General features: G+C 55.4%; 115 protein-coding genes and 2 tRNA genes (2 of these 117 cut by a window edge). 55 read left to right on the forward strand and 62 right to left on the reverse strand.

The features are described 5' to 3' along the window. Positions 1–85, forward strand: the 3' end of a protein-coding gene (locus tag A2V21_308535) for a hypothetical protein (protein OIJ75124.1). It extends 1625 nt beyond the left edge of the window; only the last 85 of its 1710 coding nucleotides appear in the window; its start codon lies beyond the left edge, outside the window; the stop codon is at positions 83–85. Positions 86–909: 824 nt separating this feature from the next. Here the strand turns inward: A2V21_308535 and A2V21_308540 are convergent. Then, complete coding sequence (locus tag A2V21_308540; GenBank protein ID OIJ74300.1) at positions 910–1320, reverse strand: hypothetical protein; 411 nt, start codon at positions 1318–1320, stop codon at positions 910–912. Between the two features lie 198 nt (positions 1321–1518). Here A2V21_308540 and A2V21_308545 point away from each other — a divergent pair, with 198 nt between their 5' ends. From A2V21_308545 to A2V21_308570, 6 genes are all read left to right on the forward strand, one after another. Then, entirely contained in the window at positions 1519–1779 is a 261-nt protein-coding gene (locus tag A2V21_308545; GenBank protein ID OIJ74301.1) for a hypothetical protein, read from the forward strand. Between the two features lie 78 nt (positions 1780–1857). Then, a complete protein-coding gene (locus tag A2V21_308550; protein ID OIJ74302.1) occupies positions 1858–2577 on the forward strand; it encodes an NAD-dependent deacylase in 720 nt (239 codons plus the stop codon). A 91-nt stretch (positions 2578–2668) separates the two neighbouring features. Further along, on the forward strand, positions 2669–3103 hold the full coding sequence (locus tag A2V21_308555) for a hypothetical protein (GenBank protein ID OIJ74303.1): 435 nt from the start codon (positions 2669–2671) through the stop codon (positions 3101–3103). A 4-nt stretch (positions 3104–3107) separates the two neighbouring features. Continuing rightward, positions 3108–3668: a 16S rRNA (guanine(966)-N(2))-methyltransferase RsmD gene (locus tag A2V21_308560; protein ID OIJ74304.1), complete on the forward strand. Its 561-nt coding sequence runs from the start codon at positions 3108–3110 to the stop codon at positions 3666–3668. Beyond that, complete coding sequence (locus tag A2V21_308565) at positions 3661–4167, forward strand: pantetheine-phosphate adenylyltransferase (protein ID OIJ74305.1); 507 nt, start codon at positions 3661–3663, stop codon at positions 4165–4167. The genes A2V21_308560 and A2V21_308565 overlap by 8 nt, the downstream gene beginning before the upstream one ends. 50 nt (positions 4168–4217) lie before the next feature. Then, a complete protein-coding gene (locus A2V21_308570) occupies positions 4218–5414 on the forward strand; it encodes an aspartate aminotransferase (protein ID OIJ74306.1) in 1197 nt (398 codons plus the stop codon). Between the two features lie 199 nt (positions 5415–5613). On the opposite strand, the gene A2V21_308575 is transcribed toward A2V21_308570, so the two are convergent. Then, positions 5614–6168 carry an AMMECR1 domain-containing protein gene (locus A2V21_308575; protein ID OIJ74307.1) on the reverse strand — a complete coding sequence of 185 codons (555 nt, stop codon included), beginning with the start codon at positions 6166–6168 and terminating at the stop codon, positions 5614–5616. Positions 6169–6254: 86 nt separating this feature from the next. On the opposite strand from A2V21_308575, the gene A2V21_308580 reads away from it, so the two are divergent. Further along, complete coding sequence (locus A2V21_308580; GenBank protein OIJ74308.1) at positions 6255–7172, forward strand: quinolinate synthase; 918 nt, start codon at positions 6255–6257, stop codon at positions 7170–7172. A gap of 242 nt (positions 7173–7414) precedes the next feature. On the opposite strand, the gene A2V21_308585 is transcribed toward A2V21_308580, so the two are convergent. The 3 genes from A2V21_308585 to A2V21_308595 all read right to left on the reverse strand — a co-directional run bounded on the left by A2V21_308585 (position 7415) and on the right by A2V21_308595 (position 13502). After that, positions 7415–9808, reverse strand: coding sequence for a hypothetical protein (locus A2V21_308585; GenBank protein ID OIJ74309.1), 2394 nt, complete (start codon positions 9806–9808; stop codon positions 7415–7417). A gap of 6 nt (positions 9809–9814) precedes the next feature. Beyond that, positions 9815–10657, reverse strand: a complete 843-nt coding sequence (locus A2V21_308590) for a hypothetical protein (GenBank protein ID OIJ74310.1) — start codon at positions 10655–10657, stop codon at positions 9815–9817. Positions 10658–10790: 133 nt separating this feature from the next. Next, positions 10791–13502 (reverse strand): hypothetical protein, encoded by a 2712-nt coding sequence (locus tag A2V21_308595; GenBank protein ID OIJ74311.1) that lies wholly within the window; start codon positions 13500–13502, stop codon positions 10791–10793. A gap of 244 nt (positions 13503–13746) precedes the next feature. Between A2V21_308595 and A2V21_308600 the strand changes: the two genes are divergently transcribed. The 14 genes from A2V21_308600 (at position 13747) to A2V21_308665 (ending at position 28336) form a co-directional block, all read left to right on the forward strand. Then, the gene (locus tag A2V21_308600; protein OIJ74312.1) at positions 13747–14778 is read left to right on the forward strand and encodes a lipopolysaccharide heptosyltransferase II; all 1032 of its coding nucleotides are present in this window, start codon (positions 13747–13749) and stop codon (positions 14776–14778) included. Beyond that, positions 14775–15329: a hypothetical protein gene (locus A2V21_308605; protein ID OIJ74313.1), complete on the forward strand. Its 555-nt coding sequence runs from the start codon at positions 14775–14777 to the stop codon at positions 15327–15329. The genes A2V21_308600 and A2V21_308605 overlap by 4 nt, the downstream gene beginning before the upstream one ends. Beyond that, on the forward strand, positions 15329–16312 hold the full coding sequence (locus A2V21_308610) for a hypothetical protein (protein OIJ75125.1): 984 nt from the start codon (positions 15329–15331) through the stop codon (positions 16310–16312). Before A2V21_308605 ends, A2V21_308610 begins: the two co-directional genes overlap by 1 nt. A 131-nt stretch (positions 16313–16443) precedes the next feature. Next, positions 16444–17025 (forward strand): hypothetical protein, encoded by a 582-nt coding sequence (locus tag A2V21_308615; GenBank protein OIJ74314.1) that lies wholly within the window; start codon positions 16444–16446, stop codon positions 17023–17025. Continuing rightward, complete coding sequence (locus A2V21_308620; GenBank protein OIJ74315.1) at positions 17022–18539, forward strand: hypothetical protein; 1518 nt, start codon at positions 17022–17024, stop codon at positions 18537–18539. Before A2V21_308615 ends, A2V21_308620 begins: the two co-directional genes overlap by 4 nt. Before the next feature lie 31 nt (positions 18540–18570). After that, positions 18571–19515 (forward strand): glycosyl transferase, encoded by a 945-nt coding sequence (locus A2V21_308625; GenBank protein OIJ74316.1) that lies wholly within the window; start codon positions 18571–18573, stop codon positions 19513–19515. Then, on the forward strand, positions 19512–20480 hold the full coding sequence (locus tag A2V21_308630; protein ID OIJ74317.1) for a hypothetical protein: 969 nt from the start codon (positions 19512–19514) through the stop codon (positions 20478–20480). Before A2V21_308625 ends, A2V21_308630 begins: the two co-directional genes overlap by 4 nt. A 232-nt stretch (positions 20481–20712) precedes the next feature. Further along, a complete protein-coding gene (locus tag A2V21_308635; GenBank protein ID OIJ74318.1) occupies positions 20713–21459 on the forward strand; it encodes a glycosyl transferase family 2 in 747 nt (248 codons plus the stop codon). 16 nt (positions 21460–21475) lie between these two features. Beyond that, on the forward strand, positions 21476–22639 hold the full coding sequence (locus A2V21_308640; GenBank protein OIJ74319.1) for a hypothetical protein: 1164 nt from the start codon (positions 21476–21478) through the stop codon (positions 22637–22639). Between the two features lie 23 nt (positions 22640–22662). Beyond that, positions 22663–23862 (forward strand): hypothetical protein, encoded by a 1200-nt coding sequence (locus A2V21_308645; protein OIJ74320.1) that lies wholly within the window; start codon positions 22663–22665, stop codon positions 23860–23862. Further along, the gene (locus A2V21_308650) at positions 23859–24680 is read left to right on the forward strand and encodes a hypothetical protein (GenBank protein OIJ74321.1); all 822 of its coding nucleotides are present in this window, start codon (positions 23859–23861) and stop codon (positions 24678–24680) included. The genes A2V21_308645 and A2V21_308650 overlap by 4 nt, the downstream gene beginning before the upstream one ends. Position 24681: 1 nt before the next feature. Further along, the gene (locus A2V21_308655) at positions 24682–25584 is read left to right on the forward strand and encodes a hypothetical protein (protein OIJ74322.1); all 903 of its coding nucleotides are present in this window, start codon (positions 24682–24684) and stop codon (positions 25582–25584) included. Beyond that, positions 25581–26675: a putative lipopolysaccharide heptosyltransferase III gene (locus A2V21_308660; GenBank protein OIJ74323.1), complete on the forward strand. Its 1095-nt coding sequence runs from the start codon at positions 25581–25583 to the stop codon at positions 26673–26675. Before A2V21_308655 ends, A2V21_308660 begins: the two co-directional genes overlap by 4 nt. 473 nt (positions 26676–27148) lie before the next feature. Then, the gene (locus A2V21_308665) at positions 27149–28336 is read left to right on the forward strand and encodes a hypothetical protein (GenBank protein ID OIJ74324.1); all 1188 of its coding nucleotides are present in this window, start codon (positions 27149–27151) and stop codon (positions 28334–28336) included. Positions 28337–28378: 42 nt separating this feature from the next. On the opposite strand, the gene A2V21_308670 is transcribed toward A2V21_308665, so the two are convergent. Both A2V21_308670 and A2V21_308675 read right to left on the reverse strand, forming a co-directional pair. Beyond that, positions 28379–29395 (reverse strand): hypothetical protein, encoded by a 1017-nt coding sequence (locus A2V21_308670; protein OIJ74325.1) that lies wholly within the window; start codon positions 29393–29395, stop codon positions 28379–28381. Positions 29396–29497: 102 nt separating this feature from the next. Next, entirely contained in the window at positions 29498–30316 is an 819-nt protein-coding gene (locus A2V21_308675) for a hypothetical protein (protein ID OIJ74326.1), read from the reverse strand. A gap of 101 nt (positions 30317–30417) precedes the next feature. On the opposite strand from A2V21_308675, the gene A2V21_308680 reads away from it, so the two are divergent. From A2V21_308680 to A2V21_308700, 5 genes are all read left to right on the forward strand, one after another. After that, entirely contained in the window at positions 30418–31422 is a 1005-nt protein-coding gene (locus tag A2V21_308680) for a hypothetical protein (protein ID OIJ74327.1), read from the forward strand. 173 nt (positions 31423–31595) lie between these two features. Beyond that, entirely contained in the window at positions 31596–32594 is a 999-nt protein-coding gene (locus A2V21_308685; GenBank protein ID OIJ75126.1) for a hypothetical protein, read from the forward strand. Positions 32595–32639: 45 nt separating this feature from the next. After that, on the forward strand, positions 32640–33509 hold the full coding sequence (locus tag A2V21_308690; GenBank protein ID OIJ74328.1) for a YicC family protein: 870 nt from the start codon (positions 32640–32642) through the stop codon (positions 33507–33509). Between the two features lie 57 nt (positions 33510–33566). Continuing rightward, on the forward strand, positions 33567–34178 hold the full coding sequence (locus tag A2V21_308695; GenBank protein ID OIJ74329.1) for a guanylate kinase: 612 nt from the start codon (positions 33567–33569) through the stop codon (positions 34176–34178). Positions 34179–34252: 74 nt separating this feature from the next. Further along, entirely contained in the window at positions 34253–34465 is a 213-nt protein-coding gene (locus A2V21_308700) for a DNA-directed RNA polymerase subunit omega (protein OIJ74330.1), read from the forward strand. A gap of 75 nt (positions 34466–34540) precedes the next feature. Here A2V21_308700 and A2V21_308705 read toward each other — a convergent pair whose 3' ends face one another. The 5 genes from A2V21_308705 to A2V21_308725 form a co-directional block, all read right to left on the reverse strand. Next, entirely contained in the window at positions 34541–35116 is a 576-nt protein-coding gene (locus A2V21_308705) for a hypothetical protein (protein ID OIJ74331.1), read from the reverse strand. A gap of 24 nt (positions 35117–35140) precedes the next feature. Continuing rightward, positions 35141–37045 carry an ABC transporter ATP-binding protein gene (locus A2V21_308710; GenBank protein OIJ74332.1) on the reverse strand — a complete coding sequence of 635 codons (1905 nt, stop codon included), beginning with the start codon at positions 37043–37045 and terminating at the stop codon, positions 35141–35143. Further along, a complete protein-coding gene (locus A2V21_308715) occupies positions 37046–38218 on the reverse strand; it encodes a hypothetical protein (protein ID OIJ74333.1) in 1173 nt (390 codons plus the stop codon). Positions 38219–38336: 118 nt separating this feature from the next. Further along, on the reverse strand, positions 38337–39317 hold the full coding sequence (locus A2V21_308720; protein OIJ74334.1) for a peptide ABC transporter permease: 981 nt from the start codon (positions 39315–39317) through the stop codon (positions 38337–38339). A 3-nt stretch (positions 39318–39320) separates the two neighbouring features. Further along, positions 39321–41546 (reverse strand): peptide ABC transporter substrate-binding protein, encoded by a 2226-nt coding sequence (locus A2V21_308725; protein OIJ75127.1) that lies wholly within the window; start codon positions 41544–41546, stop codon positions 39321–39323. A 267-nt stretch (positions 41547–41813) separates the two neighbouring features. On the opposite strand from A2V21_308725, the gene A2V21_308730 reads away from it, so the two are divergent. Further along, positions 41814–43337 carry an RNA polymerase sigma factor RpoD gene (locus A2V21_308730; protein OIJ74335.1) on the forward strand — a complete coding sequence of 508 codons (1524 nt, stop codon included), beginning with the start codon at positions 41814–41816 and terminating at the stop codon, positions 43335–43337. A gap of 63 nt (positions 43338–43400) precedes the next feature. Here A2V21_308730 and A2V21_308735 read toward each other — a convergent pair whose 3' ends face one another. The 9 genes from A2V21_308735 to A2V21_308775 all read right to left on the reverse strand — a co-directional run bounded on the left by A2V21_308735 (position 43401) and on the right by A2V21_308775 (position 50041). Beyond that, on the reverse strand, positions 43401–44357 hold the full coding sequence (locus tag A2V21_308735; protein OIJ74336.1) for a quinone oxidoreductase: 957 nt from the start codon (positions 44355–44357) through the stop codon (positions 43401–43403). 361 nt (positions 44358–44718) lie between these two features. Continuing rightward, on the reverse strand, positions 44719–45471 hold the full coding sequence (locus A2V21_308740; protein OIJ74337.1) for a hypothetical protein: 753 nt from the start codon (positions 45469–45471) through the stop codon (positions 44719–44721). Between the two features lies 1 nt (position 45472). Then, the gene (locus A2V21_308745) at positions 45473–46324 is read right to left on the reverse strand and encodes a flagellar motor stator protein MotA (protein OIJ74338.1); all 852 of its coding nucleotides are present in this window, start codon (positions 46322–46324) and stop codon (positions 45473–45475) included. Between the two features lie 72 nt (positions 46325–46396). After that, the gene (locus tag A2V21_308750) at positions 46397–46732 is read right to left on the reverse strand and encodes a hypothetical protein (GenBank protein ID OIJ74339.1); all 336 of its coding nucleotides are present in this window, start codon (positions 46730–46732) and stop codon (positions 46397–46399) included. Further along, positions 46695–47192 (reverse strand): hypothetical protein, encoded by a 498-nt coding sequence (locus A2V21_308755; GenBank protein ID OIJ74340.1) that lies wholly within the window; start codon positions 47190–47192, stop codon positions 46695–46697. The genes A2V21_308750 and A2V21_308755 overlap by 38 nt, the downstream gene beginning before the upstream one ends. Further along, complete coding sequence (locus A2V21_308760; GenBank protein OIJ74341.1) at positions 47189–47503, reverse strand: hypothetical protein; 315 nt, start codon at positions 47501–47503, stop codon at positions 47189–47191. Before A2V21_308760 ends, A2V21_308755 begins: the two co-directional genes overlap by 4 nt. Before the next feature lie 103 nt (positions 47504–47606). Continuing rightward, a complete protein-coding gene (locus A2V21_308765; protein ID OIJ74342.1) occupies positions 47607–48440 on the reverse strand; it encodes a pyrroline-5-carboxylate reductase in 834 nt (277 codons plus the stop codon). Between the two features lie 59 nt (positions 48441–48499). Next, a complete protein-coding gene (locus A2V21_308770) occupies positions 48500–49219 on the reverse strand; it encodes a YggS family pyridoxal phosphate enzyme (protein OIJ74343.1) in 720 nt (239 codons plus the stop codon). Positions 49220–49399: 180 nt separating this feature from the next. Further along, positions 49400–50041: a hypothetical protein gene (locus A2V21_308775; GenBank protein OIJ74344.1), complete on the reverse strand. Its 642-nt coding sequence runs from the start codon at positions 50039–50041 to the stop codon at positions 49400–49402. A gap of 437 nt (positions 50042–50478) precedes the next feature. On the opposite strand from A2V21_308775, the gene A2V21_308780 reads away from it, so the two are divergent. Then, the gene (locus tag A2V21_308780; protein ID OIJ74345.1) at positions 50479–51129 is read left to right on the forward strand and encodes a hypothetical protein; all 651 of its coding nucleotides are present in this window, start codon (positions 50479–50481) and stop codon (positions 51127–51129) included. A 27-nt stretch (positions 51130–51156) separates the two neighbouring features. On the opposite strand, the gene A2V21_308785 is transcribed toward A2V21_308780, so the two are convergent. Further along, positions 51157–51897: a hypothetical protein gene (locus A2V21_308785; protein OIJ74346.1), complete on the reverse strand. Its 741-nt coding sequence runs from the start codon at positions 51895–51897 to the stop codon at positions 51157–51159. An 86-nt stretch (positions 51898–51983) separates the two neighbouring features. Next, entirely contained in the window at positions 51984–52505 is a 522-nt protein-coding gene (locus A2V21_308790) for a hypothetical protein (GenBank protein ID OIJ74347.1), read from the reverse strand. A gap of 101 nt (positions 52506–52606) precedes the next feature. Here A2V21_308790 and A2V21_308795 point away from each other — a divergent pair, with 101 nt between their 5' ends. From A2V21_308795 to A2V21_308825, 7 genes are read left to right on the forward strand one after another with little or no spacing between them, the layout of a single operon-like run. Further along, positions 52607–54097, forward strand: a complete 1491-nt coding sequence (locus tag A2V21_308795) for a cobyric acid synthase CobQ (protein OIJ74348.1) — start codon at positions 52607–52609, stop codon at positions 54095–54097. 5 nt (positions 54098–54102) lie between these two features. Further along, positions 54103–55089 (forward strand): cobalamin biosynthesis protein CobD, encoded by a 987-nt coding sequence (locus A2V21_308800; GenBank protein OIJ75128.1) that lies wholly within the window; start codon positions 54103–54105, stop codon positions 55087–55089. Between the two features lie 32 nt (positions 55090–55121). Beyond that, entirely contained in the window at positions 55122–55592 is a 471-nt protein-coding gene (locus A2V21_308805) for a hypothetical protein (protein OIJ74349.1), read from the forward strand. 58 nt (positions 55593–55650) lie between these two features. Continuing rightward, positions 55651–55854, forward strand: a complete 204-nt coding sequence (locus tag A2V21_308810; GenBank protein OIJ74350.1) for a dodecin flavoprotein — start codon at positions 55651–55653, stop codon at positions 55852–55854. A gap of 27 nt (positions 55855–55881) precedes the next feature. After that, positions 55882–57264, forward strand: a complete 1383-nt coding sequence (locus A2V21_308815) for an acetate--CoA ligase (GenBank protein OIJ74351.1) — start codon at positions 55882–55884, stop codon at positions 57262–57264. Then, positions 57264–57965, forward strand: a complete 702-nt coding sequence (locus tag A2V21_308820; protein ID OIJ74352.1) for an acetyl-CoA synthetase — start codon at positions 57264–57266, stop codon at positions 57963–57965. The genes A2V21_308815 and A2V21_308820 overlap by 1 nt, the downstream gene beginning before the upstream one ends. A gap of 60 nt (positions 57966–58025) precedes the next feature. Further along, positions 58026–59156: a threonine-phosphate decarboxylase gene (locus tag A2V21_308825; GenBank protein ID OIJ74353.1), complete on the forward strand. Its 1131-nt coding sequence runs from the start codon at positions 58026–58028 to the stop codon at positions 59154–59156. On the opposite strand, the gene A2V21_308830 is transcribed toward A2V21_308825, so the two are convergent. Beyond that, positions 59157–59525 (reverse strand): NADPH-dependent 7-cyano-7-deazaguanine reductase QueF, encoded by a 369-nt coding sequence (locus A2V21_308830; GenBank protein OIJ74354.1) that lies wholly within the window; start codon positions 59523–59525, stop codon positions 59157–59159. A 201-nt stretch (positions 59526–59726) separates the two neighbouring features. Here A2V21_308830 and A2V21_308835 point away from each other — a divergent pair. The 7 genes from A2V21_308835 to A2V21_308865 all read left to right on the forward strand — a co-directional run bounded on the left by A2V21_308835 (position 59727) and on the right by A2V21_308865 (position 67009). After that, positions 59727–59802: transfer RNA gene (locus A2V21_308835), tRNA-Arg, on the forward strand. Positions 59803–59861: 59 nt separating this feature from the next. Further along, a tRNA-Lys gene (locus A2V21_308840) sits at positions 59862–59937 on the forward strand. 305 nt (positions 59938–60242) lie between these two features. Continuing rightward, the gene (locus A2V21_308845) at positions 60243–60695 is read left to right on the forward strand and encodes a hypothetical protein (GenBank protein ID OIJ74355.1); all 453 of its coding nucleotides are present in this window, start codon (positions 60243–60245) and stop codon (positions 60693–60695) included. Positions 60696–60712: 17 nt separating this feature from the next. Further along, complete coding sequence (locus A2V21_308850; GenBank protein ID OIJ75129.1) at positions 60713–61648, forward strand: stomatin 2; 936 nt, start codon at positions 60713–60715, stop codon at positions 61646–61648. A 436-nt stretch (positions 61649–62084) separates the two neighbouring features. Beyond that, positions 62085–64265: a phage infection protein gene (locus tag A2V21_308855; GenBank protein OIJ74356.1), complete on the forward strand. Its 2181-nt coding sequence runs from the start codon at positions 62085–62087 to the stop codon at positions 64263–64265. A gap of 424 nt (positions 64266–64689) precedes the next feature. Further along, positions 64690–65415: a hypothetical protein gene (locus tag A2V21_308860; GenBank protein ID OIJ75130.1), complete on the forward strand. Its 726-nt coding sequence runs from the start codon at positions 64690–64692 to the stop codon at positions 65413–65415. Next, entirely contained in the window at positions 65402–67009 is a 1608-nt protein-coding gene (locus A2V21_308865) for a hypothetical protein (protein OIJ74357.1), read from the forward strand. The genes A2V21_308860 and A2V21_308865 overlap by 14 nt, the downstream gene beginning before the upstream one ends. 22 nt (positions 67010–67031) lie before the next feature. Here A2V21_308865 and A2V21_308870 read toward each other — a convergent pair whose 3' ends face one another. From A2V21_308870 to A2V21_308925, 12 genes are all read right to left on the reverse strand, one after another. Next, positions 67032–67934 (reverse strand): agmatinase, encoded by a 903-nt coding sequence (locus A2V21_308870; protein ID OIJ74358.1) that lies wholly within the window; start codon positions 67932–67934, stop codon positions 67032–67034. 181 nt (positions 67935–68115) lie between these two features. Then, positions 68116–69579 (reverse strand): hypothetical protein, encoded by a 1464-nt coding sequence (locus A2V21_308875; protein OIJ74359.1) that lies wholly within the window; start codon positions 69577–69579, stop codon positions 68116–68118. Between the two features lie 27 nt (positions 69580–69606). Beyond that, positions 69607–70551 (reverse strand): hypothetical protein, encoded by a 945-nt coding sequence (locus A2V21_308880; protein ID OIJ74360.1) that lies wholly within the window; start codon positions 70549–70551, stop codon positions 69607–69609. 39 nt (positions 70552–70590) lie between these two features. Then, entirely contained in the window at positions 70591–71544 is a 954-nt protein-coding gene (locus tag A2V21_308885; protein OIJ74361.1) for a hypothetical protein, read from the reverse strand. A gap of 67 nt (positions 71545–71611) precedes the next feature. Beyond that, positions 71612–72949 (reverse strand): pilus assembly protein CpaF, encoded by a 1338-nt coding sequence (locus tag A2V21_308890; GenBank protein OIJ74362.1) that lies wholly within the window; start codon positions 72947–72949, stop codon positions 71612–71614. Positions 72950–72971: 22 nt separating this feature from the next. Continuing rightward, on the reverse strand, positions 72972–74162 hold the full coding sequence (locus A2V21_308895; GenBank protein ID OIJ74363.1) for a hypothetical protein: 1191 nt from the start codon (positions 74160–74162) through the stop codon (positions 72972–72974). Positions 74163–74175: 13 nt separating this feature from the next. Next, positions 74176–75438 carry a hypothetical protein gene (locus tag A2V21_308900; GenBank protein OIJ74364.1) on the reverse strand — a complete coding sequence of 421 codons (1263 nt, stop codon included), beginning with the start codon at positions 75436–75438 and terminating at the stop codon, positions 74176–74178. A 5-nt stretch (positions 75439–75443) separates the two neighbouring features. After that, on the reverse strand, positions 75444–75872 hold the full coding sequence (locus A2V21_308905; protein ID OIJ74365.1) for a hypothetical protein: 429 nt from the start codon (positions 75870–75872) through the stop codon (positions 75444–75446). Continuing rightward, on the reverse strand, positions 75869–76144 hold the full coding sequence (locus A2V21_308910; GenBank protein ID OIJ74366.1) for a hypothetical protein: 276 nt from the start codon (positions 76142–76144) through the stop codon (positions 75869–75871). The genes A2V21_308905 and A2V21_308910 overlap by 4 nt, the downstream gene beginning before the upstream one ends. A gap of 15 nt (positions 76145–76159) precedes the next feature. After that, positions 76160–77587: a pilus assembly protein CpaC gene (locus A2V21_308915; protein ID OIJ74367.1), complete on the reverse strand. Its 1428-nt coding sequence runs from the start codon at positions 77585–77587 to the stop codon at positions 76160–76162. A 17-nt stretch (positions 77588–77604) separates the two neighbouring features. Beyond that, positions 77605–78435 (reverse strand): Flp pilus assembly protein CpaB, encoded by an 831-nt coding sequence (locus A2V21_308920; protein ID OIJ75131.1) that lies wholly within the window; start codon positions 78433–78435, stop codon positions 77605–77607. Positions 78436–78443: 8 nt separating this feature from the next. After that, the gene (locus tag A2V21_308925; GenBank protein ID OIJ74368.1) at positions 78444–78986 is read right to left on the reverse strand and encodes a hypothetical protein; all 543 of its coding nucleotides are present in this window, start codon (positions 78984–78986) and stop codon (positions 78444–78446) included. A 520-nt stretch (positions 78987–79506) separates the two neighbouring features. Between A2V21_308925 and A2V21_308930 the strand changes: the two genes are divergently transcribed. Continuing rightward, a complete protein-coding gene (locus tag A2V21_308930; protein ID OIJ74369.1) occupies positions 79507–79746 on the forward strand; it encodes a hypothetical protein in 240 nt (79 codons plus the stop codon). A gap of 89 nt (positions 79747–79835) precedes the next feature. Here the strand turns inward: A2V21_308930 and A2V21_308935 are convergent, their stop codons facing one another. After that, positions 79836–82499 carry an ATPase gene (locus A2V21_308935; protein ID OIJ75132.1) on the reverse strand — a complete coding sequence of 888 codons (2664 nt, stop codon included), beginning with the start codon at positions 82497–82499 and terminating at the stop codon, positions 79836–79838. Positions 82500–83156: 657 nt separating this feature from the next. Here A2V21_308935 and A2V21_308940 point away from each other — a divergent pair. The 6 genes from A2V21_308940 (at position 83157) to A2V21_308965 (ending at position 88174) form a co-directional block, all read left to right on the forward strand. Further along, positions 83157–83465, forward strand: coding sequence for a hypothetical protein (locus A2V21_308940; protein OIJ74370.1), 309 nt, complete (start codon positions 83157–83159; stop codon positions 83463–83465). 569 nt (positions 83466–84034) lie between these two features. After that, positions 84035–84682, forward strand: coding sequence for a hypothetical protein (locus A2V21_308945; GenBank protein OIJ74371.1), 648 nt, complete (start codon positions 84035–84037; stop codon positions 84680–84682). A 1-nt stretch (position 84683) separates the two neighbouring features. Next, a complete protein-coding gene (locus A2V21_308950; GenBank protein OIJ74372.1) occupies positions 84684–86300 on the forward strand; it encodes a cytochrome c oxidase subunit I in 1617 nt (538 codons plus the stop codon). Next, positions 86297–86905, forward strand: coding sequence for a cytochrome C oxidase subunit III (locus A2V21_308955; protein OIJ74373.1), 609 nt, complete (start codon positions 86297–86299; stop codon positions 86903–86905). Before A2V21_308950 ends, A2V21_308955 begins: the two co-directional genes overlap by 4 nt. A 5-nt stretch (positions 86906–86910) precedes the next feature. Next, complete coding sequence (locus A2V21_308960; GenBank protein OIJ74374.1) at positions 86911–87204, forward strand: hypothetical protein; 294 nt, start codon at positions 86911–86913, stop codon at positions 87202–87204. Between the two features lie 28 nt (positions 87205–87232). Next, a complete protein-coding gene (locus tag A2V21_308965; GenBank protein ID OIJ74375.1) occupies positions 87233–88174 on the forward strand; it encodes a cytochrome c oxidase subunit II in 942 nt (313 codons plus the stop codon). Here A2V21_308965 and A2V21_308970 read toward each other — a convergent pair. Then, complete coding sequence (locus tag A2V21_308970; GenBank protein OIJ74376.1) at positions 88158–89294, reverse strand: hypothetical protein; 1137 nt, start codon at positions 89292–89294, stop codon at positions 88158–88160. The genes A2V21_308965 and A2V21_308970 overlap by 17 nt on opposite strands. A gap of 144 nt (positions 89295–89438) precedes the next feature. Beyond that, entirely contained in the window at positions 89439–89657 is a 219-nt protein-coding gene (locus A2V21_308975) for a hypothetical protein (GenBank protein OIJ74377.1), read from the reverse strand. 185 nt (positions 89658–89842) lie between these two features. Here A2V21_308975 and A2V21_308980 point away from each other — a divergent pair, with 185 nt between their 5' ends. From A2V21_308980 to A2V21_308995, 4 genes are all read left to right on the forward strand, one after another. Next, complete coding sequence (locus A2V21_308980) at positions 89843–90988, forward strand: class V aminotransferase (protein OIJ74378.1); 1146 nt, start codon at positions 89843–89845, stop codon at positions 90986–90988. A 1-nt stretch (position 90989) separates the two neighbouring features. Further along, a complete protein-coding gene (locus tag A2V21_308985) occupies positions 90990–92573 on the forward strand; it encodes a phosphoglycerate dehydrogenase (protein OIJ74379.1) in 1584 nt (527 codons plus the stop codon). A 218-nt stretch (positions 92574–92791) separates the two neighbouring features. After that, entirely contained in the window at positions 92792–93799 is a 1008-nt protein-coding gene (locus A2V21_308990) for an ATP phosphoribosyltransferase regulatory subunit (GenBank protein OIJ74380.1), read from the forward strand. 26 nt (positions 93800–93825) lie between these two features. After that, the gene (locus A2V21_308995; GenBank protein ID OIJ74381.1) at positions 93826–95118 is read left to right on the forward strand and encodes an adenylosuccinate synthase; all 1293 of its coding nucleotides are present in this window, start codon (positions 93826–93828) and stop codon (positions 95116–95118) included. Positions 95119–95216: 98 nt separating this feature from the next. Here the strand turns inward: A2V21_308995 and A2V21_309000 are convergent, their stop codons facing one another. After that, positions 95217–95693, reverse strand: coding sequence for a hypothetical protein (locus A2V21_309000; GenBank protein OIJ74382.1), 477 nt, complete (start codon positions 95691–95693; stop codon positions 95217–95219). Between the two features lie 259 nt (positions 95694–95952). On the opposite strand from A2V21_309000, the gene A2V21_309005 reads away from it, so the two are divergent. After that, positions 95953–96366: a hypothetical protein gene (locus A2V21_309005; GenBank protein ID OIJ74383.1), complete on the forward strand. Its 414-nt coding sequence runs from the start codon at positions 95953–95955 to the stop codon at positions 96364–96366. A 41-nt stretch (positions 96367–96407) separates the two neighbouring features. Here the strand turns inward: A2V21_309005 and A2V21_309010 are convergent, their stop codons facing one another. The 22 genes from A2V21_309010 to A2V21_309115 form a co-directional block, all read right to left on the reverse strand. Next, positions 96408–97205, reverse strand: coding sequence for a hypothetical protein (locus A2V21_309010; GenBank protein ID OIJ74384.1), 798 nt, complete (start codon positions 97203–97205; stop codon positions 96408–96410). After that, complete coding sequence (locus A2V21_309015) at positions 97198–98115, reverse strand: methionyl-tRNA formyltransferase (GenBank protein ID OIJ75133.1); 918 nt, start codon at positions 98113–98115, stop codon at positions 97198–97200. The genes A2V21_309010 and A2V21_309015 overlap by 8 nt, the downstream gene beginning before the upstream one ends. A 29-nt stretch (positions 98116–98144) precedes the next feature. Next, positions 98145–98675 (reverse strand): peptide deformylase, encoded by a 531-nt coding sequence (locus A2V21_309020; protein OIJ74385.1) that lies wholly within the window; start codon positions 98673–98675, stop codon positions 98145–98147. A 194-nt stretch (positions 98676–98869) separates the two neighbouring features. Beyond that, the gene (locus tag A2V21_309025) at positions 98870–99493 is read right to left on the reverse strand and encodes a hypothetical protein (GenBank protein ID OIJ74386.1); all 624 of its coding nucleotides are present in this window, start codon (positions 99491–99493) and stop codon (positions 98870–98872) included. A 114-nt stretch (positions 99494–99607) separates the two neighbouring features. Continuing rightward, complete coding sequence (locus tag A2V21_309030) at positions 99608–102007, reverse strand: primosomal protein N' (protein ID OIJ74387.1); 2400 nt, start codon at positions 102005–102007, stop codon at positions 99608–99610. A gap of 60 nt (positions 102008–102067) precedes the next feature. Then, positions 102068–103465 carry a replicative DNA helicase gene (locus A2V21_309035; GenBank protein OIJ74388.1) on the reverse strand — a complete coding sequence of 466 codons (1398 nt, stop codon included), beginning with the start codon at positions 103463–103465 and terminating at the stop codon, positions 102068–102070. A gap of 65 nt (positions 103466–103530) precedes the next feature. Further along, a complete protein-coding gene (locus A2V21_309040) occupies positions 103531–103977 on the reverse strand; it encodes a 50S ribosomal protein L9 (GenBank protein OIJ74389.1) in 447 nt (148 codons plus the stop codon). A gap of 13 nt (positions 103978–103990) precedes the next feature. Then, positions 103991–104302, reverse strand: a complete 312-nt coding sequence (locus tag A2V21_309045; GenBank protein OIJ74390.1) for a 30S ribosomal protein S18 — start codon at positions 104300–104302, stop codon at positions 103991–103993. Further along, positions 104295–104666, reverse strand: coding sequence for a 30S ribosomal protein S6 (locus tag A2V21_309050; GenBank protein ID OIJ74391.1), 372 nt, complete (start codon positions 104664–104666; stop codon positions 104295–104297). The genes A2V21_309045 and A2V21_309050 overlap by 8 nt, the downstream gene beginning before the upstream one ends. 254 nt (positions 104667–104920) lie before the next feature. After that, positions 104921–105412, reverse strand: a complete 492-nt coding sequence (locus A2V21_309055) for a hypothetical protein (GenBank protein OIJ74392.1) — start codon at positions 105410–105412, stop codon at positions 104921–104923. Next, positions 105409–106188 (reverse strand): imidazole glycerol phosphate synthase subunit HisF, encoded by a 780-nt coding sequence (locus tag A2V21_309060; protein ID OIJ74393.1) that lies wholly within the window; start codon positions 106186–106188, stop codon positions 105409–105411. The genes A2V21_309055 and A2V21_309060 overlap by 4 nt, the downstream gene beginning before the upstream one ends. Continuing rightward, positions 106189–106911: a 1-(5-phosphoribosyl)-5-[(5-phosphoribosylamino)methylideneamino]imidazole-4-carboxamide isomerase gene (locus tag A2V21_309065; protein OIJ74394.1), complete on the reverse strand. Its 723-nt coding sequence runs from the start codon at positions 106909–106911 to the stop codon at positions 106189–106191. 14 nt (positions 106912–106925) lie between these two features. Beyond that, positions 106926–107534 carry an imidazole glycerol phosphate synthase, glutamine amidotransferase subunit gene (locus A2V21_309070; GenBank protein OIJ74395.1) on the reverse strand — a complete coding sequence of 203 codons (609 nt, stop codon included), beginning with the start codon at positions 107532–107534 and terminating at the stop codon, positions 106926–106928. Positions 107535–107540: 6 nt separating this feature from the next. Continuing rightward, positions 107541–108167 carry an imidazoleglycerol-phosphate dehydratase gene (hisB, locus tag A2V21_309075; GenBank protein OIJ74396.1) on the reverse strand — a complete coding sequence of 209 codons (627 nt, stop codon included), beginning with the start codon at positions 108165–108167 and terminating at the stop codon, positions 107541–107543. A 16-nt stretch (positions 108168–108183) separates the two neighbouring features. After that, positions 108184–109476, reverse strand: a complete 1293-nt coding sequence (locus A2V21_309080) for a histidinol dehydrogenase (protein OIJ74397.1) — start codon at positions 109474–109476, stop codon at positions 108184–108186. Between the two features lie 21 nt (positions 109477–109497). After that, positions 109498–110157, reverse strand: a complete 660-nt coding sequence (locus A2V21_309085) for an ATP phosphoribosyltransferase (GenBank protein OIJ74398.1) — start codon at positions 110155–110157, stop codon at positions 109498–109500. Positions 110158–110176: 19 nt separating this feature from the next. Beyond that, positions 110177–111436 carry a UDP-N-acetylglucosamine 1-carboxyvinyltransferase gene (locus A2V21_309090; protein OIJ74399.1) on the reverse strand — a complete coding sequence of 420 codons (1260 nt, stop codon included), beginning with the start codon at positions 111434–111436 and terminating at the stop codon, positions 110177–110179. Positions 111437–111479: 43 nt separating this feature from the next. Continuing rightward, positions 111480–112553: a peptide chain release factor 1 gene (locus A2V21_309095; protein ID OIJ74400.1), complete on the reverse strand. Its 1074-nt coding sequence runs from the start codon at positions 112551–112553 to the stop codon at positions 111480–111482. A gap of 11 nt (positions 112554–112564) precedes the next feature. Next, positions 112565–113251, reverse strand: a complete 687-nt coding sequence (locus A2V21_309100) for an FAD-dependent thymidylate synthase (protein OIJ74401.1) — start codon at positions 113249–113251, stop codon at positions 112565–112567. A gap of 15 nt (positions 113252–113266) precedes the next feature. After that, positions 113267–113479 (reverse strand): 50S ribosomal protein L31, encoded by a 213-nt coding sequence (locus A2V21_309105; GenBank protein OIJ74402.1) that lies wholly within the window; start codon positions 113477–113479, stop codon positions 113267–113269. Between the two features lie 193 nt (positions 113480–113672). Then, complete coding sequence (locus A2V21_309110) at positions 113673–114938, reverse strand: transcription termination factor Rho (GenBank protein OIJ74403.1); 1266 nt, start codon at positions 114936–114938, stop codon at positions 113673–113675. A 287-nt stretch (positions 114939–115225) separates the two neighbouring features. Next, positions 115226–115343 carry the final stretch of a dephospho-CoA kinase gene (locus A2V21_309115; protein OIJ74404.1) on the reverse strand. 485 nt of this gene lie beyond the right edge of the window, so the window shows 118 of its 603 coding nt (coding positions 486–603); its start codon lies off the right edge, out of view; the stop codon is at positions 115226–115228.

Below are 115343 nucleotides of genomic sequence, written 5' to 3' on the forward strand. Positions count from 1 at the left end.
CAAAAGCTGGACTCCTACAGAACTAAAAGAAAATCACAAGACGGTTTTCGAAAATATCCTTAAGCATTACGAAATTAAGGTGTAAGAAGAACGTAGATAAAATACCACTCGCATGAATGGAGTAAGAGTTTTTTTGTAAGACTTAAATGAATCAAGAAAGGTATTAATAAAGGAGCCTTCTGACTATACGCGTTTGAGCGGTATCACTTCGGGGGGGCGCCGCTGATATGCTTCGTTCAGGTCAACCTTGCAAATACAAGCTCATCCCAAGCGAGGCTTAAGATACCGTTCGACCTTTAAAGCAAAGCACGGGTCCGCCTAATCTACACATCAGGCTCACAGGCCAAAGGGTGGCATAGGCTCATCTCCCCCGTAATTACCCCGGCGTCCCGGGGTAACTTTTACCAAGTTGCGGCCTTAAAATCCACTGGTTCTAATATACAATGGTGGGCTCCGCCCACCATTGTATATTTAGCGACACAGCCGCATAGGGTGCGCTGTGCGCACCATTTTTTTAAAGGCACAGGGGGCATAAGGCGGAAGGAGCTTGAGGTTGGGGGAAGGGCGAGCGAGGAGGCAGGGGGCGGATAGCGACTGGAGCCCTATGCCCAAAGAAGCCCGGCAGGTCGCAAACGGTATTTGGCGACAAGGACAAAATCAGATTCTTCGCTCCGCTCAGAATGACAAACTGAATCTTCCCTCATCCCGCGCTTAGCCCCCCTCTCCCCAAGGGGAGAGGGTGACCGAGAAATAAAAAAGGCGGGTTTTCACCCGCCTTTTTCTAAATGATGAGATTGCTTCGTCGCTAAAGCTCCTCGCAATGACAGTCTTGTAGGGTGCGCTGTGCCCACCATTCACTTCAATACGAGATCCTTCGGTCGCTTCGCTCCTCGCAATGACCGCCCCGCCTTACTCGAACGATATCTCTTTTATATTCTTCGCTAAAATCCTGTAAGTGCCATAGCTGGTCGTGCCGAGGAAGCGCTGGTCGTTCTCCAGGCTTATCGCCACCACGTCCCCGCTCTTCATCGTCACTTGAAAATCGCTCTTGTTGTTGTTGCCTGTCCCTGTCGAGGTAATCTTCTTTATCTTCTCGAATGAGACGGTAACCGTCCCTTTGCCGCGGTTGCCGATGAAGAAGATGTTCCCTTCCCATGAGGCGTTGGTGACCTTTGTAGTTATCTCCTGGTCGTCCTTTACTGTGGCGTTAAAGCTGATCTCAGGGACCGGCACATCAGAGCCGGGGCCCTTCCCCATGCCAACGAGCATCACCCAGACGAAAAGAGCGGCAAAGACCCCGAAAGACCTTTTTATGCGCACTGTCGACCCTCCCAATCAAAAATTGACTAATTATTGCAGGCATAAAGCCCAAAAGTCAAGGATTCGGTGTAATATATAGGTACATAGCATGCAGATATTCCCGTTAAGGAGCTTTTTTAGCCCCAATAGCCGCATGGCCGCCTAACCCAAGGCAATATTTGACAAAATCAGCTTTTTACCGTATAATGCTATCCGCTTATGGCTACGAGGATCAACTTCATAGACCTGTACTCTTTCTACAACGACCTTGACGCGAGCGTAATAGAGACCCTCATGGAGGGGCGCAATATCACGTGTTCGATAAGGACGCTCGGCAAGGTGCGCTTCGCGACAGACATGGGCGCGTACCTCGAAACGAGGATAGCCGTTGAAGAGGGCAGTATCGAGAACGCCCGGAAGATAATCAGGGACGCCATAAGAAACGGGGTCATCTCCAAGGAAGGCAAGTTCAGGACCTGACCGGTCCCGTTAAGTTTAGGTCTATCCGTGGCCCTTGCCCCGGCAACTCTCACCCTCCGCCATCAACCGTTCAGATAAATGGAATCAGGGCTTATAGGATCTGTAAGGGAAAGGCTCAAGGCGGCCCGCTCTCTGGTGGTGCTTACCGGCGCCGGGGTATCGGCTGAAAGCGGCGTGCCAACCTTCAGGGGGGCTGAAGGGCTTTGGCGTAACTTCAACCCCCAGGAGCTTGCCACCCCTGAGGCCTTTGAGGCTGACCCCAGGCTTGTATGGGAGTGGTATGACTGGAGGCGCTCGATAATAGCCGGGATCAGGCCAAACCCCGCCCATTACGCGCTCGCGGAACTTGAAAGGCGCTCCCCGGGTTTTACCCTTATAACCCAGAACGTGGACGGCCTGCACGGCGCGGCCGGGAGCAGGAACGTCCTTGAGATACACGGCTCCATCTGGACCGTCAGGTGCGTTGAGTGCGGAAATTCAAGTGAAAACAGGGATGTGCCGATAAAGATATTACCCAGGTGCTCCTGCGGCGGGCTCCTTCGCCCCGGTGTCGTCTGGTTCGGGGAATCGCTTCCCGAGGAGGTCCTCTATAGGGCCTTCGAGGCCGCTTCATCGGCAGACTGCATGCTGGTGATAGGTACTTCAGGCATCGTCCAGCCAGCGGCCTCTTTGGCGGCCAGGGCAAAGGGGGCGGGGGCCTTTGTCGCGGAGATAAACCCGGAGGCAACGCCGCTGTCTGATATAATGGACGCCAGGCTTCCGGGTAAGGCCGCGGAGTTGATGCCAAGGCTCGTTTGAGACGTTCCTGTAGAAATTCGCACCTGACATAAAGTATAATACTGCCCGGCTAGAAAGGCTTATGGCAGATTACCGAGAACAAGGAGGGTAAATGAAGGTCTTTACCAGCGCTATCAGGGTAAGGTCGAGTGCCAAGACCGAGGAGGTCAACATAACAAACCAGGTGGAGGCCGTTATGATGGAAAGCGGCATCTACGAAGGGACGGCCCTTGTCTTTACGGGCCATACCACGGCGAGCATTCACCTCAATAACGCTGACAGGGACCTCGAAGAGGACTTCCATAACTTCCTAAAGGAAATGGTGCCCAATAAGCCCACCTACAAGCACAATAAGGGCGAGTACGGCAGGAACGCCGACGCCCATCTGAAGTCATTGCTGATAGGCAACAGCGTTACCATACCAGTAACAAAGGGCAGGCTTGCCCTGGGCCAATGGCAGGCCATTTACTTCTCGGAGTTCGATGGGCCGAGGAGCAGGCTCATCTCCATAAAGGTCGTCGGGGCTCCCGAGGCCGGCAGCAGGTAGGGCTTTGAGGATAATCGGGGGCAGGTTCAAGGGCAGGAGGCTCGCTCCCTTCAAGGGCCTCCATACAAGGCCGACCTCTGACAAGGTAAGGGAAGCGGTCTTCAACATACTCCCCGGGGAGTTTCCCTTCAGGAGCGTGCTCGACCTCTTTGCGGGAACCGGGGCAATGGGGATAGAGGCCCTTTCCCGCGGGGCTGTCGAAGCCACCTTTGTAGACAGCGACCCGGCGTCCCTGGCCGTTATAAGAAAAAACATGGAGCTATGCGGCCAGCAAGCCCGCGTGATAAAAAAAGACGCCGTCGCCGCGGCAGCCGATCTTGCGCGCAGGGGCGAGAGCTTCGACCTGATTATAATCGACCCCCCATACAGCTCAGAGCTCCTTCTGGAGACGCTAAACGCGATAGACCGCGGAGGCCTTCTGGCCCCCGGCGGGATAATAGTGGCCGAGTCCGGCAAGAGGGCCCCGCTTGAAGCGGACTTCACCGGTATAGAATCATTTGACCAGAGGGGGTACGGCGACACCCTGGTCTATTTCCTGAGACGCCGGGAGGGTACAGATGCCTAAGCACATAGGCGTATATCCGGGCACGTTCGACCCCATCACCAGGGGACACCTCGACGTCATCGAGCGCGGCATAAAGCTCTTTGACGTCCTTATAGTCGCGGTTGCCGAAAGCCTCTCCAAGGCCCCTTTCTTCGACGTCGAGGAGAGGCTTGAGATGATACGCGACGAGGTAAGGAAGTACAAAAAGGTAAAGGTCGAAAGCTTCGACTGCCTTCTCATGGACTACATGAAAAAGAAGAAGGCGAATATCGTGCTGAGGGGCCTGCGTGTGGTCTCTGATTTCGAGTTCGAGTTCCAGATGGCGCTCATCAACCGCAAGCTCGACCCGACCGTAGAGACGGTATTCATGATGACCTCTGACAACTACGCGCCTGTAAGCTCCAGGTTCATAAAGGAGATAGCCCGCTACGGCGGGGACGTAGCCGCGTTCGTAACGCCGGGGGTCTCAAGGAAGCTCAGGAAAAAGTTCAAGGAAAAGGATCTGGACGCGGCGACATAGGTCGCCGGGGCAGGGCCGGTTAGAACATTTCATCAAGGAGCAGCTTTAATATGTTCAAGCTTTCGCAAAGGCTTTCAGGACTCGAAGAATCTGTAACGCTCGCGATAACCGCCAAGGCGCGGGCCTTGAAGGCCGAAGGAAAAGACGTTGTTGGCTTCGGCGCCGGCGAGCCCGACTTTGACACCCCGGAGAACATAAAAGAGGCCGCCATAAAGGCCATCCGCGACGGGCAGACAAAATACACCGCCGTTGGCGGGATAAACGAGCTAAAGGACGCCATAATAGGGAAGTTCAGGAGGGACAACGCCCTTACCTACGGAAGGGACGAGGTAATAGTCTCCTGCGGCGGCAAGCACTCCATCTTTAACCTGTTCCAGGCGGTCCTCAATATCGGCGACGAGGTCATAATACCGGCCCCGTACTGGGTATCATACCCGGTGATGGTAGCCCTGGGCGGCGGGACCCCGAGGGTCGTCCACACCAAAGAGGCCGACGGCTTCAGGATGTCGCCCGAGGCGTTCAAGGCGAGCATCGGCCCGAATACCAAGGCTGTCGTCATAAACAGCCCTTCAAACCCCACCGGCGCGGCTTATACCGAAAAGGAGCTTCTTGAGCTCGCCGAGATAGCCCTTGAGAACGGCCTCCTTATAATATCTGACGAGATATACGAGAAGCTCACCTATGACGGCTTCAAGGCGACCTCGATAGCTTCCATTTCCGATGAGGTCAAGAAGAGTACGGTCGTTTTAAACGGCGTATCAAAGACCTATTCTATGACAGGCTGGAGGATAGGGTACGCGGCAGGGGCAAAGGAGATAATAAAGGCCATGACCAATATCCAGAGCCAGTCTACCTCTAACCCCACGTCGATCAGCCAGTGGGCGGCAGTAGAGGCTATAAGCGGCCCGCAGGACGCGATAGCCATGATGGTCAGGGAGTTCGGCAAGAGGCGCGACGCCATGGTCGCGGGCCTTAACGCCATAAATGGCATAAGCGCGATAACACCCCAGGGCGCCTTCTACGTATTCGCCAACGTATCGGGCCTCTTCGGGAGGTCTTACAACGGGAAGATGATAAAGGGCTCGGTCGACCTTGCGACATATCTTATCGACGAGGCTGGGATAGCCGTTGTACCGGGAGAGCCGTTCGGGGACGATAACTTCGTAAGGCTCTCCTACGCTACCTCGATGGAGAATATATTGAAGGGCGTCAAGAGGATAGGGGAGGCGGCAGGGGCGCTTAAGTAAGCCGCAAGGATTTAAAAAAAAGAGGCCAGCCGTTATTAGGCTGGCCTCTTCTCATTTCCGCGATATGGCAAGATACCTTTTGTGCGCTGCCGCGCTTTTTTGGGCATAAGGCTCTGGCTCGCTTTCCGCCCCATCCTTAGGCTCGCAACGCCTTATGCCATGGCTTATTTAAAAAAAAATGGAAGAAAATAGATTTGTCCTAAACCCTCTCCCTCTCCCCGAACACCTCCGCCTCAAAGATATAGATATCCGCCCCTTCTCTCCATGCGTTCGGCTCAAGGCCTGCCTTTATGCATGTCTCGTCGAGGAACTCCTCCCTGTCGAAGCCGTGCTCCGAGGCCACCTGCGGAAGGAGCACACCCCTGTTTCGCCCCTGCATTATGTAGATCCCGTGGCGGCCTACCTCTATCTCGTTTATATCTTTTATCTGACGTAAAGGGGAAAGGACCGATATCTCGATATCGATCTCAGGAAGCTCACCCTTTTCAACCGGCACGAACCTCGGGTCTTTTGAAGCCGCTGAACAGGCCATCTCCTGCACCGTCTTCCATAGCGGGTCTTTCGAGGCGAATACGCCTATGCAGCCTCTTAAGCGCCCGTTCTTGTGAATGGATACGAAGGCCCCTGAGTCCTGCTTGATGGCCTCTGACTCCAGAGCAGGGTTCAGTACACTGAGTTTTTTCGTGACCGCGGCCTCGATAGAGGTTCTGGCGGCCTTGAGCAGCTCTTGCCTTTCCTGTACGTTTAAAGACATATGTATACCTATCGTCGTGGTTTGCTTTTTTGGAATATTATCATATAATTACAGTTTGCTGAAACCAATTTTGACTGGGGGACAAGTTGGAAAAGGAAGAGCTTAAAAAGAGGGTGAGGGCGCTTCTCAAGGAAAGGAACGCCATAATGATCGCCCATAATTACCAGAGGGACGAGGTGCAGGCGGTTGCCGATATCACCGGCGACTCATTGGCCTTGAGCCAGGCCGCGGCTGAAAGCCCCGCCAGGGTGATAGTCTTCTGCGGGGTACACTTCATGGCCGAGAGCGCGGCGATACTCTCGCCTGATAAGACGGTTATAATGCCGAGGATGGACGCCGGTTGCCCGATGGCGGACATGATAACGCCTGAGGATCTCGCAAGGGAGAAGGAGAACAGGCCCGGAGTGCCTGTTGTGGCCTACGTCAATACCAGCGCGGCTGTAAAGGCCTTGAGCGACATATGCTGCACTTCGGCCAACGCGGTCAAGGTCGTGGACTCGCTCGCCGAAGAGCGGGTCTACATGATCCCTGACAGGAACCTTTCGCATTATGTCTCTCTCAGGACGAAAAAGAAGCTGGAGTGGTGGGACGGGTACTGCCCCACGCATGAGAGGCTTACGGTCAAGGATGTGCTGAAGGCCAAGGAGGAAAACCCCGGGGCGCTCTTCGTCTGCCACCCCGAGTGCAACCCTGAGGTGGTAAAACTCGCCGACCACGTCTGCTCGACGTCAGGCATGTACAGGTTTGCGAAGACGAGCGATGCGAAGACCTTCATCATCGGCACCGAGATGGGCATACTCTACAAGCTCAGGACAGAGAACCCTGATAAGAAGTTCATCCTGCCTTCGAGGGCGCTCATATGCCCGAACATGAAGCTCACGACCCTTGAGGACGTCGAAGAGAGCCTTATCGAGATGAAGAACGTAGTAACGGTTCCGGAGGACGTGAGGGAGAAGGCGAAAGCGACCCTCGACAGGATGATGCGGGTTCCGAGGGACTTTTGATTTTTTGTAAATTGTGAAGCCCCGCCCGATGAATCGGGCGGGGCTTTTTAATGTCTCACAACGGGATCTGAATTCCCTCGCCTATTACAGGCGAAGACTTCCAGTGGTCTAATGAGATTTTCAAGCTTACGTCCTATGCCAGGCTGAAAGCGCGATATCAAATGGAAGCGATTAATCTCCCCTGACCCCTCTTTCCTGAAGAGGGGTCAGGGGAGATTCCAGTCGGGCTTTCCGCAGGACGATCAGAATTTGTAGGCCGCGCTCAGCATCCCCACGTGGGCCTCGTAGCTTGGGCCGAGAAGGCTCCCGAGGGTTACGAGCCTGTTACCCCAACGGTTGTCTTCGGTTTCATCGCGCAAGAAGAATTCGCTGCCGACCTCTTCGACCCAATCGCCCGTGGCCTCCTGCATCCAGTCCTTGACCTTGTACCTGTCGTAGAGGTAGGAGAGGCCCACTACCAGGTTCTTCATGGCCTTGTACTCAAGGGTGGCGTCTATGACATGGTTCCTGTGGCTTACCTTGTCAGGGTTTGAGAAGGCATAGTAAGTGGTCGTGAGAGGCTGGTCAGAGCCGTAGCCGGTGTAATCTATGGCTACCGTCCCGTAGGAGTAGGTGTAGTCGACGGCCAGGTTCAATTTCTCCGGTATTATCACATAGCCTGCCGCGGCCCCAAAGGTGTTGGTCTTGTCGTGTACCTCGGCCATCCACTGGTTTGATGCGACGGCCCAGGTGGCAGAGGTTGTCCTGGCGTTTTCGTCGACGGCCATCCCCCGCTGGACCTGCTTTAATATCTCCCTTGAGAAAAAGACCGAGAGCGTTATGTTCTCTTCAGGCCTGTAGGAGGCGTCCACGGTATAAAAGTCCCTTCTATCCTTCAAAAGCCCGAGCTGGTCGCCCGGCGTTACTCCAGCCTCGGCGGCAAAACCGGTGCCTGCCAACGGCTGCGTGGAGGTGACGTCGGAATCGAAGTCGTCTTCCCTGAAGCTGTAGCTGGCCGAGAAAGAGAGGTCGGGGCGGGGTGAGGCCGCAGCCGATATGTCGAACTGGCTCCTCTTCCTGTCGGCTACGTCGAACTTTCTCAGGTCAGGGTGGTTCGAGAAGGCCGAGACAGGCCTGTCACTCCCGCTTTCGGCGGCGTTCGAAAAATGATAGCTTTCATCGGTGACCTCGCCGTTATAGCCGCTCCCGTCCCTTATCCCGTAGTGATACTTGAGCTTGAGGGAGAGTATCTTCGCAAGCTGCGTGGAGAGCGAGGCCTTGAATATGTCCTCGGACGTGTCAGATTCCCTGAAGTCCCTGCCTATCTCCTCCCTTTCATACCCCAGGCCGAACCTGTACCCTTTAAAAGGATAGTAGGCGTCAACCCCGTAATTCTGCTTGGCGTAATCGTAGGCAAGGTTCTTGCGCTGGTTATTGACGTTTGTCCCGCCAGAGGTGTTAGAGGATGCGTCCTGGGTCACATAGTACCATTCGTCGGTATTTGTGCCGTTCTCCAGACCGTAATAGTTGTAGAAGCCATGCAGGCCGAGCCCTTGCACAGGGATAATAGAGTAGTTAAGCTTCAGGTAGGTCGAGCTCAACTCCGCCTCGGCGGATGTCCTGGGGAGCTTGCTGGCGGAATCCCAGTCTGTTCCGAGGGCGCTATAGCTATAAGGCAGAAGGTTTTCGTTCTGGTCGAACCTGCTGTATGAGACGGTCGCGTCGAGCCTGCTTTCTTTTGGAAGGTTAAAGGCCGTCGTAAGTGTGAAGTTCTGGTAGAGGTTGTCCGGATAGAGCGCCGTCCTGCCGACGGTGGAATATGTCCTGTCTGTCGCGCCGTCCTCCACGGTCGTTGTGTTGCCGGAAGTCGGGTCGTAGAAGATGTTGTTCCACGTGAGTGAGTCGTTATCGTTATCAAAGGCCGAGAGGAGATAGGAGAACTGAACCTGGTAGTTCTCCTTTGCGTAGTCGGTCTTGAATGAAAGCTCTTTGGTGCTGTAATCCACAGGCTCGCTTATCTGGGTGTTCAGGGCCCGCGGCGGCCTGTCGCCTATCGCGGCGCTGGTGACCTCGAAGCCCTCCTTGCGCTCGACGCCCGCCGATATCTTGAAGGCAAGCTCAGGGGTGGCGTTCATTGAATAGGATATCCGTGCCTTCTCCCTCTGGGTGCCAAGCTCGGTGTCATGGAGATTGGAGGAGAGATAACTCGCTACAGTAGAGTCCTTGGCTGTCGAGGCGCCGGCGGTGCTCATGTCCACTCCCGCGGTGGAAGGGACGGTGAAGATGCCGTCGCCCTGGTAATTGTAGGGGGTCTTGGCCTTTGTGCTTATAAGGTGCGGTGTTTCGTCCCATTCGAGCTCGAATCTCCACTTGCGCCACTTGCCGGTCGCCAGGAGCACGTTCTGGTCGTCGCGGAAGAGGTTTCTGGCAGCGAGGTCTATGTATCTGCTTCCTGGCCTGTCCAGAAGCCCGAGGTTCAACCTGTACAGGTATAGCCCGTCCTTTATGTCCCTGTACTCGTTGAACTTGGCCGAGTCGCCCCCTGCGAGGTGCTGGTACCCGGCCTTCATCTCTCCCGAGTATGTTGTCTCATCTGCGGACCAGGCTAAGACCGGGAAGAAAGCGGCGATGATGGTAGAAACAATTTTTTTGCGCATTTTTGGCTACCTTGTGAATTTGGCCCCTGACGGGTGATTTGAACCGTGTATCCTCGTATGACAGTTGATGCAGCCCTTGCCGTAAGCCGCGCTGGCCCTGTTGTACCTGGGCATGTTTACGTGTCCGCCGTACTGATGGCACTGGGTACAGAGGAACGGCCCTTTGGACTTGAGCAACCCCGGGTTGTTGGAGCCATGCGGGTCGTGGCAGTTCGCGCAGCTCTCTCTTACCACCGCGTGCTCCCACAGGAACGGCCCCCTCTTTTCAGAGTGGCATGAATAGCAGGTCTCGTTTACCGAAGGGGTCTTGAGCATCTTCGGCCCTATGGAGCCGTGGGGGTTATGGCAGCCGGAGCAGGTCATCTTGCCCTCGCGCACCGGCATGTGCGAGGATTTCAGTATCTGCGCGCGCTTGTCCTGGTGGCAGTTGAGGCATATATCTGTCCCGGATACCCGGGTGGCTGAGTGCACCTTATGGCAGCTGAAGCAGCTCACGCCTGAAAGGCTATGGGTGCTTCCCTTCCAGAAAAGGGTCTCTCCCCTTTCATGGCACGCGAGGCACTTCTTTGACGCCTCAGCCGAAGGCTTGGAGAAGTTTTCGATCTTCAGGTCCTTATCCTCCCTGTCGACCGCGTCCAGGTGTTCCTTCCCGTCGCCATGGCAGTTGGCGCATCCGGAGCCGCCCTCAAGGCCGAAGGAGAGGCCGTGCCTGGTCTTTGAGTAGGCCTCCTTGACCTCCTTGTGGCATGAGAGGCACCGTATCTCCTCGACCTCATCCGCCCATGTGAGGGCCGGAAAGGCGCAAACGATAAAAAATATGGCAAATATCAGGTTCTGCATTGTCTTCATCCCGTTTTTATATGGTTTAAATTCTTATCGACACCCGGTAGATGAACTTAAGTAAAATTTTTTATATAAGGGAAATCAATGGGTTGGGGCAGCTTATGTCGGGCCGGTTGGAGGGATCGGGCCTCCGCGGAGGTCACTCCATCGACTTCCTCTGCATGTGTATCTTCTGTTTCGGATAGAGCCACTTTACCATCTCCATCAGCACGAGCGGCTGTACCGAGAAGGCGGCCACGACCGCCCAGTCAAGGAGGCTTAATGGGACTACCTTGAAGACCGACTGGAGGGAGGGCACATAGATGAGCAGCAGCTGTGTGGAGAGTATCAGCGCTACAGCCCAGTTGAGGGTCTTGTTGGAGAAGATCCCGATCTTGAAAACCGAGGTCCATGCCGAGCGGCAATTGAAGACGTGGAACTTCTGGCAGAGGACAAGTACGGTGAAGGCGATGGTCTGCGCCTTTACGAGATCTGCCTCGAAATAATAGACCTCGATGGCGAAGGGTATGAGAGTGCAGATGGCGATGAATATGCCCTGAAGGAGCATGACCCACAAAAGGTTCTTCGTGACTATGCCCTCGTTCTTCGGCCTCGGTTGCCTCGTCATGACGTCCGGGTCGACCGCCTCCATCGCAAGCCCGAGGGCGGGGAGCCCGTCGGTTACGAGGTTTGTCCATAGTATCTGTACCGGAAGTAGCGGCAGGGGCATGCCGGCGAGCGAGGCCACAAGGAGGACCAGTATCTCGCCGATATTGCAGGAAAGGAGGAAGTGGACGACCCTCCGTATGTTGTCGAATATGCCGCGCCCTTCCTCCACGGCGGAGACGATCGAGGCGAAGTTGTCATCTGTGAGGACCATGTCGCTCGCCTCTTTTGTCACGTCGGTGCCTGTCACACCCATGGCGACCCCGATATCCGCCTCTTTCAAGGCTGGCGCGTCGTTGACCCCGTCGCCTGTCATGGCGATTATCTCTCCGCGCTCCTTCCAGGCCTTCACGACCTTGAGCTTGTGCTCGGGGTTTACCCTCGCGTATACCTTTATCTTCGGCAGAAACTTAAGGAACTCTTCATGGGTGAGCCTGTCGAGCTCTTCCCCTGTTATGGCCATGTCGCCGTTTTTGAAGATACCGAGCTCCCCGGCTATCGCCACGGCTGTCGCCTTGTGGTCGCCGGTTATCATGAGAGGTGTTATCCCGGCTGAGATGGCCTTTTTTACGGCCTCGAAGACCTCCTGGCGAGGCGGGTCTATCATGCCGACGAGCCCGGCAAAGACGAGGTCCTTTTCAAGGGAGTGAGAGCTGTAGATGTCGAGATGGGAGCCGGATTCCCTGTACGCGAGCGCAAGTACCCGCAGGGCGCTCCTGGAGAAGCTCTCATCGGCCCTTGCTATGCCTTCTCTGTCGCTATCGGTCATGGGGCGCGGCCCATCTTTGTCGAGCACGGTATGGCAAAGCGGCAGGACCTTTTCCGCGGCCCCCTTTATGAAGGCGAACCAGGCCTCGTCCCCCTTCCGGTAGACGACGGTCATCCTCTTCCGTTCCGAATCGAAGGGCACCTCGCCGACAAAAGTAAGCTCCTTTTCAAGCTCTGCCTTTTCAATGCCCGCCTTGAGCCCCAGGGTAACAAGCGCCCCTTCGGTCGGGTCCCCAAGGGCCCTCCAGGAATCGCCTTCCTTCTTAAGCTCGGCCATGTTGCAGAGCGCCCCTACCTTGAGCGCCTGCATCAATACGCGCTCGGCATCGGGGTCTATTAAAGAAGGGCCCTCGCGGAAGTCTCCCGTCGGCGCGTACCCGGTCCCCGTGACCTCTATCTCGGCGCCTCCTCCGAGAAAGAGCCTCTTGACGGTCATCTGGTTCTGCGTGAGGGTGCCTGTCTTATCGGACGCGATCAGGGTAGCCGCCCCGAGCGTTTCTACAGACGGCAGTTTTCTTACGAGGGCGTGCCTCCTGACCATCCTCTGGACGCCGAGGGCCAATACTATGGTCACGACCGCCGGCAGCCCCTCCGGTATGGCGGCGACCGCGAGGCTTACGGCCACAAGGAACATGTCGAGTATTGGCTCGCCACGCAGGATGCCGAGGAAGAAGATGACTGCGACGATAATACCGGCGGCGTAGACCAGAAGGCGGCCGAACTCCTCAAGCCTCTTTTGCAGCGGGGTCGGCTCGGCCTTTACCTGCTGCAGGAGCCTGGCGATCTTGCCCATCTCTGTAGCCATGCCCGTCTCTACGACTATGCCCTTCCCCCTGCCGTAAACTACATGGGTGCCCGTATAGGCCATGTTTGTCCTGTCGGCCAGCGGAAGGGTGTTATCAAGGGGCTCTGTCTCTTTTTCTATGGGGTGGGACTCTCCTGTGAGGGCGGCTTCGGCTATCTTAAGGAAGCTCGATTCTATTATCCTGCAGTCTGCCGGCACATGGTCCCCGCTTTCGAAGACGACTACATCACCGGGTACCAGGTCCCTTGCCTGGATCGTGGAGAGCGTGTTATCCCTCAAGACCTTGGCGTTTGGGGCGGAGAGTTTTTTAAGCGCGTCCATGACCTTCGCGGCCTTGGCCTCCTGCATGAAGCCGATTATGCCGTTAAGGACGACTATGCCCATGATGGCCAGCGCGTCTATCCATTCTCCAAGGAGCCCGGCTATGGCGGCGGCGCCTATGAGGACAAGTATGATGAAGTCGGTGAACTGCTTGAGGAATTTAAGGACAGGGTGCTCTTTTTTCTCCCCGGAGAGCTGGTTGTGGCCGTATTTGGCCAGACGGCCTTTGGCCTCGGTGTGGCTGAGCCCGCGCTGGGCGTCTGTAGAGAGCTCAGAGATTATGGATTCGGTCTTTTTCTGGTACCAGTCCATAGGCAGAATAAAAAAGACCTTTACGGGGCTATCCCGCCAAAGGTCTTTGATAAAATCTCCTGGTTTAACCTTGGTTTTTCCATCTTCAATAAAACTTAAACATAGAGACGGAGCGGTGTCAAGTAAAGGAAGCCTGTAGCCACATTGCAACTGCCGGAATTCTCGATTGAATTTAAACGATGTCCTGTAATATAATAACAAATTAGCCGTTTTTGTCACCAGACCCGATTGCCGGATGAGTGTAATGGCCATGCTGAAAGCTGGAGTTAAGAGGGTGCTCGTGAGGGTGCCGAACTGGATAGGGGACGCTGTCATGTGCCTTCCTGCCCTTGACGCGCTCAAGGCCCTTTATCCGTCGGCGAAGCTTACCCTGCTCGCGAAGGCGAGGGTGGTCCCTGTCTTTGAGAACAACCCGGCCGTCGCGGGAATAATCGAGTATGGCGAGGGGCACAGGGGGCTCCTGGGGAGGCTCAGGCTTGCGGCCGAGCTTAAGCGGGGGGGCTTTGACCTGGCGGTCCTCTTCCAGAACGCGTTTGACGCGGCCTTCATATCATTTCTTTCAAGGATACCTGAGCGCGCGGGCCATGCCAGGGACTTGAGGTCGCCGCTCCTTACCCGCGCCATAACAGCCTCGGACGAAGTCAAAAAAAAGCACCAGGTATTTTATTATCTCAATATAATAGAGGCCCTTGGCGGCAAAGTCCCGGACAGGCCTTTGCCGGGCCTGTATATATCGGAAGAAGAGTCCCGCTGGGCAAGGCGGTTCCTCAAGGAAAGAGGGCTTGAAGGGGCGCCCGTTTTCGGCGCGGCTCCGGGCGCGAGCTACGGGCCAGCAAAGAGGTGGCCGCCGGAGAGGTTCGCTTCCGTGCTTGGCGCTCTCGCGGCTGAAAGAAAAGGCGCCGCCCTCGTATTCGGCGGCCCGGAGGATACGGAGGCGTGCGCCGCTGTAAAGGCCGCCTTCGCCCCGGCGATAGACCTCTCCGGCAAGCTCACGCTCAGGCAGTCGATGGCCCTTGTCTCTTTGGTAGAGGCGGTGGTGACAAACGACTCGGGGCCGATGCACATATCGGCTGCCCTGGGGGTGCCGACAGTAGCGGTCTTCGGCTCGACGGAAGATTCGCTTACCGGGCCTTTGGGCGAGAGGGTAACAGTGGTGAGAAAAAAGATAGAGTGCAGCCCGTGCTTCAAAAGGGAGTGCAGGTTCGGGCATTACGACTGCTTGAGGGCGATAGGGGCGGACGAGGTCCTTACCGCGATAAAGGGGTTGGCGGCATGAATTCCAAAGCTACGGTCTTTCTCGACAGGGACGGCACGATAAACGAGGACGTCGGTTATCTCTCAGACCCGCAGCGGCTGGTCCTCATCGAGGGCGCCGTAAAGGCCATACGCCTCATGAACGAGCTGGGGATAAAGGTCATAGTAATAAGCAACCAGTCGGGCGTGGGCAGGGGCTATTACACAGACGCCGATGTCGAGGCCGTGAACTCGAGGCTCAAAGAGCTTCTTGCCGTTGGCGGGGCAAGGCTCGACGCCATCTACTACTGCAACCACCATCCGGACATCGACTGCTCTTGCCGCAAGCCCGGTACAGGGCTTGCTGAGCAGGCGGCCCTGGAACATGAGCTTAACTCCAATAAGGCTTATGTGGTCGGGGACAAGGCCTCGGACATGGGGCTTGCAAGGAACCTCGGCGCCAGGGGCATACTCGTCCTTACAGGCAAGGGGGCGCATGAGCTTGAGGGGATGGAAGAGGCCCCTGACTTCATAGCAAAGGATATCCTGGAGGCCGCTGGCTGGATACTCGCGGACCTTGGGCGTAACCCTTGATAAAGGTCCTTATAATAAAGCTCTCATCCATTGGCGACGTCGTCCATACCCTGCCAGCGCTAAAGGCCTTAAGGGACGGCCTTGGCCCCGCGGCACGGATAGACTGGCTCGTGGAGGAGGCGGCAAGCGGCGTCCTTTCGGGGCATCCGCTCATAGATGAGGTCATCGTCGTCAAAAGGGGCTGGGCGAGAGGTCTTTCAGAGAACCTCAAGACGGCGGGGCTCCTCAGGTCCAGGGGCTATGACCTTGTGCTCGATTTCCAGGGGCTCCTTAAAAGCGGCGTATGGGTGCTCCTTGCAGGGGGAAAGAGGAAAATAGGTTTTTCGAACGCGAGGGAGCTTAGCCACATCTTCCTTAACGAAAAGCTACCGTCCTATGACCCGGAGATGCACGCCGTCGACAGATACCTGGCGCTTGCGAGGCACGCCGGAGGGGCGGCAGGGGCGGCAGGGTTTACGCTTGAACTGGGGGGCGCTATCGCGTCCGTAAAAGAGAAGCTCAGGCAAAAAGGGGTGGATGATTCCTTTTTCGTCATGGTCACCCGCGCGAGGTGGGCTGCCAAACTATGGAAAGATGAACTGTTCATCGAGAGCGCCAGAAGGATAACCGCGGACGGCAGGCTCAAGGCAGTTCTGACCGGCGGGGCTGCTGACAGGCCCGCCCTCGAAGAGATGGCCAAGGCCGCTGGCGGGGCCTATATCGCCACAGACCTTAAGGAGATGGCCGCCTTAAGCGCCCTCTCAAGCTTTGTGCTGACGGTCGATTCCGGCCCCATGCACCTCGCCGTCGCCGCAGGCGCGAAGGTAATAGCCCTCTTCGGGCCGACCGCGCCATGGAGGACAGGGCCTTACGGAGCTGGTCACATCATTATAAGGCAGGGGCTTCCCTGCAGCCCCTGCTACAAAAGGGAATGCGTCGACCCCATATGCATGAGCGGGATAACGGTCGATGAAGTGATGGAGGCGGTTGAAAAATTAAGGTGACCAGAGAGTTTTGTCTTTAACAGACCCAAAAAGCCCGGCAGGGCGTAGATGGTGCTGTTGGCGGCAAGACATAAAAAACAGTTTTTTTTAATCGACAGAGCTGATTCAAAAAACACAGAAATCGGGTTAACATGGACGCCATCATAAACTTCGACACCGAACTCTTCAGGCTCATAAATACATCATGGACCGCCCCGTTCCTCGACTCTCTCATGGTCTACGTGACAGGCAAGATGAACTTCCTGGGCGTTATCATCGTCGCGGCTGTCCTCATCTGGACGCTCGGAAAGAGGCAGGACAGGATAGGGCTCATCGTCCTCGTAGCGGTCGTCCTTACGAGCGATTTCGCCTCCAACTATATAAAAGGCGTTTTCATGAGGATAAGGCCCTGCAACTCCCTCGAAGGGGTGCGCCTGCTCGTGGGCTGCGGCGGCTCCTTTGCCATGCCCTCCGGACACGCCACCAACATATTCGCCGCGATGGTATTCCTCTCTGCCAGGTACATGAAGCTCTGCCCCGTATTCCTGATAATCGCCGCGCTTGTTGCGTACTCAAGGGTCTACGTGGGCGTGCACTATCCGGCTGACGTAACGGTCGGGGCCATCCTCGGCGGGGCTATAGCGCTCGCCTTTTACTCTGCTGAAAGAGGGTATCTCAGAAGGAGGCTTGTAAAGGCGCTTGAGGCGCTAAGGTCGAGGAGGGGCGCGCCTTGAGATACAGGAATCTGACGATACTCTTCATAGCCCTTCTTACCATCTTCAGGGGCGCCTACATCATATGGGGCCCTTTTGACGTATCGCCGGACGAGGCCCATTACTGGGAATGGTCGAGGAGGCTGGACCTCTCTTACTACAGCAAGGGGCCGGGGGTAGCCTATGTCATAGCCCTTTTTACCTCTGTTTTCGGGGCGAATGAGTTTGGCATAAGGATAGGCGCGGTCCTTTTCTCGGCAGCCGGCTCTTTTATGATCTATCTCCTCGGCAGGGGCCTTTTCGAAAGCGAAAAGGCCGGGTTTTACTCGGCCCTCATAGCCAACCTGAACCCGCTCTTTTCCATAGGCGCTATCCTCATGACGACCGACGTGATGCTCATCTTTTTCTGGGCCGCCTCGGTCTGGTGCTTTCACCTCGGGACAATAAGGAGGCGCTCGGGCTGGTGGTACCTCGGAGGCCTGCTCGCGGGCATTGGCTTTCTGGGCAAATATACGATGGCGCTCATCTACCCATGCCTCTTCCTCTATCTTCTCGCCTCCAGGCGGGACAGGTACTGGCTTAAAAGGGCTGAGCCGTACCTCGCCGCCCTTTTAAGTCTCATTGCCGCAAGCCCGGTTATCCTCTGGAATATTATAAATGGACAGGTTACAATAAAGCACACCATCGGGCAGGCCCATATGGGTGAAGGCGGCCTGCACTGGGCGGCCTTTTTCGAGTTCCTCGGCGCGCAGGCCGGGCTACTTACGCCCCTTATTTTCATAGCGATGGTCTATGGGGTCTGGATGGCCCTGTCGAGGGGTCTCAGGGAGAGAAGGGATGAGCTGTTGCTGGCGTTTTTCGCCTCAGCGCCCCTTTTCGCCTTTTTTCTGCTGAAGAGCCTCCACGGGAAGGTGCAGGCCAACTGGGCCGTGGCCTCTTTCGTGACAGCTTTCCCTGCCGCGGCGTGGGCCGTTGAAAGGCTCTGCGAGAGGCAGCAGCCGCCCCGCAAGAGGATAATAAAGGGGATAGCCGCCTTTGGCATCGGTCTTGGCGCGGCCGCCTCGTTTATAGCTTATTTTCCCTGGGTGCTCGAACCACTCGGGGCCAGGAAGATAATAACCGGAGCGCCGTACAACAGGGTAATCGGCTGGGAGGAGCTTGGGCGGAAGGTATCGCTCATGAGAGACGGGATGAAAAGGCCCGGGGATGTGTTGATACTGAGCGATACCTACCAGATCACGAGCGAGCTCGCCCTTTATACCGAAGGCAACCCGAAGGCCTATAACGTCAATACAGGGGACAGGCGCATGAACCAGTACGACCTGTGGCCCGGCCCTCAGGAGCACCTCGGTAAGGACGCGATATACGTAAAGGGCGGGGATGCCGGGATAGAGCCCATGGTAGAGAAGGCCTTCAGCGCCTGCCAGAAGGAGCTTGTCGAGATAGACTGGGGAGGAAGGCCCGTAAAGGAGTTCTCCGCCTTCCGCTGTTACGGCTTCAAGGGCTTTGAAGCCAAAGAGATCAGAAATTACTGAGCGCCCGAGAGCGCTTTAGGAGGCCGTTTTTTTGGAAGAGTCTGTTTCCATAGTCATACCGGTTTACGAAGAGGAAGAGAGCCTGCCCCATCTCTATAAGTCCATAAAGGAAGCGATGGACGGGCTTGGGAGGAAGTACGAAATAGTCTTTGTGGACGACGGCAGCAAGGACGGTACCTTAAGGGTGCTGGAATCCATCCAGGAGAAGGACCCCGCGGTGATCGTGGTCTCTTTCAGGAGGAACTTCGGCCAGACCGCGGCTATGGCAGCCGGGTTCGAGTATGCCAAGGGCGACATCATCATCACCATGGACGCGGATTTGCAGAACGACCCCAAGGACATACCCAGGCTCCTTGAGAAGATAAACGGCCATGACGTGGTGAGCGGCTGGCGCAAGCGCCGCCAGGACAAGTTCATATCCCGCAGGCTCCCGTCGATCGTGGCCAACGGGCTTATCTCCTGGGTCACCGGGGTCCGCCTCCACGACTACGGCTGCACGCTCAAGGCCTACAGGAAAGAGGTCATAAAGAACGTCAGGCTCTACGGAGAGATGCACAGGTTCATCCCTGCGATAGCGAGCTGGGTGGGGGCGTCGATAACGGAGGTGGAGACCAACCACCATCCAAGGAAGTTCGGAAAGTCCAAGTACGGGATATCAAGGACGATAAGGGTAGTACTCGACCTTATTACGGTAAAGTTCCTGCAGAGCTTCTCCACAAGGCCCATACACGCCTTCGGCCCCGGGGGGCTGGCCCTCGGCTTCATAGGCTTCATCATCGCCCTTTATCTCAGTTTCGAGAAGATAGTGATGGGAGAGAGCATAGGCGGCAGGCCGCTTCTTTTCCTTAGCGTACTCATGATGATACTCGGGGTCCAGCTCGTCATAATGGGCCTTTTGGGCGAGATGCTCGCCAGGGTCTATCACGAGTCCCAGGGCAAGCCCATCTATACGGTGAGAAAGGTGCTGGGCAGATGAAGGGCTTCCTTTCGACCGTAGTCAAGGTCTTTGTCAGCGTCGCGATAATGTATTTCCTCTTGCGAAGCCTCGATACCTCCGAGCTCTGGGAGACCGTCGCGTCTGTGAACCCCCTTGCTATCGTCTTTGTCGCGGTGCTTTTCATCTGCCTCCAGTCGATATCCACCTACCGGTGGTCGGTAATACTCAAAAAGGACCTGGACGTCCCTTACCTGAGGCTCTTTTCGATATACTTCGTCGGGATGTTCTTCAATAACTTTCTTCCCACGATGGTCGGGGGCGACCTCGTCAAGGGATATTACCTCTACAGGTATTCGAAGAACGGGAACGTGGCGCTCGCCTCGATATTCATGGACAGATATGCCGGGTTCGGTGCTCTCATGGTCATAACGTCGCTTGCTCTCATCCCGGGCTACGCCCTTATAAAAGGCACCCAGCTGCCGGGCTTTTTCGTCATCCTCATAGGCGGCTTCGCCGCCATGAGCATGGTCATCTGGATAGGGCCTCTGCATTCCTGGGCGATGAGAATACTGGAGAGGATCCACTTCTACGGTATAAACAGGAAGATAGACACCTTCTACAAGGTGCTCATGAGCTATAAGAAGCGCTACGACATACTCGTCAAGATATTCGCGTGCTCGGTCCTTGTCCAGGGGGGCGTCATACTGGGCTATTACGTGCTGGGGACAATGGGCCTCGGCATGCAGATTCCACTGGGCTATTATTTTCTCTTCATACCCCTCACGACGGTCATTTCCATGCTCCCGATATCGCTTTCCGGGATCGGCATAAGGGAGGGGGCGTTCATCTACCTCTTCGCGATGGCCGGGGCCACGAAGGAGGAGGCCATCGCCCTTTCGCTCCTCTGGTTCGCCACCTCCGTCCTTGTCAGCATGATAGGCGGGGTGGAGTACGTGAGGATGGGCGGAAGGAAGGCCGTCCGCGAGGGCATGTCCGGGCAGTAACCGTTATTGAGTGTTATACTATATCCATTTTCCGGAGGTATCGTATCCATGCCAATAGACAAGGAGCTACTTGATATCCTCGCCTGCCCGAAGTGCAAGGGGAAGGTGAAGCTCACCGATAAAAAGGACGGGCTTCTCTGCGAGAGGTGCAGGCTCATATATCCCATCAAGGACGATATCCCGGTGATGCTCATAGACGAGGCGCTGCCCGTCAAGTGATACCAGGAAGCCGATGCCGCGACTGACGGTCACCATCATAGCCCTCAACGAAGAGGCGAACATCAGGGGCTGCCTGGAAAGCGTCAAATGGGCGGACGAGATAATCGTCTCTGATTCAGGGAGCGATGACAGGACCGTCGATATCTGCAGGGAGTACGGGGCCAGGGTCTTCAACGACGAGTGGCTCGGCTTCGGCAGGCAGAAGAACCTCGCCGGGGACAGGGCCTCCGGCGACTGGATACTAAACATAGACGCCGACGAGAGGGTGACGCCGGGGCTAAAAGAAGAGATACTCGAGGCGATGGCGGGCGGCGCGAAAGGGTATTACGTCCCGAGGAAGAACTACTTCGGCGACAGGTGGATAAGGCATTGCGGCTGGTGGCCCGACTACAACCTGCGCCTTTACAGGAAGGGGTCGGGCAGGTTCACCGACAGGTACGTGCACGAAAGGGTCGAGGTTAAAGGCCCCACGGCGAAGCTTAAAAGCCCTCTTGAGCACAGGACCTATAAGGACGTATCGGATTATTTGGGGAGGATGGAGAGGTACTCGACCCTTGCCGCCGAGGAGATGCTCAACCAGGGCAGGAACGCGGGTATAACCGACATACTCCTTCGGCCGTCTTTCACGTTTTTCAAGATGTACGTATTAAGGCGCGGTTTTCTGGACGGGACGGCCGGTGTGATCCTCTCGATACTCTACGCTTCATACACGCTTGCCAAATACGCCAAGCTATGGGAGATGAAGTCCGGGCTTAAATGACGGCAGGTAAAATCGGATCGGATTTAATGTGTGGACCATTTTTCATTCAGAGGCATCTCTTGGCTGGGGCGGGCAGGAGATAAGGATCCTGAACGAGTCGCTTGGCATGAAGGCCAGGGGGCACAGGGTGATCATCATCGCCCAGGACGATAGCCTGATACTTGAAAAGGCCCGCCTCGCGGGCCTTGACGCCTTATCCGTATCCTTCAGGAAGAAGGATTATCCAAAGACCGTTCTCTCCCTCGTAAGATCCATAAAGAAGTACAGGCCTGACATCGTCAACACTCATAGTTCAAGGGACAGCTGGCTTCTGACCCTGGCATCAAGGCTTTCGAAGAAGAGGCCGGCTGTCATAAGGACCAGGCACATCTCTACCCCGGTATCGGTGGGTTTCGCGTCCTCTTTGATATACCGGAGGCTTCCTGACAAGATCGTCACCACCGCCGAGGCGATAAGAGAAGCGCTGATAGAAAGAAACGGCGTTGACCCTGGAAAGGTAGTATCGATCCCGACGGGCATCGATACGGCGGCCTTTGACCCCGGGCGCGGCCTTGCCGGGATAAGGCAAGAGATTGGGGCCGGCCCCGATACGCCGGTCGTCGGCATGGTCTCTGTTTTAAGGAGCTGGAAAGGCCATGAGTATTTCATAGAGGCTGCCCGTTTTGTGGCAGAGAGGTTCCCTCTGGCCAGGTTCGTTATCACCGGCGACGGCCCGAGAAAAGGCGCCATTTCCGAGGCGATAGCGTCCAGCGGGCTTGGGGCCCGTTTTCATCTCCTCGGCCACAGGGACGACGTTCCGAATATCCTCTCTTCCCTCGATATCTTCGTCCAGCCCTCATACGCCAACGAGGGAGTGCCGCAGTCGGTCCTGCAGGCGATGGCGATGGGGGTCCCGGTAGTAGCTACCGATCTAAAGCCCTTTAAGGAAATCGTAAAAGACAGAGAGACAGGGCTTCTTGCGCCTGTAAAAGACCCGCAAGCCCTTGCGGACAGGATATCGGAGATCCTTGCCGACGCGCGCCTTTCCGAGAGGCTTTCAAAAAACGCGAGGGCGCTTGCGCTGAAGAGTTTTTCCATAGAGAGCATGCTCGACAGGACAGAAGAGCTCTACTCCGGGTTGCTTTCTTCACGGTCCGTTGCCGCGCCTGAGAACGCTGGCACCAAAACTCATTCGGAGTAGCTTGCCTGGTGAAAGTAGCGTTAGTGCTCCAGAGATATAATCCGTTCGGCGGATACGAGCGTCAGGCCGCCCTCCTGGCAAGGTCGCTCGTAAGGCGCGGCGTCTTTGTCACGGTCTTTACAGGCGAGTGGGCCTCTGGGCCCGAAGAGGGCATCGAGGTCGTAAGGGTGCCTGTTGTAAGGCTTGCCTCATGGCTTAAGGTCCTTTCATTCGCCTTTTTCAGCAAACGCATGCTCTCCAGGCATAAAGGCTTTGATGTCGTGCTGGGCTATGACAGGACCATTTCGATGGATATATACAGGGCGGGGAACGCCTGCCACAGGGAATGGCAGGCGTTCCGGAGAAGGCATGGGGGGCTCAGGGAGCATATCTCTTTGGCCATAAATCCGCTTCACGCCGTGATAAACGGGATCGAGAAACGCCTTTTCGGGAATATCCAGAGGGGGAAGGGAAAGATCGTAGTCCTCTCCGAGGTGGGAAAAGACCAGATACTGAAGCATTACAGCGTGGATGCTGGCCGTTTCTTTGTGATACCTCCAGCGCTGGACCTTACCCGTATAGAATTCCATATAGACGATGAGGCTAAAAAGAAGGCAAGGGAGCCCCTCGGCATCTCCCCGGATATCCCGTTGCTCCTCCATGTCGGCTCTGGTTTTTCCATAAAAGGGCTTGAGTCGACCATAAGGGCGGCGGCTATCCTCAAGGAGAAGGGGAGCAGGGCCATCCTTCTGGTCGCCGGCAAAGACAAGGGTGGGACAAAAAGGCTTGAAAAGCTCGCCGCCTCGCTCGGCGTGAAGGACAGGGTCATCTTCCTCGGCGGCGTGAAGGACGTAGGGGCGCTCTATTCGGCCGCCGACCTCTTTGTGCTGCCCTCCCTTTTCGAGACATTCGGGACAGCCGCCATAGAGGCGCTGGCAGCGGGGCTGCCTGTCATATTGGGCAAGGGGGCCGGGGCGGCCCGGTTTATAGAGGACGAAAAGGCAGGCTGGACGGTGGATGTGCCCGCGGACCAGGTCAGGCTCGCGTCGATGATCGAAGAGGCGCTCTTGGAGGAAGAGGGGCACAAACGCGCCGGCAGGCTCGCCTCAGAGCGTACACGCAGGAGGAATGCCGCGTTAAAGTGCGGCCCTGATGTGGTCATGGCAAGGTTCATATCCCTCGTCGAGACGGCGGCAGCCGAAAAGAAAGCGGCCTCCGGGCGAACGCGTGGAGTGGCGGGATGATGCCGAAGGTAAGCGTGATCATAGGCGCCTATAACTATCTTTCATACTTGAAGCTCTGCATGCGCGCTCTCGAGAGGCAGACCTTCAGGGATTTCGAGGTCATTATCGCGGACGACGGCTCCGGGCCAGAGGTGCGCGAGTGGCTTGATTCCTACGCCCCTTTTTTCCCGGTCAAGCACATCTGGCAGGAGGACAAGGGGTTCAGGAAATGCAGGATACTGAACCGCGCCATCCTTGAGTCCGGAGGGGAGTATATAATATTCCTGGACGCGGATTGCGTTGTGGCGAAGGATTTCATAGAGGCGCATTGGAAAAGGCGAAAAGAAGGCGCGTTCCTCGGCGGCAGACGGGTGATGATGGGGAGAAGGCTCTCGGAGGGAGTGACCTTCGAGATGGTCGATAACGGGAGTTTCGACGGGCCTACCCTGTGGGGCGCGTACCAGTCCTTATCCGGAAGGATAAAATATTACGAGGAATCGCTAAGGATACTCAGCCGCATCAGGGGGGAGGCGCCCTTTAGCCTTCTGGGCTGTAATTTTTCCGTACACAGGAAAGACATACTCTCTGTGAACGGTTTCGACGAGGAGTACGAGACCAGGGGTGGCGGCGAGGACACCGACATATCTCACAGGCTGAAGGCAGCCGGGTTCAAGATGAGATCAGCGAGGTATGTGGCCGTGCAGTTTCACCTTGGGCATGAGAAGACCGAGAGCAAGGACGCCTCGGCAAGGATGTTCAGGGAAAAGAGCGGCATGGTGCGGGGCCCGGAAGACGCCGGCAAGGTAAAAAGCAGGATAGCCGAGTGGAGGAAGGGATAGCATGGCCAGGCCGAAGATAATCTTTTTGCGTTCAGTCATCCCGCATACGACGGCCTGGTATTATTCCAAGGCGTTCAAGGGGCTTCCTGTCGATGTCGTCGATATGCCTTTTGACCCGCATGATCCGCCGGGGTGGAAGGAGGCCCCCGCAGGAGACCTGCTGCTTCTTGTAGACTGCGGCCTGCCTGTGGATTTTCCGTTCCTGGGGGAGTACAAAGGCCCAAAGGGTTACGTCAGCATAGATTCCTGCCACAAGCTCTCCATACACAGGGCGTATTGTGAAAAATACAGATTCGATTTCGTCTGGGTCGCGCAGAAGCATGTGGTGGCAGGGTTCGGTGAGAAGGCGAGGTGGCTCCCGCTCGGCGCTGACCCGGAGACCCACGTCTACAGGCCTCAAATGGCCTCGGCCGACAGCCTCTGGGAGAGGCTCACCCGCCGGAGCCATTATGACATAGGCATGTGCGGCGCGCCTTATAAGCACAGGCGGGCCTTTGAGAAGCTCTTCCGAAAGGCCGGGCTGACGACAAACTTTTATTTCAGAAAGCGGTTCGGCGCCGAGGCGACACGCGAGCTTGCGCGTTCGACGATCGGCTTTAACGTGGGCGCCGGCTTTGACGGTGTAAAAGGCAAGGACGTCAATATGCGAGTCTTCGAGACGATGGCTAACGGCCAATGCATGCTCCTCACGAACACCTACGACGGGCTCGGCTTTGAAGACCTTTTCGAGGAAGGCAGCCATTACATCGGCTTCAGGTCTGAGGAGGAGGCGACGGACAAGGCGCTCTACTACTCCAGACACCAGGCGGAGGCCATAAGGATAGCGGCCCAGGGGCAGAGGCATATCCTTGAAAACCACACCTACGCGCACAGGTGCGAGGAAATAATCAGGGCTATAAGATGAAGGCAAACGGCGGATACCCTGACCTTACGAAGGTGCGGCGGGCGCTCGTCATCGTCTTCAAGAACATAGGTGACGTGCTCCTTACGACGCCTGTCTTCAGCGCCCTGAAGCGGTCGATAGCGGGTGTCGAGGTCGACGCGCTTGTGAATCGCGGCACAGAGGAGATGCTTACCTTTAACCCGGATGTAGACCGTGTGCTGGTCTATAACAGAAAGACGCGCGGCCTGGGCAGGCTCAAAGAAGAGCTGCGGCTTGTGAAAGAGGTCCGCGGAGCCGGGTATGACATGGCCGTCGCCCTCACTTCAGGGGACCGGAGCCGCAACTTCGCCCTTCTCTCAGGGGCCGGGATAAGGGTCGGGGCGCCGAAGAAGAATCTACTCGGCCAGCTCTCTTTCAATTTCCCGGTTACGATGGCCTCTTCAGGAAAACACTATGTCGAACGTAACCTCGACTGCCTGAGGAGGATAGGCATCTTCCCGGAAAGGCAGCACCGCAGCACATCGTTTTTCGAAGGAAGCGAAGCGGCGGAAAAGGCAAGAGGCCTTCTTGCAGGGGCAAATCTTGACGGAAGACCTTACATGGTCGTCCACCCCACATCGAGATGGATGTTCAAAAGCTGGCCCCCTGAAAAAAACGCCGCCCTGATCGACCTTGTCCAGCGGGAACTCGGCATGCCGGTGGTGCTCACGTCAGGGCCGGAGGCCTTTGAGATCTCTTATGTGGCTCAATTGAAGTCACGCCTTACTACGGATGTGACGGACTTCACCGGCAAGCTTTCATTAAAGGAGCTTGGCGCGGTCATACGTAAAGCAGTTCTTTTTTTCGGCGTTGACTCAGCCCCGATGCACATCTCAGCCGCGGTCGGCACTCCGGCGGTCGCGCTCTTCGGCCCATCATTCGCGGTCGACTGGGCCCCCTGGGGCGATGGGCACAGGGTAGTGACATCAGACCGGCACAGTTGCGTGCCGTGCGGCAAGGACGGATGCGGCGGAGGCAAGGTGAGCGACTGCCTCGTTGAACTGGATGTGCGGACCGTCTACGACGCCGTGAGGGAAATGCTCGGCAAGTCGAGCCACCGGCGCTCCATTTGACCTGTTCCCGACTCTCCTGATCCCTTATTAGAAAGACCCCTCAGCGTCTTCGATCCCATCACAAATAAACGAACAGCCAATCTTGATGTCTCACAATGGGACCTGAATTCCCTCGCCTTACAGGCGAAGACTTCCAGCGCGTCTAATGAGATTTTCAAGCTTACGTCCTATGCCAGGCTGGTCCCCCTCTTTCCTAAAGAGGGGTCAGGGGAGATTATCTTGAAGTCATTATAATCCCCCTTAGTCCCCCTTTAGAAAAGGGGGAGATTTCAGTCGGGCTTTCAGCCGACAAACTAAAGAACCAGCCGCTTTCCAGACGGTAGTGGTTCAGTTCTTTCCTCGCGAGCCCTTGACAAAGCAGGAACCTGATATATGTTCACATATATCGGCCTGTCCCTGTTGTGCTGAGTGCCGTAACAAATTCCTGATGGTCTGAATCGATGGAGCATCTTCCCAGGGCAGAGGCAAGACCTTTGCTCGAAAGGGCCGCCCTGTATTCGATGGGGGTCTATCTATTTGTCCTCAACCTTCCCCGGGTCGCCTCGTTGAGGGAGGCGAGCTTCCTTATTTCCGCCGCGCTTGCCGCCGCGTACATGTGGAAGATGGGCCGGGTCGCGTGGCCGCCGATGAGGCTGCTGCTTCTCATGTGGCTGGCTTTCGCGTTCTTGTCGGTCATCCCGGGGAGCGACCTGCCGTTTTCCATTTCAGAGGTAAAAAAAGATGTCGTATATCCTCTCATGGCGTTCTGGGTCTTTTATGTGATGACAAAAGGCGAGCGGGACTTTTTAAGTCTTTCCATCCCTTTCCTTATAAGCGCGGCGCTCGTCTCCCTGGCGAGCTTCTATGCCTATTTTGTCCTGGGTCTCGGCTTTGAGGAGCTTGTTGATTCGGGATACCTGTATGGCAAGCGGGCCTATTACAGTTTTTTCATGCTCTCTGCCGCTATTGTAGCCATAGGGCTTGCGGGCTGCGGCAGCGCCGGGAGAAGGCTTAAGACCCTTGCCATAGCGCTTGTGCCGGTTTTCTGCACGGGAGTCTATTTCGCGAGGCTGAGGGTAGGCTATCTGGCCATCATCATGGCGGCGTTCCTGTTTTTTATTTACGGCAAGGTCTTGCGGCAGGGGCTCAAGAGAAGAATATTGGCGGGAGCGGTAGCGGCGTCAATACTTGTGACTCTGCCGCTGCTCGCCACCTACAGGGACCTGGACTTCGGCCTTGATATCGAGTCGATGAAGACCTCGTTTGAAAGGATCAGGACCGAGGAGCGCTGGATAATCTGGGAGGGGGCTGTAAAGGAGATATCATCGAACCCGGTCTTCGGCAGGGGCTTCGGGAATAAGGAAATATATGTGCCTGACTTCAGGCTCGGCTACGTCTACCCGCACAACATCCTGCTTAGCTATGGCGTCATGACAGGGGTGGCAGGCATAGTGTTGCTCATGTTGATCTTCGGGAAGCTTTGCTGGATGATGCACGCGAAGGTCGGTCAATGTGCTTCCAATAGCGCGCAATTCAGCATCATACTCGCCGGGCTGGTCCTTACCTCCGTCTTTTTCCTCCTCAATATGACCGAGGATATCATGACGCGCCATACCGGGCAGTTGTTCTGGGCTTTGACGGGTATGTTTTTGGGAGCCGGCAGGGAAGTGGACGATAGATAACCTGATGTCTTTAAAAAGTCATAAAATGGGGCAAAGAAGGATTTATGGCTTAACGCATCTCTTCTGCTTCACGGTATCCTCAATTTTTTCCCATAGCTCCTCCGCGTTTTTCCTGTAGGCCTCCCTGTCCATCATGTCGTAACTGTGTGTCATCGCGCCAACGTTGTCATTTGTGATCAATTTGCAGCCCGACAGCGCCGCCTGATTGACGATCAAGCCATGCGGTTCCGGCCACCTTGGCATATGTATGTAATATTCGACCCTGTTAAGGAACTCAGGCATCTCGTCGTATGGTATCCGGCCGATGACCTTGCCGTATCCGAATTTCCGCGGCAATTTGTCGTTTTTTGACCCGAAAAAGATAACCTCCTCGTTAGGGAACATTTCCATTATATTGTAAAAGCCTTTTGTTTCAGAATGCCCTCCGTAAGAAGCATATTTGATATCCCTTTTAATCCCCTTGTCTCTGAAAAGGTCCACATCAACAAGAGGCTTCAGTATAAAGGTCTTTTCTTTAAGCCCGGGGTATATCTTCTGAAATACGGAGGCATGGAGCGGCGAGAGGAATATATTGAAGACCGCCTTTGTAAAAAGCTCTTTATTGTCATTTACAGGACAATACCCGTTCCTCCACCCCGAATTATTACCCCTGACCCCGAAGTAGTCCTCTTTTTTTTCAACGCAGTTTGTTCCATCTCCAATATTGCCATTACACGGAAGGGCATTCAGATAGCATATGTCCCCATATGCGTTCTGGCCAAGGATGTAATTTTCACGAGAGACGATTTTTTTTAAGAATGAATCACTGAAGTGTTTTTTATGGTCAGGACAGTTGAAAACATCGAAGAGCATCCAGAGATCGGGCTTTCTGAACCTGAGAAGTCTGCTCAGTATCCGTCTGCTTTTAGGATACACCGAGATCACCCGTATCCTGTGCCCCCGCCGCCGCCCTTCGTTGACGATGGCCCGTGTATACTGTTCGCCACCGCCGTTATAGAAAAAGGGGTTGAGGTGGGCTAAAAAATTTATCTTTAAAATGCCTTTAGGGGTGATCTCCATGGTTTCCGGATCCGGGTTCAATATTCACCAAAGGACTGGTTTTAGAGCGAGATGCGAGGTTGGTTAAAGAGCCGGAATATTTCGAGCGTATCCTGCTGCCGATCAGACCATGCGATACGTCCTGAGAGAGTGAAGCGCATTCCTGTTGCAGGCATAAAAAGGGAAGTGAACCCTTCCGATCCTCCGTTTATAGCCCAGGGCAAACCACTGCTCAAGGTATGATAAAAGTTCGTAATCGCGCGCGCCGTGCAGTTCGCCGATTATCCAGCGGACCGAGCGCAAAACTTCTTCGTCAAAAGACGTCAGTATGTCGTATTCGGAGCCTTCAGTGTCTATCTTGATAAGGTCTATGCCGCGCGCACCTATTTCATCCAGGATCTCGGATGTCTTTCTCAGGGTCACCGTGATGCCGGATTTCGATTCGCGCTCAGCCGGATCATCGACAATCGAAAAAGTTGAAAACTCGTTTTTCGAAGAGCACGGGTTATAGATAGTAGTCTCCTTATTCTCTTTTCCGAGAGCGATACAATAGGGTTTTATATTTGCGTATCCGGCTATGTTCTTCTGAAGAAGCTTGAAGTTATTGGGCTCCGGCTCAAAAGCATAGATCTTTGCCGAAGGGAAGATGGTGGCATAATAGATGGAAGCGATCCCGATATTCGCGCCGATGTCAACAATGACCTTGGGGTCGATCTCTTTGGGGATGTAATATTCTCCTTTGCGCCCCTTGTGGCCTTTTACAAGTAATATGTTGTAGATATGAGAGGCGTCACTGCTGCAGGGCCGGTAATGGATCGGCTGCCCGTTCCACATGAAGGTCTCAAGGTCTTTGCAATCAGGGTTATCTTGAGGCCTGCAGTTCTTCATGAACTTCCATGACATCGAACGGAGCAGGACTTTTAAATCATTTTTTGACAGCATTCCATCCTTCTTCGATTATCTTATTGTGTGTTGCGAGCATAGTATATTATATTGTGCGGTATCGATACAATTGGAATTTTCGCTGATATTCGTTAAAAATCATGAAAAAAATCGAACTTTATTTCCTCCGCTGGTACTTCCCGTATAACATCGGCGATACCGTGATGTTCTCCTCCCTTTTCCGGGCCATAAAGGAGGTCTATGGGCCATGCAAGCTGGAAGTCATAAGCGACCGCACTGTCCTGGAAGCCTTTTTCAATGACAGGTACGTTGACAGGTTCAGAACACCCCGTTTATACGAAAAAATATTGCCGAAAAGCTTCTATTACAAAAAAAAGAATATTGTCCATGATCAGGGCGCGCGAAGGATAAAGTTTGTGATCTGGCCTGAATGGCGAGAAGAGACATTCGCTTATCTTTCCGCCGGCACTAATATTGAGGAATGCGTTGGCGCGCCATGCAAGAACATAATCTCGTACAATTACGCTCTTCAAGCAGGCATCGAGGCCGCCGGATTTCAGGACCTGAGGCCCAGGATATATTTGACAGAAGAAGAGGTCCGGGAGGCCGAAGAAAGCATTTATCCGAACTCGATAGCCATCAACATGGCGCGTATACGCAATTCCCAGCAGAGAAGAGACGGCGAGCGGCTCCGTTATAGAATCGAGAGCTGGAGGCGCTTCGTTGGCGATGTTAAAAAATATGACCCTTCGATAAGGATATATGAGGTCGGACAGGAGGCCTTTGAAGGTGTCGGCGATGAATTCCTGCCCAATCTCTCGATCCGTAAGACCGCGGCCGCGCTGAATGCCATGCGTTTGGTCGTATTGTCAGATGGCGGTGTGCACAATATCTGTAACGCGATAGATAAAAAGGTGCTGTTGTTCCAGGCCTATGAGTGGAACCCGCCGGACCTGTTCAAGATGGGCAACGCCATCTTTAACGAGGACTATCATCTTGAGTGCAGGAAAAGGTGCCACTTGTTTTCAGATATACTGAAAATCCGGAGCGCGAAAGAGACATGTGGCCGTGAGTGTTACGGTCTTGACCCGGCGAGGCTTGCCCGGGACTGCATCGCTCATCTGGAAATGGAAAATAGAGTTTAAATCCAGGGGCTTTGAAAAAAACCGGGACACCTCCCGCCTGTTGGCCTGACCTGCCTTGCCTTGAATCTGCCGCCAGACCCATTTGGATTTGCCTAAAAAAACCTCATGTGTTATAAGTAGGCCTGCGCGTTTTTTTAAAATCCACACTACGGATTCGGGCCGTGAAAAGATACCTGAGCTCTAAGAGGGCTCAAACACTCATCGAGAAGTTCAGGAGGGCGCGGATACTCGTCGTCGGCGACCTCATCATGGACCACTTCATCTGGGGCAAGGTCAGAAGGATTTCCCCTGAGGCCCCGGTGCCGGTCGTCGAGGTCACCTCTGAATCGATAATGCTCGGCGGCAGCGCCAACGTGGTGAACAACATCCACAGCCTGGGCGGCAGATCGCTCGTCACGGGCGTCATCGGGAGCGACGGGGACGGCAAGAAGCTCGTCTCCATACTGAAGGACAAGGGCATCCCTACGGATGGGCTCGTCGTAGACCACAAAAGGCCCACAACCATAAAGACAAGGGTCATCGCCCATAACCAGCAGGTCGTAAGGTTCGACCGCGAGATGCGGGACAAGATAGGCCCGGAGGCGACCGCCAGGGTCTTGAGGTACATAAAGAAAGCCGTTAAATCTTCCGACATCGTAGTCATATCCGACTACGCGAAGGGGCTCATAACCCCGTACCTTATGGAGGAGACGAACTCCCTTTGCATGGACCTCGGCATCCCGGTGGCCGTAGACCCGAAGGTAGAGCACCTCGACTATTATAAAAAGGTCACGATAGTCACCCCTAATAACCTCGAGGCCTCGCAGGCTTCAGGCGTTGAGATAGGCGACGATGAGAGCCTCCACCGGGCCGGAGAGGTGCTCTTCGGAAGGCTCGGCTGCCAGGCCCTCCTCATAACAAGAGGAGAGCACGGCATGAGCCTCTTTGAGCCGGGGAGCGAAACCCACATACCTACCGTCGCCCAGGAGGTATTCGACGTGAGCGGCGCCGGAGATACCGTCATAAGCACCCTCGCCCTCGCCCTCGCCTCCGGCGCGAGCTTTAGAGAGGCCGCGATGCTCGCGAACTTCGCGGCGGGCGTTGTAGTCGGCAAGATCGGCACCGCGACGGTAACGCCAGAGGAGCTTTACAACGCGGCTGGCGCTGGCCTCAAGGTAAGGCTTCCGCAATAGGGCTTGCTTCATCTGGCCAAAAATACCTGAACATAAAGGAGCGGCATGGCACGGTCCATGACAGGCTGGGGCAAGGGAGACTTTGCCATTGGCGGCGACACTTACACTATCGAAGTAAAGACACTCAACCACAGGTTCATAGACATCTCCATGAGGTCGCCTGAGAGGTTCTCGCCCATGGAGACACGTCTTCGGGACGAGATAAAAAAGAGGTTCGCCAGGGGCTCATTCTCGGTGCATATCTATTCCGTTTCAACGGAGGCCCCGGCGCTGAAGCTTAACATCCCGATGGCGAGGCTCTACCTCGATTCCGCGGAGGAGCTTAAAAGCGGCCTTGGCATCAAGGGCGAGATGGACCTTGCTACCCTTCTGCGGCAAAAGGACATATTCACCTTCGAGAGGAAGGGTACTGTTACGGATGAGGACTGGGGGCAGTTCAAGGCGGCGCTCGATACCGCCCTTGTCCAGGTGGAGGAGTGGAGGATAAGGGAAGGAGAGGCGCTGGTGGCAGACTTGCTTGCCAGGGCAGAGGCGCTCGAAGGCCTTCTTTTCACCGTCGAGGTGAGAATACCCAAGATGCTCGAAGCATACAGGGAACGCCTCAAATCGGAGATAGAAAAAATAATAGCCGGAAGGGTCGACGAGTCAAGGATACTGCTTGAGGCCGCGATATTCGCGGAAAAGACCGACACCGCCGAAGAGGCCACCCGCTTGAAGAGCCACCTCGAGCTATTCCGCAGGCTCATAACCTCCGAGGGGCCTATCGGAAAGAAGCTCGACTTCCTCTGCCAGGAGCTTGGCCGGGAGATAAACACCATCGGCTCAAAGGCAAACGACGTCCGGATAACCCAGACCGTCATAGACATGAAGGGCGAGGTCGAAAAGATAAGGGAGCAGGTGCAAAACGTAGAATGAGGAAGCCCCCTCTTTTCTAAAGGGGGATGAAATACAGGTTTTAAGGATCCCAATAACATGTCCGGCATAGCATTTATAGTCTCCGCCCCGTCCGGGGCAGGGAAGACCACCCTCTGCAAGATGGCTGAGGGGCGCTTCCCTGATATAAAGAACTCGGTCTCCTATACCACCCGCCCCTCCAGGCCCGGCGAGAGCAATGGTGTGGATTACTGGTTCGTTGACGACGCCACATTCGACCGTATGGTAGAGCGGGGCGAGTTCCTTGAGTACGCGGACGTCTACGGCAAGAGGTACGGCACGTCTAAAAAGGACCTGGAAGCTTTCCTCGCAAGGGGCGAAAGCGTCATCCTTGAGATAGACGTGCAGGGCGCGGCCAACGTCAGGAAGCGGCTTTCGGGAGGGGTCTTCGTATTCATACTTCCGCCTTCGCTTAAAGTCGCCGGGGAAAGGCTTGTTGCCAGGGGCAAGGATAGCGCTGAAGAGATAAAAAGAAGGCTCGGCATAGCGGTCGACGAGATAAAAAGGGCCTTCGAGTACGATTACATCGTGATAAACGACGACCTTACGAGGGCCTTCGAGGAGTTCTCCGCGATAATCGTGGCTGAACGCGCCAGGTCTTCGAGGATGGCGGGTAAGCTAAAGGAGCTTTTCGGCAAACAAACGCGGTAGACGCGGCAGTTGACAGGCCGTTTTTAAAAACGTATAATTTATACTTGTTTCGGATAAAAGGAGGTTAGTCCCAAATGGCAAGGATAACTGTCGAGGATTGTTTGAAAGAGATTCCCAGCAGGTTCATGCTGGTCCATCTCGCTTCTCAGAGGGCGAGGGACCTTATAAAGGGCGCGCCTTCACTGGTGAAGACCGACAACAAGGCGGTTGTAACGGCTCTGCGCGAGATAGCCGCTGGCAAGGTCAAGGTAATGCCAACGACCAGGAAGAAAGAGCTTTCGGAATAGGCCTTACTGATTCACAAGGGGGGGCGGCTTTTGCCGTCCCCCCTTTTTTTTATTTCGTTCAGGGGCGCGGGCTGCTTAATCGGCTTGGCCTCCTGGATAACGCCTCCGTATATAGATAGTCAGAAGAACGGCTATGCCTACGGCCATCGTCAACCCTACAACAAAAAAGGTCCATGTGTCTGGCCTTATGACCCCAAGGGCTATGATGAGTACAAGCAGTGGCAGATCGAGAAAGTGCGTAAAAGCCGGTATGAGCCGCCCCCTTTCCTTTTCGACCCTGGGGTCGAGATGATCCGCGCCCGCCGCCTCGCGGGATAGCCGCCGGATGCGCATGAAATAAATCCTTGTTATTGTGTTACCTTCGATGAACTCGAAGGAGAATAGCGCTATCATGCCAGCGAGCCATGGTATGTCGATAAACCCCCAGCCGTATACCTCTGTCGTCATCCACGCGCCTGAGAAAAGAAGGAGCAAGGCTCCCGGGACGACTACCCCGTCGTAGAATATGGCAATAGCGCGCGCCGCCTCTGAGAAAAGGGCCGGGTCTTTAATCTGCCTTGACCTCAAGTCAGAGAGCCAGACGCCGATTAGCCCGCCGCCTATCATCACGGCGCCGAGGACGTGAGCGAACCTCAATAGGGTGTAGGTCATATCAGGCGCTACGCGACATTCAATTTATCTTCCCCTCACGAGCCCCGGCCCCGGCAGTCGCCAAAGCTCGGTGAGCGAGGTATCTATCCTTGGCACAGCCGAAAGGAGTTTTTTCGTATATTCGTGCTTTGGCTCCGAGAATATCTCGGAGGTGCTGCCGCGCTCGACTATCTCTCCGGCGAACATCACGGCGACCTCGTCGGCTATGTACTCGACCACGCCGAGGTCGTGGGTTATGAAGAGGAACGATAGGCCGAAGTCCCTCTGGATAGATTTAAGGAGGTTGAGTATCTGCGCCTGAACCGATACGTCCAGGGCCGAGACCGCCTCGTCGCAGACGATGAACTCGGGGTCAACGGCGAGCGCCCTCGCTATCCCTATCCTCTGGCGCTGTCCGCCCGAGAACTCGTGCGGGTACCTCGCCATCATCTCAGGGGAGAGGCCCACGCGTCCGAGCACGGCCGCTATCTTTTCATTGCGCTCCTCTTTTTTCATCCCCGGCTTTACGGCCCGGAGCCCTTCCTCGATAGTCTCTTTGACGGTAAGCCTGGGGTTCAAAGATGAGTACGGGTCCTGGAAGATTATCTGAAGCGCGCTCCTGTAGGGCTTAAGCCTTCTCTCCTTGAGCTTTGTCAGGTCCCTGCCCTTGAAGAGTATCTCGCCCGCGGTCGGCCTGATGAGCTGGACGATGGACTTGCCCGCGGTCGTCTTGCCGCAGCCCGACTCGCCGACAAGGGCCAGGGTCGAGCCCTTCTTTATGGCAAGGTCTATCCCGTCCACAGCCTTTACATGGCCCGCAACCCTTTTAAGGAGCCCCTTTCTTACCGGGTACCAGGTCTTGAGCCCCTTTACTTCAAGAAGTACTTCTCTCTCGGCAGGCGGGGTGGTTAAAACGGGCATTACATCCGGTTCCTGCCTCAAGGGTTTTGAGTAGGGCTGGCTCATGAACCCGGGGTCGTAAAGATGGCACGCAGCCCGCTGTCCCGGCTTCCATTCGGCAAGCGGCGGCTCTATACCCGCGCACCCTTCCATCTCCCGCGGGCATCTGCCAGAGAAGTGGCAGCCTTTTGCGTACGCTGTCGCGGATGGCACAGCCCCGGCGATGGTGTCAAGGGCCTTCCCCCTTTTCTCCTGCCCCGGTATGGAGCGCAAGAGCTTTATCGTGTACGGGTGCAGAGGGTTCCTGAAGAGGTCTTTTGTGGTGGCAAGCTCCACGAGTTTTCCCGCGTACATCACCCCGACCATATCGGCGTTCCGGTAGACGAGGGCCATGTTGTGGGTTATGAGGAGGACCGCCGTGCCCATCGAGCTTTTAAGCTCCCTTATGAGCCCCAATATCTCTTCCTGTATGGTCACGTCCAGGGCCGTAGTAGGCTCGTCGGCTATGAGGAGGTCGGGCCTGCACGACAGCGCCATCGCTATCATCACCCGCTGGCGCTGTCCGCCGGAGAGCCTGTGCGGGTACTCGTTGAAGATCCTCTCCGGGTTGGGCAAATGGACTTTTTTGAGCATCTCTATCGCGAGCTTTTTTGCCGCGTTTCTGTTCCTCTCCTGATGGAGGACTATCGTCTCCATTATCTGGTCGCCGATGGTAAAGACCGGGTTAAGTGACGTCATCGGCTCCTGGAATATCATCGAGACCTGGTTGCCCCGTATATCCCTCTTCTCGCGCTCGTTCAGCGAGACGATATCCCTGCCGTTGAGGATTACCTCCCCTCCGGCTATAAAGCCGGCAGGCTCAGGGACGAGCTGGATGAGCGAAAGGGCTGTGATCGACTTCCCGCAGCCGGACTCGCCGACCAGGGCGAAGGTGCCACCCCTGGGTATCTCGAAAGATACTCCGTCGACCGCCCTGGCGATGCCGCGTGGGGTCTTGAAGTAGGTCTTGAGCCCCTTGACTTCTAATACGGGGGTGGAGAGTTTTTCCATTTATCTGTACCTTAGCCTCGGGTCGAGGGCATCCCGGACAGCGTCGCCGAATATGTTCGCCGGGAGCACGAGGCCGAACATGAAAAGAAATGCCGCGAAAAGGTTCCACCAGACGATCGGGTCCCTTGAAAGCTCGAGGCGAGCGGTATTTATCATGTTGCCCCAGCTCCCCATCTGAGGGCCGACCCCTATGCCTATGTAGCTCAATATCGCCTCTGCCAGCACAAGGCCGCTGAACTGGAGGACAAAGGTGATGAGCACCAGGTGCATGACATTGGGCACTATGTGCCGGTAGATTATGCCGGATTTGCCGACCCCGAAGGCGCGGGAGGCCTGCACGTACTCAAGCTCGCGTAGCTTGAGCGTCTCCCCACGGATGAGCCTGCAGAGGTCTGTCCACGAGGTTATGCCGAGGATGAGGGCGAGCCAGAAGAGCCTGTCGTTCAGGACAAAGACGCCAAGGTCAATCTGGTCTTCGGAGAGGAGTCCGCCCTGGTAGCCTGATGTACCGAAAAGGAGCATGAAGGCGACTATGAGGAGCACCCCTGGAATCGACGCGAGCGTTGTGTAGATATACTGGACGATATCGTCTATAACGCCGCCGTAGTAGCCGGCGACCACGCCGAAAAGGATAGCGAACGGGATGATGATAATGGTCGTGCCGGCGCCTATGACGATAGCCGTCCTTACCCCCTTGAGGGCCGTAAAGAGGACGTCATTGCCGACTTTATCGGTGCCGAGCCAATGGCTCCCCTGGTATTTGAGAGGGATGAACTCGCGCGTGGTCTCGCCTCCCGGCAGCTCTATAGCTTCTTTTGAGAAGGAATGGCTGGCAAAGGGCGCGGAGTAGCTCTTCTCCGTATCTGTCCTCATCCCGGCGAGCGCCCTGTCGAGTAGGCTTAATGCCTGCGGGCTCCATATCACCTCCCCGCTTTCTGTCTTCGCGACCCCTCCGCCCTCAGCGACGACCGGGTCCCTGTAGCGGATGCTGTCAAGGAGCGCGATTGAAAAATAAAGGGCGAGGATAGCCATGCAGACAAGGGCGAGCCTGTTCTTCCTGAGCTCCTTCCATGCCCTGGCGGCTGTGCCTTCCAGCCTTATTGCGATGGCGAAGTAGGCGATGGCGCAGGCTAAGAAGAAGACTATGAGGTCTGTAGCGAGTATTACCGGCATATTCCTGAATATTCTTTGTATTTTATTTTGTCATTCTGAGGAGCGAGAAGCGACGAAGAATCTATTTCAAGCGCAAGATTCTTCGCTACGCTCACAATGCCGAACCATTGCTATCCCATTACTCAAACCTTATCCTCGGGTCCACGAGGGTGTAGCTTATGTCGGTGAGTATCAGCCCTATGATGTAAAGTATCGAGCCGAGATATACCATCGAGCGCACTATGGCGAAGTCCTGCGACTGTATCGCCTCTATGGTGAAGTTGCCGAGGCCAGGTATCGCGAAGAAGGTCTCCATTATGAGGCTCCCGTAGAAGAGGAAGGGGATGGAGACGACCACGTTCGTAAGTACCGGTATCATCGCGTTCTTGAGGGCGTGCTTGAAGAGGACCCTGCCTTCGGTAAGCCCCTTTGCCCGCGCCGTCCGGACGTAGTCCTTGTTTATCTCCTCAAGGAATACCGTCCTGTAGAACCTCACGCCTACCCCGATGGAGGCCGCTATCCCGATTACCACTGGCAGCACGATGAACTTGGCGGCATAGAGCCCCGTGTCATAGCCTGAGACTGGAAATAGCCGGAGGAGCTTTCCCAGGACGTACTGGCCGCCGATGATATAGAATAGGGTGGATATCGACATCACGATCACGGCGAGCACGATGCCCCATATATCGATATAGGTGGCGCGGTAATAGGCGAGTATCATTGCGAAGAAGAGGCTCAAGACGAGGCCCGCCATGAACATCGGCACGCTTATCGCGAGGCTCGCCCACATGCGGGTCCTTATCTCGTGGCCGATGTCGATATTATTCCTGTCGGACCTGCCGAAGTCGAACCATAGGAGAGGCAACGACTTCTGGAAGAAGACGGTTTCGGTTACTTTCTTCAAGCCCTCCTCTTTGGTATTCACAAAGGATGGCAGATTGTAGCCGTGGTCACGTTTCCAGTTCTCTATTGCCGCCGGGGTGACGTTCTTTTCGCCGAGGATCTTCCTCGCCATGTCGTCGGGCGTGTTAATGTAGAAGAAGAGCAGCGCCGTGAGGACGTTCACGCCGACCACGATGGGGATGGCGTAGAGTATGCGTCTTATTATGTATGCGAGCATGCCTTATCGCCTTTTGCTTAGGCCACGTTTTCTTCTCATGGTTATTATGGCCGGGAGCGAGCCGATGACGAGCAGGGCTATTACTGCCACGACCGGCCAGAGCCTTGGCTCGTTCCACTCATCCCGGAGATACTGCCTTTTCTCCGCGTCTATCTTTATGTACTTCATGGTGTTATTCGCCATGGCGTTGGGCTTCACGTTCTCGACCCAGCCGTGGAAAAGGGTGAACGCGACCGGGTGGTATCCGAATATCCAGGGGGCGTCAGAGCGGACGATTGTCGTCATCTCGTCAATGACCGCCTGCCTCTCTGGGCCGTTCTCCATGTTCTCCATCGTTTTAAAGAGCCTGTCGAACTCCGGGTTCGAGTAGTTGGCGGCGTTCTCCCCCTGGTATTTTACCTTGCTGTTCGACCCGGCAAGGAGGAAGAAGAAGTTCTCCGGGTCCGGGTAGTCCGCGTTCCAGCCCCATGAGAAGAACTGGAAGTTGCCTTTGAACATCTTCTCCTGGAACCTGTTGTAGTCTGTGGTCCTGTTCTCAAGCTGTATGCCGAGGAGGGCGAACTTCTTGATGTACCAGTTTATCATGGGCGCGGAGTCGGCGCCCGTCCACGGGTTATCGAATGTGATGACGAGAGGCCTTCCGGCCTTGTCCCTGCCGCCGGGATACCCGGCCTCGGCGAGGAGCTTTTTAGCCTCCTCTATGCTCTTTCTGGCCGGCCTGTTCCTGACCGCGTCCCAATCATATACGAGCGGGTTTATGCCCCCTGCCCCCTCCTTGTAGCCGAATATGCCAGGGGGCAGGGGGGACATGGCGCTCAAGCCGCGGCCATTCTGGAATATCTCTATGAACTCCTCGTAGTCAAGGGCAATGGAGATGGCCTGCCTGAGTTTTTGCTTTTCGGGCGAGTAGCCTCCGACAACGTCGTCGAGCATGTTGAAGCCCGAGTAGTACGAAGAGGACCGGACCGAGGTAAGAAGGCTCATGCCGCGCTCCTTCATCTCATCCGTCAGCTCGGGCCTTCCAGCGGTGGTCATCGAGACCGCCTGGTCGAAGCTGTCGGAGGTTATCCCTGAGTTGTCATAGTAGCCCTGCAGGAACTTGTTCCACCTGGGTATCGCCTCTTTTTCCAGTTTGAAGACCATCTTTTCTATGAACGGGAGCCTTTGTCCAGCGTATTTAAAGAGCCCCCTTTGAGCGTCCCCATCCTCGCCCTCATCCGGATACGCCTCATAATGGTAGTTCCTGTTTTTGGCGAGCGCTATCTCCATATTCGGGTTGAAGGTCTCCATCATGTACGGGCCTGTCCCGACAGGGTACCTGTCGAGGGTGATATTGCGCTCGGCGAGCGCGCCCTGATTGTAAAAATCGGCCGCTTCCTTTGGCACAGGGGCGAAAAAAGGCATCGCCAGCCAGTAGACGAACTGAGGGTACTTGGTCTTGAGTATCACCCTGAACGTGTGGCTGTCTACCTTCTCCACCCCCGGGAACGGGTGCTTCCGGTAATCGAGCGTGATGGGGTTGCTCTTTTCGTCCTCGGTCTGGTTGTAGGAAAACCCGGCGGCTTTTCGCCTTTCGGCCCTTATGTCATCGAGGTCCGCCCGGAGCGCCTCCGAGTACTCCTTGAGGCCGAGGATATACTTCTCCAATATGGAAAGGACCGGGCTTTCCACCTGCGGGTCGGCGAGCCTCATTATTTCGTAGATGAAGTCGTCCGCCGTAAGCTCCCTCGTCCCTTTTACAGGAAGGTCGTCGAGGGTCTGTATGTTTTTGGCCTCGCGAGGGTTCACCGCGGAGTAAAGAGGTGAACCGTTCTTATCCCTGGCAAAGGCCGGGTGGTCCTGGTACATGACCCCCTTTTTAACGCGTAATTCGTATACGGCCCTGTCGACCTCTTTGGCAGGGGCGCTCTCCGGGAGCTTTTTGCCGTCCCTGCCGTAATAGACCGGCTGGGGGACCTCTTCGACTGTGAGCGGCATAAGCGTGTAGGGGCGCTTGAGGTAATGGTACTGGAGAGGCGGCTCGTAGACCTGGGCCAGGAAGTCGTACTCGTCCGAGCTGTAGGCGCGGGCCGGGTCGAGGTGCTTTGGAGGTTCAAGAAAGGTGGTGTAGAAGATGTTCCTGCCGCGTTCAGAGTCGCGGTAGGGGTCGTTGGGTGTGCAGCCCGCCGCGAAAAAGAAGAGCGCCGCGAGCGCAAAAGCCCCAAGGGCTCTGGAAGCTTTCTTGCCTATGGCGCCTCCCTCTGTTGTCTTCAACTTCATATTTAAAATATATGCTGTAGGGTAACATAAGTCACTGACGGATTTTGGGTAAAGACCTTATAAAGAATAAAATAAAGAATTTAAAAGTTTAGCACAATAACGGCGCAAGGTCAAGGAAGCCCCGGCAAAAGTCGTGCAAAAACGCTATCTTGACGGGGCTTGACAATTGCAATATAGTTATGTTAGTATTAAATGATTTTCTATCTAAAAAGCAATGATAGTGTAAAGGAAGGGTTTATGACCAAGAAGGCGGGCAACAATAATAGTCAAAACAGCGACCTCCTTAACCTTATCGACATGGGTAAGGAAAAGGGGTTTCTCACATATGATGAGATTAATGATGCCTTTCCGCAAGACAACTTCTCAGTGGAGGAGATGGATAATTTGCTTGAGACCCTTGGAGACCTCGGAATAGATATTGTCGACAGCTCTGAGAAGGGCGCGCCTGAGCCGCAGGAAGTAAGAGAGCCGCGCGAAGAGGTAGCGGAGCCGGAGCGCGTAGAGGACCCCGTAAGGATATACATGAGGGAGATGGGGGCGGTGCCTCTGCTTAAGCGCGAAGAAGAGATAGTCTATGCCAAGAGGATAGAGGAGAGCAGGAACGAGCTTAGAAGGCTTACCCTTTCCAGCCCCTTTGCCACGATAGAAGTATTGAGGGTAGTCACCCGCGTAAGGGATGGCAAGGCCTCTCTGAGGGCCCTGATCGAGGAGGAGACCGAAGAAGGACAGCTCGAAGAGGAGGCCGCAGTAGCGGCTGAAGAGGTCCTCTCCAGGTTCGAGAGGCTCAAAAGGAGAAAGACCGAGGGCGCCTACAAGCTCCTGAAGGACATGAACCTCTCCAACTCCATCATCAGGCGCATCGTGAAGCGCATAGTCCGCCTCGAACACCTTATAGAGCGAGAGGAATCGAAAAAAGGCGCCAGAAAACAGGAACGGGCGAAGCTGCGCGTCAAAAGGATAATGAAGCGCCTGGAGCTTAAGAGGACTGACCTCAACGAAGTCTCCCGCCAGGTGAAGGTGCACGACTTCAACATGTGGGAGGCCAAGCAGAGGCTGATAGAGGCCAACCTCCGCCTTGTCGTATCCATCGCCAAGAGGTACGTGAACCTGGGGCTTAAGTTCTCGGACCTTATCCAGGAAGGCAATATCGGCCTCATGAAGGCCGTCGACAAGTTCGACTACAAGAAGGGATACAAGTTCTCCACCTACGCCACATGGTGGATAAGGCAGGCGATCACGAGGTCCATAGCCGACCACGGAAGGACCATCAGGATACCTGTCCACATGATAGAGACCATCAACAGGCTCCTTCAGACCTCAAGGCAGCTCCTGAAGGAACTCGGCAGAGAGCCTTACCCCGAGGAGATAGCCGAGAGGATGGACATACCCATCCAGAAGGTCAGAAGGATACTGCGTCTCATGAAGCAGACCTTGAGCCTGGAGACCCCGATAGGGGACGACGAGGAGAGCTCGCTTGGCGACTTTATCGAGGACGAGAAGTCCCCGTCCCCTTCGGACGCGGCCATCGAAAAGGACCTCTCTGACCAGACCAACTCCGTGCTCGAAACGCTCACGCCGAGGGAGGAGAAGGTATTGAGGATGAGGTTCGGGATAGGCGAGAAGCAGGACTATACCCTTGAAGAGGTCGGGAAGGTGCTCGGAGTTACCCGCGAGAGGGTCCGCCAGATAGAGGCGAAGGCCATAAGGAGATTAAGGCACCCGACCAGGGCAAAGCTATTGAAGGGCTTTAGCGAAGGCTGATAAGAAAAGATAAAAACTAAAAGAGGGCCCCTTTGGGCCCTCTTTTTTTGCCCGATGTATACTTCAGAGGACGAGCACTATCTTCCCGAAGGCGCTCTCCTCCATTATGGCATGGTGTGCCGTGGCAGCCTCTTTAAGCCCAAGCTCGCGCCCAACCCTGGGCTTTAGATAACCCGCCTCGAAACCAGCCAGGAGGCCCGCGTGGATCGACGCGAGCTCCTTTTCATCGGCGTTAAATAATGACATCCCGGCAACGCTCGCGTCCCTGGACATCAGCTCCCTCGGGTCTATCTCTACCGTGCCACGGCTGCCTACCACGACCACCCGCCCCCTTTGGCCGAGCGCCTTGAGGTCACTTCCGAGGTTGACGTTCGCGAGAAACTCGATTATCACATCGAGCCCTCCGCCTGCAAGGCTGGCGGCAACGTTCAGGTGTTCTTTGTCTTTATGGTCGAGCGCGTGCTCTGCCCCTTCTTCCAGCACAAGGTCCCTCCCGCGCTCTGTCCCTCCGGTCCCGATGACCTTCATGCCGAGCGCCTTCGCGAGCTGGACTGTAGCAAGCCCCACGCCGCCCGTTGCCCCGTGGACAAGGACGCTCTCGCCAGCCAAGGCCCTTGCCTTGTGCAAAAGCGCCCTGTAGGCGGTCGCGTAAGGCACGCCTATGCATGCCCCCTGTGAAAAAGAGAGTGAGGCCGGAAGCCTGTGTACCTGCGAGGCCTTGCAGAGGGCCGCCTCGGCGTAGGTGCCTGTTATCGACCCGGCGGTATAGACCCTGTCCCCGGGTTTTACGCCCTCTACGCCAGGGCCGACGGAGTCGACTATCCCAGCGCCGTCCGTCCCCGGGGTGTAGGGCATCTCTTTTTTATAGAAAAGCCCTGCCCGGATATAGGTATCGACCGGGTTTACGCCCGCAGCCTTGATGCTGACAAGCACCTGGCCGGCCTGTGGTTTAGGTTGAGGGAGATCTTCAAGCCTCATCACCTCCGGCTCGCCGAACTCGGTTACCCGTACAGCCTTCATGGACCACCTCGTTTTTTTTTAGGGAAGCTCTGATTAATGTCTCACAATAGGATCTGAAATCCCTCGCCTTATAGGCGATTTTCAGTGCGTCTAATGAGATTTTCAAGCTTACGTCCCATGCCAGGCTGGTCCCCCTCTTTCCTAAAGAGGGGGCAGGGGAGATTATCTTTGACGGGTTTATAATCCCCCTTAGTCCCCCTTTGGAAAAGGGGGAGATTTCAGGCGGTAGTGGTTCATTCAGTGTTTACTTAGTGATTATAGCAGAAGGGAAAATGGAAGGCGAAAAAAGGAATTTCAGGGCCGGTTGAAAAAACTGATGGATGTCTGGCGAAAGAGCGAGCTTAGGGCCGCCAACCCCAGGCTACTTCGGCTCTACCAGTATGCTCACGCGCCTGTTCCGCGGGTCGTAGGGGTCGCCCTTCAAGGGCACAGCGCTCGCGAAGCTCGTCACCCTCGTTATCCTCGACTCCTCGAAGCCGTTCTTTATAAGCTCTCTTCTGGCAGAGTTGGCCCTGTCGGCCGCGAGCTCCCAGTTTGTATAGCCGTTTACGTTGTAATTGGAGCTGTCGGTATGCCCTTCGATCGTGACGCTGTTGGGAAATTCGCTCAAGACAGCGGCGAGGGTGGCAAGCACCTCCTCACCATTGGGCGCGAGCTTTGCCTTCCCGGCCTCGAACATCGGGCTCTGCCCCTTGTCCGTAAGCTCGAGCCTTACCCCGTCCCTCGTGGTGAAGATGAGTATCTGCTCCCTGAACTGGTTGAGCTTCTCCGTGACTACCTTATTGAGCTTTACAGTAATAAGCTCGAGCTTCTTGTCCGGGCTCTTTATGCCGCCGTCATCGGGGTCGAGCTTTACCGGGCCGCCTTTAAAGGTCGAAACGCCGGTTGCGCCTCCCGCCTCCTGCCCCTTGAATACCGTGTATGAACGGAAGTACTCCGCGATCGTTTTTTTGCTGTCGATAGAGAGCATGGCTACGAGCCACAGGACCAGGAAGAGCGCCATCATGGCCGTTACAAAGTCGGCGTAGGCTACCTTCCACGCCCCGCCGTGATGGCCCGCGTGGGTCTTTTTGATCTTTTTTATGATTACAGGATGGCTATGGTTCTCAAGCATATCAGGCGGCCTTCTTCCTGATGTTCTTCTCCAACTCCTTGAAGGTGGGTTTCGTGTCCTTGAGCAGCACCCTTCTGGCGGCCTCTACCGCGAGTTGCGGGGGCATCTCCCTGGCGAAGGCGAGTATCGCCACTTTTATGGCCTCGAAGTACTTGGCATCTTCCCGCGCCCTGTGCTCGAGGTTGCTGCCTATGGGGCCAAGGAATCCGTAGCAAAGGAGTATCCCCAGGAATGTGCCGACAAGGGCGGCGGCGATGCTGTGGCCGATGACCTCAGGGGACTCGCTCATTTTGCCCATGGTGATGACGACTCCAAGGACCGCGGCCACGATGCCGAAGCCAGGTAGTGAATCGGCTATCTTCGATATGACAGACGGGGCAAGGGCCGATTCCTGGTGATGGGCCTCGATCTCCAGGTCCATCATCTCCTCGAACTCAAAGGGCCTTATGCCGAGTATGTATACCCTGAAGTTGTCGCAGATGAACTCGACCGCATGATGGTTCTTCAGCACACTTGGATGTTTTTTGAAGAGCGGGCTTTTATGCGGGTTCTCTATGTCGCTTTCAAGTGCAAGAAGCCCTTCCTTCTTGCACTTTGAGAAGAGGCTGAAGAGAAGGCCCAGGAGGTCGAGGAAGTCGCTCTTGTTCGGGCCGCTGCCCAATATCTGCGGCACACCCTTCGCTATCTTCACGAGGACCTTCGGGGGGCAGGTTATGAAGAGGGCGCCGAGGGCGGCCCCGCCGATGATAACAAGCTCCGCGGGCTGGATGAGTATATGGAGGTTGCCCTGTTCAAGGAGATAACCGCCGATTATGGAGCCGAAGACGACTACAATGCCGATTATGGGAAACATGCGGGGAGTTCCTAATGTGAGATTATTTGTTGATAATCTTATCGGGATTCAGAGGGGGAAACTTGAGGTGATTCAGGGGAGGGATTCTGAAAAAATCTTCTCAAGACCGGAGAGGTATACGCCTTCTACAAAGACCTTCTTTTCTCTCGCTTTATGGCCGGATTCTATCCTGAAGGCGCTCTTTCTTACACCGATGAGGCCTGATAGGAACTCGATAAGCGCCTTGTTGGCCTCGCCCTCTACCGGAGGGGCGGTAAGTCTTATCTTCAGGGAGTTCCCCTGGACGCCTTCGAGGCGGTCCCTCGAGGAACGGGGCTGGAGGCGGACCCTTATCGACACGCCGCCCTGGGCTGGTTCAAGGAAGGGGTACTTACTTTGTGAGGAACTTGAGCTTGTCGGATTCCTCATCGGCCTTTTTGGACTCTTCTTCTTCAATGAGGAGCGTGGCTGAGTGGTAGTCTATTATGGCCTTTACTGACGCCTCGATCTCCCTGCGCTGCTTTCTGAGCCTGTATATCTCGTCCTGAAGATCCCGGGCCCTCGCCTGCGCCTGCCTTACGGTCTCCTCAGCCTGAAGTTTCGCTTCGACTATGAGGAGTTCCGCTTCCTTCCTCGCGTTGGCCTTCAGGTCCTCTGCCAGCTTCTGCGCTGTCGTGATGGTCTCCCTCAAGAGGTGCTCGTTCGAGGCGTAATCCTTTATGCGCTCCCCTGCTTGAGAGAGCTTCTCCTTAAGGTCGATTATCTCCCTTGACGCCTCTTCCAGCGCCTCTGCCGCGACCTCACGGAGCTCCTCTACGCCCTTTACCTCGTATCCCTTGAAGCTCTTCCTGAGGCCGTGGCTCCTTATCTCAAGCGGGGTTACCTTCATACGCCTCCACCTCCTGTGGCAAGTCTTGCGGCTATTTCCATTATGGAGGGTATTATGGCCCACTGTATGAAATATATGATGAAGATCACAATGAGCGGGGAGAGGTCGAGGCCGCCCATGAACGGCAGGAACCTCCTGACCCTTCCGAGCACAGGCTCGGTTACCTGGTAAAGGAATCTTACTATCGGGTTGTACGGGTCCGGGTTGACCCACGATATGAGCGCCCTCGCTATTATCACCCAGAAGTAGATGGAGAGGGCCATGTCGAGGATCTTGGCTAGCGCGACGAGGATGTTTGATATGACGAACATTTTAAACCGGGTCTCCTTTGTTTACGTTCTGGATTTATCGTGCCAGGCCGATCTTCGCGCCCTTTATTACTTCAGATGAGAAGGGGGGCTTGCATCCCAGGAGTCACTTGCCTGAGAGCTCTCTGGCCCGTCTGGTGGCGGCCTCTACAGCCCGCTCGACCACTTCTGTAAAGCCGCCCTCATCGAGCTTTTTAAGCCCCTCTATGGTGGTGCCGCCGGGGGAGGATACCATCTTTCTAAGCTCTGCCAGGTCCTTCGGGCTTTCCATCGCGAGCTTCGCGGCCCCGAGCACCGTCTGCATGGCAAGTGCCTTCGCGGTCTCCTTCGGCAGTCCCATCCTGACGCCTCCGTCTATGAGCGCCTCCATGAAAAGGAATACGTAGGCCGGGCCGCTGCCGCTCAAGCCCGTGACGGCGTCCATCAGGGCCTCGTCCTTTATTATAGCGACCTTGCCGATGGGCTCGAACAGGGCCCTTGCCAGCTCAAGCTGCTTTTCCCCGGTGCCGGCCCCGGCTGAGAGGCCGGTTGCCGCCTCGCGCACTATGGCCGGGGTATTGGGCATGGCCCTTACTATAGAGACGAAGTGGGCTAGGCCAGCGCCTTTCAATACATCGAGTATCCTTACTGTCGTGACCCCGGCTGCAGCCGATATGAGGAGCTTTCCGGCGTCGATGTCCGGGGCTATCTCCCTCAATACGTGGTCGACGTCGCCGGGCTTGACGGTCAGGAATATTATATCAGCAATTCTCGCGGCCTCGAAGTTTTTGCTGAATACCTTGATCTCGTAGGCTTTGGCGATATGGACAAGTCTCTCGCTCATCCTGTCGCTCGCGACTATCTGCCCCGGCCTTACGGTCCCGGAGGCTATGAGCCCTTTGATAAGGGCCTCGGCAAGGTTGCCGGCGCCGAGAAAGCCTATCGTTTTTCTTGTTAGCATGGGTTCGAAGTTTTAGAGCCGGTCGGAGCGTAGTCAGGGTTTTTATCCAGGGCAGCCGTTCAGGCGGATTTGGCGGCTTTTTTGTCGGCGGTCTCGCGGCTGCCGAATATGGCGGTCCCGATCCTTATCATGGTGGCCCCCTCTTCTATGGCCACCTCGAAATCATTAGACATGCCCATGGAAAGGTCCCTGATAAAGACCCCCGGGAACTTCTCCTTGTTTATCCGTTCGGCAAGTCGCCTGAGCATGGCGAAGTAAGGCCTCGACATCTCGGCCTGTTCAAAGAACGGGGGTATGGACATAAGACCGCGAAGCCGCAGGTTCGGCATGGCCGATATGGCCTTTGCCAGCTTTACCGCACCTTCAGCGTCGACCCCGCCCTTGGTCTTCTCCCGCGCTATGTTGACCTGTATGAGTATGTCCAGAGGCTCTTGGGCGCGTTTGTTCAGCTCCTTTGCCAGATCAACGGACTCTACCGTGTGTATCATGTCGAATAGCTCGATGGCGAGTTTTGCCTTGTTCTTCTGCAGGTGGCCTATGAAGTGCCACTTAAGGTGCTTGTCCTTGATCTTGCCCATCTTTTCCTGGGCTTCCTGCACGTAATTCTCGCCAAAGACCCTGAGCCCGGCTGAGATGGCCTCTTTTATCCTCTTTGTCTCGACTGTCTTGGTGACTGCTATGAGCGTGATTTCGCCGGGGTCGCGGCCAGCTTTTCTTGCTGCCCTGCTTATGCGGTCGTTGATTTGAAGGATGTTTTCGGTAATCGTATTCCCAGCCATCAGGAAAAGCCCGGTAAACTTAGTAGTCAGGACCGCTGGAACGGGACCTGCGAAGCGCGCGCGGGGAAAGAAAAAAGCCGGAAAATTATTTATCACCTGCTGTTTACGAGACCCTTATAGCATAGATGAGGGCCCCGTCCAAGAGAAATCTTTGATTTACGGAGGTTCAAAATAAAAAAGTCAGACGCCCGCAGGCCTGATCATCGGCCCCAGGTAATGGAGCCATGTCATCTCCCAGATGGCGGCTACAAAAAGCACAATTATTACAAGTACATAGAGTCTTACCCCATCTCTGGCGGCCATGAGGAAGGCCTCTTTCCTTGTGGCCGCGCCTTTGCGGTTGGGAGTCAAGAGGCTTAGACCCAGGTCTGTGCCAGCCGCGGATGAGATGCAATAGGCGCCGAACTCAAGCACAAAGGTCCCGTAAAAGACGATGGGCATCACTGTGTTCGTCTCGGTGCCGGATATAAGGATACCGATGATGAAGCTCCTCCATACCGCTATTATATAGGGGAAAAAAAATACCACGCCCATAAGGGTAGTGGAGACGAATGCCCCAAAGACGAGGTTGAAAGCGAAAGTGTACAGGATCTTGAGAGGCAGGTTATCCGCAAGCGGCCCCATGAGGGGCTTTAGATACGGGAGCTTCTGGATCTCCTTGAGCTGTTCAGTCCTTAGCTCAAGGACGCCGGGGTATCCCTGCGCCACCATCCATTGGCCGAAGAACATGAATATGACATGGACGGAAATGAAGAAGAATATCAGGTTCTTCCGCCTTTTAGCGGTCTCCAGCGACTCTCCCAGAAGCTCTTTTATCGACATTCAGGCCTGTCCCGTTCGAAGTTGGTTACCAAATATATAATATTACCAGAAACTTTTCATCGGAAAATTGAAGATATGGCCAGGCCGCGGGAATGCTCGCGGGGCATGTTCACCCGCCCGGATAAGGCAAACTTGGGCACAAGGAGGGTAAATCATTGACAATTGCCTAAAATTTTTCTATTAATGTACTATCAGGCTGTTGAAAAACAGCCTGATAAAGCAATCCATGGACGGATTGCCAAATTGCGAGACTTGAAAAATCGAGCAATTTGTAAGATTTGGACTGATTCACTCAGGCCAAATCTTAGTTGAAAAAGTCCTGGATGGATTTTTTCAACATCCTGATAGAGTAAAGGAGAAGACCTATTCTTACCCCGCCTAAAAACATACTTGTCGCCGATCCGGACCCCATAAGGTGCCTTAAGCTGGCTTCGATAGTGAAAAGGCTGGACTATAACGTCTTCCTGGCATCGAATAACCCGGATCTCACGCGCATAACCTCCGGCATAATACCTCATATCCTCCTTCTTGACATTGACATGCCGCCGATAGCCGGGCAGCCATGCCTTGAGGCCCTCAGGGCTAACAGGAGCCTCGGCATCATGAAGATAATCACGGTTGCCGAAAAAGAGCGCGCGGCAGAGCTCGAGGCCTCTCTCAAGAAGGGGGCTTGCGCCTTTGCTACCAGGCCTGTAAGCCCCACAGAGCTGTACAGGACCATACAGAAGGAGATAGAGCCGAGGCCGAGGCAGTTTCTCCGTATAAAAGTGCTCTTCAAGGCCACCGTCATAACCGGGACAACTGGCAGGGTCTCGTTCGCTACAGCCCTTTCCGAGCAGGGGGCGTTCATAAGGACCATGAAGCCGCTTCCCGTGGGCTCAAGGCTCAAGGTATCTCTTGAGCTTCCGACCCCAAAGCCCCTTGTCCTGGACGCGGAGGTCCTCTATACGCTTGCACAGGGGCCCGAAAAGCTCGTTGACCCTGGCATGGGCTTGAGGTTCGTAGATATGAGCGCTGAGATACAGGCGGGGCTCAGGAGGTTCGTCGAGGAACAGATACTGGGGGAAGGCTGGGAGGGGCTTCTTTAGCCTGAAGAAAAATCAGCTGCCGCTTCGCTATCCCCCAAGCTCGTATCTTAGAAGCCCCACCCCGAAGAAGGCCGCGGTCTCGGTCCGGAGGACACTCTTCCCGAGGCTTACCGGTTTAAAACCCGCCTCTTGGGCAAACTCCGCTTCTTTCTCGGTAAACCCGCCCTCCGGCCCGACAAGGATGGCTGCCTTTTTTACAGGCCTTTCTACCCCTTCGATATAGTCCTTCATGGAGATAAGGCCAGCCCTCTCCCACAGCATTACTTTAAGGTCCGCGTCCTGTACAAGACCGACAGCATCAATAAATGATGCGTAAGGCAGTATCCGGGGTATATCCCATCTGCGGGACTGCTTCGTTGCCTTTACCGCGAGGTTCTGCCAGTTATGGGACCTCTTCTGCCTGGCGTCCAGCTCTTCCAGGCTTATCGACCGTTCGGTCTTGTTTGGGATTATCTCCGTCACTCCAAGCTCGGTTGCCTTCTGGATTATAAGCTCGAACCTCTCCCGTTCCGGAAGCGCCTGCAGGAGGACGATATCCGGCCCTCTCTCTATCGCTCCTATAGACTCGAAGGCTGTCATTTCGGCTCGCGCCTGAGTGAGGCTTATGAGCCTCGCGCGCACGAGAGCGCCAGCTCTGTCGATGACCGTGAAGGCCTCGCCAGCCCTGGGCTGCCATGCGTTGAGGTGGACGATATCCCCGGGCGCGAGGGTGAAGCTTTCGCCAGGGGTGATCCTTCTATCGAGGACTATCATGCCGAGGCCGGGCAAGGCTACAATCTCCTTGTTGAGTTTGGGGAAAGTAGTATAATCTTACCCTAACGTACGCGGGCTGGGAAGGGGTTTTGAAGCCGGTGTTATTTGATATCGAGGAGCCTTGAAAGGGCGCGTATCCGCTGGTCAAGGCCGGCGCCTTTCGCGGAAAGCCTTTTGAGGATGGCGAGCGAGGCCTCCGGCCTGTAGCCGGCCTGCCGCATGATGCGCACGGCCTGCGCGTCCGCCTTCAGCTCCTTTATCTGGGAGCTTGAGATGCCGGGGTGGCCGGCGAGTTCGAGTATCTTTCCAGGTACCTGGTCCGTGGCAAGTATATGCGCCGACTCGTGGGCGAGGATAAAGGCCACCTCGTCTTCCGAGGCGGCGGTGGAGATAAGTTCCGGAGAGATGACGATAGTCCCGTCGGGCATGACAAAGGCGCTGCCCGGGCCTTCCTGGCCCAGGCTTACCCTTGGACGAAAGCCTATCGCCGGCTCAAGCCTGGCAATGACCCTCGCCAGTGTGGCCTTTACCCCTTCAGACGCGGAAGCGGGCTTCTGGGCCGCAAAGACGAAAGCGGCGCAGAGCGATACGAAGAGGGCTGTTTTAAGAATGTATTTTTTCATTTTTTTTCCGAGAGGGATGGACGCTTTAGCGGGAAGGTGCTGCCTGGAAGAAGGTCAACTCATCCGAAAGCGATTTTAACACTGTTATCATACTGATTTCAATGGTAAAAGTCACAAAGAAGATAATGCTGCAGGGCACGTCGTCGCACGTGGGCAAAAGTGTTCTTACCGCCGCGCTTCTCAGGTCTTTGAGGATACGGGGCTTTAGCGTTGCCCCCTTCAAGGCCCAGAACATGGCGCTTAATTCCGCCGTGGCCCATGACGGAGGCGAGATAGGCCGCGCGCAGGCATTCCAGGCAGAGGCCGCGGGGGTCGCCCCGTCGGTCCACATGAACCCGGTCCTTTTAAAGCCTACAGGCGATTCCCTCTCTCAGGTCATCATCCAGGGCAGGGTCCTGGGGACGATGAGCGCGGCCGAGTACCACGCCTTCAAGAAACAGGCGATGGGCTATGTGCTTGAGAGCTATTCGAGACTCGCCGCCACCCATGACGTCATCGTGATAGAAGGGGCCGGAAGCCCCGCTGAAGTGAACTTGAGGGATAACGATATCGCCAACATGGGCATAGCCATGGCGGTTGATAGCCCGGTCCTTCTCATAGGAGATATAGACAGGGGGGGAGTTTTCGCGTCGCTGGTCGGCACCCTCGATCTGCTTGAGCCTTGCGAGAGGGAACTCGTCAAAGGCCTTGTCATAAACAAGTTCAGGGGGGATAAGTCCCTTTTGGTCCCTGGCCTGGACTTCCTGGAGGCCCGCACCGGCAAGGACGTACTGGGCGTCGTGCCGTACTTCGATGACAGCGCCATACCCTCTGAGGACAGCCTCTCGCTTGAAAGCAGGGGCGGGCATTCGGGGGACGCAGCCGTAAGGGTAGCGGTCATCAAGCTTCCGAGGGTATCTAACTTTACCGATTTCGACCCCTTCAAGCTCGACCCTCAGGTAGAGCTTGAGTTCGTAGCAACACCTGATGAGTTGGAAGGGGCACACCTTGTCATAATCCCGGGGACAAAGAGCACGCTATCGGACCTTGCGTGGCTTAAATCGAGGGGCTTTGCCCAGGCCTTGAAAGAGCACCTTGGGCGGGGAGGCATGGTCGCCGGGATATGCGGCGGCTTTCAGATGCTCGGGAGGACGGTCAAGGACCCGCACGGGGTAGAGGGCGGCCACAAAGAAGGTGAAGGGCTTGGGTTGCTCGACGCCGTAACCGTGCTCGGCAGGGAGAAGAAGACCTTCGAGGTATCGGCTGTGGCGAAGCTGGGAGCGGACTTTGAGGTAAAGGGCTACGAGATACACATGGGAGAGACGATAGTCAAAGGCGCGCCCTTCTCAAAGGTCCTTGAACGCAACGGCTCTCCGGTCTACGCGCCTGACGGGGCCTCTTCAGCTGACGGGAGGGTCTGGGGGACCTATATACACGGCATATTCGACAACGACCTCTTCAGAAGATCTGTGCTGGCATCCCTTTGCGACGGCGGCGAGGCTTTGAGGGGGCTCTCGTTCGAGAAGGCGAGGGAGGGGGCCATCTCGTCCCTTGCCTCTGTTTTTGAACGCAATATCGACATGGAAAAGGTACTGAGGATAATAGGCGTATGAAGACGATGCTTGAACTTGTAAATATCGTGCCCTTCTCACCACTCGCTCTCCTCTTCGCTTTTTTGCTCGATCTCATAGCGGGCGACCCGGAACGGTTCCCGCATCCTGTAAGGTGGATGGGCCGGCTCATAACCGCCGCCGAGGGAAGGATACGGAAGGCGATGCCCGCGACAGAGCGCGGCGAGAGGCTCGGCGGAGTCCTCCTTTGGGTGGCGGTCGTCGGAGCGGTATATGGAGTAACTCTTGGCGTACTGTATCTGTCTTACAAGCTCTCTCCCACGCTGACGCTTGTCATCTCCGTCTATCTCGTGTGGACGTGCCTGTCCGTTAAATCGCTCGGGGACGAGGCGATGGGCGTGGCAGGGGCCCTCGGGCAGGGGATCGAAGAGGGCAGGGAGCGCCTCAAGCGCATAGTCGGCAGGGACACATCCGGGTTAAAGGAAGAAGAGGTCTTAAGGGCGACCGTCGAGACGGTCGCCGAGAACTCGTCAGACGGGGTCATCGCCCCGCTCTTCTTCCTCGCCCTCGGCGGTCCCGCGCTCATGATGGCCTATAAGGCGGTGAACACGCTCGACTCGATGGTCGGCTACAAGAACGGGAGTTACGCTCACTTTGGCTGGTTCTCAGCCAGGGCGGACGATGCCGCCAACTTCATCCCGGCAAGGCTTACAGGGGCGCTCATCGTCTCGGCCTCTTTTATTTTAGGGTATAATTGGATGAAGTCGGCGGCCATACTCTTGAGGGACGGGCGCAAGCACCCAAGCCCCAACTCCGGGGTGCCTGAGGCGGCGATGGCCGGGGCCCTGGGGCTCCAGCTCGGCGGTGCGGCCTCCTACGGCGGGGTGGTATCCGCCAAGCCTTTGATAGGAGATCTTCTCTGCCGCTTCGATGGCGCGATGGTCGCCTCAAGCGTCAAGGTAATGCGGACCGCGGCGGTGCTTATGGCCGGGGCCGTTTTTTTTGCCAGGACGGCCTTCGTCTTCTTTCTTTAATGCAGCGCAAATACATTCTGAGAGGCTTATAAATGCTGAACGCGTTAAGGTTCGTAATGCTCATGAGCACGGTAGTGTGGGTCGGGATGATCATCTTCTTTTCCATGGTCGTAACGCCTGTAATCTTTAAAACGCTCCCCAGGGCAACGGCCGGTGAGCTTGTGGGCAACCTCTTCCCCAGGTACTGGGCCATAGGCTACGTGGCCGGGATACTGTCGCTCTCGTCGCTCCTGGCTATATCTTTTGTCGAGAAAGGCTTCCCAGCCGCAAGGATACTCATCCTTGCCCTCATGACCGCGCTCACCTTCTACTCTGGCCTTGTGATCTCTCCCCAGGCAAAGGCGGTAAAGGCGCAGATGGCGGTCGTCGAGGACCCTGCAAAGGCTGAGGAGCTTAAAGCAGAGTTCGGGCGTATCCACAAGAAGAGCTTCGCCCTCAACATCGTGGTCCTGCTTGCGGGGGTCGTCTTCATATTTTTCATAGCGAGGAACATGAGGCTTTAACAGGCAGCTGATCTTGCGAATGTCTTTGAATAAAGTTCTATTTAAGGGAGGGGCGTTTATGGACAGGGTCTACAAGAAGATCGAGATAGTCGGGGTATCTCCACAAAGTTTCGAGGAAGCGATAAAGAACGCGATAGACAAGGCCTCAAGCACCCTGCACAACCTCGCCTGGTTCGAGGTCGTAGAGCAGCACGGAAGGGTGCAGGACGGCAAGATCGCCGAGTTTCAGGTGGTCGTCAAGGTAGCCTTCAAGCTCGACTGAGGAGAAAGGGCCTTCTGGAAAATCCAAATGGCGAATGGCGCGAACATATCATTTTTCTTCAGCCCCGGCTCCGTGGCGGTGGTCGGGGCCTCGGACGAGCCCGGGAAGATCTCGAACATAATCATCAGTAGCCTCCTCAGGTCAGGGTTCGCGGGAAGGATCTACCCGGTGAACCCAAAACACTCATCTGTCCACGGCATGAAATGCCTGCCTGCCCTGGAGGACGCGGACGAGGTGATAGATGTCGCCGTCTTCGCCATCCCCGCCGGGGCTGTGCCTGCCGCGCTAAGGGGGGCTGAAGGGAAGATACGTGGCGCAATCATCGTAAGCGGCGGCTTCTCCGAGACCGGTGAGGATGGCAAGGCCCTTGAGCGGGAGGTGAGCGAGGCCGCCAGAGCCTTGCGTATACGCGTAATAGGCCCGAACTGCATGGGCATCTTCGATACCGTCTCCAGGGTCGATACCTTCTTCATACCTGAGGACAGGGTAAAGAGGCCGCCTCCGGGCGGCCTTTCGATACTATCCCAGAGCGGCTCATTCGCCGCTACCGCCATGGACGAGCTTGCCGCCGACGGCATAGGGGTTGCCAGGGTAGTAAGCTACGGCAACAAATCAGACGTGAACGAATCGGACTGCCTGGACTTTCTCGCCGGAGACCCCGCGACAAAGGCCGTGGCGGTCTACGTGGAATCGATAGATGACGGCAGGAGGTTTGTAGAGGCAGCCTCCAGATGCTCATCCATAAAGCCGGTAATGGCGGTGAAGGTCGGCAAGGCCGGCGCCGGCGCGACAGCCGCCCGTTCGCACACCGGGGCTATCGCCGGGAGATACGAGATATACAGGGCCGCCTTCAGGAAGGCGGGGGTAATAGAGCTTAACGGCTATGAGGAATTTCTGGCCGCCTGCAAGGCCTTCGGCCTGCAGGGAAGGGCGAAGGGGAACAGGGTCATCATAATAACCGACGGCGGTGGTGTCGGCGTAGGCATAGCTGACGCTTGCCAGGCCATCGGACTCGACGCGGCGCCACTGCCAGAAGAGCTTCGCGCGGAGTTAAAGGCCGTCTTCCCGCCCTATTTCTCCATCAGTAACCCGCTTGACCTTACAGGGAGCGCGACGGATGAGTCATATGCCCTCGCGCTAAGCAGGACCATGGCTGGAGAACACTACGATATCGCCATCGTCGCCGCGCTCTGGGGGCCTCCGGCTCTTACCGAGGCCCTTCCCGGCATGCTGGCGCAAAAACCGGGGTTCACTGAAAAGCCGATCATCGTCTGTTCTCCGGGCGGCGAGTACGCGAGAAAGAGGTTCTCTCTTTTTAGAGAAGCCGGCCTGCCGGTATTCTCAACCCCTGAGGAGGCCGTGCGCGCTGCCGCGGTACTCGCCAGGGACGGGGGCAGGGGCAGGGGCTGATGGACAGGATGGCCATTGAAAAGATAATCACCGAGGCCTTGAGCCTTGGGAGAAAGGCGCTCGTTGAGCCGGAGGCGAAGACGATTATAAGCCTCGCCTCGATAGCCGTGCCCAGGCACAAGGTGGTGAAAGACGTTTCCGAGGCTCTTGAGGCCGCGCGAGAGCTGGGCTTTCCGGTCGTCCTCAAGATAATATCCCCGGACATACTGCACAAGAGCGATGTCGGGGGCGTCACGCTCGATATAAAGAACGCCTCTGAGCTTCAGCAGGGCTGGTCGCGTATGCTCCTTGGATTGGCAGACGAGGCCCCTGTATCTTCTATTGAGGGTTTCCTCGTGGAGGAGATGGTAGGCAAGGGGGCCGAGGTAATAGTCGGCGGCATAAGGGACGAGCAGTTCGGCCCGGCTGTCATGTTCGGCCTGGGAGGTGTCGCGGTCGAGCTACTGAAGGACGTCTCATTCAGGCTCGCCCCTGTAACCCGTGAAGAGGCCTTCAGCATGATAGGTGAGGTAAAGAGCTTTCCGCTCCTTGCAGGCTACAGGGGAGGGAGCTACAAGGACCTCGACGCCATAGCCGACGTGATAATAAAGGTGGGGCGGATAATGGGCGAGGTAAACGGCATAAAAGAGCTTGAGATAAACCCCCTGGTGGTATATGAGAGAGGGGCCGTTGCGGTAGACGCGAGGGCGGTGCTTCTTTAACGGGCATGAAATAAGTCTATCTGCAGCTGTGTTTTTCAATCTGTCAGGAAGGTTTACGGCTTGAAAAAATACGAAGGCGACATACACGGCGGTAATATCTGGAAGGCTTCGAGGACGGCCTCGAAATCCCTCACCGGCATTATTGATTTCAGCGCGAGCATAAACCCGCTCGGCCCCCCGAAGGCCTCTATCAAGGCGATAGAGGACGGGATAAGGCTCATACCCCCTTACCCCGACCCTTACGCGTTCGAGCTGAGGGAGGCGCTTTCAGCCTTTCACGCCATACCGGCCGATAACATTCTCCCGGCTAACGGCTCTACCGAGCTTATATACCTTATCCCGCGCTTCCTCAAGCCGGGCAGGGCCCTGATAGTAGAGCCCGCTTTCAGCGAATACAGGTCGGCGCTTGCCCTCTCGGATATCAGGGCTGAGTCTTTTGTATTGAGTAAAGTGGACGGCTTTGGCCTCGATTTGGGAAGGCTTGGGAGAAAGCTCGCCCAGGGATTCTCAGCCCTCTATATAGCCAATCCCGCCAACCCTACGGGTGTGCTCTATCCTGAGGAAGAGGTGCTTAAAGTAATCGATATGGCCGGGAGGTCTGGCGCGACCGTCGTACTCGATGAGGCCTTCATAGATTTCTCAGGGGGGTCGGTCGCCAAAGAGGCGGTAAAGACGGAGAACGCCATAGTCTTGAGGTCGCTTACGAAGTTCTATTCAATAGCCGGGCTGAGGCTCGGCTACGCGATAGCCAACAGAAAAATTACGGCAGGGCTTTCTCGTCTTATGCCGCCCTGGTCGGTCAATACACTTGCGTCGATGGCTGGCGCTGCCGCCCTCTCTGATGATGCCTACAGGGAAAGGACAGCCGCGTGGCTCTCGGAAGAGAAGGAGTTTCTGTCAAGGGCAATCGCCTCTATAAAAGGGCTTGAGCCGTATCCGTCCTCTGCCAATTACATAATGGTCAGGATCGGCTCTCGTGTCAGCGCAAAGGAGCTTGCCGCCGCGCTCTTCAAAAAAGGGCTGCTCATACGGGACCTGGGCGCGTTCATGGGGCTTGGGCCGGAGCTTTTCAGGGTGGCGGTGCTTTCAAGGGAGGCGAACAGGTCCCTGATAGAAGCGCTGAGAGAGGTCTTTGAGGCGAAGGCCCTGAACAGGGGCAGGAGGGCCTCAGCCGCGCCAGAGCCTGCCTGATTAAATACTTACCTTGATGACGGTCTTCACGTTTCCGCGTACGTTAAAGTCGCCTGTGACCTCGAGCTTCCTGGGTGAGAGGAGTTTTTTGAGGTCGTCGAATATGAGGTTTGTAGATGCCTCGTGGGATATGGCGCGGTCGCGGAAGGAGTTGAGGTAGAGCTTTAAGGACTTAAGCTCTACGACCTTCTGGTCGGGCACATAGGATATCTTTATTGTCGCGAAGTCCGGGTATCCTGAGCGCGGACATACGCATGTGAACTCAGGGTACGATATCTCGATAGTATAGTCCCTGTCCGGGCTTGAATTCTCCCAGGCTTCGAGTTTTGATTCTTCTATGGCCTTTGCGCCGTATTTCTTGTCGATCATCTGTTGACCTTTCAAAGTATATATTGCGTACATATTAGCAAAATATTGTAAAAAATAAAAAAGTTTTGAAGAGTTGCCCCTGTTATTTCACACCCGGGTCTGGTTCTGTTCCCAGCTCAGCCAGGACGTTTTGAACCTTCAGCGGAATTTACCATTGACAAAAGCCTTCTTCTTCTGTAATTTGGGTAGATTCGGTTTTGTGCGCCTGTAGCTCAGTGGATAGAGCATCGGCCTCCGAAGCCGAGGGTCGGAGGTTCAAATCCTCTCAGGCGCGCCAGATACTTGCGTGCATAAGAGGTAAGTTCATCTGGCCTTTTAATTTTAGCTTTTCAGTTTGGGCCGCTAGCTCAGTTGGTAGAGCAGCTGACTCTTAATCAGCGGGTCCGCGGTTCGATCCCGCGGCGGCCCACCAAGAATATCAAGGGGTTACAGAGAAATCTGTAGCCCCTTTTGCATTTAAGTGTCCAGTTTTTGTCCAGTTGGCGATAATAGGGTCGCTGTAAGAGGGGACAGTTTTTTTGGTTTGCAAAGGCATGGCAATATGGTAGGTAGTATATAAAAAAGAATGGTGGGCGGAGCCAACCCTACTAAACTTCTGGAAGATAATAGAATTGAGCTACTATAAGCTTCCATCCTGTGCTACTATTTGACATCAGACTGGCGTTCTTTCGTAATAAATAAGATTAAAACAAAGAAGGATTTTGGGAGAAGATACCAATGGATATTCTGTCAATTGGTGTTTTATCGTACAGCATTGTATGGGCTATCCTCGGCATTATCCTGATTGTAGCTGAATTGATGACGATGGCATTTGTCCTGGCTTTTTTCGGTTTAGGGGCTCTTTTGACCGCGTTCTTGACATGGCTTGGGATAATTCCTGGCTTTACAAGCCAACTGCTGGTTTTTTCGATCTCTTCTTTAGGCATGCTGCTGATGTTGAGGACCTTCGCGAAAAAGCAGTTTTTCAGGAAGTCTGAAATGTCACAGGAGTTCATCGGGCAAAAAGTAAAGGTTACCAAGGCGATACCGGTTAATGGAGAAGGCGCTGTTTCCTATAGAGGGTCTGAATGGATTGCGTTTAGCGATTCAAAAGAAGTAATCCCCGCAGGCGCTATGGCGGAGATAATCGGTACGGAAGGCATCAGGGTCAAGGTAAGAAAAATAGAGTAAGAATGGGGTGGGGAGGAATGATGGAGATGCAATTTGTTTTGCTTGGTTTTGTTCTTGTTGTCGTCATCGTTATTTTTAAAGGTGTCAGGATCGTGCCGCAGCAAAGCGCGTATGTCATCGAACGCCTGGGTAAATATTATGTCACATTGCATGCCGGTATCAGCTACATAGTTCCCTTTGTCGACAGAGTCGCTTATCAGCACAGCTTGAAGGAACAGGCTATCGATATCCCAGAGCAGGTCTGCATCACCAAGGATAATGTTCAGGTGGGGGTCGATGGCGTTGTATTTATTCAGGTGATAGACGCGAAGATGGCCTCATATGGGATACATAACTACTTCTTCGCCATAACGCAGCTTGCCCAGACGACGATGCGAAGCGAAATGGGTAAAATAGACCTCGACAAGACCTTTGAAGAAAGGACGACCATAAACGCGTCAATTGTCGGCTCGATTGACGAGGCGGCTAAATTATGGGGCGTTAAAGTGTTGCGCTATGAGATAAAAAATATTGTGCCGCCCAAATCTGTCCTGGTCGCGATGGAAAAACAGATGCAGGCTGAAAGAGAAAAAAGGGCTATCGTCCTGGAGTCGGAAGGCGCAAGGCTTTCCGCGATAAATGTCGCGGAAGGGCAGAAAAAGAAGGTTGAGCTGGAATCCGAGGCTTATAAGATCAAGCAGATCAACGAAGCGGAAGGGCAGGCCAGGGCAATTACCGAGATTGCGACCGCCACGGCGGAGGGGCTTAAAAAAGTAGCTGAAGCAATCACGGCTAACGGCGGGATGGAAGCGGTTCAATTACGCGTTGCGGAAAAAACGGTAGAGCAATTCGGACATCTTGCCAAGGCAACAAACACGCTGATACTGCCTTCTAATTTTGGAGATATGTCCTCCATTATTGCAACGGCCATGAGCGTCGTAAAACATGTGGAACCAAAGGTTAAGGCACAATAAAACCAGCGCTCCGCAGGTTCGCCTGCGCGGCTTAGCAGGAATGTCAGAGGGGTTACGGTACTGCCGTAGCCCCTTTTGCATTTCACTGTACAGTTTTTGTCCAGTTGGCGATAATAGGGTCGCTGTAAGAGGGGACAGTTTTTTTTGGTTTGCAGAGGCATGGCAATATGGTAGGTAATATATAAAAAAGAATGGTGGGCGGAGCCCACCCTACTAAACTGATTTTAGGAATAGATGCTGATTAAAAATTTCATTCGCATTTAAGGGTTTTATATAAGGGGGCGGGTGTTCGTGGGTAGGAATAAAAATAAAGCTATCTAATTGAATTTACAGTCAATATGTTGTTATATAGAGAATCAATACCACTTAGAGATATATCCTCGCTTATATCGTTGAGTGGTTATGTTCGCTAAAAAGACAAGAGAACTGGATTAGAATGAATAAAATAAATATCCATTTAGAAAATTGTTATGGAATCAAGAAAATTCAAACACAGTTAGATTTTTCTAAGCAAAGCGTTTATGCTATTTATGCAGCTAATGGTGCGATGAAGTCTTCACTTGCCCAGACTTTTCAGGATGTGGCCGACGCGAATCCATCTAAGGATAGAATATTTCCGACTCGCGTGTGTGTTCGAAATATAACCGATGAGAACGGTATTGATTTATCTCAAGAAAGCGTTTTTGTTATTCGTCCATATGAGGACGAGGATATCAGCCATACCGAGAAAACTTCGACACTACTTGTAGATAGTAAGTTGAGAAAGGAATATGAAGAATTACATATAGAAATCGACAAATCAAAGGAAATATTTATAAAGGCTTTAAGGGAGCAATCCGGCTCTAAAAAGGATTTGGAGAAAGAGATCTCCTCTGCTTTTACAAGCAGTGATGAAGAGTTTTACCGTGCATTGATCCGCGTACATGAAGAAGTATCGGCTCAGAAAGAAGCTCCATTTGCAGATATTGCCTATGACACGATTTTTGATGAAAAGGTTCTGAGTCTTCTCGACAACAAAGATATCAAAACGGCTATTGAGAACTACATTAAAAAATACAATGAACTTCTAGCTGCCTCAACCTATTTTAAAAAAGGCGTATTTAATTATTATAATGCTTCAGCAATAGCGAAGAACTTAGCTGATAATGGTTTTTTTGATGCTAAGCACTCAGTGAATTTGAATGCTGAAAAACGAATTGAAATTAATAGTCGTAAACAGCTTGAGGAACTGATTTCTAAAGAAAAAGAAGCTATTTCGACAGATAAAGAACTCAGAAAAAAGTTTACAGATATTGAAAAATTAATACAGAAAAATGTGACCGTTAGGGGTTTTGAGACTTACCTGACTGAACATGAAGAAATTCTTCCAGAGCTGGTAAATATAGAGAGATTCAGAGAAAAGATTTGGAAATCATATTTTAAGGTACGATTTGAACTCTATAGTGATTTGATCGAGAAATATCGCGCAGCTGAGAAGAGAAAGGAAGCGATAGAGGAGGAAGCAGGGAAACAGAGAACGCAATGGGAGTCGGTTATTGATATCTTTAACAGTCGTTTTTTTGTTCCTTTCAAGCTTAGTGCAGAAAATAGGGTTTCCGTTATATTGGGTCAGGAACAGATGCTGCGCCTAGCGTTCACCTTTGAGGACGGAGCGGATAATACGTCAGTAGATAGAGCCTCATTGATGGCGGCCCTAAGCACTGGAGAGAGGAGGGCTTTCTACATCCTTAATATTATTTTCGAGATCGAGGCTCGAAAGAAGGAGAAGCAGGAAACCATATTTATTATTGATGATATTGCGGATTCATTTGACTATAAGAATAAGTACGCCATCATTCAATATTTAAAGGATATAGCTGAAGCACCTTATTTCAAACAAATAATACTTACACACAATTTCGACTTCTTCCGTACTATAAGCAGCAGATTTGTTAGCTATTCTAATTGCCTTATGGCCCTGAAGAGCAGTAATGGTATTACATTAGAGCAGGCGACTGGTATCAAGAATGTCTTTGCAAACGATTGGAAGCCGAATTTTTTCACTGATCCTAAAAAGAAGATAGCTTCAATACCGTTTATTCGCAACCTCATTCAATTCACAAAAAGCGATAAAGACGCAGATTTTATCAAGCTCACATCATTGCTACACTGGAAAAGCGACTCTGCTTCAATTACCCAAAACGATCTTGATAGGATTTACAACACGGTGTTTTGTACAAGTGGAAAATCACCTGATGGCGATAGTTCTGTTATTGGAATGATCCAACAAGAGGCAGACAAATGCCTAAAAGCATGCGATGGCATTAGTTTAGAGAACAAAGTTGTACTCTCAATTGCAATACGAATCTTTGCTGAAAAATTCATGATTGAGAAAATAAAGGATGATAAATTTGTTGCTAATATCAAGTCTAATCAAACCCCCAAGTTACTTGAAAAATTCAAGGAACTATTTAGCAGTGATGTTGACAATCTTGAAACCATTCAGCGCGTGCTCCTTATGACACCTGAGAACATTCACCTGAATTCTTTTATGTATGAGCCGATTATTGATATGTCTGATGAACATTTGAAGAAACTTTATGCGGATGTTTTGAGCTTGAACGTAGCCAAAACGTAACCAAATTTATCCAAAAGCACCTGAAGGAGTAGAAAATAGCCCAAAGCATATAATGGGCTAAGTATGTGAAAGTAGATTGAAATTCAGAAAAACGCAGGTAGAAGGCCCAGTTACAGTTTTAGTTCTTTTACGCATTCTTAATCAGCGGGTCGCAGGTTCGATCCCTGCGCGGCCCACCAAGAATATCAGAGGGGTTACAGAGAAATCTGTAGCCCCTTTTGCTCTTGAAGTGAAAGCAGGTCGGCTTAGGCTTTAACGCCCGGCAGCTCCCGATGCTTTAGCCTTGTATGCCCGCTCAAAATATCTTATCCTGTCGGCGTCATAAAAACGCTTTATCTACAAAAACTTAAAGCGATATAATGGACTGCGGTTTCATTCCAATCTTGATGTGATGAGCGGAAAAGAAACAGGATATAATAGCGGCATACGGCTTTCAGTGATCATCCCTGCCTATAATGAGGAGGCCCTTATAGGGACCTCACTCAAAAAGGCGGTCGATTATCTTTCGTTAAAATTCCCTTCCTATGAGATCATCGTAGTCTGCGACGGCTGCAAGGACTCTACCCCCGCCATCGCTTTAAATGCCGCTTCCGTAAACCCCAGGATCAAGGTAATAGACCGTAAGGAGAACAGGGGCAAGGGGTACTCCGTAAAGGAAGGTTGCCTTGCGGCTTCAGGCGAGTACGTTCTGTTCACCGACGCCGACCTTTCTACCCCCATGGAAGAGATAGGGAAGCTCACGCACGAGTTAGAGGCGGGCGCCGACATTGCTATAGGGTCAAGGGCGCACCCCGCCTCAGAGATAATGGTCCATCAGGCATGGCTCAGGGAGAGCATGGGCAAGGTCTTCAACCTCTTTGTCAGGGTGTTTGCGCTTAAGGGGCTCAAGGACACTCAGTGCGGCTTCAAGGGCTTTAAAAGGGAGGCGGCCAGAAAGATATTTCCAATGCAGACGATAGATGGTTTCAGCTTCGACGTGGAGGTGCTCTACATAGCCTTGAAATACGGCTATCTCATACGCGAGGTGCCCGTCAAGTGGCTGAACCGGCCTGATTCAAGGGTAAACGCGCTCCTTCATCCGCTGCAGATGTTGATAGACCTCGTAAAGATACGGTTCAGGGATATGAAAGGCGCCTATGGCAGGGTTTGAAAAGGAAAGCTGCGGCCCAAAATTCCGCCTTGCCGCGATCATACTCATAGCCGTACTCGCTTTTGCGTCCTACGCCAATATCCTGAACGGGGAATTTGTCTGGGACGATATCGAGCAGGTCTCTGAAAACCCGGTCATAAAAGATATCGGGAACATCCCCTCGTTTTTTACGACAGACCTCTGGCGCCTCATCGACAACCCGACCATAGGCTCTTATTACTACAGGCCCATATTCCTGCTCTCCTTTGCAGTCGATTATCAGCTCTGGGGCTTAAACCCGTTCGGGTATCACCTTACGAACACAGCCCTCCATCTCATCTCTTCTCTACTCGTCTTCGCCATCGGAGTGAAGGTGTTGCGCTCGGATATCGCGGCGGCCTTTGGCGCGGCTATATTCGCCGTACACCCGGCCCACGTCGAGTCCGTAAGCTGGATATCAGGGCGGACCGACCCGCTCGCCGCGGTCTTTCTGCTCTTGTCGATATTCCTCTATATTATCTTTACAGAACGCGGCGGGGCATCGGCCTTGCTGGCCCTTTCGGCCTCAGCCGCGTCGTTTTTCCTGTCGCTCCTGACAAAGGAGATGGGGGTAACCCTTCCGGCCATCCTTTTGCTTTTTGTCATCTCATTTATGGGCAGGCGCGACGCCAAAAAAGGGCTTGCGGCTATAGCGCTTTACGTCGCGGCCCTTGTGCTCTATTTTTTCATAAGGTCCCTGATGCTCGGCTCGGCGGTCGGGAGTGTCGATGCCGCGCCGCTGGACAAGCGCATCTACACCTCTTTCGGCATTATCCTCGATTACATCAGGATACTCGTCCTGCCGGTAAACCTGAAGACGCTTTATGACGTGCCTGTCGAAGGGGCGATAAATTTGAAGGTCATCTCATCCGCCCTCGCGCTCATTACCATTTTCACAGCCGCGTCCCTTGCGTATTTTAAGGATAAGAGGGTCTTTTTCCTTTCGCTCTGGTTCTTCGTCACGATCGTGCCTGTTTCGAATATCGTGCCGCTTCGCCCGACGATGATGGCCGAAAGGTATCTGTATATCCCGTCTGTGGGGGTAGCCCTGCTTACAGGCCTCGCATTTTCGTATCTTTACAGGGCGCGGGTAAAAGCGGCTATAGCGCTCGGCGTCCTGGTTGCCGCCTTCCTCCTCTACACAACGGTAGAGAGGAATAGGGCCTGGGCGTCTGAGATCGCCCTCTTTGAGAGCATGGCGACGTCAGCGCCTTTGAACGCATACACCCACCATAACCTCGGGGACGCGTACCGGAAGGCGGGACGCATGGAGCTGGCTGTCCAGGAGTGGGAGAAAGCCGTTCAGATAGACCCCATGCACTACGAGGCGAATAACAGCCTCGCCAATATGGCGCTATTGCGTGGCGACTACGCCCTTGCTATAGAGAGGTACAACAAAGCGCTTGCCGTCCGCCCTGAGTCGGCGGAGGCGCATTACAACCTCGCGCTCGCCCTCGACGGCAGCGGCAGGCCCGAAGAGGCGGCATATCATTACAGGGAATTCTTAAAGAGGGCGCCGGCAAAGTTCGGGGATGTGATCGATGAGGTGCGCTCGCGCCTGGGGGCTGGCGAATAAGGATTGCCTCCAAGCTGCTCTCTTATTTACCTGCGAACGCGTACGCGATTATCTTGTAGACGAGTTTCGCCGCCAGAAAATCGCAGTAATGCAGCTCTTTGACCGGGGCAAGCTCGTTTACGTCAGCCCCGACGAACCTCGATACCCGTGAAGCCGCCCTTAATATCCGTGTCGCCTCGTCCCACATAAGGCCGCCCGGTTCTGGAGTGCCCGTTGCCGGCATGAGGCTCGCGTCAAAGCAGTCGAGGTCGAAGGTCACATAGACAGGCTTGCCGCGAAGCCTTTCGAGTATCTCGTCGATATCCCAAAGATGTTTGTCCTTTGCCCAGAATATCTTTATGCGCTCCGTGTTCTGTTCTAAAAAGGGGACCTCGCCAGCCGAGATGTTCCTTATGCCGCAGGAGACAAGCGAGATATTTTCATGGTCCATGCACCTGCGCATGGCCGCCGCGTGCGAATAGGGCTCGCCTTCGTATCCGTCCCTCAAGTCCGCGTGGGCATCAAAATGGAGTATCGTCAGGTCCGGGTATTTAGCCGCGAAGGGACGTATCGACCCGGCGGTTATAGAATGCTCGCCTCCGAGTATCATCGGAAACTTTCCGTCGTCGAGGAGCTTCCTTGTTATAGACTCGAGGTCGAAAAGCGCCTCGGTTATCTTTTTTTTGACAGGCACCTCCTTCAAGGTCATTATCCCGATATCGCTTGAAGGCTCTTTCCACAGCTCTTCGTCGAAGAGCTCTACCTGGCTTGAAGCCCTGATGATAGCGGCAGGGCCGTTGGCCGTGCCGTGGCCGTAACTTACAGACGCCTCGAGGCCGAACGGCACGACGACCGCTTTGGCCTCCTCATAGGGGCAAGCCTCGTCTTCTGGTATTGCAAGGAATCCTTCTATGGATTTAAGAAATGAAAGCCCTTCGGTAGACACTGATTACACCCTTCCTTAACCGTTTTGCCGGTGACCTTGTCCGTACGGACGCAGGACGAAATTATCACTTCCAAAACGGGTTTTGTAGCTTTTTTTTAAAAAAATTCGCGCGGCGCGCAAAAAAACGGCTCTACTTGCAGCGTAGAGCCGTTTTATCTCATCTGTGCCGGGGTATGGGCGCTCAGCTATCTCTTTTCAGGGCAGAGACTTTCAAGGCCCCGGAGCCTTTATTGTTATCGGCTGTAACGGGCTTATCCCCTGTTGGCGCAGCCTCGACTGTTTTCCGCGCGCTTCCGGCCGCCTGCTCCTTCGGGATCGTTATTATGATGGCGTTATCTACCACGTTTATTTGCCGCGCGGGCGGGGCCCCGGGGCTGCAGTAGAAGACGAGCCTCAGTTTGTCGGGGTGTGCCCCAAGCCGCACCTCGTCTATGCCGGCGGCCCCGATCTTCACCGAGTCCCGCCCGATAGAGTTCTTCACCCCCCAGACGTCGATTATTATCCTCGACGGCTTTTCAAGGTCGAAGTCGTAGTAGTTCTCTATGGCCCCGTTGGCGAGCACCCATATTACGGTCCCCCCTGCCGTAGTCGAGTGCTCGATACTCAATACACCGGAGGCTGGGGTTGCTGTCGGCTGGGCGGACTTTGCCGCTGCCGTCTTTTTCGCCCTAAGCATGTTCTCGCGCGCCTTCGCGTCAAAGCGCGGGTTTACTTCGATCGCCTTCTCAAATGCCTTTACCGCCAGGGCATACTCTCCTTTTTTCATATGGAGCAGGCCCATATTGTTGTAGGCCGCCGCCGTGCCCCCGGCTAGCCTGAAGGCCTCGAAGGCCTCCTGGTCACGCCCCAATCCGCTCAAGGCGAGGGCGAGGTTATTATAGATTTTCCTGTCCGCCGGCCCGGCCGCAAGCGCCTGTTTAAAAGACCCGACCGCTTCGGTGTACTCTCCCTTCGAATAATAGGAGAGGCCCATGTTGTTGAAGAGCGCGCCGATGTCCGGCCTCAGGGAGGCTGCCTTCTTATACTCTTCCAGGGCCTTGTCAAAGAGCCGTCCGCGGTCGTATATTATCCCTAAAAAATTATGGGGCTCCCACAGGCCCGGGTCAAGCTCCACGGAGAGCTGAAAGCTACTCTGCGCCTTTTTAAATTCCGCGAGCATGAAGTAAGCCTTCCCTAACCCTTCGTGGAGAAGGGCGTTTTTGGGGTCGTCCTTCAGGAGGGTCTCAAAGACCTTCCGCGCTTCTTCGCCCAGCCCTTTCTTGAGTAAAAGGCCCCCGGATTTATAGCGCGCGCCCGCACGGGTTGGGTCCTTGCTGACGGCGCTTGAGTATTGGAGATAGGCCATGTCTATCTTGCCGTCCTTCAGATAGTCATCCCCTCTTCTTTCATTGTCTTCCGCCGTCATCTCCGGTACGCTGGAAGCGTCAGCGCTCTCAGCGGCGGCTTTCGCGTTTTGCCTTTGTTCCAGAAGCCTCTTGAGCTCCTTGTCGTTGAACGGGTTTTGGGGGCTTCCCTGGCTGGCGCACCCGGATAAGCTTGAAACAAAAGAGAACGCCAGGAGGCAGAATAACGGCGTGAGGATGGCATTTTTTATCGCGTTCCGCCAGGCCGGCGGCGTTCTTGAAATCATGCTCTTTTCAAACACAGGGCAACTCCGTCTCAGCTCTTGTCATTATTTATTGAGGAACATCCTGTATATCTGTATTGTCGCCGGCCCCAGTATGGTTATGATGAGGGACGGGAATATGAAGAGCAGGAGAGGGAAGATCAATTTGACCGGCAGCTTGGTGGCGAGCTCTTCTGCCTTCTGCCGTCTGGCGACTCTCATGCCCTCGGCGTGGACCCTCAGCGCCTGGGCTATGTTTGTGCCGAACCTGTCGGTCTGTATAAGGAGGCTTGCCAGGCTCCGCGCTTCCTCAAGGTCCATGCGCTTTGCAAGGTTCTGCAATGCCTCGCGGCGTGATTTGCCGACCCGGAGCTCCATGCCAAGCATCCAGAACTCCTTGCTTATCGCCTCGTTGCTTATCTTTAACTCTTCACCGACGCGGTGTATGGCCGCGTCGAGGCCCATGCCGGCCTCAACGCAGACGACCATGAGGTCGAGCGCGTCCGGAAAGCCGTTCAACAGCATCTCTTTGCGCCTCGACGCCAATATGTCGCACCATACGTTCGGCAGGTAAAATCCGATGAGCGCGAATATGATGGAAGCGGCAGCGACATGAAGCGGGACCATCGGTATCACGACCATGAACTTGATCAGTAAAAAGACCGCCGGCAGCAGGGCGGCAAAGAAGGCCTTGAACCCGAAGAAGACCAATATGTCGTTCTCCTTGCTGTACCCTGAGCGCACGAGCTTGTCCCGGACCCCGGACAGGAATTCCTTTTTGCCTGGTTTCACGCGTATGCCGATGGTGGCGATGGCCCTGAGGTATTTTTTGTATGTGCCGTCTTCCTGAGCTACGGACGGGCCCGGATGCGTCATCCCCGTCTGCCCCTTGATCTTGCGGATGAGCTTCGTCCGCTCCTTGCGGAGCCCCTGTAAGTAGAAGGCGCCCAGGCAGAGCATGGCTATGGAAAGGAATATCAGGACCGATACGAGGAGAATCTCTTGTTCCATCTGCTGCCTCCTGACATGCTGCTGAGTTTTCAGCGACTTTTATACTTTTATGGCTATCATCTTCCTTATCAGGATTATCCCGGCGCCCATCAGCACGGCCGCGGATGCGACAAGGAACTTTCCGACAGGGTCGGTAAAGAGCACCCCGATGTACTTCGGGTTTATGAAGCTTATGGCAAAAGTGATGAAAAATGGCAGGGCGATCAGTATGACAGCGGAGAACCGCCCTTCAGCCGAAAGGACCTTTATGTGCCCCTGAAGCTTGAACCTCTCCCTGAGTATATGGCTGATCTTCTCCAGGACCTCGGCCAGGTTGCCGCCGGTCTCCCTCTGGATCACAGCCGAGACGATGAAAAACTTCAGGTCAGGGCAGTCCACGCGCCTGGCGAGGTTCTTTAGGGCCTCGGGAAGGGCTATCCCGAAGTTGATCTCGTTCAGGGTCTTTTCGAACTCGGTCCCTACAGGGTCGCTGAACTCGTCGGCTACCATCTTAAGGCCGCCTGTGAAGGCGTGCCCGGCCTTTAGCGAGCGCGATATCAGGTCCAGGGCCTCGGGCAGTTGCCTCTCGAACTTCTTCATCCGGCGTTTCTTTTTCGAGTAGAGGTATAAAAACGGCATGGCCCCCGCCACCCCGGCCATTACGAGCATGGCGTTCGGCAACAGCAGCGCGCCTGCGAAGAGCCATGCCACGGCGAGCACGGCCGAGAGCAGCAGAAAAAAGCCGGGAGAGCGCCTGGCGTTGGCCTGTTCGGTCAGCCGGTCAAGCCCATGCAGGTGGATGGTCCTCAAAAGCAGCCTGTTTAGCCAGGGTATCTCGCTTAACACCTTCCTTCTGAGGATATCCACTTCAGCGCCGCCTACCCTCGGCGCGAGGCCGCCGAGGTGGTGCCTCAATCTCTGTACTTCAGGTTTTCTGTTCCGGAGGGCCAGATAACCGCCCTGCAGCATCAGTATCGCCGCGAAAAAGAAACCTGCGCCTATAACGAGTTCCATCAGTTCCCCCTGTAAACTTTAAGGACATCCCGGGAAAATAATCATTCGATCCCGCTCGCGGCCATGATCATATCGCGAAGACATTCCTTGGATCGAAGATCTCATAAGGCACGTCGATGTTCATGGCCTTGAATTGCTCAAAGAACTTGGGCATTATCCCGTTGGCGCGGAACTGCCCCTTTACCTTGCCCGCTTCGTCTATCCCGGTCTGCTCGAATGTGAATATCTCCTGCGTCGTGATGACGTCGCCTTCCATCCCGGTGATCTCCTGGAAGCTTACCACCTTCCTGCTCCCGTCGACGTGGCGCGAGACCTGTATGATGATGTTCAGGGCGGAGCTTATGTACCTCCTTATGGCCTCGATGGTGATGTTGAGGCCGTTCATCGCCACGAGTGTTTCAAGCCGGAGGAGGGCGTCCCTGGGGGAGTTTGCGTGGATGGTCGTGAGCGACCCGTCATGGCCCGTGTTCATGGCCTGAAGCATGTCCAGGACCTCGCCGCCCCTGACCTCGCCTATGATGATCCGGTCCGGGCGCATCCTCAGGCTGTTCCTCACAAGGTCCCGCGGGGTTATCTCTCCTTTGCCCTCGATGTTCTGCGGCCTCATCTCGAGCCTGACGACGTGTTCCTGCTTGAGCTGAAGCTCTGCGGAGTCCTCGATGGTGATGACCCTTTCATTGGCCGGGATGAAGCGCGAGAGGACGTTCAGGAGGGTCGTCTTGCCGCTTCCGGTGCCGCCTGATATGAGGATGTTGAGGCGCGCCCGTACTATGCCCTTGAAAAGCTCGCCTATCTCGGGCGTAAGCGTCCTGAGGCCGATAAGGTCATCCAGCTCGAGCGGTTCCACCGCGAAACGCCTGACCGAAAGGCTCGGCCCATCAATGGATACCGGGGGTATTATGGCGTTGACCCTTGAGCCGTCCGGGAGCCTCGCGTCTACCATAGGGCAGGACTCGTCGATCCTCCGGCCCACGGCGAAGACTATCTTGTCTATTATCTTCCTTAAATGCGCGTCATCCTTGAACCTGGCCTCGGTCTTCTCCATCTTCCCGTATTTCTCGACGTATATGCTCTTATAGGTGTTGACAAGGATGTCTGATACAGTCGGGTCCTGAAGGAAAGGCTCCAGTGGGCCGAGGCCCAGCACCTCGTCCTGTATCTCCATGTAAAGCCGTTCCTTCTCATCGTAATTAAGCGGAAGGCTCCTCTCCTCCTGCAATATCCTCGCGACGAGCTTCCTGATCTCGTGCCTGACGAACTCGCGGTCGAGGGAATCGAGCAGGGAGAGGTCGATCAAGTCCAGCAGCCTGTCATGTATCCTGGTCTTAAGCTCGTAATATTCGTTCGTATGTATGAGCTTCTTGTTCTCTTCCATGAGCAATGGTATCGTCTCGCGCTGGTTCATCCCTGTCTGTTCCTTTCGGTCCTTATTTTATTCCTTTTTCGCCCTGGAAAAACGTTGAGACGAGGTCCCGGAACCCCCCGCGCCGCGTGGCTGAAGGGGCTTTCGCGGGATTTCCCGCGGACTGCGCCCGTCCGTCATTTTTGAGGAAGTCCGAGACAAGCTCCCTGAAGCTCCTGCTGATCTCCTTGCCGGGCCCGTCGGAGGATAGCGTCTTTCCCTGGTTGATGGCGGATATCGCCGTTTGATAATCGTTCGGTATGACCCAGGAGACCTTTTTCTGGACGCCTTCCTCCGCCTCTTTGATGGAGATGGCGGACTTTTTATGGAACCTGTTCACGACCAGCTTAAGCCGCTTCTGGTCGGGATATCCGAGATCGACGAACCCCTCCATGAGTTTTTTCATGTTGACGAGGCATGGGATGGTGAGCTCTGAGACCAAAAAGACGATGTCCGAGAGCTCGAGCATCTTTATGGCGCCGCTGTCAAAGGAATGGCCGCTGTCTATGACGATATAATCGAACTCGGAGCGCATGAGCGCGAGGAGCTTTTCCACGAATTCGGGGGTCGCTCTCCGCGCTCCGTTCAGGCTCCTCGGAGAGGAAAGTATCTGCACCCCTGAAGGATGGCGCGAGAGGATGCCGTTCAAGTAAGTCGAGTCCAGGCGCGAGAAGTTTTTTGCCGCGTCCCCCCAGTCAAAGGCCGGTGTCTTTTCGAGAAAGAGCGAGATTTCGCCAAAGGGGATCATGTCCACGAGCGCGACCTTTTTAGGGCCCACGGCCTCTTTCAACGCGGCGGCAAGGTTTACGGCAACGGTGGTGGCGCCAACCCCTCCCTTGGTCCCAACGACGTCTATGACCTTCCCCTTTTTATTGAAGCCGCGGCCGTCCTCTTTCCCTTTCCTGTCAAGGAACCTCTGAAAGGCGTCCTTAAGTTCCTCTTTGTTGACAGGCTGGGATATGAACTCCTTGGCGCCGGCCCTCATGGCCTCTATCAGGATGTCGGATCTCATGCTCGGAGATGTCAGGAAGAACTCTCTGGCGGCCCCGAAGGCATGAGGGAACTCGATCTCTTCTTCGGTTATTTCGAGGACAAGAAGGTCGCAGGGGCTTCTGTGGGCCGCCTCGACGGTGCTGAAGTCCCTGAAAGAGGAGATGACCTCCTCGAAGTCCTCCCGTACTTTCCGGTTCTTTATGTCCAGTCTTATCAGGAACATTTTCCGGTCCTCCCTAATTCACCAGCACTGGTATCTCGGCAGGAATGCCGAAGTTCTCCCCGCCGGTTGAGCCTTTAGGCTCATGGACATCGCAGTCCGGCTTGAAGTAGATGGATTTTTTTCCGTATGGGACGGGGCTGCCGTCGTAGTTCTGAAGGTTGAAATGGTCTGCGAAGCTCTCCCAGCGCGCCTGTCCGTTGGTGTTGTCCCCGTTGGCCGGCTCGGACCAGTCGCCCATCCTGACCGGGGCGTTCGTATAACCCGGGTCCTCGCCCGCGCCTGTTATCCATACCACGTTTACCGTGACCGACCCGACGAGCTTCGAGCAGGGGCCTACGTTGTTGTCAGGGCATTCTACGACCGGCAGCGTTATCTCCCAGGGCGTGTCAGGGGCACCGTCCCCGTCGCTGTCGCCCGAGCCTTTCCAGCAATCCATCAGCTTGCTGAACGCGCTCTGTATCTCACCGCCGTTGGTGGCCATGTTCTGTCCGAGTTCAAGTGGTACAGAGTTGCCTCCGCCGCATATCTCGCCGCTCACCTTTGGGGCGTTGGTGCCGCCAGCGCAGACGTTGCCTTCCTGGTTGAAGTCCGTCCAGCCGCCTGTTCCGCCGCTAAGGTTGTTGCCGCTGTTTATAAACCTGCCTACGGAGCAGGAATATTCACCGTCTATCAGAAGGGTCTCCTTGCAAAGCGCTATAGGCTGGTCGACCTCCCATCTGTCGAGAGAGCCGGCAAAGCCGATGTACGCGGTCGCCTCGGCATAGACAGGGAAGCTGTCGTGGCCGAAAAGGCTCGCGAAAAAGGATGCAGCGGGGGTGTCCTCCCTCTTCGTCCTCACCCTGACAGCGTTTATGAGGTCGGTGTTGGCGTCGAGCTCTTCGAAAGAGGCGTCGGACAAGGGTGCCTGCCCGGTCGAGGCGTTCGGTGTAAAGGTGCGGGTGGTAAAGCTCCAATGGCCCCTCTGGATATCCCCTTCGTTCCCGCCGCCCCAGTTGACCTCAACGGCGAGGTGCTCGCTGTTGTTAGACGTGGCCGCGTCGTAAGCGGTCTGGTTGGCGCCCGTGTTGATGCCGTCTTCGTTAAAAAGGAACCTGGCGCCGGCAAGCGCGCCGGAATCGGCCGCGTTCTGCAGCTCGTTTTTGACTACGTACAGGTGGCCGGTATCTATCGCCAGGGCCGCCAGGCCTATTAGGACTACAAGCAATATGGCGAAGATGACGGCTACCGCGCCGCGTTCTCCTGATAAGGCCCGTGTATGTCGTGGTTTGAGGCGCATGGCTTTTATTCCATTCTCATGATAGTCGTGGCACTTATGTTTAATGGCCCTGACAGGCTGGTTACTATCTCCGGCAGTATGAGGAAATCGTACTGATAGCTTACCGATACGGTAAGCGGGTTCCCGGCTTCAAAGCCTTCCCGCGCTATGCTGGTGGCGACGTTTTGCTCGGGGCCGAAGGTCACGAGGTTGCTGGCTGTATAGGTATTTATAGCCGAGATGATCTCGGCGTCCTCTGACGCGGGGTCCCTTTCCCCCGACTTGAAAAGAATGCCCAGCCTCGCCGCTTCGCGGCTCGCGTTGGTCAGGACCGCTTTGTTGTAGAGCATGGTGCTGAACTCTACTATCCCGAAGAGTATGACCACGAGCAGAGGCAGCACTATGGCGAACTCTACGGCAGAAGCCCCGGCCTCATTTTCGCGTATCGTCTTCACGGTTTACCTATGCTTAAGGAGTAAACAGGCTTCTCCGCCTTTTTCTCAAAGCTGTCCATGCGCTTTTCGACCGCGCCCCTGGCTGACCTTCCGTCAAGGCCGTAGACGGGGGCCAGCTCCTTTCCGGCCTGCGGGTCGAGTATCTGGTTTGCCTTTGCCGTCCTGAGAGAGTTGCCGTAGTCCGCCTGCAGGGCGCTTTTACCCGCGAAAGACGCGGAGGCCGAAAAAGTCAACGCCGATATCACCCCGGCAAGGATATATAGTCTTTTCATGGTCGGTCCCTCCTGTTATTCATTCACCGTCACGATATGGCCGAAGTCCCCTGAAGCCCCGCCCTCTGCCGCCGACGGGTTGCCGGACTCCTTGCCGGCTTTACCTTCTGTAGCTCCCATCAGATAGAACTCTGAATCGCTCGGCTCTACGTATTTGTCCGTTGGGAGTGTCTGCTTTGCCGGGTCAAGCGGCTTTACAAGCCTTGGCGTTACGATGACCACAAGCTCGGTCTCGTTTTTCTGGAAAGAGCTGCTCCTGAAGAGCGCGCCGAGTACCGGTATGTCGCCCAGAAGGGGGAACTTCGAGACGACCTCCGTTACGTTGTCGCGAAGCAGGCCCGCTATGGCGAAGCTCTGGCCGTCGCCGAGCTCTATGACGGTCGCGACCCTTCTCGTGGTCACTGCCGGGATGACAAAGCCGCTGAAGGTTACCGCGTTGGTGAAGTCAAGCTCGGATACCTCCGGGGCTATCTTCATGCTGATCTTCTTGTTGCTCAGCACCGTTGGCGTGAAGTTAAGCCCCACGCCGAATTCCTTGTACTGGATGGTCGTCCTGCCGAGCTCCTGGGGAACGGGGATGGGGAACTCGCCTCCGGCCAGGAAGTTGGCGCTCTGGCCGCTTAAGGTTATGAGCGTCGGCTCCGCCAGCACCTTTGCCAGGCCGTTCTGCTTAAGCGCGTCGAGGAGGACGGTCCAGAGCATGTCCCCGGTCGAGAACTGGAAGAGGGCGTTTATTGAATCAGAGATGACCGTAGAGTTTCCGACGATGCTGTCCTCAAGGCCGGTAAGGTTATTGAGCATCGAAAAGCCGATCTTGCCGTCGTTTTGCAGATAGTTGAAGTTGAAGCCCAGCCTCCTGGTGAGGCTCCGGGACATCTCCGCGACGCGCACTTCAAGCATGACCTGGTGCACCCCGCCTACCTCAAGGAGGTTTATGATCTTGCCTGGGGCGTAGGCCTCGGCGAGCGCGAGGACCTGGGTCATGTTTGCCGCGCTTGAGACGGTGCCGGAAATGGCGATGTTCTCGTGCGTCGAGGTGACCATGACCTCCTTTTCATCCGGGAGTATCTCGTGGAGCTTCTCCTTAAGGCGCGTCGTGTCGGGCGAGACCTCGATGTCGTAGACAGCCGGGCCTCTGTCGCCTTCCCATATTATAAGGTTGGTCACGCCCGTGGTCTTGCCGGTCAGGTATATCTGCTGCGGCGAGAGGACGACCGCGTCGGCTATCTCCGGCACCGCGACCGATATCCTCTTTACCGGCGCGCCGCTCCTCAGGATGAGGGATTTGCCGAGCGTCAGCTCGATCTTCTGCGGCGTTGAAGTCTCAGGCTCTCCGCCTGGAGGGGTCTCAGCCCAGGCCGCGCCTGAAAAGAGCAGGCATAGGATGAAAACGATGATGAAAGGAGCTTTCCTGTGGTCTCTGTGAAGATCGCTTAATGTCATCGCTACAGCTCCTCCTTTTATTTACTTACATTTACCCTGGTTAGTGTGCTGCCCTTTATCATCTCCACCGTCTGATAGTTGACCGTGACGACGCCGGGGGCGATTGCACGGGGCGGTTTTTTGTATTCGGCCTTTTTGTAAGAGGACAGAAGGGAGGTCTTATTGGCGCCATGGGTCAAGACCTCCTCCGAGTCATTGAAGTTGCGGAGCGCGAGCTGGATCTTTCCTTCAGTTGAGGCGAGCGCCAGTTTTTCGGCTTCATCTGGCGCTACCTCAAGGGTGATGACGTCGACCTGGATGGGCTTCTCCCCTTTTCTGCCTGAGCTCTCCATCTCGGTGCCTGCCGCCAGGACGAGCATGTTCTCAAGGACTATCTTGGTAACCGGGTCTGTACGCATGTCATTAAAAGTCGCTATTACGTCTACCCGGCTGCCCGGATGGATGAAGCCTGAGACGCCTATGACCTTATCGACCTTTACCGTCATCGCCCGTTTTTGAGGAGAGAGCACTGCGGCAACCCCCCCTGCCTTGGACCCGGCCGGGGCAAGCCTTGACTCGAATATAGGCTCGTTCGACCTTATGGGGGAGATGATGACCCTCCCTTCCAGCGTCTCGGCGTCCGTGAAATAGCCCAGAGGGAGGCTTTTCTTGAGGAACGGCACGGTCTTTATGTACTCCTTCTTGAGCGGCGTCCCCCATGACAGGTCCGTGACCGCCACCGCGACCATCTCTGTAGGCTCCTGCGCCTTTTCATGTACAGCGGTCTTTGTTTGCAGGAGTTTATAGGCGAGCACGCTGGTAAAAAGGGCTACACCTATCCCCGCTCCAAGCAGAATCAACGGCTTCAGATTTTTCATCACGCTCCTCCCGATATTTTCCAACGAGTGAAAACCGATAATAATGTCCCGACAGCTATAGCGACCCCGTAACAGAAGCTGGAATCCTTTTCTTTGACCGGCGAGGGCATGAAGCGGAGACTCCCGGTCAGGAGAAGGTTTTTAAGCGCGACCCAGTACCGGCTGACGGTCCCGGCGAGAAGGCCGCGAAAGGCAAGAAGGGCTATTGAATAGGCCCCTCCCACAATGGCGGTAAACAGGAAGGCCATGAGCACCCCCTTCGGGCCCAGTAGAGCGCCCACGGCCCCGAGGAGCTTTACGTCCCCCGCCCCCATCCCCCCCATAAGAAAGGGAAGGGCGAGAAAGGAGAAGCCGAGCAGGATGCCTTCCAGGCTAAAAAGCAAGCCGTCGAGCCGGTATGTAATAGTGTTGTAGGCGATTGCGGACGCCATGGACGTATAAGTGAGATAGTTGGGTATTTTCCTGAAGCGGATATCATTCGCGGCGGCGAACAACAGTACCGCTGTCAGCAGGAAAACGGCGTTCATATCGGCCAGAACCATCTTGCAGCCCCTTTTTATCGAATGACAGGTTACGGAAGAAGCGGGTTTACGTTTTTTTAATATTTTGTGCGGACCGCGTTGCCCGCCTTTTAAAGGCCGGCGGGCAACGCGTCACCTGATTTTTTTGGCAGGGTCAGTTACTGGTTCGGCGCCTGGGTGATAGTGCTGCTGACCACGTCAAGCTTGTCATTGATCGCGATGCCTAACGCGGTGGCGCCTGCGATGATGACGACCCCGATGAGGGCTACCAGCAGGGCGTACTCTGCGGCTGTTGCTCCCTCCTCGTCTTTGAGGAACCTCATGATAGTTTTCATGGACATCTACCTCCTTTCGATTTATTTGATTTCGTTTTTAGTCTTTCGTCCTTGTTTGACTAACTCTATATCCGGCCCTGATGAAGTCAACCCCGCCGAAAGTAGGATTCTGAGATTTGACAAACCGAAAGCCGCTGCTAAACTTATCCGCGTAGATAGGTTCATCTTTCCGTTAATCCAAATCCGGATATGTACAGAAGGCGGCCGTGTCGACAGCAGAGGACATACGCGAGAAGCTACTGATATTCGGACTCACTCCCAGGCAGCAGGAGGTCGCCATCCTTGCCATGCGCGGGCTTTCGAACCGTGAGATAGCGGGTAAGCTCTTTGTGACCGAGCAGACCGTAAAAGACCACCTGCACGATATCTTCAGAAAGGCCCGCGTCCACAGGCGGAGCGAATTTACCGCGAAGGTCCTCGAGACGTTCTTCCAGGCAACGATATAGTCCCGGCCAGCGCCCACGCCGCCCGTTCCGTTCTTCTCTTATACCTGTTCTATATTATTCAAAATACCGTGGATAGATGGCGGGAGCGCCTACCAGCTTAGATGGCGCGTAACGAATGAGTTGCCTCTCCTTACCAGGAGCTTTCTGCTCTCATCGGCTGCCAGGATAAAGATGGCGAAAGGCAGGGCGAGCGTCATCTCGGAGAGGGTAAGGTGGTATGTGCCGAAGAGCTTCTGCGCGACATGATTGTTTGAGATTATCCATACGAGCGCGAGTTCAGTGAAGATGCCGATAAGCACCAGCCTGTTCGAGAAGAGCCCTTTCCTGAAGACCGATTCCCTCCTTGTCCTGCAGACCATCACGTTGGCTATCTGGCAGATGACGATGCTTACGAAGAAGGCTGTCACGGCCTTCATGTAAAGCGGGTCAGATGCCTGCAGGCTCTCTCCCCATCTCCACCCGCCGGCGTATAGAATCGTAAAGTACGAAAAGAACCCGGCCACCGCCTGGATGACCCCATAGAAGCCGTAGGAGACGAGAAGGAGCTTCCCTGAGAGAAGACGCTCGCTCCTCGGCCTTGGCGGCCTTGACATGACGTCATCCTCTGGTGTCTCCGTCCCGAGGCCGAGCGCCGGAAGGATATCCGTGCCCAGGTCTATCGAGAGTATGAGGAGCACGGTAAGAGGCAACGGGACACCGAGGAGGACAAAGGCGATGAAGGGGAGTATCTCCGGGACGTTGCTCGTAAGTATGTACTGGATGAACTTCCTTATGTTACTGAATACCGTCCTGCCCTCCTCGATCGCGTTGACGATAGTTGCGAAGTTGTCGTCAAGGAGGACCATGTCGGCCGCCTCCCTGGCGACCTCTGTGCCGGCGATACCCATAGCGACCCCCATGTCGGCGTGCTTAAGCGCAGGCGCGTCGTTCACCCCGTCGCCTGTGACCGTCACCACCTCCCCCATGGACTGTAGCGTCTTCACTATGCGTAGCTTCTGCATGGGCGAGGTCCTGGCGAAGATGATGTTCTCCCTCCCGAGGAACTCCTTGAGCTCATCCTCGCCGCACCTGTGGAGATCTTCCCCGGTCATCACGTTGGGCTGCTGAGTGCGGTCTATGACGCCTGCTATCCTTGCGACCGCCTCGGCGGTGGTGCTGTGGTCACCGGTTATCATTATGACCTTTATCCCGGCGGCCTTGCACCTTGAGACGGCTTCAGGGATCTCCTTTCTCGGCGGGTCCATCATCCCGGCGAGGCCCACGAAGACGAACGAGTCTTCAGCTGCTGTCGCGTCCTCTGACCAGGCGAGCCCAAGCACCCGTTCGCCCCTTGAGGCCATGCGCTCGTAATGGCGGATTATCTCCTCCTTGTGCCTTTCCTCCAGCTGGACTATGGAGCCGCCAAGGAGCAAGCTGCGGCTTTTTTCAAGCACTACTTCTGGAGCGCCCTTGATATATGCCGCTGCTACTCCATCCGTTTCGTTAAAGGTGATCATTCTTCGTTTGGCGGAATCGAATGGAGATTCTTTAAGTCTCCTGTTCTCCTCCATTATCCTGTCGATCTGAGCATGTACGGCGGCAAAGCGCATGAGGGCCGTCTCTGTCGGGTCGCCGTGAAATTCCCCGCCGACCAGCCTGGCGTTGTTGCAGAGGACCGCGATCTTGACAAGCTCGTCAAAACCTTCCAACCGCTCTATCCATTTTTCATGGACGTTTCTTTCTTCCATCCCGAGGAAGAGCGTCCTTACAGAGACCCTGTTCTCGGTTATGGTTCCGGTCTTGTCGGTGCAGATGACGGTTGTAGAGCCGAGCGTTTCGACAGATTCGAGGCGCTTTATGAGGGCCTTTCTCCTGGCTATCCGCTCCGAGGCCATGCTGAGCGAGAGGGTTACCGTTGGAAGGAGCCCCTCTGGCACGTTCGCCACGATTATCCCTATGGCGAAGAGCATCCCTGCCAGGAGCGTGTCGCCGGAGAGGACGCTTACCGAGAAAAAGATCGCGCCCACGGCTATGGCGATAGTGGATATGATCCTTATGAAGCGCTTCAGTTCTTTGCCCAGCGGGCTGGCGACCACGTCCGTCCGCTTCGTAAGCCCCGCGAGCCTCCCGATATGCGTGCTCATGCCGGTTGAATAGACTATCGCGGCGCCGTTGCCGGATTGCACGGTGGTGCCTGAGAAGACCATGTTCCTCGATTCGAGGATATTCTCATGGGTGCACTGGAGCTTCCTGAGCTTGGGCTCCGATTCCCCGGTAAGGGAAGAGTGGTCGACCCTTAGCGAGTTCTCCTCCATGAGCCTCCCATCAGCCGGTACCTTGTCGCCTTCTTCAAGGAATATGATATCCCCCGGCACGACCCTGCCGGCCGGGATGGTCTTTCTCACCCCGTCCCTCAGTACATCTATCTTCTCGGGCATCATCTTCCTGAAGCTCTCTATGATCCGTTCGGATTCGTACTCCTGGATGAAGGCGAATATAGCGTTAATGAGGACGACGCCGGTTATCGCGAGCCCTATGTAGAGGTTTCCGCCGCCGGGGGAGAGCCTTTCGGCGGCAAAGGCGAGGATGGCGCCAATCCACAGGAGGATGGCGAAGAAGTTGAAGAGCTGTTTTCCGAACCTCCTGTACAGGGGGTTCCGTTCCCGCACCTCGAAGGTGTTTGGCCCGTAGAGGAAGAGACGTTTGTCGGCCTCTTTGGTGGTGAGCCCGCCAGCGGATGCCTCAAGCCTTTTAAAGAGCTCTTCGAGGCCTATCTTGTGCTCGTCGTCTCTGGAGGATCGGTCGGCCGGGGTTGGATTCTGGGGGGTCTGGTCATGAGGAGCGCCGGTCCGGAAAAGTTTCCTCATAAACAACCGTCCTCTGAAAGGATGAAGATACAGGTGCCTTAACTTCTGAAAAGCCTCTTAAGCTCTTTCAATGGGTCTTCGGGGGCTGTTGTCGACATGGCGCCTTCCAGGTGCTCGAAGTACTCGCAGAAGTTTGACCTCTCTTTATCGATTACCCGTTCGGCTGAGGGCTCGCGGCAATCGTTGTACGCACTCCTGTCATGGAACCGGCAGTTAAGGCAGACCTTGACGTCTGACCCGCACGCCGGGCAAGCGTCTGCTCTGCCGGGTTTTCCGGCATCAAGTACTTTCCTGCAATGAAAGCAAATGGCCATAATTTATTATATTTTACCATAGTCGGGTGAAAATGGAACCATAAGAGGCTATTCTAATAATATCGTTAAAAAACAAGTAGATGGCAGTTGGTGGCAGGGTTTTGGTTATAGTTGTTACATTTTTTACTATTGACAATCGCATGATAGTGTTATACAAGGATAAAATCCTCCTATACGGGTTTTTTCATTTGGCAGGGAGTCGGTCTTGGGAAACGGCAACAGGTTTTTTTTGCGGCAGACAGGGGATGTGATGAAGAGATTTTTGTGGATGATGGCTGTCATCATTGGCATGGGGGGCATGGGGGGCGTAGGGGCCTCTTTGGGAGCGACAAAGGCGGTTGCCGGGGAGGGTGTTCCCGATAGCGTGCTCGTAGCCTACAATGACACGGCCTTCTCAAACTTTGATATGTTTGTCACCGCCCTTGAGCTCACCCGGGAAAACTCCGCCGACGCAGATATTAGCGAGGGAGCGAAAAAAAACCGAGCGCAGGAAGATACGAAAGAGGAGACTTACCGGAGCTCCGGAGGACATCTTAAGCCCCTCGATACCAAACCATAGCTGAAACGGCCTATGAATCTTAAATAAAAAAGGGAGGGCTTTGCCCTCCCTTTTTTTCTGCGACCTGCCGTAAGTCAGGTCCCTCACGATATGCAAGCGCCTCGGCTTGGCCGTTCTTGACTACCCTCAAGTTCCTGATATGATTTTCATCAGGCCGGTCAGAGTTCCCTGGGCTTTATTCCAGTCTGCTCTGTGCTCACCCCGGCAGGCTTGAATAAGGCCGATTCTCGCCGTCTTCAAAATTCGTCATGCGGGGCCCGAAAAAAGTACGTCTCATTCCTTATCTTCAGACTCCTTGCATCTTGACCTCATCTGCAGCCTGGACGTGAGTTTTTAGTTCGGCAACCTGTCAGTCATCCTTTGTTCATTTCGCCGCCGTATTATGTTTCTTGCGCGCCGGTTCTCATTTTTCTCTTCGAATGGGAGAGGTAAACCCCCTCCGGGACCATATAATGCCAAGACGAAAGCCCGACAACAGACAATGGCACCTCTTCCTTTTATTGTTTCTGCTGGCTTATCCGGCGTACTCGCGAGCAGAGGTCGTAGAGAGGCCGGGGGAGAAGGTTTCGATGGGGCAGGCCTTTATCGACGAATCTGGCGCAAGGGTCACCCTCGGCTCTCTTATCGACAGGCCTACGATACTTTCGTTCGCGTATTTCGGGTGCAAGGATATGTGTAATACGCTGCTTGCAAACCTCGCTGACTCACTTGGCCGGCTCGACGCGATACCCGGCCAGGACTATCGCGTCATCACAGTGAGCTTCGATGAGAGGGACACCCCGGAGGAGGCGGCCTACAAGAAACAAAATCTCTTGAAGGCCGTCGGCAGCCCCTTCCCTGAAGGGGCGTGGAGCTTCCTAACAGGCTCGCCGGAGGCGATAGGGGCGTTGACAGGCTCGACGGGGTATGAGTTCAGCAGGGCGGGGCGGGGATATAACCACTCCGGCGCGCTCGTGGCGCTCTCGCCCGACGGCAGGATAATAAGGTACTTCTACGGTGGGAGCTATCTACCTGCCGACCTCAAGATGGCTATTGTCGAAGGCAGAGAAGGCAGGGTGACGGCGTCGATAAGGAAGGCCGTCACCTACTGCTACAGCCTTGTGCCCGAGGGCAGGGGCTTCGCGTTTGCCTTTATCAGGTACGCCGGGCTGGGCACGCTCCTTTTCGCGGCGGCGTTCATCATCTGGCTTTCAGGCAAGCCCGGCAGGGGCCGATAGCATGGCGGAGTCCGCGGCAAGGGATAGCTATCTTGATGGAGGGCCCGGCAGGACCGGGCTTTCATCCTGGGTCTTCTCAACCGACCATAAGAGGATAGCCCTGCTTTACCTTGCGGCCATTATGGCCATGTTTGTCGCCGGTGTAGTACTTGGCTTTCTCATGCGCCTTGAGCTTATAGCCAGAGGGCCCACGATAATGGAGGCAGGGACCTATAACGCCCTCTTTACCCTCCACGGCGTCATAATGCTCTTCCTGTTCATCATCCCGGTGATAATGAGCGTCTTCGGCAACTTCCTCCTGCCGCTGATGATCGGGGCCAGGGACGTCGCCTTCCCGAGGCTCAACCTGCTGTCATGGTGGATATACCTTGCCGGGGCAACGCTTGCGATAACGACGCTTCTTTTGGGCCCGGCCGACACGGGCTGGACCTTCTACGCCCCCTACAGCCTCCTCACCGGCACGCATGTCTCTCTCGCCGTATTTTCGGTCTTTGTCCTCGGCCTCTCGTCGATCTTGACAGGCATAAACTTCGTTACCACAGTCCACAGGCTCCGCGCCCCGGGTATGAGCTGGCACAGGCTGCCGCTTTTCGTATGGGCTGTCTATGCCACGGCGTGGATACAGATCATAGCCACACCGATACTCGGCGTAAACCTCCTGCTGGTCATAGCCGAGAGGGCCTTCGGCATCGGGGTCTTCGACCCGGCCAAGGGCGGCGATCCGATACTCTACCAGCACCTCTTCTGGATATACTCCCATCCGGCTGTCTACATAATGATACTCCCGGCCCTTGGGGTCATCTCCGAGATAGTCCCTGTATTCGCGAGAAGGGTCATCTTCGGCTACAAGGCCATAGCCTATTCGAGCATAGGCATCGCCGCTGTCGGCTCTCTCGTATGGGGCCATCACATGTTCGTGAGCGGCTACAGCTACACAGCCGGGGTGATATTCTCCTTTTTCACATTTCTTGTCGCCATACCGAGCGCGATAAAGGTATATAACTGGGTCGGGACCTACTACAAGAGCTCTACTGTTGCCGATACGCCTTATTATTTCGTGCTCGCCTTCATCTACATGTTCTCCGTCGGCGGGCTCACCGGCCTCATCCTCGGCACGCTTTCGGTGAACGTCCACCTCCACGATACCTACTTCGTGGTGGCCCACTTTCATTACATAAAGTTCGGGGCGGCGGCCTTCGGCTTCTTCGCGGCGCTCCATTTCTGGTTCCCCAAGATCTTCGGCAGGATGTATAACCGGCGGTTTGCCAACTACTCGCTCCTTACGCTCTTCATAGGCTTCAACATGCTCTTTTTCCCGATGTTCGTCCTCGGCTTCGAAGGCATGCCGAGAAGGTACTACGACTACCTGCCGCAGTACGCAAACATGCAGATACTCTCTATCGTAGGTTCATGGGTGCTCGTCCTTGGTCTCTCGCTTATGATCGGGAACCTCGTAAGGGCCCTTTTCAGGGGCGAGCCGGCCCCCGCAAACCCGTGGGGCGCGGCGACCCTCGAATGGCAGGTCCCGTCTCCTCCTCCGCGGGAGAACTTCGCGGAGATACCGAAGGTCGAGCACGGGCCATATCACTTCAAGCGCCCGGGCGGGGGGCGCGCATGAAAGGGGCCGAGGTCCGGCACAGGGACTATACCGGCGCGAAGATCGGGATGTGGCTATTCCTTTTTACCGAGTTCTTCCTCTTCTTCGCCCCGGTGCTCCTCTACACCGTTTTCAGGCTGAAGCACGCTGCCGCCTTTGCTGACGCGAGCCTGAAGCTTGATCTTCGGCTCGGCGCGGTAAATACGGCGATACTCCTTACGAGCAGCCTGACGATGGCCCTGTCCGTCTCTGCCATGCAGAAGGGTAAATACTACATTACGCTCGCCATGCTCGGCGCGACCTTCTCACTCGGTGTCGCCTTTCTGGTCAACAAGTACTTTGAATGGGTCGCGAAGATATATCACGGCATATATCCCGGCTCTGAGGCGTTGGCGCAGGGCCCGCCCGGCGAGCCGCTTTTCTATGGCCTCTATTATTTTCTTACGGGCCTGCACGGCATTCACGTTGCAGCGGGTTTGTGCGGGGTCGGCTTTGCCGCGGCCCTTGTTTTAAGAGGCAGGATCACGGGCAAAGATTACGTGAAGCTTGAGAACACCGGGCTCTATTGGCACCTGGTCGATGTCATATGGATATACTTGTTTCCGATCTTTTATCTTGTCAGGTGAACGGCATGGAGACCAAAGAGGCCCCGCATACGATAGTAAAGTACTCGACCCTTGCGCTCGTCTGGGCGGCGCTGCTTGCGCTTACATGGCTTACGATAACCGTCTCTGGCCTTGGTTTCGGCTCTTTAAGCATTATAGCCCCGTTCCTCATAGCCTCTGTCAAGGCATTCCTGGTGGTGGACTATTTCATGCACCTGAAATACGAGAGGCCTTTTTTTAAATGGCTCCTGCTGGTGGTGCTCGGCACAGTGCTGATACTCGCCTTGCTGGTCTATAGTGATGTGGCGTACAGGGGCTAAACAGGGCCAAAACACTTGAGAGGTAAGCATGTCCCAGGCCGCTACCATAATCGGGAGAGATACTGACCTTGTCTTTTACATAGTGACGGGTATCTGCGCGCTCCTTCTCTTTCTCATCCTCTTTTTCCTCCTCTACTTTGCCTTCAGGTACAGTAGGCAAAGGAACCCTCATTCAACCGACGTCGAGGGGAATCCCACCCTTGAGCTGTCCTTCCTTGGCGGTTCGCTCGCAATAGTACTCGTGATGTTCGTCCTCGGGTGGGACGGGTACAGAGCATTAAAGAGCGCGCCCCCCGCCAATGCCCTTGAGGTAAAGGCAAAAGGGCAGATGTGGGTATGGACTTTCGAGTACCCCAACGGTGCTCAGCACAACCAGCTCGTCCTCCCGGCAGGAGAGCCCGTTAAGATGAGCATGACCTCATTGGACGTCATCCACAGCTTCTATGTGCCTGCCTTCAGGGTGAAGCAGGACGCCCTTCCGGGGGTAGAGAGGACGATCTGGTTCGTCCCTGATACCACTGGCACATACGACCTTTTCTGCGCCGAGTACTGCGGCACAGGCCATTCGGCCATGATAACAAAGGCGGTCGTGGTAAGCGGGGCTGATTTTACCGCGTGGCTCAAGGGAGAAAAGGAGATATCGCCCGCCGCCGCGCCAGCGGCGAAAGAGGCTGGGGCGCCCAAAGGGGAGGAGCTATATAAAAGCAAGGGCTGCAGCGCCTGCCATACAATCGACGGAGGAAAGTCGATCGGCCCGACCTTCAAGGGGCTCTTCGGGTCAAAGGTGAAGGTAGCGACAGGCGGGAAGGTCCGCGAGGTGGTGGTAGATGAGCAATACATAAGAAGGTCCGAGCTTGAGCCGAACGCGGATATAGTCGAAGGCTACCAGCCCGTGATGCCTCCGCAGAAGGGGGTGCTGAAGGAGGAGGAGATAGAGGCGCTGATAGAGTTTATCAGGAGGCTGAAGTGATGGGGGCTCTTCTTCTTTCGATGAGCCTCTTCCGCAGTTCCATCCCCGGCTTTTCTATAAGCCTGTAAAGGCCTGCCGAGATACAAAAGACAGCGCCAAAGAATAACGGGAATATAAGAAGGAAGTTCGTAAGGCTGGAGGTATTTATCTTGAATAACTCCATCGCCGGCTTGAAGAGGACCGAAAGCACAAGGACGTGATAGAGATAGATGGTGTAGCTGTACTTCGCCACTGCCTCTGAGGCCTTTCTCAAGGGAAGGCCCATGTTGAGAGGGAAGACGGCCAGATAGAGTATCAGCATTCCGAAGCCGAGGCCGGCTAAGGTGAACTGGGCCACAGAGTTAAAGAGGCTCTCCGCAGGCTTGCCATAGGCGTATACCAGGCCGATAAAGAGGGCGGAAGAGGAGAGCATGAGGGTCCTACCCCATATTGAGAGCCTCTCAAGTCTCACCTTATGCCTTATGAATACATACGCCGCGAGCACCCCGAAGACGAGCATGTCGAGCCGGGTGTGGAAGGGGGTGCCTATCGACGCCCACCAGGATATACTGGGGTTGAAGATAAAGAACCTCAATATGAACTCGAAGGAAACGAGGATGACGAGCGACCTCAAAAGGGCTGCTCCGGACCTCCTCAGGAAAAGGACTATGAAAAAAGGCGCCAGGAGATAGAACTGTTCTTCGATGGCGAGCGACCAGTATATGCCGCCCTGCAGGTGGTCTGGGTTCAGGTAGTTCTGGACATAGAAAAGGTGATAGATGAAATCCCGGAACAGGACCCCATTTTCGAGGACGAACGAGCCGGAGGTGATGGAGGTGGCTACCACGACTATGACGAGGGCGGAATAATAGGCCGGGAATATCCTGAAGAACCTCTTTATGTAGAAGCTCTTGAAGCTGAAAGCGCCAGACTGGTATTCCTCTATTATCTGACCGCCGATAAGGAAGCCTGAAAGGACGAAGAAGAGGTCGACCCCATGCCAGCCGAAGGCGAAGAAGTGCTTGAAGGCCGAATCAGGAAGGTTTTGAAAGACCCTGTCATAGAAGTGCCTGAAGAGGACGAGGATGATCGCGGAAGCCCTCAGGAGATCCAGCTCAGGGTAGCGCTTTTTGAAAAGCATCTGCTTAGCCAGCTTTAACCTGCAAATTGAATGAACCGGTTGCGTATTAAAAATACAGCATTATTGGGGGTATTGCAATCGATTGTTGCGGATGAGGGCTGGTTCTAAAAAAAACTCAAAGATTTTTTTAGTGCAAGCAGGATTTCATGAAAAAAGAAGGGTTAACCTCGCACCAGCTTTCTCAGTCCCAAGCCCACACATGGCCTCATCCTCCCCAACTTCCCACTTGACAAAAAAGGCCGTAGCGATTAGTATATATTCCACTAAAAAATAGAATCCTCCGTTACTGACGGAATCAAGGTGGGGGACCACCGGGGAGCGGGGGACTATATCGGATCTGTCGACCGTCTGGGCACCGCGCATCCTCTTCTGAGGTTGTGTAAAAAGGCTCAGGCGGTTTTTTTTAGCAGAGGGTCCCAGGAAAAGAAGCGGAAAATCGAGGCGTTAAGGGGTCCTGCGCCACCTGACCTTCCCGTTTTTTGCGTTTGTAAAGGCAGTTAAATTTCAGGATTCTACGGTTCTCTTCAAATAACAGGAGGATTCTTTTTATGAAAAAGAGGTACCTTTTAGCGCCGGGCCCGACACCGGTGCCCGAGTCAGCGCTCCTTGCGATGGCCCAGCCCATAATCCACCACAGGACCCCGCAGTTCTCCGAGATCTTTAAAGAGACGGCGGAGCTTCTAAGATACGTCTTTCAGACAAAGCAGGACGTCCTCATGCTCGCCGCCTCAGGCACCGGCGCGATGGAGGGGTCGATAACGAACCTCTTCTCCCCCGGCGACGAGGTCATCGTCGTAAACGGAGGAAAGTTCGGGGAGAGGTGGGGCAAGATCTCCGAGGCATACGGCCTCAAGGCCCACTGGATGGCCGTTGAATGGGGCAAGGCCGTTGACCCAGCCGCGGTTAAAAAGGCCCTCGATGAGAACCCGAAGATAAAGGCTGTGCTCGTCCAGGCATCCGAGACCTCTACCTGTGTAGCGCACCCGATAAAGGAGCTTGCCGCCCTTACCAAAGACAGGGAGTGCCTCCTTATAGTCGACGGCATCACCGGCGTCGGCGTCTTCGACCTGCCCATGGACGACTGGGGCATAGACGTGCTTGTATCGGGATCGCAGAAGGCCTTCATGCTCCCCCCGGGCCTCGCCTTCGTGGCTCTTAGCGAGAAGGCATGGAAGTTCCAGGAGACCGCAAAGTGCCCCAGGTTCTACTTCGATTACAAGAAGGAGAGGAAGAACCTCAAGGACAATACCTCGGCCTATACCCCGGCCGTATCCCTCATAACAGGCTTGAGGCAGGCCCTTCTCATGATAAAGGAAGAGGGCCTGCAGAACACATTCGCCAGGCACGACAGGCTTGCCAGGGCCACCAGGGCGGCGGCGCTCGCCCTCGGCCTTAAGCTGCTCGCCCCTGAGTCCCCGTCAAACGCCGCGACCGGCATTTTCATGCCGGAGGGGGTAGATGGCGGTAAACTGGTCAAGTACCTGAGGGATGAGATGGGCGTCACCATGGCCGGAGGCCAGGACCACCTGAAGGGCAAGGTCTTAAGGGTGGCGCACCTCGGCTATGTCGATACATTCGATACGATAACCGCTATCGCCTCCATTGAGATGGCGCTCAACAAGTTCGGCTGCAAGGCCCCCTACGGCAAGGGCGTTGCAGCGGCCCAGCAAATCCTCATGGAAGGGTACAAGTGATATGAAGGTACTCATAAGCGACAGCATGTCCTCAAAAGCGGTCGAGATCCTCAAGGGGACCCCGGGCCTCGACGTCGACGTTATAACCGGGCTCAAGCCCGATGAGCTCAAGGCAAAGATAAAGGACTACCACGGCCTCGTCGTAAGGAGCGCCACAAAGGCGACCGCCGATATACTGGATGCCGCCGAGAACCTGAAGGTCATAGGCAGGGCCGGCACCGGGGTCGACAACATCGACACCGTAGCCGCCACCAAAAAGGGCATTGTCGTCATGAACACGCCAGGCGGCAACACCGTTACGACCGCCGAGCACGCGATAGCCATGCTGGTGGCCCTCGCCAGGAAGATCCCCCAGGCGACCGCCTCGATGAGGCGGGGAGAGTGGGAGAAGAAGAAGTTCGAGGGTACCGAGATGACCGGGAAGACACTCGGCATCCTGGGCGTCGGCAACATCGGAAGCGTTGTCGCCAACAGGGCAATGGGCCTCAAGATGAACGTCATAGCCTACGACCCGTTCATATCAGGGGAGGCGGCAGACAAGCTCGGCTTGACCCTTGTCACGATGGACGAGCTCTTCAGGAGGAGCGATTTCATCTCCATCCACGTGCCCCTTACCAACGAGACCAGGGGCATCGTAAACGCCGAAGCCTTCAAGAAGATGAAGAAGGGCGTTAAGCTTATAAACTGCGCCAGGGGCGGCATAGTAAACGAAAAGGACCTGGCCGAGGCGATAAAGGAGAAGATAGTATCGGGCGCGGCCCTCGACGTCTTCGAAAAGGAGCCGACGACCGCCGATAACCCGCTCCTTCAGATGGAAGAGGTGATCTTTACGCCGCACCTCGGCGCCTCCACCCACGAGGCCCAGGAGAACGTCGCCATCGCCATAGCCGAGCAGATGGTCGACTACCTCGTGAACGGCACCATAAGGAACGCCGTGAACGTGCCTTCCATCCCGGCCGAGCTGCTTTCGGCCCTCGGGCCGTATATCTCTCTCGGAGAGAAGCTCGGGAGCTTCCAGGGGCAGATCTTGAAGGGCGGCATAGAAGAGGTAACGGTCGAGTACAGCGGGGACGTGGTCAACTACGACGTGGCCCCGATCACCATAGGCTGCTTGAAGGGCCTTCTGGACCAGGTCCTCGACATGTACGTGAACTTCGTCAATGCCCCGTTCGTCGCCAAGGAAAGGGGCATAAAGGTCGTCGAGATAAAGAGCTCGAGGGCAACCGACTTCGCAAGCTCCATAACCATAAAGGTAAGGACCAAGGACGAGGAGAATATCGTCGAGGGCGCGCTCTTCGGGAAGAAGGAGCCCAGGATAGTGAGGATAGACAAGTTCCTCCTCGACGCCGTGCCCGAAGGCTACCTCATCCTCCTTCAGAACGAGGACAAGCCCGGTGTCATCGGTAATGTCGGTACGCTCCTGGCGGCAAACAACATAAACGTGGCGAGGCTTCACCTCGGGCGTTCGGCTGCCGGTGGCGAGGCTGTCTCTGTCTGGAGCGTCGATACCCCGCCCGCCAAGGGGCTCATAGAACGGATACTGAAGCTTCCGCACATGATATCCGCGAACGTGATAGAGCTCTAACAAAATCTGCGCTCGGCAACTTGCTAAAAGCAATCAGAAAAAATTATAGACCACCGGACAAAGCCGTGTTATGTTAGCGTAACACGGCTTTGTTTCGTGCTTTTTCCATATGATAGGTTCCAGGATGAGTACTCCTCATTCATCAAACGGCGGGAATCGTCTCGCATATGGTTTTTAAAGCAGTCTGAACTAACTGGATTTCAAGCGTATTTCTAATAATGATAGGTTCCCCTACAATATCCCTCCCGCAGGGCGTAAGAGACATACTGCCTGAAGAGGCCGAGAGGATCGGCGCCGTCGAATCCGGCATCCTTTCCGTATTCTCGAAATACGGTTTCAGGAAGATAATCACCCCGCTCCTTGAGTACGTTGACGTGCTCTCCCTCGGCGTGGGGGGCGATCTCAGGGACAGGGTCATAAAGTTCATCGACCCTTCGACAGGCCGCGTCATAGCCATAAGGCCCGACATCACCCCGCAGATAGCCAGGGTCGTAGCCACCAGGATGAGGGACCACGCCCTTCCCCTCAAGCTCTGCTACAACGAAAACGTCATCAGGTACATCGAGCCAAGGGACGGCAAAAGCAGCGAGGTCCTGCAGATAGGCGCCGAGCATATCTCCGCCGGGGCCAGCCCGGAGGCGGACGCCCATATGATAATAATGGCTGTCGAGGCGCTCGGGGCGGCCGGACTCAAGGACTTCAAGATCGACATCGGGGACGTGGGCTTCCTGAGGAATATCCTCGCAAGCCACTTTGACGAGGGCCTTCGTAAGACCGTGCAGGGGATGCTTGAGAAGAAGGACTCCTCCGGGCTTACGTCGTTCCTTAACGGCATGGACAGCATAAAGCCCGAGGAAAAAGAGCTTCTTATAAACCTCACCACCTTCTATGGCGAAGAGGAGGTCATTGAAAAGGCCGCTTCGCTCACAAAGGATAAGGCCGCCCTCGCCTCTCTCGAATACCTCTCGAAGGTGATAGAGATAATCGCCGCGAAGGGGCTCAAGGAATGGATAACCATCGACCTCGGCGAGGTGAGGGGTTTCGATTACTATACCGGCATAATATTCGAGGGCTTCGCTTCCGGCATCGGAAAGCCGATCCTCTCCGGCGGCAGGTACGATAACCTGCTTGAGAGGTACGGCTACCCGTGCGCGGCAACCGGCTTCGCCTTTGACGTCGAGCACCTTGCCGCCGCCATCGGGATGCGCTCCGGCAGGAAAAGTTAAATCTTTAAAAAGGGATAAGTGATTAGATGGCCAATAACGTAGTCATTGTAGGCGCCCAGTGGGGGGACGAAGGCAAGGGGAAGATAGTCGATATCCTTACCGATAGCGCAGACATAGTCGTCCGCTTCCAGGGGGGCAACAACGCCGGGCACACCGTCATCGTGGGTGAAGAGAAGTTCATCTTCCACCTCCTGCCTTCGGGCATACTCCACCCGGGAAAGGCCTGCGTAATAGGCGGCGGGGTCGTGGTCGACCCTGAGGTGCTGATAAAGGAGATAGAGGTCTTGAAGGCCAAGGGGATCTTCAGGCCGGACGACCTCTGGATAAGCAAGGACGCGCACCTCATCATGCCCTATCACAAGAGGCTCGATATCGCGCGCGAGAGGCTAAGGGGCGAGAAGAAGATAGGCACCACCGGCCGGGGCATAGGCCCGGCTTACGAGGACAAGGTCGGCAGGTGCGGTATAAAGTGCGGAGACCTCCTGAACGAGGAGGACTTTAGGGTAAAGCTCAAGACCAACCTCGTCGAGAAGAACCACTATATCAAGACCATACTCCACGAAGAGGGCTTCGAGGTGCATGAGGTCTACCATACCTACATGTCCTACGCCGAGGTTATCGCCAGGCACATAAAAGACTCATCCAAGTTCCTGGGAGAGGCCATAGCGAAAAAGAAGAAGGTCCTTTTCGAGGGGGCGCAGGGCACACTCCTAGACGTCGACCACGGCACGTACCCTTACGTGACATCGAGCAACACGGTCGCCGGCGGGGCCTCCACCGGAAGCGGCATAGGCCCATCGAGGATAGACATGGTCGTCGGCATAACCAAGGCCTACTGCACCAGGGTAGGCGAGGGGCCGTTCCCGACCGAGCTAGACGGGGCGGAGGCCGAATGGCTGAGAGAGCAGGGCGGTGAGTACGGGGCAACCACCGGGAGACCCAGAAGGTGCGGCTGGTTCGACGCCGTGGCCTTGAGGTACGCGGCGAGGGTAAACGGCCTTGACGGACTCGTGGTGACAAAGCTCGACGTCCTCGACAAGCTCGACAAGATAAAGGTCTGCACGTCCTACAGGTATAAAGGGGCCGAGATCATGGACTTCCCGACCGATGGAAGGATACTTTCAAGCTGCGAGCCTGTCTACGAGGAGGTCGAAGGCTGGAACGCCCCTACGCAGGGGATAACGAGCTTTGGAAAGCTCCCCAAAAAGGCGCAAGGATATATCAGGATGCTTGAGGAGCTTTCAGGGGTCGAGGTGATAATAGTCTCTGTCGGGGCCAACAGGAAGGACGCTATAGTACTGAAGGACCCCTTTAAGTAGGGCGCGACGGGAACCACACTTCCCGGTCCGGGTTCGGATAAAGGGAATAAAAAAGGGCAGACCATTTGGTCTGCCCTTTTCAGTTTCACGCGAACTGATTACTTTTTGGCCTGGGTCTTGCTACCCTTGCCTTCGAGCGCCTGTATGCGTTCCTGCGCCTTTGTCCACCACTTGCTGTGCGGCTGCGCCAGGTTTGAGAACTGTTTCCAGTTCTCAAGGGCGCCTTTCTTGTCGCCCGTCTTCTCAAGCGCGAGCGCGAGCCCGTAGTAGGCGTAGGCGAAGTTGGGGTTCATCTCTATCGCCTTTTTCTGGCTCTCCACGGCCTTGTCATAGGCCCCCTTGTCATAGAAAGCGAAGCCGAGGTTGTTGTACGCCTCCGCGCTTTGCGGGTTATAGGTGAGGACAGTCTCGTACTCTTTTATGGCCTCGTCAAGCTCCCCTTTCAAGGAATGCTGCACTCCTTTTTCGAAATGCTCCTTGCCGGGGTCTGCCTGGGCCGCCTCCTGGCCGGGGGCGTTCTGCGCCTGCTCCCCCTTGGAGCAGCCGTAAGGGGCGACCAGAAAAATCGATGCCAAAGCTGAAAACGCCGTAGCCGACAAAAGCCTTTTGAAAAAAACAGAGCTACACATATTCCTCCTATGGCGTGAAAGGGTATTTGCGTGGATACTAACAGAACCCGGTGGGAAAATCAACGCAAATCAGCCATATGCCCCGCCCCCCGATGCTCCGAAAAAATATTTCACCTCCAGTTTTTTTCGTGATATACATAGTTTCAGGGCACAAGTCCGCTTTGCCAGGCGGCACCAGGCATTACGCCCATGATTCTCAGGATGGATGGAGATGGGGAAGATAAAGGAGCTTGAAAGGTCGGCCAGGTTCGATCTGCAGATACTCGGACGGCTGAGTATCGAGGGCTCTGCCACGGCGGACTCCTGCCTCTGCAATACGATAAATATATCCGTAACAGGCGCGCTCATTGAGACAGGCTTTGCCGTTCCATCTGGCGCGCTTATCCGCTACTCCTTCACTATTCCGGGGACCGACAGGACGGTCGATGTCGCAGGCGAGGTCGTAAGGGCTGAGGTGAGCTCTGAGACCATGAGGCGGACAAGGTCATCCGGAGAGGCACCCAGGAAACTACAGCGTTACGGCATAATGTTCCTCGACCTCAGCCACGAGGACAGGACCGCTATCGAAGACTTCCTCGGTTTTTACAGGAAGAGAAGCATGGAACAGCCAAAGGCCTGACCCCGCCCTTTTCTAAAATCCTGAAATAATCGAGGTTTGATTCAGGCTCGTCCGGCAAGGGCTGCAACCGCCTGCCTTACGTCCTGGATGGCTACTCCGGTCTCTATGCAGTAGCCACGGGGCCTTTTGTTGACGATCGCGAATACGGGCAGGGGATAGGCGTCCTGGAGGCCGCTGGCGAGGTCCCTTTCGCAGGCGACCGCTATCACCGCGTCAGGCCTGTCCTCTATTACTTTTCTCCTGGCAACGGTGCCGCCCGTGGAGATGAAGAGGCTCACCCCGAACTCGTCGCACAAGGTAACGAGATCGCCTATCTCGCACTTCCCACAGCCCGCGCAGTTGCGGACGTTACGCGTGACCTTTATCTTGCAGTTGTCGAACTGTATGCAATGCGGCATGAGCAGGAGAAGGCGCTCTGGCCTGAACCTGCTTCCCATCATGCGCACCATCTGGTTGTTTATCTCTATAAAGGCATGCTCGATCCTGATCTTGGGTATCCTCAAGACCCCTCCGGCTACCGACATGACCGGAAGATATAGCTTCATTATGAGCCACCTGAGCCAGCCGGAGTAGAAAGGGACCCTGCCCTTCAGGGCCGCGTTCAGGATAAGGGCGCCTCCGCCGAAAAGCGCGGTCCCGGCAGCTGCCGTTACAGCCCCCAGTACCCAGGGAAGAGCCGGGTGGATGTTAATGAGCCCAATGGTGGGCACGTACCAGAAGAAGAAGCCGAAGGCCGCAACTGTAATGGCAAGGAGGAGGAGAAGGCCCGCGAAGACGCCCCTGCCCGGACGGTAGGCGACGCTTTCCGGGCTGCCCTCCCAATTCTTTGAATTATACAAACCGCTCTCCTTTTGAGATCCTGTAGCCTTTGAGGAACTCGTTTGCGCTCATGCGCCTTTTGTTCTCGGGCTGCAATTCCGTTATCTCGAATACCCCAGCGCCGCAGGCAACGAGTATGCCTCTATCGGTGGAGCCTAAGACAGTGCCGGGCCCTGCGCCGGCAGGCAAGGTCGAATCCGCTACCCTGCCAATGTGTATCTTAAGGAGCCCCTTCCATGTAGTAAAAGCGCCCGGCCAGGGATACAGGCCCCTGACGCGGTCTTTTATCTCTTGCGCGTTCTTTGTCCAGTCTATCCTGCCGTCCTCTTTTTTGAGCATCGCGGCGTAGGTCGCAAGGGAGTTGTCCTGCGGTACCGGCTTTATCGCGCCTTCAAGAAGAAGGCCGATGGTCTTGCTCAAAAGGGGGGCCCCTTTTTCCGAAAGGGTCTTTAAAAGGTCCTCCGCCGTATCGTCTTCCCCGATGGCCACGCGCTCGCACAGAAGTACGCCCCCGGTATCCATGCCCTCGTCCAGGAGCATGGTACAGGCGCCTGTCTCCTTCTCACCGTTTATTATAGCCCAATTTATCGGGGCCGCACCCCTGTATTTGGGCAAAAGCGAGGCGTGGAGGTTCACACAGCCCATTGGGGGCAGCTTTAATATCGATGGCGGGAGTATCTTGCCGTAGGCTACTACCGCGATAAGCTCCGGAGCAAGCCCCGTCAATCTTTCCAGAAAGGCCTCGTCCCGTAGCTTTGCCGGCTCAAGGACAGGGATCCCGCTTGCCATGGCAAGCTCTTTTACCGGGCAGGACTTAGGCTCAAGCCCCCTTCCCCTGGGCTTGTCGGGCTGGGTTATGGCCGCGACAATATTATGGCCAGCCTCTATGAGCGCGCGCAAAGAGGGCACCGCGAACATAGGTGTGCCCATGAAGACTATCCTCGCCAAACGCCCACCCCTTAAAGCGCCCTCTCTTCGGCTTCCAGGGCCTTCTTGAGCTTCCGTTTTATCATCTCCCTTTTAAGCCTCGAAAGCCTGTCTATGAAGAGAATACCGTCGATGTGGTCTATCTCATGCTGAAGGGCGATGGCGAAAAGGCCGCCTGCCTTTATTTCGACCGGTTTGCCGTCCCTGTCAAGGGCCCTTACTTTAAGCCGGGAGGCTCGTTCCACGTCCGCGGTAAAGCCGGGCACGCTCAGGCAACCTTCCTCGTAGACGGTCTCGCCTTCCGCCGAGACTATCTCAGGGTTTACCAGCGCTACAAGGTTCTTGCCCTTTACACGCTCATTCTCCTCTTCACCGGGGACGTCAAGGACTATGACCCTTTTGTCGACACCTACCTGCACAGAGGCAAGACCGATGCCCTTGGCGACGTACATGGTCTCTACCATGTCGTCTATGAGCTTTCTTATGCCGTCATCGACCTTATCGACAGGTGTAGCCTTGGTCTTGAGGAACGGGTCTGGGTATTTTAGGATATTAAGTATCATGCTATATTATCTGTCATTTCAGGGCAGATGACCGGATCAGCCTGCCCTTTATCAAATTATGATAATACATGGGCATATCCATTGTAAAGTCGGGAATTTGAAGCAACTGGAAAACCTTGAAGTTTAAGGATAAGAGAGTTTACATGAAAAAAGCCCGCGTGGGATTTTCCACGCGGGCTTTTCAGGTCCTGCCGTCAGGCAGCCCTTCTCCCCCGCTCCCTTTCCTCCGCGGCCGCGGCGCCTACGGTGGTCGTCTCTTTAGAGCGGCCTACATACCCGCCAAAGACAGCCGCTACGGCGGTGATGAGCAGCGCGAAGAAGCCCCAGAGCGAAGCCCTGGAAGCTGTATCAAGGGCGTTCTGTGCCATCTCAGGGGTAATTCCCGGAACCTCGCCGAGGATCATCGAAGCGCTCCTGCCGATTATGCCGGCAAAGGAGCTTATGAGCCCGCCGGCCGCCGTGGTCATGAGATAAAAGGCCGTAAAGGTAAACAGAGCCCATACCACAAGACCATGAAGGCCGCTTTTAAGCTTATCGGTGATCCCGGAGATCCTGCTGGTGACCCAGCCGCCCAGGAAGAGCGATACAAGGCTTACCGCGAGGATATAGATCCCTGTACCAATGCCGACAGCCCCGAAGCCTCCCTCTGTCATGGGATTCAGGATGCCAAATCCGATGCCCATGCCGAGAAGCATCCAAAGGAGCTGGTTGCCGAGGGCGACCAGTGTGCCGGCAAATATGCCACCCCATGAGACACGGAAGTACCATGGCTCGTATTTGTACATGCCGGGGGTACCGGTCTCTGATATGTATGCCATAACAACCTCCTTTTTTCCTATATGTTACATCTACTTAGACACCTATTATAATTTTATAGCAGGTACAAAAGGGTGTCAAATCGAGGCGAATCGTTTTTCCGGGGATGGAAAGGGTCAGACGGCGGTGGCAGGGTCCATGTCTATAGAGAGCGAGACCGTTTGCTTTGACTTTTCAAAGTGCGCCTTCAGGGCGCCGATAAGAGAGTGGAGGGCGTTTATTTCCTTGCCTTTAAAGAGTATCTGCCATCTGTAGCGGTTTTTGACCTTCTGGACAAGGGCCGGGGCAGGCCCGAGCGCGATTATCCCGAGTTTTTTAGAGATTATAAGCTTTTCAGCGGCCGCCTTTAAGGCCGCGGCTGCCTTTACGACCTCATCTTCTTTTCTCCCCTCGAACCTGAGGGCGCAAAGGCGGGCAAAGGGAGGGTAGAGGAGCTCTTTTCTTAATTCCAACTCGTGAGTAAAGAAGGTGTCGTAATCATGGCTGGGAATAGAACTGAAGCAGTAATTGCCGGGGTTAAGGGTCTGGATAACGACATGGCCGGGATCGCTCCCCCTCCCGGCCCTGCCAGCGGCCTGGGTTATGAGCTGGAATGTCCTCTCAGAGGACCTGAAGTCAGGGATGTTCAAAGAGGTGTCCCCGGATATTACCCCTACCAGGGTGACCCCGGGGAAGTGATGGCCCTTGGAGGCCATCTGGGTGCCTATGAGCACGTCCAGCCTCTTGCTCTCGACATCGTCTATTATCCTTTTCGCGGCCCCCTTCGCCGAGGCCGTATCCCGGTCAAGCCTGCCTGCCTTTGCCTCGGGCAGGAGCTTTGACACCTCTTCTTCTACCCTTTCCGTACCAGGCCCGGGGGTGATCAGGTTTACCCCGGAGCAGGTCGGGCAAAGGTCCGGGACAGGCACGGAGAGGTCGCAGTAATGGCAAAGGAGCTTTTTTTGCCCCTTGTGGAGCGTGAGGGTTACAGAGCAGTTGAGGCAGGCGAACTGGTGGCCGCAGTCCCTGCATAGAAGAGAGCTTCCGTAGCCACGCCTGTTAAGAAATAGGAGCGCCTGTCTGCCGGAGCCGACGGTTTCTTTTAAAAGAGAGGCGAGGCGCTCGGAGATGACCTCTTTTCGCCCCCGCATGTCGAGCAGCTCTACGGTCGGCAGCTCCCGTGAGTCAACCCTGTTCTTTATGACGAGCGGGGTAAGCTTCCCTGTATTGGCGTTATGGAATGTCTCTATCGACGGAGTGGCGGAGCCGAGGACGACGGTTATACCCAGGAGCTTGGCGAGCATCATGGCGGCGTCCCTGGCGTTGTACCGGACGCCTTCCTCCTGCTTGTAAGAGGTCTCGTGCTCCTCATCGACGATAATGAGCCCGAGGTCTTTAACGGGGGAGAAGAGCGCCGAGCGCGCCCCCACGACGATGTCGGCATCGCCCTCAAGGACCCTCCTCCACTCATCGAGCCGTTCTCCCTCGGAGAGGCCGCTGTGCGCAAGGGCCACCCTGCCGGGGAAAAGGGCCATCAGGTAGGCCGCCGGCCATGGGGTAAGCGCTATCTCGGGGGCCATGATTATAGCCTTCTTGCCGAGCCTTACCGCCTCTTCAAGCGCCTTTAGATATACAAGGGTCTTCCCGCTCCCGGTTACGCCATAGAGGAGGAATGGCGAGTAGCCGCCTTTGTTCAAGGCCTCTTTTATCCCGGTTATGGCGGCCTTCTGCTCAGGGTTCGGCTCAAATGGGGCCTCCCTTGGAGTAAAGCCGGAGAAGGGGTCTCTTCTCAAGCGTACCTCTTCTATACTTACAAGCCCCTTCTCCCTGAGCCTCTTTATCGCGTCCCATATGTCGCCCAGCTCACTCGTCAGATCGCCAAGGGCGGTCTTCTCATCCCTTTGCCTGAGCCGTTCATAGACCCGCTCCTGCATGGGAGAGTTCCTGAACACGGGCCTTTCTAACCCGGGGATAAGCGATACGAACTTTTCGGTCTTTTTTGTGCCGCCTCCCTGGATGCTCTCCTCTTCGGTCAAAAGCCCTTCTTTTTTAAGGCGCTCTATGGCGCTGTAGACGGGCCTGTCCATGAACCTTTTTTTAAGGGCCGATAGCGAGATGCCTTTTTTCGCGGCCTCCATGATATCGGCTTCAAGAGGCTTAAGTGTGCGCAGAGCGGTTGAGCCGGTAGATCTGATGGACCTTGAGCTTCGAAGATTTGCTGAGCCGGGGTGCGTTAAGGAGAGCACCTCTCCAAGTGGGGCGAAATAATACGATGACATCCATCTGAAGAACTTAAGGCGCGTCTCATCGAAGATGGGGACGGCGTCGAGTAAGTCTCTCAGGGGTTTTATCCCTTTTACGTCCGGGGGAGGGGAGCTGGACAGGTTTATTATATAGCCCGTTACCGACCTCTTTCCGAAGGGCACAAGGACGCGTTTGCCTACAGAGGCCTCTTTTTCAAGCTCCTCCGGGACGCTGTAGGTAAATGTGGATTCGACCGGGACTTCGACGGCTATTTCGGCAAAGCGTTTGCGCATGCGGGGATTATACTCAAGGAGACAGGCCTGAGGCGAGGTATTTATGGATGGACAGGGGCGCTACTCGACCCACTCGCCCTGGGTATCGTAATCGTGGGGCGCCTGGTCCTCGAACCTTGTGTACTCGTTCATGAAGGTGAGCCTTGCCGCTCCCGTTGGGCCGTTCCTCTGCTTGGCGATGATTATCTCGGCGCTCTTCCTTATGCCGCAGGTGCAAAGGTCGGCGGGGCATTCGCATTTCTTGTAGACGCCCTCCCTGTAGACGAACATGACCACGTCCGCGTCCTGCTCGATGGCGCCGGATTCTCGTAAGTCCGAGAGCTGCGGGATGTTGCCTTCCCTCTGCTCCGCCCGCCTGGAAAGCTGGGAGAGGGCGACTATCGGGACATGGAGCTCCTTTGCCATCGCCTTGAGAGACCTCGATATGTCGGATATCTCCTGCTCCCTGTTGTCCTTTCCCTGCTTCCCGCGCATGAGCTGCAGATAGTCGATGACGACGAGCTTTATGCCGAACTCCTCTTTCCACCGCCTGGCCTTCGCCCTCATCTCAAGTACCGTCTGCGCAGGCGTGTCGTCTATGAAGATGGGCGCCTCGTAAAGGGTGCCTACGGCGGTGGTGAGCTTGCCCCAGTCCTCGTCCTTCAAAAACCCGTTCCTGAGCTTCTGGAGGTCGATCCTGGCGCGGGAGGCGAGCATCCTCTGGACGAGCTGCTCCTTGCTCATCTCAAGCGAGAATACAGCCACAGGGGAGGCGGCGTCTATGGCCGCGTTCTCTGCCACGTTAAGGGCGAAAGAGGTCTTCCCCATGCCCGGCCTTCCGGCTATGATGATGAGGTCGGAGTCCTGGAGGCCTGCCGTAAGCTTGTCGATCTCTCTAAAGCCGGTGGCGATGCCCGTGACATGGCTTTTGCGCTCGTAGAGCTTCTCTATCGTCTCGAAGGCGTCCTTTATTATGTCCTTGAGGGCGAAAAAGGACTTCTTGGCCCGATCCTGCGCTATCTGGAATATCTTCTGCTCTGCCTGGTCGATGAAGTCGTCGGCGTTCTCCACGCCCTCGTAGCCGGAGGTCGCGATATCGGTAGCCGCGCCGATGATCCGCCGTATTATCGACTTGCTCTTCACTATCCTGGCATAGTACATGATGTTGGCGGCTGTAGGCGTGGTGTCGACGAGCTCGATGATATAAGGAATGCCGCCTACCGAGGAGAGCTCGTCTGTGCCCTTGAAGAGGTCCGAGAGCGTGACCGCGTCTATCGGGGTGCTCCTCTCGAAGAGCTTTACCATGCCCCTGAAGAGCTTGGAGTGGGCGCCATGGTAGAAGTCCTCGGGGGAGAGCAGCTCTATTACCTTTGTTATGGAGTCCTTCTCAAGGAGGATGCCGCCAAGGACGGACTGCTCCGCCTCAAGGTTGTGCGGCGGGACCTTGTGAGTGATCTCTCGTGTGACCTGGATAGCCATTGGGAAGACCGTGGAGCCTCACCCGTACCATCCGGTACGGGTGAGGCCTTAGGGGTAAAAGGTGGTTAATCTTCTTTAACTACGTTGACGGTAATGTTCGCGGCTACTCCGGGATGGAGCTTTATGGCCACGTTGAACTGGCCGAGGCTCTTTATGTGCTCATCGAGGACGATGTTCTTCCTCTCGATCTCGAAGCCCTGGGCCTTGAGCCCTTCCTCTATGTCGTGCGCCGTGACCGAGCCGAACATCTTGTCCTCTTCGGATGTCTTCCTCGAAAAGCTTAAGGATACGGCGTCAAGCCTGGCCTTCAGGGTCGAGGCATGGTCCTTTTTCACCTGCATCTTATTGAGGTAAGCTTCCTTTTCAGCTTCGAACTGCCTTATGTTGCCTGCGGTAGCGGCGGTGGCCATCCCCTGGGGAATGAGAAAGTTCCTGGCGTATCCTGGCGCGACCTTTACCACGTCTCCGTATGTGCCGAGGTTCTCGACCTCTTTTTTAAGTATCACCCTCATGACTGATAGCTCCCTAAATGCTGGTAGTGGTAAAAGGCAGTATGGCGAGGTTCCGCGCCCTCTTTATGGCGCTGCATACTACCCTCTGGTGCTTGGCGCAGGTCCCGGATATCCTCCTGGGCACTATCCTGCCCTTCTCGGTTACATAGCCCCTCAAGGCCTTCGCGTCCTTGTAGTCTATCGTGAGACCCTTGGTCTTGCAGAAACGGCAGACCTTCTTCTTGTGGTAGGGCCTCCTGTCAGGGCGGCCTCCCGGCCTTGACGGCCTCTCAGGCCTCGACGGCCTGTCCGTTCTTATGGGTCTTTCCGGTCTCTCGTCAGCCATTAGCCTGACCTCCTTCCGCTGAAGTTTGCGCGGCAGGGGCGGCCTGCGCGGGCTTTTCCGCCTGCTCCGCCTGCTTTGTGGCGATGACCTTTATGGTCTGATAGCGGAGTACGTCCTCGTTGAGCTTCATAAGCCTTTCGACCTCTTTGCTGGCCTCGGGCGAGCTCGTGTAATCGAGGACAAAGTAGTAGCCCTCTCCCTTCTTCTGAATGGGGTAGGCGAGCTTCCTTCTTCCCCACTCATCGACCCTGGCGATGATCCCGCCGGCGCCTTCGAGCGACGACGTGGCCTTCTGGATGATGCCCTTTATGGCATCCTCCGCGATGTCGGGCCGGACAACGCAGACTGTCTCGTACCTGTTCATGCTCCCTCCTTCTGGTACCCCGCCAAAAAAAAGCGGGTCTGTCCCGTTTTTACAGGACAAGGTGGTGGTTGATATATGCCGGCCATGGGCCGGGTGCATAGCCCCTATGCACTTATGGAAACAGATTTTATACTATTTTTTAAGGGTGAGCGCAAGTCTTATCTGTTTATTGTAATCCTGGGGCGGTCCATGGAGGCGGTAACGTTTTGAATTTAAAAAGGAATTTTAGTGTGTCCCGGCCGGCCTGGAGGGGTTCAGGCCGATGGTGCCCTGTGAGCCATGGCTTTTCGCTTGAAAAGCTCTTTATGCTTGGCGAGGTAATAAACGATGGCGATGTTAAGCAGCAGGATGGCGACCCTCAGTACCGTGACCTTCTCTATCACCTCGTATAGCTCGAAGGGGATGAAAAGGCCGGTGGCCACGACCGTGAGCCATTCGGCCCAGCGCTGCCTGAAGTGCAATCCCGCGGCCTCGATGATATTCATGACCCCGAAGGCGAATATGCCGGCGGTTATCCAGATGAACATGCCGTTGCCAAGGACGCCTGCCTTCTTGATGGCCGAGCTTATTATCTGGTGGTCGGTGTCGAGGTTCATACTCACCGCAAGAGAGGTGAACGTGTCTTCTACAGAGTCGCCGAGGTGGTTCAGGAGGCTTATGGAGAGGGCCAGTTCAAAGAGGCCGATGAGCCCCTTGTAGGCTATGATGAACTTGAGGAACTTTTCGCCCTTTTTTTTCTTCTTCATCTCGTGCCTGTCATACCGGGCGGGCGGACCCTTATGCCCTTGCTCTGGAGATATTCCTTTGTCTCGGGTATGGTGAAGACCCCGAAGTGGAATATCGAGGCGGCAAGGGCCGCGTCGGCGCGCCCCTTTGTGAATGCCTCGTAGATATGCTCGAGAGTGCCGGCCCCGCCTGAGGCTATGACCGGTATGGAGGTATTAAGCGAGACCTCGCTGGTAAGGTCGAGGTCGTAGCCGTCCTTTCTGCCGTCCCTGTCCATGCTTGTAAGGAGTATCTCGCCTGCGCCGAGGGACTCTACCTTCTTCGCCCATTCCACCACGTCCAGCCCCCGGGCCTTCCTGCCGCCGTGGGTATAGACCTCCCAGCCGCCTCCGGCCTTTCTCTTGGCGTCTATCGCGACCACGATGCACTGGCTGCCGAAGCGCTCAGAGGCGCGTCTTACGAACTCCGGGTCCTCGACCGCCGTCGTGTTTATAGAGACCTTGTCGGTGCCGGAGCGAAGTAGCTCCTTTATATCATCAAGGGTCCTTATGCCGCCTCCGACGGTAAGAGGCATGAAGACCTCAGAGGCGGTCTCCTCGACCACGTCGAGAATGGTCTTCCTCTTCTCGTGAGAGGCCGTGATGTCGAGGAATACGAGCTCGTCAGCCCCCTGCTCCTCGTAGGCCTTGGCCGCGTCCACCGGGTCGCCGGCGTCCTTGAGCTCGACGAAGCTTACGCCCTTCACTACCCGGCCGTCTTTCACGTCCAGGCATGGTATTATCCTCTTGGTAAGCACCTAAAGCCCCTTTGCCGCCTTTATCGCTTCCTTAAGGCGGATGTTCCCCGCGTAGAGGGCCTTGCCGATGATCATGCCCTCAAGGGCAACACCCCTGTAAGACTCTATGTCCTTTAGCGACGATATGCCGCCGGAGGCCACGACCGGGATGCTGACGCTTTCTGCCATCTCCCGTGTAGCCTCGACGTTAGGGCCGGCAAGCATGCCGTCCTTTGATATGTCGGTATAGATGATAGAGGCTACACCCGCCCCTTCGAGCTTCCTGGCAAGGTCAGTAGCCCTCTCGGAGGTGACTGTGACCCAGCCCTTTATCGCCACCTTGCCGTCCTTGGCGTCTATGCCGACCGCGACCCTCCCGGGGTACTTGCGCGTAAGGGTATTGACGAAGGCCGGGTTCTCGTAGGCGGCTGTGCCGATTATTATCCTCTTTACGTGCGGTATGGCGAGGTAGGTCTCGGCTGTCTTTACGTCCCTTATGCCGCCGCCTATCTGGACCGGCACCCCGGTCTTCTCGATGATCTTTTTTATGACAGGCAGGTTCCTGGCGTTGCCCTCGACCGCGCCGTCGAGGTCGACGAGGTGTATTACTTCAGCGCCCTCGGACTCCCACCTCTTCGCCACCTCCCAGGGCTCGTCAGAATAGACCGTCTCGGCGTCCATCCTGCCCTGCGTCAGGCGCACGCACCTGCCGTTTTTTATGTCTATGGCCGGGAATATGAGCATATTATATTCTCTCCTTAGCGCATCTGGCTAAAGTTCTTTAGCACCTTAAGCCCCGCCCTCTGGCTCTTTTCAGGGTGGAACTGGCAGGCCATTATATTATCCTTCTGAACGCTGCTGGTAAATTCCACGCCGTACCCGGTCGTCGTGAGGTTTATAGACCTGTCCTCAGGGACCGCGTAGTAGGAGTGGACGAAGTAGAAGAAGGTCTTATCATCGATGCCTTCGAGCAGCAGGGAGTCCTTGCATCTTGTTGCCTCGTTCCAGCCCATGTGCGGCACCTTTAACGCCCTGTCCTCCGGGAACCTGACCACCCTGCCTTTCAATACGCCGAGCCCCCGGTGGAGGCCGAACTCCGTAGATTCCTCGAAGAGGAGCTGGAGGCCGAGGCATATGCCGAGGAAAGGCTTGCCCTTTTCAATGGATTTGATGATGGGCTCTACGAGGCCGTAATCCTCGAGGTTCTTCATGCAGTCCTTGAAGGCGCCGACACCCGGGAGGACTACATGGCTCGCGTCAAGGATTGCGCGCGGGTCGCGCGTTGCAACCGCGGTAGCGCCGACCTTCTCGAAGCCCTTGGCCACGCTCCGGAGGTTTCCCATGTCGTAGTCGATTATAGCTATCATCAGGTATTACAGCTTGCCCTTTGTGGAGAGCACCCCTTTTATCCTGGGGTCTTTAGAGACCGCCGAGCCCAGGGCCCTGCCAAGGGCCTTGTAGACCGACTCGATTGCGTGGTGGATGTCCTCGCCGTAATGGAGGGTTATATGGAGGTCGAGCCCGGCGCTGTTTGAAAGGGCCTTCATGAACTCCTTCATGAGGCCGACATCAAAGGTCTTCTCCACGCTGCCCAGCTTTAAAGACGAATATACCCCGTTTTGCGATAACGCGGCCTTCTCGGAGTTGAACTTGAAGTACGGCCTGTTGCTTATGTCGAGGACAACGGTAGAGAGCGCGTCCATCATCGGCACGGTAGAGGTGGCGCACCTGCGGATGCCGGAGTTGTCGCCAAGGGCCTTCTTTACCGCCTCTCCGAGGCTTATCCCGGCGTCCTCGACCGTGTGGTGGAAGTCGACCTCCACGTCGCCCTTTGCCCGGAGCTTCAGATCGATCAGGCCGTGCCTGGCGAAGTTCGTGAGCATGTGGTCGAAGAAGGGGAGCGGGGTCTTTACATCCGCTTTGCCCGACCCGTCGAGGTTCACCTCTACTGTTATCTCGGTCTCCCTGGTCTTCCTGGCTATCTTTGCCTTGCGGGCCATAGGCGTTAACCGTCCTTTATTTTTTCCGCTTGAGCCTTGCCGCCGCGCTAAGTCCGTGGGCCTCAAGCCCTTCGAGCATGGCGAAGTCTTTGACGCTTTTCCCAAGCTTACAGAACGAATCCTTTGAAAAGCCTATTACGCTCATCCTCTTAACGAAGTCGTAGACGCCGAGAGGGGATGAGAAGCGGGCCGTTCCTCCGGTTGGGAGGGTGTGGTTCGGGCCGGCGAGGTAGTCCCCGGCGGCCTCCGGGGTGTAAGGGCCTAAAAAGACCGCGCCCGCGTTCTTTATGAGGCCAAGAAGCTCGAATGGGCGCTCGATGAAAAGTTCAAGGTGCTCAGGGGCTATGTTGTTCGATATCGTGGCCGCATCTTCAAGGCCCCCGGCAACTATTATGATGCCGTACCTTTCGATAGAGGTCCTGGCTATCTCTTTACGCTTGAGCCTCTTAAGCTGTTTTTCGACCTCAGCGGATACGGCCTTCGCCATTTTGGCGGAGGTAGTGATGAGCATGCTTGAGGCGAGCTCGTCATGCTCCGCCTGCGAAAGCAGGTCTGCCGCTATCCAGGAGGCGTCCCCGGAGCCGTCGTTTATTATGAGTATCTCGCTCGGCCCGGCTATCATGTCTATATCGACAGCGCCGAATACCAGCCTCTTTGCGGTGGCGACAAAGATATTGCCCGGGCCTGTTATCTTGTCGACTTTGGGTATCGACTTCGTCCCGTAGGCAAGCGCTGCGATGGAGTGCGCCCCGCCTACCCTGAATACCCTGTCGACCCCGGAGATCTTTGCAGCGGCAAGCACAAGAGGGTTTATTCCGTCACGCCCCGGAGGGGTGGCCATTATTATCTCGTTTACGCCGGCGACCCTGGCGGGTATGGCGTTCATGAGGACGGTGGAAGGGTAGGCGGCCTTGCCTCCTGGCACGTATATGCCTGCCCGTTCAAGGGGGGTTATCCTTGAGCCAAGTATGGCGCCGTCCTTATCGGTAGTGAACCAGGAGTTCTCTACCTGCCCTTTGTGGAATGAATGGATGCGGGATGCGGCAAGCTCAAGAAGGGCGATCTCTTCTTCCGGGACCGACCTCAATGCCTTGTTTATCTCGGCCTCCGTGACCTCGAGCCTTCCGGCTACATCCGCCCTGTCGAACTTGCGTGTGTACTCGACGAGGGCCTCGTCGCCACGGGCCCTTACGGCGGCGATTATCTCCTTTACGGCTTCTTCGGCCTGAGAGGAGTCCTCGTCGCCTCTTTTTAGTATGGAGGCAAGAAGAGAGGGGAAAGACTTATCTTTTGATGCGACTATTCTCATAAGGGGAAAGGCCCTGAGGCGTTACTTGCTCAAATTACCCGATACCGCCCTGGCGAGTGAATCGACCAGCTCTTTTACGCGCCTCGGCTTTGTCTTGAGGCTCGCCCTGTTGCATACGAGCTTCGAGGTGATGTGCATTATATGCTCGACCTCGACAAGGCCGTTCTTGCGTAGCGTTTCGCCTGTCTGGACCAGGTCGACGATCCTTTCGGAAAGGCCCAGGAGAGGCGCGAGCTCGATAGAGCCGTAGAGCTTTATTATCTCGACCTGTATGCCTTTGCCGAGGAAGTGCTTCAAGGTGATGTTAGGGTACTTGGTAGCGACCCTTACATGCGTCCATTGCCTTGGGTCGTCGGTCGCGCCAAGTTCTGTGGGCTCCGCGACCATCATCCTGCACGCGCCAATACCCAAGTCGAGCGGCTCGTAGAGGTCCTTGTCCTGCTCAAGGAGCACGTCCTTGCCGGCTATGCCCATGTCGGCCGCGCCGTACTCGACATAAGTGGGCACGTCCTGGCTTCTTATTACCATGAACCTCAGGCCTTCCGCAATACCCTCGAAGATGAGCCTGCGGTCGTCCTGCAGCACCGGGGTGATATCGACCCCCGCGGCCTTGAAAAGGACCGAGGCTTCCTTGAGTATCCTGCCCTTTGGAAGGGCTATCGTGAGCATATCGCTTGTCATGTTTTCAGCCTCGTGCGGACTACGCCTTGACCCGCTTTATGTTTGCCCCGAGCCTTACGAGCTTTTCCTCTATCTTCTCATAGCCCCTGTCAAGGTGGTAGATCCTCGATACCTCTGTAGTGCCGTCTGCTACAAGGCCGGCGAGTATGAGGGAAGCGCTGGCGCGCAGATCCGTTGCCATGAGCGGGGCGCTGCTGAGCCTCTTTACGCCCCTTACGACCGCGCTCCTGCCGTCTATCGTTATATCGGCCCCCATCCTTTTAAGCTCTCCAACGTGCATGAACCTGTTCTCGAATACCGTCTCGGTTATGACGCTTAAGCCGCTCGCTACGGACATCATGGCCATGACCTGCGCCTGCATGTCGGTCGGGAAGCCGGGGTAGGGGAGTGTTTTTACGTCAACGCTCCTTACGGGCCAGTCTCCTGTTACTCGCACCCCGCCTTCTTCGGCGATGACCTCTGTACCGGCCTCCTTGAGCTTCATATTGAGCGCGTCGAGGTTATGGTAGGGGCAGTCCTTTATGAGGACGTTCCCCCTGGTCATGGCGGCGGCGACCATGAAGGTGCCGGCCTCTATCCTGTCAGGTATGACCCTTATCTCTACCGGGTTGAGCTTGTCTACCCCTTCTATCTTTATGGCCTCGGTGCCGGCCCCTGTTATCCGCGCGCCCATCTTATTTAAAGCGTCGGCGAGGCAGACGACCTCGGGCTCGAGGGCGGCGTTCTCGAGTATCGTCGTGCCTTCGGCGTGGACCGCGGCGAGCATCAGGTTCTCGGTCCCCGTGACAGTGACCGTATCCATGTATATCTTCGCGCCCTTGAGCTTCTCGGCGGACACCGTCACGTACCCGTGCTCTATTACGACCTCGGCGCCCATGGCCTTCAGCCCCTTGAGGTGGAGGTCAATCGGCCTCGCCCCTATGGCGCACCCGCCCGGAAGCGAGACCCGCGCCCTTTTGAAGCGGGCGACAAGGGGCCCCAGGACCAGGACCGCGGCCCTCATGGTCTTCACAAGCTCGTAAGGGGCCTCGGGCGACCTTACGTCCCTGGTGCGTATCTTGAGGGTACGGTTTTCCGGGTCGTCCGATAGCTCCGAGCCCAGGTGGCTGAGGAGTACCTTAAAGGTATCTATGTCGCGGAGCCTGGGTACGTTGGTGATGGTGGTCCAGCCGTCTGTAAGGAGCGCGGCGGCCATAAGCGGCAGTACGGCGTTTTTCGCCCCGCCTACGACTACTTCTCCTACAAGGCGGTTGCCGCCCTCGATCAGTATCTTGTCCATCTAAAGTAGCTTTGTCCCTTCCGATAAGACTTCTAAAAAAACGTTACGCCGCGCCCTGCTCCTTCAACGCCTCTGTCTGATAATATCCTATGAGGTTATCGGTAAGCTCGTCGAGGTCTCCTTCCATCACCTCGTTGAGCTTATGGAGCGTAAGTCCGATCCTATGGTCGGAGACCCTGTTCTGCGGGAAGTTGTAGGTCCTTATCTTCTCGCTCCGGTCTCCGGTGCCGACCTGGTTTTTCCTGTCGGCGGCAATCTTTTTCTGCTGCTCCTGGACCTTCGCGTCCAGTATCCGCGCCTTCAAGACCTTAAACGCCTTCTCCCTGTTCTTGTGCTGGCTCTTCTCCTCCTGGCAGGTCACTACCGTGCCTGTCGGGATATGCGTCATCCGGACCGCCGTTTCGACCTTGTTGACGTTCTGCCCGCCGTGTCCGCCGGCCCTGTAGGTATCTACACGGATGTCGTCCATGCGGATGTCCACCTCTACGTCCTCGGCCTCCGGCATGACGGCGACCGTCACCGTCGAGGTGTGCCTCCTGCCAGATGTCTCGGTCTCCGGCACCCGTTGTACCCTGTGGACACCGCTTTCGAACTTGAAGCGCGAATAGGCCCCCTTGCCCTCGACAGACGCGATCACCTCTTTCATGCTGTTCGGTCCCGTGGAGCTGGCGCTTAAGACCTCGACCTTCCAGCGTCGGCGCTCAGCGTAGCGGGAGTACATCCTGAAGAGCTCGGCGGCGAAAAGCGCGGATTCGTCCCCGCCAGCCCCGGCCCTTATCTCGATGATTATGCTCTTGTCGTCGTTCGGGTCCTTCGGGAGAAGCATTATCTTAAGCTCTTTTTGCAGCTCCTCGCGCCTTCTCTGGAGGGCGGGAAGCTCCTCTTTGGCAAGCTCCCTCAATTCCTCGTCCTTGCCTTCGAGTATCTGCCTGCCGTCGGCTATTTCGTTGTTGAGCCTTTTTATCTCCCTGTACGTTTCGACAAGGCCCTGCAGCGAAGCGCGCTCCATGGCGTACTTCTGGTAGACCATCGCGTCTCCGGCCACCTCAGGGAGGGCCAGCAGGTCACCAATTTCGCTGTATCTCGCTTCCAATCCTTCGAGTCTTTTTTCTATCATAATAATGGGGGTTAAAGGGACTTGAATTTTTCTTTGATCTCTTTGGGCTTGCCGCAGGTCATCTCGCCCTCGACGCATCTGCCTCTTACGCAGGAAGGGCCGGAGTCCCTGAATATGAACGGGGCCGCGCCCTTCGCGAGGCGGAGCATTTCGGTTGCCATCCCGCGTATCTCCCACTGCGCCCTTTCGCAGCAGCGGAGGCTGAAGAAATGGAGCAGCTCCCTCGCGTTCATTGTTATGATTATCTTGGTGCAGGCGGCGTTCGGAAGGAGGTACCTCGCGTCCTCCGCCGGGACGCCTTCCTCCACAAGCTCGCTGTAGAGGCTGTAGGCGCGCTTTATTTCCCGTTCAAAGCGCTTGCGCTTTTCCGGGTCAGCCGCGATAGAGTGGGGTATTACGTACTCCGGGGCTGTGGCGGTGACGTACCGCTGGCTTTGCTGGGAGTAGGAGGCGAGCCTGTGGCGCACGAGCTGGTGCGAGGTGGCCCTTGAGATGCCCTCGACCCCGAAGGTAAACGAGGCGTGCTCAAGGACCGAGAGGTGGCCCAGCTTGAGGATCTTGCCCAGGAACTTCTCCAGCGACCCTGCCGCCACCTTCTCCTCAAGCTCCCTTACGCTGGAGGCGGAATAACAGAGCCTTGCCGCCATGGCGACGGTCTTCTCCGGCTCCGGGGTGTGCCTGAGGAGGGCTACCTTCACGCGCCGCTTCCGCCCTTAGGCTTCTTTCTGGTGCTTCTGGTACTTCTTCCTGAACTTCTCGATCTTGCCGGCGATGTCAAGGAGCTTGTGCTCGCCTGTGTAGAACGGGTGGCAGTTTGAGCAGACCTCCACCGAGATGTCCTTCTTGGTGGAGCCCGTCTCTACGACGTTCCCGCAGGCGCAGTGTATCTTCATCGCGTTGTATGCGGGGTGTATTCCCTCTTTCATGGTGCTTCCTCCTGGATATTGTGGATATTGCTTGCATTTAAGCCATATCGGACGGCCCGCAGGCCGCCGGACATACCAATCCCATGCTGGCGTAATAGTCCATAATAGCAACTATGTCCTTGGAGTTCAAGACAAAAAAGGCAGGGTGTGGCCAACCGGCCCGGCCGGGCTTTTCCCTTGCAGGGCCCCTTTTCTACCTGCTCATCGAATCGAGGAAGCCCCTGTTGTTCGGGGTATGCTGCATCTTGTCGAGCAGGAACTCCATCGACTCAATCGGGTTGAGCGGCTGGAGCACCTTGCGGAGTATCCATATCCTGTTGAGCTCTTCCTTGGTAAGGAGCAGGTCCTCTTTCCTCGTGCCGGACTTGTTGAGGTCGATCGCCGGGAATATCCTTCTCTCCGAGAGCTTCCTGTCGAGTACGATCTCCATGTTGCCGGTGCCCTTGAACTCCTCGAATATGACCTCGTCCATGCGGCTGCCTGTCTCGATAAGGGCAGTTGCCATGATGGTAAGGCTTCCGCCCTCTTCGATATTCCTTGCCGCTCCGAAGAACCTCTTGGGCTTGTGAAGGGCGTTAGAGTCGACGCCTCCCGAGAGGACCTTTCCGCTCGGCGGCACGACGGTGTTATACGCCCTCGCGAGCCTCGTTACGGAATCGAGCAGTATCACCACGTCCTTCTGGTGCTCGACGAGCCTCTTTGCCTTCTCGATGACCATCTCGGCGACCTGCACGTGCCTCTGGGCGGGCTCGTCGAAGGTAGAGCTTATGACCTCGCCCTTGACCGACCTCTGCATGTCGGTCACCTCTTCGGGGCGCTCGTCTATGAGGAGCACAAGGAGCACTACGTCAGGGTGGTTTGTGGTTATCGAATTAGCGAGCTTCTGGAGGAGTATCGTCTTACCGGCCCTCGGGGGGGAGACTATAAGGCCCCTCTGCCCCTTTCCGATAGGGGTAAAGAGGTCCATTATCCTCATCGATATGTCGCTCGACGTGCCCTTTGTCTCGCTTTTGAGCTCGAGGTTTATCTTCTCCTGCGGGTAAAGAGGGGTGAGGTTGTCGAAGAGTATCTTGTCCCTTGCGACCTCAGGGTCCTCGTAGTTGACCTTCTCGACCTTGAGGAGGGCGAAGTACCTTTCGCCTTCCTTCGGCGGCCTTATCTGGCCGGAGACTATGTCGCCGGTGCGGAGGTTAAAACGCCTTATCTGCGAGGGCGAGACGTATATGTCGTCAGGGCCGGGAAGGTAGTTGTAGTCCGGGGCGCGAAGGAACCCGAAGCCGTCCGGCAGGGTCTCAAGGACGCCTTCCCCGTATATCATCCCGTTCTGCTCGCTTTGCGACTGCAGCAACGCGAAGATCAGGTCCTGCTTGCGCATGCTGGACGCTGATTCTATGTTATATTTCTTGGCGAGCGTTGTGAGCTCGTTGATTTTTTTTTCCTTTAATTCCTTAAGGTTCATACAATACTCCTGTAGTGTGTTTGAAATTTGAAATTAGATTGGAAGATAAAGCGGTTTCCAAGCCTCTGACGTTATGAGCGGACCATGTAATGGGGTAATGGGTTTGTTTTTCCTCTGGGCTCAAATCTTCCGGATAGAAGCTTTTGAGGGCAGCAGTCAAATAGAATATATGTGAAAGGTATTTTCACCTTAGCATGGATGCTGTGGGCTGTCAAGTGGCTTTTTTTACGTTTTCAAGCCGGTTGCAAACGATTGCGCCGACTTTGCCTGGCTCTCCTGATACGCTTTCAGTCCATTGTAGTCATCGCTGCCTTGAGCTCCCTCCAGACCTCGCGCGTCCTCTCCATAGCATCTTCTATAGTGCCGTTGTTCTCTATCACATAATCGGCATATTCAAGCTTTTCT

This window comes from Deltaproteobacteria bacterium GWC2_55_46, from assembly GCA_001595385.3.
Lineage (GTDB): Bacteria > Desulfobacterota > GWC2-55-46 > GWC2-55-46 > GWC2-55-46 > UBA5799.

Excerpts from the sequence above, each read along its gene's own strand:
- A2V21_308545 (OIJ74301.1), top strand. The coding sequence starts at position 1,519 with ATGGCTACGAGGATCAACTTCATAGACCTGTACTCTTTCTACAACGAC.
- A2V21_308550 (OIJ74302.1), top strand. The coding sequence starts at position 1,858 with ATGGAATCAGGGCTTATAGGATCTGTAAGGGAAAGGCTCAAGGCGGCC.
- A2V21_308555 (OIJ74303.1), top strand. The coding sequence starts at position 2,669 with ATGAAGGTCTTTACCAGCGCTATCAGGGTAAGGTCGAGTGCCAAGACC.
- A2V21_308565 (OIJ74305.1), top strand. The coding sequence starts at position 3,661 with ATGCCTAAGCACATAGGCGTATATCCGGGCACGTTCGACCCCATCACC.
- A2V21_308570 (OIJ74306.1), top strand. The coding sequence starts at position 4,218 with ATGTTCAAGCTTTCGCAAAGGCTTTCAGGACTCGAAGAATCTGTAACG.
- A2V21_308575 (OIJ74307.1), bottom strand. The coding sequence starts at position 6,168 with ATGTCTTTAAACGTACAGGAAAGGCAAGAGCTGCTCAAGGCCGCCAGA.
- A2V21_308585 (OIJ74309.1), bottom strand. The coding sequence starts at position 9,808 with ATGCGCAAAAAAATTGTTTCTACCATCATCGCCGCTTTCTTCCCGGTC.
- A2V21_308590 (OIJ74310.1), bottom strand. The coding sequence starts at position 10,657 with ATGAAGACAATGCAGAACCTGATATTTGCCATATTTTTTATCGTTTGC.
- A2V21_308595 (OIJ74311.1), bottom strand. The coding sequence starts at position 13,502 with ATGGACTGGTACCAGAAAAAGACCGAATCCATAATCTCTGAGCTCTCT.
- A2V21_308600 (OIJ74312.1), top strand. The coding sequence starts at position 13,747 with ATGGCCATGCTGAAAGCTGGAGTTAAGAGGGTGCTCGTGAGGGTGCCG.
- A2V21_308605 (OIJ74313.1), top strand. The coding sequence starts at position 14,775 with ATGAATTCCAAAGCTACGGTCTTTCTCGACAGGGACGGCACGATAAAC.
- A2V21_308615 (OIJ74314.1), top strand. The coding sequence starts at position 16,444 with ATGGACGCCATCATAAACTTCGACACCGAACTCTTCAGGCTCATAAAT.
- A2V21_308630 (OIJ74317.1), top strand. The coding sequence starts at position 19,512 with ATGAAGGGCTTCCTTTCGACCGTAGTCAAGGTCTTTGTCAGCGTCGCG.
- A2V21_308635 (OIJ74318.1), top strand. The coding sequence starts at position 20,713 with ATGCCGCGACTGACGGTCACCATCATAGCCCTCAACGAAGAGGCGAAC.
- A2V21_308650 (OIJ74321.1), top strand. The coding sequence starts at position 23,859 with ATGATGCCGAAGGTAAGCGTGATCATAGGCGCCTATAACTATCTTTCA.
- A2V21_308655 (OIJ74322.1), top strand. The coding sequence starts at position 24,682 with ATGGCCAGGCCGAAGATAATCTTTTTGCGTTCAGTCATCCCGCATACG.
- A2V21_308660 (OIJ74323.1), top strand. The coding sequence starts at position 25,581 with ATGAAGGCAAACGGCGGATACCCTGACCTTACGAAGGTGCGGCGGGCG.
- A2V21_308670 (OIJ74325.1), bottom strand. The coding sequence starts at position 29,395 with ATGGAGATCACCCCTAAAGGCATTTTAAAGATAAATTTTTTAGCCCAC.
- A2V21_308675 (OIJ74326.1), bottom strand. The coding sequence starts at position 30,316 with ATGCTGTCAAAAAATGATTTAAAAGTCCTGCTCCGTTCGATGTCATGG.
- A2V21_308680 (OIJ74327.1), top strand. The coding sequence starts at position 30,418 with ATGAAAAAAATCGAACTTTATTTCCTCCGCTGGTACTTCCCGTATAAC.
- A2V21_308690 (OIJ74328.1), top strand. The coding sequence starts at position 32,640 with ATGGCACGGTCCATGACAGGCTGGGGCAAGGGAGACTTTGCCATTGGC.
- A2V21_308695 (OIJ74329.1), top strand. The coding sequence starts at position 33,567 with ATGTCCGGCATAGCATTTATAGTCTCCGCCCCGTCCGGGGCAGGGAAG.
- A2V21_308700 (OIJ74330.1), top strand. The coding sequence starts at position 34,253 with ATGGCAAGGATAACTGTCGAGGATTGTTTGAAAGAGATTCCCAGCAGG.
- A2V21_308705 (OIJ74331.1), bottom strand. The coding sequence starts at position 35,116 with ATGACCTACACCCTATTGAGGTTCGCTCACGTCCTCGGCGCCGTGATG.
- A2V21_308710 (OIJ74332.1), bottom strand. The coding sequence starts at position 37,045 with ATGGAAAAACTCTCCACCCCCGTATTAGAAGTCAAGGGGCTCAAGACC.
- A2V21_308715 (OIJ74333.1), bottom strand. The coding sequence starts at position 38,218 with ATGCCGGTAATACTCGCTACAGACCTCATAGTCTTCTTCTTAGCCTGC.
- A2V21_308720 (OIJ74334.1), bottom strand. The coding sequence starts at position 39,317 with ATGCTCGCATACATAATAAGACGCATACTCTACGCCATCCCCATCGTG.
- A2V21_308730 (OIJ74335.1), top strand. The coding sequence starts at position 41,814 with ATGACCAAGAAGGCGGGCAACAATAATAGTCAAAACAGCGACCTCCTT.
- A2V21_308735 (OIJ74336.1), bottom strand. The coding sequence starts at position 44,357 with ATGAAGGCTGTACGGGTAACCGAGTTCGGCGAGCCGGAGGTGATGAGG.
- A2V21_308740 (OIJ74337.1), bottom strand. The coding sequence starts at position 45,471 with ATGCTTGAGAACCATAGCCATCCTGTAATCATAAAAAAGATCAAAAAG.
- A2V21_308745 (OIJ74338.1), bottom strand. The coding sequence starts at position 46,324 with ATGTTTCCCATAATCGGCATTGTAGTCGTCTTCGGCTCCATAATCGGC.
- A2V21_308750 (OIJ74339.1), bottom strand. The coding sequence starts at position 46,732 with ATGAGGAATCCGACAAGCTCAAGTTCCTCACAAAGTAAGTACCCCTTC.
- A2V21_308755 (OIJ74340.1), bottom strand. The coding sequence starts at position 47,192 with ATGAAGGTAACCCCGCTTGAGATAAGGAGCCACGGCCTCAGGAAGAGC.
- A2V21_308760 (OIJ74341.1), bottom strand. The coding sequence starts at position 47,503 with ATGTTCGTCATATCAAACATCCTCGTCGCGCTAGCCAAGATCCTCGAC.
- A2V21_308765 (OIJ74342.1), bottom strand. The coding sequence starts at position 48,440 with ATGCTAACAAGAAAAACGATAGGCTTTCTCGGCGCCGGCAACCTTGCC.
- A2V21_308770 (OIJ74343.1), bottom strand. The coding sequence starts at position 49,219 with ATGGCTGGGAATACGATTACCGAAAACATCCTTCAAATCAACGACCGC.
- A2V21_308775 (OIJ74344.1), bottom strand. The coding sequence starts at position 50,041 with ATGTCGATAAAAGAGCTTCTGGGAGAGTCGCTGGAGACCGCTAAAAGG.
- A2V21_308790 (OIJ74347.1), bottom strand. The coding sequence starts at position 52,505 with ATGAAAAAATACATTCTTAAAACAGCCCTCTTCGTATCGCTCTGCGCC.
- A2V21_308795 (OIJ74348.1), top strand. The coding sequence starts at position 52,607 with ATGGTAAAAGTCACAAAGAAGATAATGCTGCAGGGCACGTCGTCGCAC.
- A2V21_308800 (OIJ75128.1), top strand. The coding sequence starts at position 54,103 with ATGCTTGAACTTGTAAATATCGTGCCCTTCTCACCACTCGCTCTCCTC.
- A2V21_308805 (OIJ74349.1), top strand. The coding sequence starts at position 55,122 with ATGCTGAACGCGTTAAGGTTCGTAATGCTCATGAGCACGGTAGTGTGG.
- A2V21_308810 (OIJ74350.1), top strand. The coding sequence starts at position 55,651 with ATGGACAGGGTCTACAAGAAGATCGAGATAGTCGGGGTATCTCCACAA.
- A2V21_308815 (OIJ74351.1), top strand. The coding sequence starts at position 55,882 with ATGGCGAATGGCGCGAACATATCATTTTTCTTCAGCCCCGGCTCCGTG.
- A2V21_308820 (OIJ74352.1), top strand. The coding sequence starts at position 57,264 with ATGGACAGGATGGCCATTGAAAAGATAATCACCGAGGCCTTGAGCCTT.
- A2V21_308830 (OIJ74354.1), bottom strand. The coding sequence starts at position 59,525 with ATGATCGACAAGAAATACGGCGCAAAGGCCATAGAAGAATCAAAACTC.
- A2V21_308845 (OIJ74355.1), top strand. The coding sequence starts at position 60,243 with ATGGATATTCTGTCAATTGGTGTTTTATCGTACAGCATTGTATGGGCT.
- A2V21_308850 (OIJ75129.1), top strand. The coding sequence starts at position 60,713 with ATGATGGAGATGCAATTTGTTTTGCTTGGTTTTGTTCTTGTTGTCGTC.
- A2V21_308855 (OIJ74356.1), top strand. The coding sequence starts at position 62,085 with ATGAATAAAATAAATATCCATTTAGAAAATTGTTATGGAATCAAGAAA.
- A2V21_308865 (OIJ74357.1), top strand. The coding sequence starts at position 65,402 with ATGGCAGGGTTTGAAAAGGAAAGCTGCGGCCCAAAATTCCGCCTTGCC.
- A2V21_308880 (OIJ74360.1), bottom strand. The coding sequence starts at position 70,551 with ATGGAACAAGAGATTCTCCTCGTATCGGTCCTGATATTCCTTTCCATA.
- A2V21_308885 (OIJ74361.1), bottom strand. The coding sequence starts at position 71,544 with ATGGAACTCGTTATAGGCGCAGGTTTCTTTTTCGCGGCGATACTGATG.
- A2V21_308890 (OIJ74362.1), bottom strand. The coding sequence starts at position 72,949 with ATGAACCAGCGCGAGACGATACCATTGCTCATGGAAGAGAACAAGAAG.
- A2V21_308895 (OIJ74363.1), bottom strand. The coding sequence starts at position 74,162 with ATGTTCCTGATAAGACTGGACATAAAGAACCGGAAAGTACGGGAGGAC.
- A2V21_308900 (OIJ74364.1), bottom strand. The coding sequence starts at position 75,438 with ATGCGCCTCAAACCACGACATACACGGGCCTTATCAGGAGAACGCGGC.
- A2V21_308910 (OIJ74366.1), bottom strand. The coding sequence starts at position 76,144 with ATGAAAAGACTATATATCCTTGCCGGGGTGATATCGGCGTTGACTTTT.
- A2V21_308915 (OIJ74367.1), bottom strand. The coding sequence starts at position 77,587 with ATGACATTAAGCGATCTTCACAGAGACCACAGGAAAGCTCCTTTCATC.
- A2V21_308925 (OIJ74368.1), bottom strand. The coding sequence starts at position 78,986 with ATGGTTCTGGCCGATATGAACGCCGTTTTCCTGCTGACAGCGGTACTG.
- A2V21_308940 (OIJ74370.1), top strand. The coding sequence starts at position 83,157 with ATGAAGAGATTTTTGTGGATGATGGCTGTCATCATTGGCATGGGGGGC.
- A2V21_308945 (OIJ74371.1), top strand. The coding sequence starts at position 84,035 with ATGGGGCAGGCCTTTATCGACGAATCTGGCGCAAGGGTCACCCTCGGC.
- A2V21_308950 (OIJ74372.1), top strand. The coding sequence starts at position 84,684 with ATGGCGGAGTCCGCGGCAAGGGATAGCTATCTTGATGGAGGGCCCGGC.
- A2V21_308955 (OIJ74373.1), top strand. The coding sequence starts at position 86,297 with ATGAAAGGGGCCGAGGTCCGGCACAGGGACTATACCGGCGCGAAGATC.
- A2V21_308960 (OIJ74374.1), top strand. The coding sequence starts at position 86,911 with ATGGAGACCAAAGAGGCCCCGCATACGATAGTAAAGTACTCGACCCTT.
- A2V21_308965 (OIJ74375.1), top strand. The coding sequence starts at position 87,233 with ATGTCCCAGGCCGCTACCATAATCGGGAGAGATACTGACCTTGTCTTT.
- A2V21_308970 (OIJ74376.1), bottom strand. The coding sequence starts at position 89,294 with ATGCTTTTCAAAAAGCGCTACCCTGAGCTGGATCTCCTGAGGGCTTCC.
- A2V21_308975 (OIJ74377.1), bottom strand. The coding sequence starts at position 89,657 with ATGCGCGGTGCCCAGACGGTCGACAGATCCGATATAGTCCCCCGCTCC.
- A2V21_308980 (OIJ74378.1), top strand. The coding sequence starts at position 89,843 with ATGAAAAAGAGGTACCTTTTAGCGCCGGGCCCGACACCGGTGCCCGAG.
- A2V21_308985 (OIJ74379.1), top strand. The coding sequence starts at position 90,990 with ATGAAGGTACTCATAAGCGACAGCATGTCCTCAAAAGCGGTCGAGATC.
- A2V21_308990 (OIJ74380.1), top strand. The coding sequence starts at position 92,792 with ATGATAGGTTCCCCTACAATATCCCTCCCGCAGGGCGTAAGAGACATA.
- A2V21_308995 (OIJ74381.1), top strand. The coding sequence starts at position 93,826 with ATGGCCAATAACGTAGTCATTGTAGGCGCCCAGTGGGGGGACGAAGGC.
- A2V21_309005 (OIJ74383.1), top strand. The coding sequence starts at position 95,953 with ATGGAGATGGGGAAGATAAAGGAGCTTGAAAGGTCGGCCAGGTTCGAT.
- A2V21_309015 (OIJ75133.1), bottom strand. The coding sequence starts at position 98,115 with ATGGGCACACCTATGTTCGCGGTGCCCTCTTTGCGCGCGCTCATAGAG.
- A2V21_309020 (OIJ74385.1), bottom strand. The coding sequence starts at position 98,675 with ATGATACTTAATATCCTAAAATACCCAGACCCGTTCCTCAAGACCAAG.
- A2V21_309025 (OIJ74386.1), bottom strand. The coding sequence starts at position 99,493 with ATGGCATACATATCAGAGACCGGTACCCCCGGCATGTACAAATACGAG.
- A2V21_309030 (OIJ74387.1), bottom strand. The coding sequence starts at position 102,007 with ATGCGCAAACGCTTTGCCGAAATAGCCGTCGAAGTCCCGGTCGAATCC.
- A2V21_309035 (OIJ74388.1), bottom strand. The coding sequence starts at position 103,465 with ATGGCTATCCAGGTCACACGAGAGATCACTCACAAGGTCCCGCCGCAC.
- A2V21_309040 (OIJ74389.1), bottom strand. The coding sequence starts at position 103,977 with ATGAGGGTGATACTTAAAAAAGAGGTCGAGAACCTCGGCACATACGGA.
- A2V21_309045 (OIJ74390.1), bottom strand. The coding sequence starts at position 104,302 with ATGGCTGACGAGAGACCGGAAAGACCCATAAGAACGGACAGGCCGTCG.
- A2V21_309050 (OIJ74391.1), bottom strand. The coding sequence starts at position 104,666 with ATGAACAGGTACGAGACAGTCTGCGTTGTCCGGCCCGACATCGCGGAG.
- A2V21_309055 (OIJ74392.1), bottom strand. The coding sequence starts at position 105,412 with ATGAAGAAGAAAAAAAAGGGCGAAAAGTTCCTCAAGTTCATCATAGCC.
- A2V21_309065 (OIJ74394.1), bottom strand. The coding sequence starts at position 106,911 with ATGCTCATATTCCCGGCCATAGACATAAAAAACGGCAGGTGCGTGCGC.
- A2V21_309070 (OIJ74395.1), bottom strand. The coding sequence starts at position 107,534 with ATGATAGCTATAATCGACTACGACATGGGAAACCTCCGGAGCGTGGCC.
- hisB (OIJ74396.1), bottom strand. The coding sequence starts at position 108,167 with ATGGCCCGCAAGGCAAAGATAGCCAGGAAGACCAGGGAGACCGAGATA.
- A2V21_309080 (OIJ74397.1), bottom strand. The coding sequence starts at position 109,476 with ATGAGAATAGTCGCATCAAAAGATAAGTCTTTCCCCTCTCTTCTTGCC.
- A2V21_309085 (OIJ74398.1), bottom strand. The coding sequence starts at position 110,157 with ATGACAAGCGATATGCTCACGATAGCCCTTCCAAAGGGCAGGATACTC.
- A2V21_309090 (OIJ74399.1), bottom strand. The coding sequence starts at position 111,436 with ATGGACAAGATACTGATCGAGGGCGGCAACCGCCTTGTAGGAGAAGTA.
- A2V21_309095 (OIJ74400.1), bottom strand. The coding sequence starts at position 112,553 with ATGATAGAAAAAAGACTCGAAGGATTGGAAGCGAGATACAGCGAAATT.
- A2V21_309105 (OIJ74402.1), bottom strand. The coding sequence starts at position 113,479 with ATGAAAGAGGGAATACACCCCGCATACAACGCGATGAAGATACACTGC.
- A2V21_309110 (OIJ74403.1), bottom strand. The coding sequence starts at position 114,938 with ATGAACCTTAAGGAATTAAAGGAAAAAAAAATCAACGAGCTCACAACG.